This is a genomic window from Bradyrhizobium sp. USDA 4011, from assembly GCF_054063415.1.
Genome location: NZ_JBSSGG010000001.1, coordinates 6689101 through 6799138, shown reverse-complemented (window position 1 = coordinate 6799138; position 110038 = coordinate 6689101). Strand labels below are relative to the sequence as shown.

General features: G+C 65.4%; 108 protein-coding genes, 1 other RNA gene, 2 pseudogenes and 1 riboswitch (2 of these 112 running past the window's edge). Of the genes and pseudogenes, 52 read left to right on the top strand and 59 right to left on the bottom strand.

What is annotated here, in order from left to right:
- On the top strand, nucleotides 1–549 hold the end of the coding sequence (locus ACVW1C_RS32010) for a multidrug effflux MFS transporter (RefSeq protein ID WP_456761675.1). It extends 744 nt beyond the left edge of the window; only the last 549 of its 1293 coding nucleotides appear in the window; its start codon lies beyond the left edge, outside the window; it ends in the stop codon at nucleotides 547–549.
- Nucleotides 550–706: 157 nt separating this feature from the next.
- Here the strand turns inward: ACVW1C_RS32010 and ligA are convergent, their stop codons facing one another.
- From ligA to ftsW, 14 genes and pseudogenes are all read right to left on the bottom strand, one after another.
- Nucleotides 707–2854: an NAD-dependent DNA ligase LigA gene (gene ligA / locus ACVW1C_RS32005; RefSeq protein WP_456761674.1), complete on the bottom strand. Its 2148-nt coding sequence runs from the start codon at nucleotides 2852–2854 to the stop codon at nucleotides 707–709.
- 8 nt (nucleotides 2855–2862) lie between these two features.
- The gene (recN, locus tag ACVW1C_RS32000) at nucleotides 2863–4533 is read right to left on the bottom strand and encodes a DNA repair protein RecN (RefSeq protein WP_456761673.1); all 1671 of its coding nucleotides are present in this window, start codon (nucleotides 4531–4533) and stop codon (nucleotides 2863–2865) included.
- 13 nt (nucleotides 4534–4546) lie between these two features.
- Nucleotides 4547–5455, bottom strand: coding sequence for an outer membrane protein assembly factor BamD (locus ACVW1C_RS31995; RefSeq protein ID WP_456761672.1), 909 nt, complete (start codon nucleotides 5453–5455; stop codon nucleotides 4547–4549).
- A gap of 245 nt (nucleotides 5456–5700) precedes the next feature.
- Nucleotides 5701–6663 carry a UDP-3-O-acyl-N-acetylglucosamine deacetylase gene (gene lpxC / locus ACVW1C_RS31990; protein ID WP_207831801.1) on the bottom strand — a complete coding sequence of 321 codons (963 nt, stop codon included), beginning with the start codon at nucleotides 6661–6663 and terminating at the stop codon, nucleotides 5701–5703.
- A gap of 351 nt (nucleotides 6664–7014) precedes the next feature.
- The gene (gene ftsZ / locus ACVW1C_RS31985; RefSeq protein ID WP_456761671.1) at nucleotides 7015–8799 is read right to left on the bottom strand and encodes a cell division protein FtsZ; all 1785 of its coding nucleotides are present in this window, start codon (nucleotides 8797–8799) and stop codon (nucleotides 7015–7017) included.
- Nucleotides 8800–8888: 89 nt separating this feature from the next.
- Nucleotides 8889–10205, bottom strand: coding sequence for a cell division protein FtsA (ftsA, locus tag ACVW1C_RS31980; protein WP_092115917.1), 1317 nt, complete (start codon nucleotides 10203–10205; stop codon nucleotides 8889–8891).
- A complete protein-coding gene (locus ACVW1C_RS31975) occupies nucleotides 10202–11209 on the bottom strand; it encodes a cell division protein FtsQ/DivIB (protein WP_456761670.1) in 1008 nt (335 codons plus the stop codon). The genes ftsA and ACVW1C_RS31975 overlap by 4 nt, the downstream gene beginning before the upstream one ends.
- A pseudogene (locus ACVW1C_RS31970) lies at nucleotides 11149–11417 on the bottom strand (hypothetical protein); the annotation flags it as partial. The gene ACVW1C_RS31975 and the pseudogene ACVW1C_RS31970, both read right to left, overlap by 61 nt.
- Nucleotides 11418–11543: 126 nt before the next feature.
- Nucleotides 11544–12530, bottom strand: coding sequence for a D-alanine--D-alanine ligase family protein (locus ACVW1C_RS31965; RefSeq protein WP_456761669.1), 987 nt, complete (start codon nucleotides 12528–12530; stop codon nucleotides 11544–11546).
- Nucleotides 12530–13447, bottom strand: coding sequence for a UDP-N-acetylmuramate dehydrogenase (gene murB / locus ACVW1C_RS31960; protein ID WP_456761668.1), 918 nt, complete (start codon nucleotides 13445–13447; stop codon nucleotides 12530–12532). The genes ACVW1C_RS31965 and murB overlap by 1 nt, the downstream gene beginning before the upstream one ends.
- A gap of 271 nt (nucleotides 13448–13718) precedes the next feature.
- Complete coding sequence (gene murC, locus ACVW1C_RS31955; protein WP_456761667.1) at nucleotides 13719–15122, bottom strand: UDP-N-acetylmuramate--L-alanine ligase; 1404 nt, start codon at nucleotides 15120–15122, stop codon at nucleotides 13719–13721.
- A gap of 186 nt (nucleotides 15123–15308) precedes the next feature.
- Nucleotides 15309–16148, bottom strand: a complete 840-nt coding sequence (locus ACVW1C_RS31950) for a class I SAM-dependent methyltransferase (RefSeq protein ID WP_456761666.1) — start codon at nucleotides 16146–16148, stop codon at nucleotides 15309–15311.
- Between the two features lie 37 nt (nucleotides 16149–16185).
- The gene (murG, locus tag ACVW1C_RS31945) at nucleotides 16186–17286 is read right to left on the bottom strand and encodes an undecaprenyldiphospho-muramoylpentapeptide beta-N-acetylglucosaminyltransferase (RefSeq protein ID WP_456761665.1); all 1101 of its coding nucleotides are present in this window, start codon (nucleotides 17284–17286) and stop codon (nucleotides 16186–16188) included.
- Between the two features lie 93 nt (nucleotides 17287–17379).
- Complete coding sequence (gene ftsW / locus ACVW1C_RS31940; protein WP_456761664.1) at nucleotides 17380–18531, bottom strand: putative lipid II flippase FtsW; 1152 nt, start codon at nucleotides 18529–18531, stop codon at nucleotides 17380–17382.
- Between the two features lie 349 nt (nucleotides 18532–18880).
- Between ftsW and ACVW1C_RS31935 the strand changes: the two genes are divergently transcribed.
- Nucleotides 18881–19894: an IS110 family RNA-guided transposase gene (locus ACVW1C_RS31935; RefSeq protein ID WP_456761663.1), complete on the top strand. Its 1014-nt coding sequence runs from the start codon at nucleotides 18881–18883 to the stop codon at nucleotides 19892–19894.
- Nucleotides 19895–20124: 230 nt separating this feature from the next.
- On the opposite strand, the gene murD is transcribed toward ACVW1C_RS31935, so the two are convergent.
- From murD to rsmH, 7 genes are read right to left on the bottom strand one after another with little or no spacing between them, the layout of a single operon-like run.
- On the bottom strand, nucleotides 20125–21525 hold the full coding sequence (murD, locus tag ACVW1C_RS31930; RefSeq protein WP_456761662.1) for a UDP-N-acetylmuramoyl-L-alanine--D-glutamate ligase: 1401 nt from the start codon (nucleotides 21523–21525) through the stop codon (nucleotides 20125–20127).
- 8 nt (nucleotides 21526–21533) lie between these two features.
- Nucleotides 21534–22640, bottom strand: coding sequence for a phospho-N-acetylmuramoyl-pentapeptide-transferase (gene mraY / locus ACVW1C_RS31925; protein ID WP_016846578.1), 1107 nt, complete (start codon nucleotides 22638–22640; stop codon nucleotides 21534–21536).
- A 10-nt stretch (nucleotides 22641–22650) separates the two neighbouring features.
- Complete coding sequence (locus ACVW1C_RS31920) at nucleotides 22651–24084, bottom strand: UDP-N-acetylmuramoylalanyl-D-glutamyl-2,6-diaminopimelate--D-alanyl-D-alanine ligase (RefSeq protein WP_456761661.1); 1434 nt, start codon at nucleotides 24082–24084, stop codon at nucleotides 22651–22653.
- Nucleotides 24081–25538 carry a UDP-N-acetylmuramoyl-L-alanyl-D-glutamate--2,6-diaminopimelate ligase gene (locus ACVW1C_RS31915; protein WP_456761660.1) on the bottom strand — a complete coding sequence of 486 codons (1458 nt, stop codon included), beginning with the start codon at nucleotides 25536–25538 and terminating at the stop codon, nucleotides 24081–24083. Before ACVW1C_RS31915 ends, ACVW1C_RS31920 begins: the two co-directional genes overlap by 4 nt.
- 49 nt (nucleotides 25539–25587) lie before the next feature.
- Nucleotides 25588–27360 carry a peptidoglycan D,D-transpeptidase FtsI family protein gene (locus ACVW1C_RS31910; protein WP_456761659.1) on the bottom strand — a complete coding sequence of 591 codons (1773 nt, stop codon included), beginning with the start codon at nucleotides 27358–27360 and terminating at the stop codon, nucleotides 25588–25590.
- Nucleotides 27357–27809 (bottom strand): cell division protein FtsL, encoded by a 453-nt coding sequence (gene ftsL / locus ACVW1C_RS31905; protein WP_456761658.1) that lies wholly within the window; start codon nucleotides 27807–27809, stop codon nucleotides 27357–27359. Before ftsL ends, ACVW1C_RS31910 begins: the two co-directional genes overlap by 4 nt.
- A 2-nt stretch (nucleotides 27810–27811) precedes the next feature.
- Complete coding sequence (gene rsmH, locus ACVW1C_RS31900) at nucleotides 27812–28807, bottom strand: 16S rRNA (cytosine(1402)-N(4))-methyltransferase RsmH (protein ID WP_456761657.1); 996 nt, start codon at nucleotides 28805–28807, stop codon at nucleotides 27812–27814.
- Nucleotides 28808–29292: 485 nt separating this feature from the next.
- Between rsmH and ACVW1C_RS31895 the strand changes: the two genes are divergently transcribed.
- Together ACVW1C_RS31895 and ACVW1C_RS31890 are read left to right on the top strand one after the other, a co-directional pair.
- On the top strand, nucleotides 29293–30165 hold the full coding sequence (locus ACVW1C_RS31895; RefSeq protein WP_456761656.1) for an N-acetylmuramoyl-L-alanine amidase: 873 nt from the start codon (nucleotides 29293–29295) through the stop codon (nucleotides 30163–30165).
- Between the two features lie 93 nt (nucleotides 30166–30258).
- Nucleotides 30259–30483 carry a hypothetical protein gene (locus tag ACVW1C_RS31890; RefSeq protein WP_456761655.1) on the top strand — a complete coding sequence of 75 codons (225 nt, stop codon included), beginning with the start codon at nucleotides 30259–30261 and terminating at the stop codon, nucleotides 30481–30483.
- An 82-nt stretch (nucleotides 30484–30565) separates the two neighbouring features.
- Here the strand turns inward: ACVW1C_RS31890 and ACVW1C_RS31885 are convergent, their stop codons facing one another.
- Both ACVW1C_RS31885 and ACVW1C_RS31880 read right to left on the bottom strand, forming a co-directional pair.
- On the bottom strand, nucleotides 30566–31801 hold the full coding sequence (locus ACVW1C_RS31885) for an RNA polymerase sigma factor (protein ID WP_456761654.1): 1236 nt from the start codon (nucleotides 31799–31801) through the stop codon (nucleotides 30566–30568).
- Nucleotides 31802–31896: 95 nt separating this feature from the next.
- Complete coding sequence (locus ACVW1C_RS31880; RefSeq protein ID WP_456761653.1) at nucleotides 31897–32250, bottom strand: YciI family protein; 354 nt, start codon at nucleotides 32248–32250, stop codon at nucleotides 31897–31899.
- Between the two features lie 148 nt (nucleotides 32251–32398).
- On the opposite strand from ACVW1C_RS31880, the gene rnpB reads away from it, so the two are divergent.
- Nucleotides 32399–32813: RNase P RNA component class A (gene rnpB / locus ACVW1C_RS31875), an RNA gene on the top strand.
- A 101-nt stretch (nucleotides 32814–32914) separates the two neighbouring features.
- Nucleotides 32915–33094, top strand: coding sequence for a hypothetical protein (locus ACVW1C_RS31870; RefSeq protein WP_176529816.1), 180 nt, complete (start codon nucleotides 32915–32917; stop codon nucleotides 33092–33094).
- Nucleotides 33095–33113: 19 nt separating this feature from the next.
- Here the strand turns inward: ACVW1C_RS31870 and ACVW1C_RS31865 are convergent, their stop codons facing one another.
- Nucleotides 33114–33845, bottom strand: coding sequence for an alpha/beta fold hydrolase (locus ACVW1C_RS31865; protein ID WP_456761652.1), 732 nt, complete (start codon nucleotides 33843–33845; stop codon nucleotides 33114–33116).
- A gap of 188 nt (nucleotides 33846–34033) precedes the next feature.
- Between ACVW1C_RS31865 and ACVW1C_RS31860 the strand changes: the two genes are divergently transcribed.
- Nucleotides 34034–34777: a sulfite exporter TauE/SafE family protein gene (locus ACVW1C_RS31860; protein WP_456763229.1), complete on the top strand. Its 744-nt coding sequence runs from the start codon at nucleotides 34034–34036 to the stop codon at nucleotides 34775–34777.
- Nucleotides 34778–34827: 50 nt separating this feature from the next.
- On the opposite strand, the gene ACVW1C_RS31855 is transcribed toward ACVW1C_RS31860, so the two are convergent.
- The 3 genes from ACVW1C_RS31855 to ACVW1C_RS31845 all read right to left on the bottom strand — a co-directional run bounded on the left by ACVW1C_RS31855 (nucleotide 34828) and on the right by ACVW1C_RS31845 (nucleotide 39964).
- Complete coding sequence (locus tag ACVW1C_RS31855) at nucleotides 34828–36627, bottom strand: ABC transporter ATP-binding protein (protein ID WP_456761651.1); 1800 nt, start codon at nucleotides 36625–36627, stop codon at nucleotides 34828–34830.
- A gap of 365 nt (nucleotides 36628–36992) precedes the next feature.
- Nucleotides 36993–38582 carry a DHA2 family efflux MFS transporter permease subunit gene (locus tag ACVW1C_RS31850; RefSeq protein ID WP_456761650.1) on the bottom strand — a complete coding sequence of 530 codons (1590 nt, stop codon included), beginning with the start codon at nucleotides 38580–38582 and terminating at the stop codon, nucleotides 36993–36995.
- 50 nt (nucleotides 38583–38632) lie between these two features.
- The gene (locus tag ACVW1C_RS31845) at nucleotides 38633–39964 is read right to left on the bottom strand and encodes an HlyD family secretion protein (RefSeq protein WP_456761649.1); all 1332 of its coding nucleotides are present in this window, start codon (nucleotides 39962–39964) and stop codon (nucleotides 38633–38635) included.
- A 185-nt stretch (nucleotides 39965–40149) separates the two neighbouring features.
- Here ACVW1C_RS31845 and ACVW1C_RS31840 point away from each other — a divergent pair, with 185 nt between their 5' ends.
- The 3 genes from ACVW1C_RS31840 (at nucleotide 40150) to ACVW1C_RS31830 (ending at nucleotide 42256) form a co-directional block, all read left to right on the top strand.
- Nucleotides 40150–40797, top strand: a complete 648-nt coding sequence (locus ACVW1C_RS31840; RefSeq protein ID WP_456761648.1) for a TetR/AcrR family transcriptional regulator — start codon at nucleotides 40150–40152, stop codon at nucleotides 40795–40797.
- 162 nt (nucleotides 40798–40959) lie between these two features.
- A complete protein-coding gene (locus ACVW1C_RS31835; protein ID WP_456761647.1) occupies nucleotides 40960–41802 on the top strand; it encodes a GNAT family N-acetyltransferase in 843 nt (280 codons plus the stop codon).
- Nucleotides 41803–41962: 160 nt separating this feature from the next.
- Nucleotides 41963–42256, top strand: a complete 294-nt coding sequence (locus tag ACVW1C_RS31830; protein WP_092115942.1) for a hypothetical protein — start codon at nucleotides 41963–41965, stop codon at nucleotides 42254–42256.
- 81 nt (nucleotides 42257–42337) lie between these two features.
- Here the strand turns inward: ACVW1C_RS31830 and ACVW1C_RS31825 are convergent, their stop codons facing one another.
- The 4 genes from ACVW1C_RS31825 to ACVW1C_RS31810 all read right to left on the bottom strand — a co-directional run bounded on the left by ACVW1C_RS31825 (nucleotide 42338) and on the right by ACVW1C_RS31810 (nucleotide 46834).
- Nucleotides 42338–45010: a flavin-containing monooxygenase gene (locus ACVW1C_RS31825; RefSeq protein WP_456761646.1), complete on the bottom strand. Its 2673-nt coding sequence runs from the start codon at nucleotides 45008–45010 to the stop codon at nucleotides 42338–42340.
- Nucleotides 45011–45346: 336 nt separating this feature from the next.
- Nucleotides 45347–46051: an SDR family oxidoreductase gene (locus tag ACVW1C_RS31820; RefSeq protein WP_456761645.1), complete on the bottom strand. Its 705-nt coding sequence runs from the start codon at nucleotides 46049–46051 to the stop codon at nucleotides 45347–45349.
- Between the two features lie 80 nt (nucleotides 46052–46131).
- On the bottom strand, nucleotides 46132–46452 hold the full coding sequence (locus ACVW1C_RS31815) for a DoxX family protein (protein ID WP_456761644.1): 321 nt from the start codon (nucleotides 46450–46452) through the stop codon (nucleotides 46132–46134).
- Nucleotide 46453: 1 nt separating this feature from the next.
- Complete coding sequence (locus tag ACVW1C_RS31810; protein WP_456761643.1) at nucleotides 46454–46834, bottom strand: DUF4267 domain-containing protein; 381 nt, start codon at nucleotides 46832–46834, stop codon at nucleotides 46454–46456.
- A 124-nt stretch (nucleotides 46835–46958) separates the two neighbouring features.
- On the opposite strand from ACVW1C_RS31810, the gene ACVW1C_RS31805 reads away from it, so the two are divergent.
- A complete protein-coding gene (locus tag ACVW1C_RS31805; RefSeq protein ID WP_456761642.1) occupies nucleotides 46959–47549 on the top strand; it encodes a TetR/AcrR family transcriptional regulator in 591 nt (196 codons plus the stop codon).
- Between the two features lie 50 nt (nucleotides 47550–47599).
- Here ACVW1C_RS31805 and ACVW1C_RS31800 read toward each other — a convergent pair whose 3' ends face one another.
- Complete coding sequence (locus ACVW1C_RS31800; protein WP_456761641.1) at nucleotides 47600–47830, bottom strand: hypothetical protein; 231 nt, start codon at nucleotides 47828–47830, stop codon at nucleotides 47600–47602.
- 229 nt (nucleotides 47831–48059) lie between these two features.
- Here ACVW1C_RS31800 and ACVW1C_RS31795 point away from each other — a divergent pair, with 229 nt between their 5' ends.
- Nucleotides 48060–48878: an extracellular solute-binding protein gene (locus tag ACVW1C_RS31795; RefSeq protein WP_456761640.1), complete on the top strand. Its 819-nt coding sequence runs from the start codon at nucleotides 48060–48062 to the stop codon at nucleotides 48876–48878.
- Here the strand turns inward: ACVW1C_RS31795 and ACVW1C_RS31790 are convergent.
- The 4 genes from ACVW1C_RS31790 to ACVW1C_RS31775 all read right to left on the bottom strand — a co-directional run bounded on the left by ACVW1C_RS31790 (nucleotide 48852) and on the right by ACVW1C_RS31775 (nucleotide 52903).
- Nucleotides 48852–49550 (bottom strand): ABC transporter permease, encoded by a 699-nt coding sequence (locus tag ACVW1C_RS31790; protein WP_456761639.1) that lies wholly within the window; start codon nucleotides 49548–49550, stop codon nucleotides 48852–48854. The genes ACVW1C_RS31795 and ACVW1C_RS31790 overlap by 27 nt on opposite strands.
- A gap of 71 nt (nucleotides 49551–49621) precedes the next feature.
- Nucleotides 49622–50005: a response regulator gene (locus ACVW1C_RS31785; protein ID WP_050403215.1), complete on the bottom strand. Its 384-nt coding sequence runs from the start codon at nucleotides 50003–50005 to the stop codon at nucleotides 49622–49624.
- Nucleotides 50006–50116: 111 nt separating this feature from the next.
- Nucleotides 50117–51319 (bottom strand): extensin-like domain-containing protein, encoded by a 1203-nt coding sequence (locus tag ACVW1C_RS31780; RefSeq protein WP_456761638.1) that lies wholly within the window; start codon nucleotides 51317–51319, stop codon nucleotides 50117–50119.
- A gap of 744 nt (nucleotides 51320–52063) precedes the next feature.
- A complete protein-coding gene (locus tag ACVW1C_RS31775) occupies nucleotides 52064–52903 on the bottom strand; it encodes a DUF2147 domain-containing protein (RefSeq protein WP_456761637.1) in 840 nt (279 codons plus the stop codon).
- Nucleotides 52904–53085: 182 nt separating this feature from the next.
- On the opposite strand from ACVW1C_RS31775, the gene ACVW1C_RS31770 reads away from it, so the two are divergent.
- The 6 genes from ACVW1C_RS31770 (at nucleotide 53086) to ACVW1C_RS31745 (ending at nucleotide 58060) form a co-directional block, all read left to right on the top strand.
- Nucleotides 53086–53853: a DUF2147 domain-containing protein gene (locus ACVW1C_RS31770; protein WP_456761636.1), complete on the top strand. Its 768-nt coding sequence runs from the start codon at nucleotides 53086–53088 to the stop codon at nucleotides 53851–53853.
- A 153-nt stretch (nucleotides 53854–54006) separates the two neighbouring features.
- On the top strand, nucleotides 54007–55113 hold the full coding sequence (locus ACVW1C_RS31765; protein WP_456761635.1) for a helix-turn-helix domain-containing protein: 1107 nt from the start codon (nucleotides 54007–54009) through the stop codon (nucleotides 55111–55113).
- Nucleotides 55114–55258: 145 nt separating this feature from the next.
- A complete protein-coding gene (locus ACVW1C_RS31760) occupies nucleotides 55259–55648 on the top strand; it encodes a septation protein IspZ (protein WP_456761634.1) in 390 nt (129 codons plus the stop codon).
- The gene (locus tag ACVW1C_RS31755; protein ID WP_456761633.1) at nucleotides 55603–55872 is read left to right on the top strand and encodes a hypothetical protein; all 270 of its coding nucleotides are present in this window, start codon (nucleotides 55603–55605) and stop codon (nucleotides 55870–55872) included. Before ACVW1C_RS31760 ends, ACVW1C_RS31755 begins: the two co-directional genes overlap by 46 nt.
- 155 nt (nucleotides 55873–56027) lie before the next feature.
- Nucleotides 56028–56354, top strand: coding sequence for a hypothetical protein (locus tag ACVW1C_RS31750; RefSeq protein ID WP_456761632.1), 327 nt, complete (start codon nucleotides 56028–56030; stop codon nucleotides 56352–56354).
- A 71-nt stretch (nucleotides 56355–56425) separates the two neighbouring features.
- On the top strand, nucleotides 56426–58060 hold the full coding sequence (locus ACVW1C_RS31745; RefSeq protein WP_456761631.1) for a FecR domain-containing protein: 1635 nt from the start codon (nucleotides 56426–56428) through the stop codon (nucleotides 58058–58060).
- Nucleotides 58061–58183: 123 nt separating this feature from the next.
- Here ACVW1C_RS31745 and ACVW1C_RS31740 read toward each other — a convergent pair whose 3' ends face one another.
- From ACVW1C_RS31740 to ACVW1C_RS31730, 3 genes are all read right to left on the bottom strand, one after another.
- Entirely contained in the window at nucleotides 58184–59011 is an 828-nt protein-coding gene (locus ACVW1C_RS31740) for a class I SAM-dependent methyltransferase (RefSeq protein WP_456761630.1), read from the bottom strand.
- A gap of 114 nt (nucleotides 59012–59125) precedes the next feature.
- Nucleotides 59126–59650: a hypothetical protein gene (locus ACVW1C_RS31735; protein WP_456761629.1), complete on the bottom strand. Its 525-nt coding sequence runs from the start codon at nucleotides 59648–59650 to the stop codon at nucleotides 59126–59128.
- Nucleotides 59616–59921, bottom strand: a complete 306-nt coding sequence (locus tag ACVW1C_RS31730) for a nickel-binding protein (RefSeq protein WP_456761628.1) — start codon at nucleotides 59919–59921, stop codon at nucleotides 59616–59618. Before ACVW1C_RS31730 ends, ACVW1C_RS31735 begins: the two co-directional genes overlap by 35 nt.
- 153 nt (nucleotides 59922–60074) lie before the next feature.
- Here ACVW1C_RS31730 and ACVW1C_RS31725 point away from each other — a divergent pair, with 153 nt between their 5' ends.
- Entirely contained in the window at nucleotides 60075–61880 is a 1806-nt protein-coding gene (locus tag ACVW1C_RS31725) for a winged helix-turn-helix domain-containing protein (RefSeq protein WP_456761627.1), read from the top strand.
- On the opposite strand, the gene ACVW1C_RS31720 is transcribed toward ACVW1C_RS31725, so the two are convergent.
- Together ACVW1C_RS31720 and asd are read right to left on the bottom strand one after the other, a co-directional pair.
- On the bottom strand, nucleotides 61881–62696 hold the full coding sequence (locus tag ACVW1C_RS31720) for an NUDIX domain-containing protein (protein ID WP_456761626.1): 816 nt from the start codon (nucleotides 62694–62696) through the stop codon (nucleotides 61881–61883).
- A gap of 196 nt (nucleotides 62697–62892) precedes the next feature.
- Nucleotides 62893–63759, bottom strand: coding sequence for an archaetidylserine decarboxylase (gene asd / locus ACVW1C_RS31715; protein WP_456763228.1), 867 nt, complete (start codon nucleotides 63757–63759; stop codon nucleotides 62893–62895).
- Nucleotides 63760–63793: 34 nt separating this feature from the next.
- On the opposite strand from asd, the gene ACVW1C_RS31710 reads away from it, so the two are divergent.
- Nucleotides 63794–65458 carry an aminotransferase class III-fold pyridoxal phosphate-dependent enzyme gene (locus ACVW1C_RS31710; RefSeq protein WP_456761625.1) on the top strand — a complete coding sequence of 555 codons (1665 nt, stop codon included), beginning with the start codon at nucleotides 63794–63796 and terminating at the stop codon, nucleotides 65456–65458.
- A gap of 283 nt (nucleotides 65459–65741) precedes the next feature.
- Here ACVW1C_RS31710 and ACVW1C_RS31705 read toward each other — a convergent pair whose 3' ends face one another.
- From ACVW1C_RS31705 to ACVW1C_RS31695, 3 genes are all read right to left on the bottom strand, one after another.
- On the bottom strand, nucleotides 65742–66359 hold the full coding sequence (locus ACVW1C_RS31705; protein ID WP_456761624.1) for a hypothetical protein: 618 nt from the start codon (nucleotides 66357–66359) through the stop codon (nucleotides 65742–65744).
- Nucleotides 66360–66600: 241 nt separating this feature from the next.
- The gene (locus ACVW1C_RS31700; protein ID WP_092115972.1) at nucleotides 66601–67290 is read right to left on the bottom strand and encodes a class I SAM-dependent methyltransferase; all 690 of its coding nucleotides are present in this window, start codon (nucleotides 67288–67290) and stop codon (nucleotides 66601–66603) included.
- A 34-nt stretch (nucleotides 67291–67324) separates the two neighbouring features.
- On the bottom strand, nucleotides 67325–68380 hold the full coding sequence (locus ACVW1C_RS31695; RefSeq protein ID WP_456761623.1) for a glycosyltransferase family 4 protein: 1056 nt from the start codon (nucleotides 68378–68380) through the stop codon (nucleotides 67325–67327).
- A 138-nt stretch (nucleotides 68381–68518) separates the two neighbouring features.
- Between ACVW1C_RS31695 and ACVW1C_RS31690 the strand changes: the two genes are divergently transcribed.
- Both ACVW1C_RS31690 and ACVW1C_RS31685 read left to right on the top strand, forming a co-directional pair.
- Nucleotides 68519–69904 (top strand): TAXI family TRAP transporter solute-binding subunit, encoded by a 1386-nt coding sequence (locus ACVW1C_RS31690; RefSeq protein ID WP_456761622.1) that lies wholly within the window; start codon nucleotides 68519–68521, stop codon nucleotides 69902–69904.
- 80 nt (nucleotides 69905–69984) lie between these two features.
- The gene (locus ACVW1C_RS31685) at nucleotides 69985–70767 is read left to right on the top strand and encodes a sulfite exporter TauE/SafE family protein (protein ID WP_456761621.1); all 783 of its coding nucleotides are present in this window, start codon (nucleotides 69985–69987) and stop codon (nucleotides 70765–70767) included.
- 25 nt (nucleotides 70768–70792) lie between these two features.
- On the opposite strand, the gene ACVW1C_RS31680 is transcribed toward ACVW1C_RS31685, so the two are convergent.
- Nucleotides 70793–72007, bottom strand: coding sequence for an acyltransferase family protein (locus ACVW1C_RS31680; protein WP_456761620.1), 1215 nt, complete (start codon nucleotides 72005–72007; stop codon nucleotides 70793–70795).
- A 250-nt stretch (nucleotides 72008–72257) separates the two neighbouring features.
- Between ACVW1C_RS31680 and ACVW1C_RS31675 the strand changes: the two genes are divergently transcribed.
- The 3 genes from ACVW1C_RS31675 (at nucleotide 72258) to ACVW1C_RS31665 (ending at nucleotide 76055) form a co-directional block, all read left to right on the top strand.
- Nucleotides 72258–72947, top strand: a complete 690-nt coding sequence (locus ACVW1C_RS31675; protein ID WP_456761619.1) for a L,D-transpeptidase — start codon at nucleotides 72258–72260, stop codon at nucleotides 72945–72947.
- Nucleotides 72948–73139: 192 nt separating this feature from the next.
- Complete coding sequence (locus ACVW1C_RS31670; protein ID WP_456761618.1) at nucleotides 73140–74708, top strand: DUF4403 family protein; 1569 nt, start codon at nucleotides 73140–73142, stop codon at nucleotides 74706–74708.
- 132 nt (nucleotides 74709–74840) lie between these two features.
- The gene (locus ACVW1C_RS31665) at nucleotides 74841–76055 is read left to right on the top strand and encodes an ABC transporter substrate-binding protein (protein ID WP_456761617.1); all 1215 of its coding nucleotides are present in this window, start codon (nucleotides 74841–74843) and stop codon (nucleotides 76053–76055) included.
- A 308-nt stretch (nucleotides 76056–76363) separates the two neighbouring features.
- On the opposite strand, the gene ACVW1C_RS31660 is transcribed toward ACVW1C_RS31665, so the two are convergent.
- The 3 genes from ACVW1C_RS31660 to ACVW1C_RS31650 form a co-directional block, all read right to left on the bottom strand.
- A complete protein-coding gene (locus ACVW1C_RS31660) occupies nucleotides 76364–77449 on the bottom strand; it encodes an IS4 family transposase (protein WP_456756830.1) in 1086 nt (361 codons plus the stop codon).
- A gap of 97 nt (nucleotides 77450–77546) precedes the next feature.
- Complete coding sequence (locus ACVW1C_RS31655; protein ID WP_456761616.1) at nucleotides 77547–77699, bottom strand: hypothetical protein; 153 nt, start codon at nucleotides 77697–77699, stop codon at nucleotides 77547–77549.
- A 159-nt stretch (nucleotides 77700–77858) separates the two neighbouring features.
- Nucleotides 77859–77996, bottom strand: coding sequence for a hypothetical protein (locus ACVW1C_RS31650; RefSeq protein WP_456761615.1), 138 nt, complete (start codon nucleotides 77994–77996; stop codon nucleotides 77859–77861).
- Nucleotides 77997–78036: 40 nt separating this feature from the next.
- Here ACVW1C_RS31650 and ACVW1C_RS31645 point away from each other — a divergent pair, with 40 nt between their 5' ends.
- Nucleotides 78037–79434, top strand: coding sequence for a glycerophosphodiester phosphodiesterase family protein (locus ACVW1C_RS31645; protein ID WP_456761614.1), 1398 nt, complete (start codon nucleotides 78037–78039; stop codon nucleotides 79432–79434).
- A 90-nt stretch (nucleotides 79435–79524) separates the two neighbouring features.
- On the opposite strand, the gene ACVW1C_RS31640 is transcribed toward ACVW1C_RS31645, so the two are convergent.
- Both ACVW1C_RS31640 and ACVW1C_RS31635 read right to left on the bottom strand, forming a co-directional pair.
- Nucleotides 79525–80040, bottom strand: a complete 516-nt coding sequence (locus ACVW1C_RS31640) for a PRC-barrel domain-containing protein (protein ID WP_456761613.1) — start codon at nucleotides 80038–80040, stop codon at nucleotides 79525–79527.
- A 358-nt stretch (nucleotides 80041–80398) separates the two neighbouring features.
- Nucleotides 80399–80776, bottom strand: a complete 378-nt coding sequence (locus tag ACVW1C_RS31635) for a PRC-barrel domain-containing protein (RefSeq protein WP_456761612.1) — start codon at nucleotides 80774–80776, stop codon at nucleotides 80399–80401.
- Nucleotides 80777–81063: 287 nt separating this feature from the next.
- On the opposite strand from ACVW1C_RS31635, the gene ACVW1C_RS31630 reads away from it, so the two are divergent.
- The gene (locus tag ACVW1C_RS31630; protein WP_176529771.1) at nucleotides 81064–81801 is read left to right on the top strand and encodes a response regulator; all 738 of its coding nucleotides are present in this window, start codon (nucleotides 81064–81066) and stop codon (nucleotides 81799–81801) included.
- Nucleotides 81802–81803: 2 nt separating this feature from the next.
- On the top strand, nucleotides 81804–83162 hold the full coding sequence (locus ACVW1C_RS31625; protein WP_456761611.1) for an ATP-binding protein: 1359 nt from the start codon (nucleotides 81804–81806) through the stop codon (nucleotides 83160–83162).
- Nucleotides 83163–83207: 45 nt separating this feature from the next.
- Here ACVW1C_RS31625 and ACVW1C_RS31620 read toward each other — a convergent pair whose 3' ends face one another.
- Entirely contained in the window at nucleotides 83208–83402 is a 195-nt protein-coding gene (locus ACVW1C_RS31620) for a hypothetical protein (protein WP_456763227.1), read from the bottom strand.
- A gap of 377 nt (nucleotides 83403–83779) precedes the next feature.
- Between ACVW1C_RS31620 and ACVW1C_RS31615 the strand changes: the two genes are divergently transcribed.
- The 8 genes and pseudogenes from ACVW1C_RS31615 (at nucleotide 83780) to ACVW1C_RS31580 (ending at nucleotide 90761) form a co-directional block, all read left to right on the top strand.
- Complete coding sequence (locus tag ACVW1C_RS31615) at nucleotides 83780–84319, top strand: transglycosylase SLT domain-containing protein (protein WP_456761610.1); 540 nt, start codon at nucleotides 83780–83782, stop codon at nucleotides 84317–84319.
- A gap of 174 nt (nucleotides 84320–84493) precedes the next feature.
- Nucleotides 84494–84637, top strand: a riboswitch (TPP riboswitch).
- A pseudogene (locus ACVW1C_RS31610) lies at nucleotides 84625–85639 on the top strand (FAD-dependent oxidoreductase). Its footprint overlaps the riboswitch before it by 13 nt.
- Entirely contained in the window at nucleotides 85630–85827 is a 198-nt protein-coding gene (gene thiS, locus ACVW1C_RS31605) for a sulfur carrier protein ThiS (RefSeq protein ID WP_028332603.1), read from the top strand. The pseudogene ACVW1C_RS31610 and the gene thiS overlap by 10 nt, the downstream one beginning before the upstream one ends.
- A gap of 166 nt (nucleotides 85828–85993) precedes the next feature.
- Nucleotides 85994–86776 carry a thiazole synthase gene (locus tag ACVW1C_RS31600; RefSeq protein ID WP_456761609.1) on the top strand — a complete coding sequence of 261 codons (783 nt, stop codon included), beginning with the start codon at nucleotides 85994–85996 and terminating at the stop codon, nucleotides 86774–86776.
- Complete coding sequence (locus ACVW1C_RS31595) at nucleotides 86763–87371, top strand: thiamine phosphate synthase (RefSeq protein WP_456761608.1); 609 nt, start codon at nucleotides 86763–86765, stop codon at nucleotides 87369–87371. Before ACVW1C_RS31600 ends, ACVW1C_RS31595 begins: the two co-directional genes overlap by 14 nt.
- A 165-nt stretch (nucleotides 87372–87536) precedes the next feature.
- Entirely contained in the window at nucleotides 87537–89435 is a 1899-nt protein-coding gene (gene thiC, locus ACVW1C_RS31590; RefSeq protein WP_456761607.1) for a phosphomethylpyrimidine synthase ThiC, read from the top strand.
- Nucleotides 89436–89586: 151 nt separating this feature from the next.
- On the top strand, nucleotides 89587–90231 hold the full coding sequence (locus ACVW1C_RS31585) for a GTPase (RefSeq protein ID WP_456761606.1): 645 nt from the start codon (nucleotides 89587–89589) through the stop codon (nucleotides 90229–90231).
- A gap of 68 nt (nucleotides 90232–90299) precedes the next feature.
- On the top strand, nucleotides 90300–90761 hold the full coding sequence (locus ACVW1C_RS31580) for a hypothetical protein (protein ID WP_456761605.1): 462 nt from the start codon (nucleotides 90300–90302) through the stop codon (nucleotides 90759–90761).
- A 121-nt stretch (nucleotides 90762–90882) separates the two neighbouring features.
- Here the strand turns inward: ACVW1C_RS31580 and ACVW1C_RS31575 are convergent, their stop codons facing one another.
- Nucleotides 90883–92553 carry a flavin-containing monooxygenase gene (locus tag ACVW1C_RS31575; RefSeq protein ID WP_456761604.1) on the bottom strand — a complete coding sequence of 557 codons (1671 nt, stop codon included), beginning with the start codon at nucleotides 92551–92553 and terminating at the stop codon, nucleotides 90883–90885.
- Nucleotides 92554–92709: 156 nt separating this feature from the next.
- Here ACVW1C_RS31575 and ACVW1C_RS31570 point away from each other — a divergent pair, with 156 nt between their 5' ends.
- Genes ACVW1C_RS31570 through ACVW1C_RS31560 form a run of 3 tightly spaced genes read left to right on the top strand, consistent with a single transcriptional unit; the run spans nucleotide 92710 to nucleotide 94167 of the window.
- Nucleotides 92710–93105 (top strand): hypothetical protein, encoded by a 396-nt coding sequence (locus ACVW1C_RS31570; RefSeq protein ID WP_456761603.1) that lies wholly within the window; start codon nucleotides 92710–92712, stop codon nucleotides 93103–93105.
- 29 nt (nucleotides 93106–93134) lie between these two features.
- Entirely contained in the window at nucleotides 93135–93614 is a 480-nt protein-coding gene (locus ACVW1C_RS31565; RefSeq protein ID WP_456761602.1) for an NUDIX domain-containing protein, read from the top strand.
- A gap of 37 nt (nucleotides 93615–93651) precedes the next feature.
- Nucleotides 93652–94167: a mismatch-specific DNA-glycosylase gene (locus ACVW1C_RS31560; RefSeq protein WP_456761601.1), complete on the top strand. Its 516-nt coding sequence runs from the start codon at nucleotides 93652–93654 to the stop codon at nucleotides 94165–94167.
- Between the two features lie 70 nt (nucleotides 94168–94237).
- On the opposite strand, the gene ACVW1C_RS31555 is transcribed toward ACVW1C_RS31560, so the two are convergent.
- Nucleotides 94238–94672: a hypothetical protein gene (locus ACVW1C_RS31555; protein WP_050403182.1), complete on the bottom strand. Its 435-nt coding sequence runs from the start codon at nucleotides 94670–94672 to the stop codon at nucleotides 94238–94240.
- 206 nt (nucleotides 94673–94878) lie between these two features.
- On the opposite strand from ACVW1C_RS31555, the gene ACVW1C_RS31550 reads away from it, so the two are divergent.
- Genes ACVW1C_RS31550 through ACVW1C_RS31540 form a run of 3 tightly spaced genes read left to right on the top strand, consistent with a single transcriptional unit; the run spans nucleotide 94879 to nucleotide 96199 of the window.
- Nucleotides 94879–95316, top strand: a complete 438-nt coding sequence (locus ACVW1C_RS31550; RefSeq protein ID WP_456761600.1) for a YeeE/YedE family protein — start codon at nucleotides 94879–94881, stop codon at nucleotides 95314–95316.
- A 2-nt stretch (nucleotides 95317–95318) separates the two neighbouring features.
- On the top strand, nucleotides 95319–95798 hold the full coding sequence (locus ACVW1C_RS31545) for a DUF6691 family protein (RefSeq protein ID WP_456761599.1): 480 nt from the start codon (nucleotides 95319–95321) through the stop codon (nucleotides 95796–95798).
- 5 nt (nucleotides 95799–95803) lie between these two features.
- Nucleotides 95804–96199, top strand: coding sequence for a RidA family protein (locus ACVW1C_RS31540; RefSeq protein WP_456761598.1), 396 nt, complete (start codon nucleotides 95804–95806; stop codon nucleotides 96197–96199).
- 99 nt (nucleotides 96200–96298) lie between these two features.
- Here ACVW1C_RS31540 and ACVW1C_RS31535 read toward each other — a convergent pair whose 3' ends face one another.
- Entirely contained in the window at nucleotides 96299–97060 is a 762-nt protein-coding gene (locus ACVW1C_RS31535) for an SOS response-associated peptidase (RefSeq protein WP_456761597.1), read from the bottom strand.
- A gap of 62 nt (nucleotides 97061–97122) precedes the next feature.
- Here ACVW1C_RS31535 and ACVW1C_RS31530 point away from each other — a divergent pair, with 62 nt between their 5' ends.
- From ACVW1C_RS31530 to ACVW1C_RS31510, 5 genes are all read left to right on the top strand, one after another.
- Entirely contained in the window at nucleotides 97123–97623 is a 501-nt protein-coding gene (locus ACVW1C_RS31530) for a hypothetical protein (protein WP_456761596.1), read from the top strand.
- 38 nt (nucleotides 97624–97661) lie between these two features.
- On the top strand, nucleotides 97662–98081 hold the full coding sequence (locus ACVW1C_RS31525; RefSeq protein WP_456761595.1) for an NUDIX hydrolase: 420 nt from the start codon (nucleotides 97662–97664) through the stop codon (nucleotides 98079–98081).
- Between the two features lie 86 nt (nucleotides 98082–98167).
- The gene (locus ACVW1C_RS31520; protein WP_456761594.1) at nucleotides 98168–98545 is read left to right on the top strand and encodes a TIGR02301 family protein; all 378 of its coding nucleotides are present in this window, start codon (nucleotides 98168–98170) and stop codon (nucleotides 98543–98545) included.
- Nucleotides 98535–99191, top strand: a complete 657-nt coding sequence (locus ACVW1C_RS31515; protein ID WP_456761593.1) for an HAD family hydrolase — start codon at nucleotides 98535–98537, stop codon at nucleotides 99189–99191. Before ACVW1C_RS31520 ends, ACVW1C_RS31515 begins: the two co-directional genes overlap by 11 nt.
- Nucleotides 99192–99346: 155 nt before the next feature.
- A complete protein-coding gene (locus tag ACVW1C_RS31510) occupies nucleotides 99347–99613 on the top strand; it encodes a hypothetical protein (protein ID WP_028332620.1) in 267 nt (88 codons plus the stop codon).
- An 83-nt stretch (nucleotides 99614–99696) separates the two neighbouring features.
- On the opposite strand, the gene ACVW1C_RS31505 is transcribed toward ACVW1C_RS31510, so the two are convergent.
- Entirely contained in the window at nucleotides 99697–101031 is a 1335-nt protein-coding gene (locus ACVW1C_RS31505) for a dihydroorotase (RefSeq protein ID WP_456761592.1), read from the bottom strand.
- 129 nt (nucleotides 101032–101160) lie between these two features.
- Here ACVW1C_RS31505 and ygfZ point away from each other — a divergent pair, with 129 nt between their 5' ends.
- From ygfZ to ACVW1C_RS31480, 5 genes are all read left to right on the top strand, one after another.
- The gene (gene ygfZ, locus ACVW1C_RS31500) at nucleotides 101161–102042 is read left to right on the top strand and encodes a CAF17-like 4Fe-4S cluster assembly/insertion protein YgfZ (RefSeq protein ID WP_456761591.1); all 882 of its coding nucleotides are present in this window, start codon (nucleotides 101161–101163) and stop codon (nucleotides 102040–102042) included.
- Nucleotides 102039–102665 carry a DNA-3-methyladenine glycosylase I gene (locus ACVW1C_RS31495; RefSeq protein ID WP_456761590.1) on the top strand — a complete coding sequence of 209 codons (627 nt, stop codon included), beginning with the start codon at nucleotides 102039–102041 and terminating at the stop codon, nucleotides 102663–102665. The genes ygfZ and ACVW1C_RS31495 overlap by 4 nt, the downstream gene beginning before the upstream one ends.
- On the top strand, nucleotides 102662–103273 hold the full coding sequence (locus tag ACVW1C_RS31490; RefSeq protein ID WP_456761589.1) for a YfbR-like 5'-deoxynucleotidase: 612 nt from the start codon (nucleotides 102662–102664) through the stop codon (nucleotides 103271–103273). Before ACVW1C_RS31495 ends, ACVW1C_RS31490 begins: the two co-directional genes overlap by 4 nt.
- Before the next feature lie 121 nt (nucleotides 103274–103394).
- Complete coding sequence (locus tag ACVW1C_RS31485) at nucleotides 103395–103901, top strand: tyrosine phosphatase family protein (RefSeq protein ID WP_456761588.1); 507 nt, start codon at nucleotides 103395–103397, stop codon at nucleotides 103899–103901.
- 222 nt (nucleotides 103902–104123) lie between these two features.
- Nucleotides 104124–106829 (top strand): DUF2339 domain-containing protein, encoded by a 2706-nt coding sequence (locus ACVW1C_RS31480; protein WP_456761587.1) that lies wholly within the window; start codon nucleotides 104124–104126, stop codon nucleotides 106827–106829.
- A 27-nt stretch (nucleotides 106830–106856) separates the two neighbouring features.
- Here ACVW1C_RS31480 and ACVW1C_RS31475 read toward each other — a convergent pair whose 3' ends face one another.
- From ACVW1C_RS31475 to ACVW1C_RS31460, 4 genes are all read right to left on the bottom strand, one after another.
- The gene (locus ACVW1C_RS31475; protein WP_050403167.1) at nucleotides 106857–107090 is read right to left on the bottom strand and encodes a DUF6894 family protein; all 234 of its coding nucleotides are present in this window, start codon (nucleotides 107088–107090) and stop codon (nucleotides 106857–106859) included.
- 136 nt (nucleotides 107091–107226) lie between these two features.
- Nucleotides 107227–107805 carry a hypothetical protein gene (locus tag ACVW1C_RS31470; protein ID WP_456761586.1) on the bottom strand — a complete coding sequence of 193 codons (579 nt, stop codon included), beginning with the start codon at nucleotides 107803–107805 and terminating at the stop codon, nucleotides 107227–107229.
- Nucleotides 107806–107991: 186 nt separating this feature from the next.
- On the bottom strand, nucleotides 107992–108978 hold the full coding sequence (acuI, locus tag ACVW1C_RS31465; RefSeq protein ID WP_456761585.1) for an acrylyl-CoA reductase (NADPH): 987 nt from the start codon (nucleotides 108976–108978) through the stop codon (nucleotides 107992–107994).
- 46 nt (nucleotides 108979–109024) lie between these two features.
- Nucleotides 109025–110038 carry the 3' portion of an MFS transporter gene (locus ACVW1C_RS31460; protein WP_456761584.1) on the bottom strand. Its footprint extends 234 nt past the window's final position, so the window shows 1014 of its 1248 coding nt (coding positions 235–1248); its start codon lies off the right edge, out of view; its stop codon occupies nucleotides 109025–109027.

Sequence of the window (110038 nt, the reverse complement as noted above, 5' to 3'; positions counted from 1 at the left end):
CCCTACATCGTGGTGACCCAGATGGGCCGCAGCAGCGCCGAATACGGCGCGTGGTTCGCGATGACGGGGTTCGGCTACTTCATCGGCAATGTGCTGTGCGTCCGCTTCGCACCGCGGCACTCGCTGGAGAAGCTGATCTGGTTCGGCCTCGCGCTGCAGGTAGGCGGCAGTCTCTTGAACCTGATCTGGAGTTTCGCCGGGCTGAACCAGGCGCCGCTCTGGCTGTTCGGCACCCAGATGATCGTGATGGTCGCCAATGCCTTCGTGATGGCCAATTCGGCCGCCGGCGCCATCAGCATCCGCCCCGAGGCCGCCGGCACCGCCTCGGGCGCCATGGGCTTCCTGCAACAGGGTATCGGCTCGCTGATCTCGCAGTTCGGCGCCTATCTCGGCGGCCACTCCACCACCACGCTGCCGCTGACATCGGCGCTATTCGCGATCTCGCTCGCCTGCGCCTGCACCATGATCTTCGTCGTGCCGCGGCGAAGCGTGGTGGTGAGCGAAGAGCTGATCGCACAGGCCGAGGAGGATGAGCAGGGGATGATGTGAGGCGCGCGCAGCACCCACCCCATTCTCCCAACGTCATCCCCGCGCCTGCGGGGATCCAGTACGCCGCGGCCTGTCCGCTCAACAATGACTGTCTCTGGAATACTGGGTCCCCCGCTTTCGCGGAGGACGACAGCGGTGAGTGCGGCGGCGCCGCGCCTTACTCTCCAATCAGCTTGAGCCACTCGTCTTCGGTCAGCACGGTGACGCCGTGTTTCTGGGCATCCGTCAATTTCGAGCCCGCACCGGGTCCCGCAATTAGGTAATCTGTCTTCTTAGACACAGAGCTGGCGGCCTTCGCGCCGAGCCTCTCGGCGTTAGCTTTGGCCTCGTCACGCGTCATCTTTTCCAGCGTCCCGCTGAAAACCACGGTTTTCCCAGAGATCGCCGAATTGCTCTTCGGCTTCTCGGCGTCGATGATCTCGTCGAGCTCCCTGGTCAGGCGCTCGACGATGCCGCGATTATGGCTCTCGCCGAAATAGTCCGCGATGCTCTTGATCACGGTGTCGCCGATCTGGTCGAGCGCATCCATCTCGGCGATGGCCTCCTCGTCGCCCTTGGCGACCTTCAGGCAGGCATCGTGGAACGCCTCCCACGAGCCGTAGCCGCGCGCGAGCGCCAGTGCGGTGGTCTCCCCGACATGGCGCATGCCGAGTGCATAGATGAAGCGCTCCAGCCCGATCCGGCGGCGGCTGTCGATCGCGGCGAACAGATTGCGCACCGAGGTTTCGCCATAGCCCTCGATGTCCTCGAGCTTCAGCTTCGCGTTGCGCTTCGGCAGCGTGAAGATGTCGGCAGGCTCCTTGACCCAGCCCTCGTCGAAGAAATATTGCAGCTGCTTCACGCCGAGGCCGTCGATGTCGAACGCCCGTCGCGACACGAACAGAATGAGGTGCTCGATCTTCTGGAACGGACAAGCGAACTCGCCGCTGCAGCGCAGCCGCGAGCCCTCCTCGCCGGTCGCGGTCTCCTCGCGCACAACGTCGGTGTGCAGCGGGCACGGGCACTTCTTCGGAAAGTGGAATTCCTTCGCGCTCTTCGGCCGCTTGTCGATCACGACATCGACGACCTGCGGGATCACATCGCCGGCGCGCTGGATCACCACGGTGTCGCCGATCCTGATGTCGCGCCCCTCGCGCAGCACCTCGCCCTTGTTGCCGATGCCCTTGACGTAATCCTCATTGTGCAGCGTGACGTTCTGCACGATCACGCCGCCGACACCGACCGGCTCGAGCTTGCCGACCGGCGTGAACGAGCCGGTGCGCCCGACCTGGATCTCGATGTCGCGCAGCACGGTCATGGCGCGCTCGGCCGGGAATTTGTGCGCGATCGCCCAGCGCGGCGTGCGCGACACGAAACCGAGCCGTTCCTGCCAGTCGATGCGATCGACCTTGTAGACGACGCCATCGATGTCGTAGTCGAGCCTGGCGCGCTGCTCCTCGATCTTGCGATGGAAGGCGATCAGTTCGTTGACCGAGTGGCACAATTTGGTCAACGGATTAGTCTTGAAGCCGCAGCGCTCGAACCAGTGGATCATGCCGGTCTGGGTCTCTTCCGGCATCGCGCTCATCTCGCCCCAGGCGTAGGCAAAGAAACCGAGCGGCCGCGAGGCGGTGATACCAGGATCCTTCTGCCGCAGCGAGCCGGCCGCCGAATTGCGCGGATTGGCGAAGATGGTGCCGCCTTCAGCCTTCTGCCGCTCGTTCAGTGCCAGGAACGCCTTCTTGGTCATATAGACCTCGCCGCGCACCTCGCAGACCTCGGGCACGTTGCGGCCCTTGAGCTTCTGCGGCACATCCTCCAGCGTGCGGATGTTCGCGGTCACGTCCTCGCCTTCGGCGCCGTCGCCGCGCGTCGCCGCAGTGACGAGTTCGCCGCCCTCGTAGCGCAGCGACATCGAGAGCCCGTCGATCTTCGGCTCGGCCGAGAGATCGATTTTGTCGTCCGGCAGCTTCAGGAAGCGTGTGATGCGTCCGACGAAGTCGACCACGTCGGCTTCCGCAAACGCGTTGTCGAGCGACAGCATCGGGACGGAATGGCGCACCTTCTTGAAGCGCCCCGACGGCGCGGCGCCGACCTTCTGCGAGGGAGATTCCGCGGTGACGAATTCAGGGAAGCGCTTCTCGATCGCGTTGTAACGCTGCCGCAGCGCGTCGTATTCGGCATCGGTGACGCTGGGCGCGTCGTCCTGATAATAGCGCTTGTCGTGGCCTTCGAGCTCGAGCGCAAGCCGCGTCAACTCGACCTTGGCCTGGGCCTTGGTGAGCTTGTCGACGTCGACCAGCGCTTTCTTCGCCTTGGTGGCCATGGGCGCAACTAGCTCGCGGCCCTAAGCAGCTGCTCCGCCGCTGCCCTCGCCTCCGCAGTGATCTCGGCGCCGGCCAGCATGCGTGCGATCTCTTCGCGGCGGTGGTCGGCGGCGAGCGCGTTGACGCGGGTGGCGACCCGCTTGCCCTTGTCGAGCGCATCCTTGGAGATCAGAAGATGCTGACTTGCGCGGGCTGCGACCTGCGGCGCATGCGTCACTGCCATTACCTGCACCTTGCCGGCGAGGCGCGCCAGCCGCGAGCCGATCGCATCCGCCACCGCGCCGCCGACACCGGTGTCGATTTCGTCGAACACCAAAGTCGGCGCCGAGCCGCGATCGGCCAGCACGACCTTCAGCGCCAGCAGGAAGCGCGACAGCTCGCCGCCGGAGGCGACCTTCATCATCGGCCCCGGCTTGGTCCCCGGATTGGTCTGCACCCAGAACTCGACGCGGTCGATGCCCTGCGGCCCCGGCGCGGCGGCATTGGCCTCGACCTGCGTCATGAATTTCGCACGCTCGAGCTTGAGCGGCGCGAGCTCGGCATTGACGGCCTTGTTGAGCTTCTCGGCCGCCTTGGCGCGCGCCGCCGATAGCTTTGCCGCCGCGGCAGCATAGCGCTTGTCGGCCTCGGCTGCGGCCGCTTCCAGCTTCTTCAACTGATCGGCACCGGCATCGATCAGCGCGACGTCATCGGCGTATTGCGCCGCCAGCGCCGCCAGCAGATCGACCGGCGTCGAATATTTGCGCGAGGCGGCGCGCAGCGCGAACAGCCGCTCCTCGATCCGTTCGAGCTCGGCCGGATCGAAATCGGTCGCCGCCAGTGCGGCGTGGAGATGCTGGTCGGCCTCTTCCAGCGCATTGATCGCGATATCGATCGCCTTGACCGCCGGCTCGATCAGGCTGGGCGCATTGGCAGCACGCCGCTCCAGCCGCCGCACCGCGGCCGACAGGGCCGACACCGGCGAATGCGAGCCGCCGATCGCCTCCTGCGCCTCGCGCAGATCGGTCGCGACCTTCTCGCCCTGCATCATGGTGGTACGGCGGTTGGCGAGCTCGGTCTCCTCGCCCTCCTTCGGCGCCAGCGTCTTCAGCTCCTGGGAGGCATGGCGCAGATAGTCGGCCTCGCGCGCGGCCCGCTCCATGCCGGCGCGATGCTCGTCGAGGTCCACGTTGGCGGTCCGCCTGACGTCCCACAGTGCTTCCAGCGCCGCGACGTCCTTCTCGTGGCCGGCGAAGGCGTCGAGCAGCTGCCGGTGGGTGGAGGCGTCGACCAAAGCGCGCTCGTCGTGCTGGCCGTGGATCTCGACCAGAGCCGCGCCGACCGCCCTCAGGGTCTGCACGCTGATCGCCTGGTCGTTGATGAACGCGCGGGTGCGGCCGTCGGCGAGTTGCACGCGGCGCAGGATCATCTCGCCGGTGTCGTCGAGGCCGTTCTCGGCAAGGATCCTGGCGGCCGGGTGCCCCTTCGGGACATCGAACGTGGCGGTGACCTGGCCCTGCTCGGCGCCATGACGCACCAGTCCGGCATCGCCGCGGCCGCCGAGCGCCAGCGCAAAGGCATCAAGCAGGATGGATTTGCCGGCGCCGGTTTCGCCGGTCAGCACCGCCAGGCCACGGGAAAATTCGATATCAAGCCGTTCGATCAGGACGATGTCACGGATCGACAGACGGGCCAGCATGCGAGGACAATTCCTAGCCGAGACCTATCTTCTTGAAGGTCCTGCTGATCCAGGATCCCTGATTCTCGCTCGGCTCGAGACCGCCGGACTTTACTAGATTATACGCGTCCTTGTACCAGCGGCTGTCCGGAAAATTGTGGCCGAGCACCGCGGCGGCGGTCTGCGCCTCGCCCACGATGCCGATCGCCATATAGGCCTCGGTAAGCCGGTAGAGCGCCTCTTCGACGTGGCGGGTGGTCTGGTACTGGGTGACGACGGTCTTGAAGCGGTTGATCGCGGCGGTGTAGTCGCGCTTCTCGACGTAGTAGCGGCCGACCGCCATCTCCTTGCCGGCGAGCTGGTCGCGCGCGGCCTGGATCTTGTTCTTGGCCTGGGTGGCGTATTCGGAGGTCGGATATTTGCGCACCACCTCTTCGAGTGCCGCGATCGCCTTCTCGGTGCGGCTCTGGTCGCGCGAGATGTCCGGGATCTGGTCGAAATGCGATGCCGCGATCAGGTACTGGGCGTAAGAGGCGTCCGGGCTGCCGGGATGCAGCGTCACGTAGCGGGTGGCGGAGCCGATGCAGCTGTCGTAGTCGCCCGCCTGATAGTACGAATAGGCCGACATCAGGAGCGACTTGCGCGCCCAGTCCGAATAGGGATGCTGACGGTCGACTTCCTCGAACTTCTTCGAAGCGGCCTTCAGGTCCTTCTTCTCGTTCATCATGTACAAGCCCTCATTGTAGAGCTTGTCCGCGGGCTCATCGACGAACGTGTCGTCCTTGGCCATGAACTTGTCCCACAGCGCGCCGGTGCCGCAGGCTGAGAGCGGCAATGCCAGCACGATCAGGCCCGCCGCGAAGCGCAGCGTGCGCGCGGCCTTGGTCAGGCCGGAGACGTCAGAAGAATTGCGTTGTTCGAGCGCCATACGCATTGCCGACATGGATTGTAAAACCTGACGCCTTTGATGCGGTTAACGGCGACCCCACTCCACCCATGAACCGCGATCACGGATGCAATATCTCTCGTGCCGTTGGCGCCGGATCAAGGCAGCCGCGGGCCTGTTTAACCGAAAAATGACCGTCGACCAACCGAATAGGCAGCCAATCCGCCGGGAATAAGGCGACCCGGCGACACTCACAGCCTGCTGTGGTTATTACGGAAATTGGGCCAGACCGCCTGCGGCGATCAGGACACGTCCGGACCGTAGGCCGGGGCGACCAGGCCGCCCACCGTGCTTGCACCGGCTTCGACATGGCCGCGGACCGGCCGCCGGGCGGTCTCCGATTCGACCACGCGCCAGGCGCTGCGGTCGGCGAGCAGCGCCTTCAGCACCGCGTTGTTGAGCTTGTGGCCACCGCGGACCGAACGGTAGCTGCCGAGCAGCGGCAGGCCGGCCAGCGCCAGATCGCCGATCACGTCGAGCACCTTGTGGCGGGCGCACTCGTCGGCGTAGCGCAGGCCCTCGGCGTTGAGCAGGCGGGCCTCGTCGAACACCACGGTGTTGTCGAAGGAGGCGCCGAGCGCGAAGCCAGCACCCCACAGCCGCGCCACGTCATTCATGCAGCCGAAGGTGCGGGCTCGCGCAACTTCGCGGCGGAAGCCTTCCGGCGACAGATCGAAGGAGTAGGTCTGGTGACCGATCACCTTGTTGGCGAAATTGATTTCGACTTCGGCGCGGAACCCGCCGGCGAACGGACGCAGCTCGCCCATCGCATCGCCGATCTTGACCTGCACCGGCTTCAGCACCTGGATGAAGCGGCGGACGCCGGGCTGGGTCACAATGCCAGCCTGATCGATAGCCGCGACAAACGCCGCAGCGCTACCGTCCATGATCGGAACTTCTGCGCCATCGACTTCGATCGTGGCATTGTCGACGCCCATGCCGCGCAGCGCGGCGAGAACATGCTCCGCGGTCGAAACCAGCGGCCCTTCGCGGTCACCCAGCACCGTCGCGAATTCGGTTGCGATCACAGCGTCGGCGGTGGCGGTAACTTCGCGGTCGGCACCGTCGAGACCGGTGCGGACGAAAATAAAACCCGCATCGACAGGTGCAGGTCCCAGCGTGAGACTAACAGGAAGACCGGAATGGACGCCTACGCCAGTCACGGTGGCTTGCGACCGAAGCGTTGTCTGACGGCTGAACTTCATTCGATAATGCCCACTACCCGACTTCGCTCAACATCAAGTGGCCAAACTTCCCCAAGGCCGACTCGCATGAGCTCCCCAAGTCCCGGCAGACCATAGTCACAGCCCCAAATGGCGCCAACTCACGCTTCTTTACCGATTGTTACCCCATCTCCGCCGCATTCGCGCCCAAGGTTAACCCAATTGCGGCAGCGAAAACGGCCTTCGGCGAGGGGCCATCTGACCACCAAAACAATAATTAATCATTTAAAATCAGTTGCTTGTTTACCTGATGCAACCGCCTGCCCGCCAAAAGGAGAAGGCCCCGGCGGTTCCCCGCCGAGGCCTTCTTCATCGCCAAGGTTGTAACAAACTTCAGTTTGCCTGCCGGCGCAGGAAGGCCGGGATATCAAGATGGTCGTCACCCTGTGGCGCTGGGGCAACAGGCGCCTGGCGGCCATGGGCATCCAATCCCTGCGGTGCCGGGCGCTTCGCATATTCCGATACCGGCGATTCGTTCGCCGAGATCTGCTGGGCGACGCTGCGGGCCGGCTTGCGGTCGGGCAGCGGCGGCATCGTCGGCATCGCGGGACCCGAGGCACGAGCCGCGATCGGCGGCTCGGTCTCTTCGTCGCGGCGACCGAGGCCGACATTGGCCAGCCGCTGCAGCAGCGACAGCCGGGTCTTCTGCGGGTGCTCCGCCTCGCCGTCACCGCTGGCCTGGCGGATCTCGGCCTGCGCCGGCATCGGCAGATCCTCGAACTTCGGCATCCGCGGGGCACGGACCGGCGACCGCTCCGCCGCCTGCGGGATGAAGGTCTCGGGCGGCATCGGCTCGTGCTGTTCGGCGCGGGCCGCCTCGTGGTCCGGGAACAACGTCGGCTTCTGGGCGATTGGGCGCACAGTGACGTCACCGTAGGACCCCGGCTGCATCGGCGCCTGAGCCGGAGTGCTGTCCGGGGCAACCGCGGCAGCGATTGCCGCGAGTGCGGCGCGCTCGACGGCCGGACGCTGCTGGGGCGCGGCGGGAGCTGCAATCGGAGCAACCGCCACGCCGGTCGGCGGTTCCAGCTTCTGGGCACGCTCGGCCATGCGCTGATTGTCGGCACGCAGGCGAGCGGTCAGATCGGCGAGCCGGCTCTCGGGCGAGCCGCCCGGCTGCTGCGCGGGAGCCTGGGCGCGGGAGGCGATCGCGGCCTGCTCGATACCGGTTGCGACCACCGAGACGCGAATGACGCCGTCGAGCGATTCGTCGAAGGTGGCGCCGACGATGATGTTGGCGTCGGCATCGACCTCTTCGCGGATGCGGGTTGCGGCTTCGTCGACCTCGAACAGAGTGAGGTCCTTGCCGCCGGTGATCGAGATCAGCAGGCCGCGGGCGCCCTTCATCGAGCTATCGTCGATCAGCGGGTTGGCGATCGCAGCTTCGGCTGCGGTCAGCGCGCGCTTCTCGCCGGTCGCCTCGCCGGTGCCCATCATTGCCTTGCCCATTTCCCGCATCACGGCGCGGACGTCGGCGAAGTCGAGGTTGATCAGGCCTTCCTTGACCATCAGGTCGGTGATGCAGGCGACGCCCGAGTACAGCACCTGGTCGGCCATCGCGAACGCGTCGGCGAAGGTGGTCTTCTCGTTGGCGACCCGGAACAGGTTCTGGTTCGGGATGATCAGCAGCGTGTCGACCACCTTGTGGAGCTCGGAGATGCCGTGCTCGGCGGTGCGCATCCGGCGCTGACCCTCGAAGTGGAACGGCTTCGTCACCACGCCGACGGTGAGGATTCCCATCTCCCGGGCGGCCTTGGCGATCACGGGCGCAGCACCCGTGCCGGTGCCGCCGCCCATGCCGGCGGTGACGAACACCATGTTGGCGCCGGTCAGGTGATCGCGCAGCTCGTCCATGACCTCCTGCGCGGCCGCAGCGCCGACATCGGGCTGCGATCCGGCGCCGAGACCCTGGGTGACCTGGGTGCCCATCTGGATGATGCGCTGCGCCTTCGACATGGTCAGCGCCTGCGCGTCGGTATTGGCGACGACGAAGTCGACGCCCTGCAACCCGGCAGTGATCATGTTGTTGACGGCATTACCACCCGCGCCGCCGACGCCGAAGACGGTGATCCGCGGTTTCAGCTCGCTGATGTCAGGGGGTGTCAGATTGAGTGCCATGGTTGCCTCTCTCGATTATGCGCGCGTTGGTTCGTCCCGGCCGCTGGCCGCAGGAGCTGGTGAAAATGCAATGAGCCGGGGTGTGGTCATCAGAAGCCCTCGCGAAGCCATCGTCCGACCTTTCCGAAGTAACCGTCTGTCCCTGTCCTGAGCTGCCGCGTACGCCGCGGTTCGACATGTTCAAGATGTGCGTATTGCGGATAGACCAAGAGGCCCGTCGGCACCGAGAACGACGCGCCCTTCGCCTCGTTCGGCAGCCGGCCGAAGCCGAGCGGGCGGCCGATACGGACCTGACGGTTCAGGATACGGGTGGCGAGCTCGACGGTGCCGGTGAGCTGCGACGCGCCGCCGCTCAGCACGACGCGCGCTCTCGGCTCTGCCGCAAAGGGAGAATCCGCGAGCCGGTCACGGACCATTTCGAAAATCTCCTCGGCGCGATGCCGGACAATGTTGGCGATCGTGGCGCGGGACACGATTTGCGGAGTCTCCCGATCATCGCCTGCAGTGGGAACGGACATCAGCTCGCGCGAGTCCGAACCGCCGGTCAGCACCGTGCCGTATAAAGTCTTGATTCGCTCGGCATCCGCAATGCACGCGCCGATGCCGCGCGCAAGATCCATCGTGATGTGTTGCCCGCCGAGCGCAAATCCGGATGCGTGCACGAGGCGGCCGCCGGAATAGGTCGCGATCGTCGTCGAGCCCGCGCCCATCTCGACGACCGCAGCACCGAGATCGGCTTCGTCATCGGTCAGGACCGACAGGCCCGCGACATAGGGGCTCGACGCCATGGCTTCGACGTTGAGATGGCAGCGCTCGACCACCAGCATCAGGTTCTTGGCAACCGTCGCGTCCGACGTCACGACGTTCATGTCGACGCCGAATTGGCGCGCCACCATGCCTCTGGGATCGCGGATGCCCTTGACGCCGTCGAGCGCGTAGCCGACCGGCAGCGCGTGCAGCACGGTGCGGCCGGCGCCGGCGGCGTGGCGCATGCCTGCCGAGGTGACGCGGCTGATATCGTCCGCGGTCACCGAGCCGCCGTGGATATCGGCCGCGGCTTCAACCAGCTGGCCATGCAGCCTGCCGCCGGAAACCGACAGCAGAACGGATTCGACACGGACCTTGGCCATGCGCTCGGCCAGCGCCACAGCATGGCGGACCGCCTTCTCGCATTCGGCGAGATCGACGACGGAGCCGGCCTTGACGCCGCGCGACTGGATCTGGCTGTAGCCGATCAATTCGACCGCATGGGTGCGGCCGCGCAGCGCCTCGTTCGGCGGCGACGGCCTGAGCCGCGCGATCATGCAGGCGATCTTGCTGGAGCCGACGTCGAGCGAAGCCACCATCGCGGTGCGCTTCTGCATCGGGCGGGTCTTCGGGGTCAAATTGCGATCGAGGCCGGTCATGCGGAGTCACCGGCCTTCTTCTTGGACTTCTTGTCCTTGAACAGCTCGTCGCGCGCCTTGCCGGCTTCCTCGGACAATTGCACGATCAGCCGATCGGGCAAGCGCATGTCGACGGCGACGATGTCGCGCGAGAACAGCTTCTCGTCCTTGTCGAGCTTGGAGAGCGCGGCCAGCGCGTTGCCGACATCGTTCTCGGGCAAGCGGACGTCGAGGCCGTCCTTGAGGCGCAGGTTCCAGCGCCGCTCGCCGACGAAGATCGCGGCCTTGGTCACCGAGCGCACCTGCGGATAACGGTCGAGCAGCGCCAGGAAGTCCTGGGCGCGGGTGTCCGCGCCCTTGCCCACCACCAGCGGCAGATTGAGGAAGCGGCGCGACACATAGGGCTCGAGCACCGCGCCGTCGGAGGCGATCACCGACAGGCGGCCATTCTGCTGCCACAGCGCGAAGGCGGTGCGCTCGACGATGTCGATCTGCAGGCGGCCCGGATAGAGCTTGAGGATCGTGGCGTCGGCGATCCAGGGATTGGCCTTCAGCTTGGCGCGCACAGTATCGGCGTCGAGGAACAGCAGCGAGGAGCGGCCGTTGACGCCGCCGATCGCAAGCACCTCATCCTGGCTCAGCTGCTTGCGGCCGTTGATGCCGACGGTGGTGATGCGGAAGCCCGCGGAATTGGCCAGCGCATTGCGGGTGTCGCTGAGCGCGGTGGTGAACTCCTCGAGATGGCCGCCCCTGACGATGCCGAAGCCCAGGCTGCCGAACAGGATCGCGAGCGTCGCGAGCAGGCCGATGCGGCGCGGCAGATAGCGTTCGACCAGCAGGATGTAGCGGTTCGGCGGCTCGCGATCGATCACCTGCGGCCGCCTGGCGGGACGCCGGCGGCGACGCGCGAGATGGGCGCCGACATACTCGCGCAGCAGCACTGCCGCTCCAATAGCGGCTGCTCTCAGGTCAGCTTGAGGCCCCAGCGATCGCAGCGATCGGGTGAGGCGTCCTGCACCATCCATTGCACGAGCTCGTCACATGTTGCGCCCGCAAACCCTGCGGGGTCCCGGCACAAATCACGTCTCGGCTAGACCGGTGGGATTAGAGAGGCCCCCTGTTCCCTGGTTGCGATCCTCGAAGCGGTAATCCGCGACAGCTCACGCCCCGGCAGCCAAGCGCTACATGCGCCGCCAGCGTTAACCTTCGGGCTTCCTGGTAAACAAATGGTAAAGGAGTTCAGCCTGGAGTGTATTTTGATCAACGCTCTGAATACTTTGCCGCGAACCCGTTAGCATTTTAGCAACAGCGCCCGGGTTCCATCCGGCCGAGTCGGGCGGGTTCCCGCCCCGGTTGGCCTTAACTCGTGGCGCGGCGGCGGCCGAGCGCGATCTGGTCACGCAGGAAGTCGGCAAAGGCGATGCCCTGTGCTTTCAAGGCCTTAGGGTAAAGTGATGCCGCAGTGAGGCCGGGCAGCGTGTTGGTCTCGAGATAGACCGGGCCATTGGCCGACACGATGAAATCGCTACGCGAATATCCGGTGCAGGACAATGCGCGGTGCGCCCGCAGCGCATGGTCCATGATCGCGGCGCTGACCTCGGGCGCGAAGCGGCCGGGGCAGATCTCCTGGGTCGACTTCAAAAGGTATTTGGCTGTGTAGTCGAAGCCCCCCTCCGCCGGCACGATCTCGATCGGCGGCAACGCGAACACCGTGCCGTCAGATTGCTCGAGCACGCCGCAGGTCGCCTCCACGCCCGACACGAACGGCTCGATCAGATAGTCTTCATGCCTCGCGGCATTGCGGACCGCGACGAGGTCCTGCTGTGCGTTGACGAAGATCAGCCCGTAGCTCGATCCGTCCTTGGCGGGCTTTGCGATCAGCCTGCCGTGCTGGGCGAACGCCTCATCGAGCTGTGCGACCGATATGCCCTGCGGCGCGTTGAGGCCAGCGATCGCGGCGAAGCGCTTCGCCGATGGCTTGTCGAACGCCAAATGCGACGACGCCGAGCCGGAGCCGGTGAATGCGACGCCGCGCATCTCGCACATCGCCTGCAATTCGCCGTTCTCGGCGCGGCCACCGTGCAAGCCGAGCACCAGCACGCGCTGCTCGGCGCTTGCTTTGTCGAGTGCCTGGTCGAGCGCGATGCCCCGACCATCGGGCTTGAAGTCGACCTCGAAGGGCCGCGTGTGGCCGAGCAGTTGTTCGGACGTCACCGCATGCACGGTGTCGTCAACGTCCCAGAACCAGAGGTCAGCGTCGGGCAGTGCGCGGTGCAGCGCCTGCGCGCTCGCCACCGAGACCAGCCGCTCCTTGTTGGTGCCGCCGAACAGAATGGTCACCTGCATCAGCTTTTCCCGATCCGCTTGATTTCCCAGTGCAGCTCAATTCCGCTGGTTTGCTTGACCCGTTCGCGCACTGTCTCGCCGAGGGTCTCGATGTCATGCCCGGTGGCGTTGCCGGTGTTGATCAGGAAATTGCAGTGCATCTCCGACACCTGCGCGCCGCCGACCTTGAGGCCGCGGCAGCCGGCGGCGTCGATCAGCTTCCAGGCGCTGTTGCCGGGCGGATTCTTGAAGGTCGAGCCGCCGGTCTTCTCGCGGATCGGCTGCGCGGTCTCGCGATGGGCCTGCACCTCGTTCATGCGGGCGCGGATCGCGTCCGCATCGGTGATCCTGCCGCGAAAGCGCGCCGAGGTGAAGACGATCGACGGATCGACGCCAGAGTTGCGATAGACGAACTTCATGTCGGCATTGCTGAAGGTATGCTTCGTGCCGTCGCGGCCGATGCCGGTGGCCTCCACCAGCACGTCCTTGGTCTCGCCGCCATTGGCGCCGGCGTTCATGCGCAGTGCGCCGCCGACCGTGCCGGGAATACCGAAGAAGAATTCCATGCCGCCTATGTTTGCCGCTGCCGCCGTCTCGGCGACGCGCTTGTCGAGCGCCGCGGCGCCGGCGGTGACGACATCACCAGCCGCGCTGGTCTCGCCGAACGCTCGTGGCGCCAGCCGGATCACAACCCCGGGGATGCCGCCGTCGCGCACGATCAGATTGGAGCCGACGCCGACGACATAGACCGGCGATTCCTGCGGCAACCGCTTCAGGAAATAAGCGAGATCATCCTCATCGGCCGGCGTGAACAGCACCTGCGCCGGGCCGCCAACGCGAAACCAGGTCAGCTCGGCAAGCCGCTGGTTCGCCAGCAGCCGCCCGCGCAGCTCCGGCATCGCGGCTTTCAAGTCGGGCGTGATGTCCGGGAAGGTCATGCTACGACAACCGGCTCACGAGCTGGATTGAGATCGCGTTGCATTGCATCTGCCTTCAGCGCCTGGGACTTACCCCTCTCCCCAACCCTCCCCCGCAAGGGGGGAGGGAGCCGGATGAGCGTGCTCACCTCACCTAACGTCAGGGCCGCACTCTCACCCGTTACACGAGCCAGGCAGGCACCGGCGGAAGGGTTCCCTCCCCCCTTGCGGGGGAGGGTTAGGGAGAGGGGTGAGCCGCACGGGCGGTGCTCGTGATCAGCGACGAACATCATCACCCCAGCGCCTTCAATTCGCCGGGCAGTGCGTAGGCCCATTGCGTGATGTTGCCGGCGCCGAGGCAGACGACGAGGTCGCCGGACTTGGCAATGCCGTGAACGATCTTCGCCAGCTCGCCGGCGTTCGGCAGCGGAACGACGTTGCGATGGCCGTGGGCGCGCAGGCCGGCGGCGAAATGGTCGCGGTCGATGCCTGCGATCGGTGCTTCGCCGGCCGGATAGACCTCGGCGACCACGACTGCATCGGCATCGTTGAAGCAGGTGCAGAACTCTTCGAACAAGGATTGCAGGCGGGTGTAGCGATGCGGCTGGACCACGGCGACGATCTTGCCGTTGGTGGATTCCCGCGCCGCCTTCAGCACGGCCGCGATCTCGACCGGATGATGACCGTAATCGTCGATCACGGTGATGCCGTTCGTCTCGCCGGTCTTGGTGAAGCGCCGCTTGACGCCACCGAAGCCGGCCATGGCCTGGCGGATCACGTCACCGGACACGCCGAGCTGATGCGCGACCGCGATCGCCGCCGTCGCATTCGACGCATTGTGACGTCCCGGCATCGGCAGCACGATATCCGCGATCTCGTGCGTCGCGCCCGACTTGCGATCGCGGATCGCGACCTTGAATTTCGAGCCGCCGCCCATCGGCGTCAGATCCAGCAGCTGCGCGTCGGCCTGCGGATTCTGCCCGTAGGTGACGATGCGGCGGTCCTCGATCTTGCCGACCAGGGTTTGCACCACCGGGTGATCGGTGCACATCACGGCAAAGCCGTAGAACGGAACGTTCTCGACGAAATTGCGGAATGCGTCCTGGATCGCCTCGAAGGTCTTGAAGTGATCGAGATGCTCGGGATCGATGTTGGTGACGATGACGACATCGGACGGCAGCTTCAGGAAGGTGCCGTCGCTCTCGTCGGCCTCGACCACCATCCAGTCGCCGGCCCCGAGCCGCGCGTTGGAGCCATAGGCATTGATGATGCCGCCATTGATCACGGTCGGATCGAGCCCGCCGGCATCGAGCAAGGTCGCCACCATCGTCGTCGTCGTCGTCTTGCCATGGGTGCCGGCGATCGCGACGCAGCTCTTCAGCCGCATCAATTCCGCCAGCATCTCGGCGCGCCGCACCACCGGAATGCGCTGCGCGCGCGCTGCCATCAGCTCGGGATTGTCGCGCTTAATCGCGGTCGAGACCACGACGACGTCGGCGCCATCGACGTTCTCGGCGGCGTGGCCGACCGAGATCTTGGCGCCCTTCTTTCTCAGCCGGTCGAGGTTGTAATTGTCCGACGCATCGGAGCCCTGCACGGTGTAGCCGAGATTGATCAGCACCTCGGCGATGCCACTCATGCCAATGCCGCCGATCCCGACGAAGTGAATGGGTCCGATCTCGCGCGGCAGTCTCATGATCCGGTTCCTGATATCATCGTCCGTGCGCGCCTCACCTCGGTCGCGCTGAGTACTGGATGCCCCGCTTTTCCCATGCGTGACAAGGGCTTTTTCGCTCCCGCAGCCGTGGAAATGTCGCTGTTGTCAGCTACCGGCGGGTGCTGGTGATCTGACGTCACGGACCTCTCCATCCCGGCCCGTCGGCTAAGCCGCTCCCGGCCGCACAGCGCGCGCCGCCAACTCATCCTGCATCTCGATGACGCGAAGATAATTGCGCAGGCGGTTGGTCTCGAGTGCGCGCAGCAGCTTGTTCTGGTGATAAGGCAGCACGAGCTCGGCAAGCTGTCCGCTCCAGGCGGCGTTCATGTCGAACAGCACCCCTAAGCCGAACACCGCGGGAATCTCGGCGAAGCCGAACTCCCTGCCCTGCGCAAGTTCCTCTGCCAGGAAATCATCGATCGCTGTCATCACGCCGTTGCGCACGCCACCGGCATGAGTTGCGAACGCGAACTGGCCCATGCCGCGAAATCCACGACCTTCCACCAGGCTTTCGCGATCCAGCGTGGCGCCTGCATCATAACTGTGCGTATGGCGATGCTCTGACGGAATCTGGTCAGGCGCATAGTACGCGTCGCGGCGGCCACAGGGCCAGCCGACATCATGAAGGAAGACCAGAACGGGCTTGGCGGCGCGGCGGCTGATCGCCTCGATCTCGCGGAGCTCGTGATAAACTGTGTACCAGTTATGATCGCCGTCGACGATCCAGGCATCGGCCGCATCAAGTTCGCCGAACGCATCGAGGCTGGTCTTCGCCACGTGACGCACATCCGGATTGGCGTCGACCCAGTCGAGGAATTCGCGCTTCGGCGCCGGATCGACACTGGTGAGCCGGCCACCGCGGGCCCGGCAGTGATCGGAGAGCAGCGCCGACATGCCGCCATACTCGGCACCGATCTCGACTATATTCTGCGCGTCCGCCAGGCGCAGCGCTTCGAGGATCAGGTCCGAGAATTCCGAGACGGAGTGAATCAAAAGACCCGTCATGATCAAGTCTCCCCCGGCGTCCTGCCGGATTGGCGCATCAAATCCCGGCCACCTTGGCAACCAGATCGGCCAGCCGCTCCGCGGCATCGAGCCGCCCGACACTGCGCGCGGCGTCCGCCATCGCGGTCAGTCTCTCGGGCTCCGCGGCGAAGGCCGCGATTTCGGCCGCGAGCCGTTCCGGCGTGAAGTCGCCCTGCGTGATGCGCAGCGCGCCGTTCGCCTGCGACAGCACGCCGGCATTGGCGAACTGGTCCTGATCGATCGCGCCCGGCAGCGGCACCAGGATCGAGGGCCGGCCGATCGCGGCGAGTTCGGCCACCGTTCCGGCGCCGGAACGCGAGATCACCAATTGGCTCGAGGCCAGCCGCGCCGGCAGGTCAGGGAAGAACGGCGCGAGTTCGGCATCGATCTTGAGCCTGTCATAGACCGCCCGCACCCGCGCCATGTCTTCTTCGCGCACCTGCTGGGTGATGATCAGCCGGCGCCATAACGCCGGATCGAGCTTCTCGATCGCCGGCGGCACGATGTCGCTCATCACCCGCGCGCCCTGGCTGCCGCCCACGACCAGCAGGCGCAGCGGCCCGTTCACCTCGGGCGGGGTGTATTTCACCGCGGCTGCCGCGAGGATCGCCGGCCGCATCGGCGTGCCGACGGTGGTGGCCTTGCCGGCGAGCGCGGGATCGCGGTCGAGCACGCCGGGCAGCGAGGTCGCGATCGCGTTGACGCGGCCGGAGAGGAAACGGTTGGCGCGGCCGAGCACCGCATTGGCATCGTGAATGATGCCGGGGACGCCGAGTATCCGCGCCGCCATCAGCGGCGGCAAGGTCGGGTAACCACCGAAGCCGACGACGGCCGACGGCTTCAACCGGCGCACCACATTGGCGGCGACCAGCGTGCCGTAGCCGAGCATCAGCACGGTCCGCGCCAGCGAGATCGGATTGCGGCTGCGCACGGTCGCGCTCGGCACGACCTCGATGCTCTCCCTGCCGAACAGGCCGGAGTAGCGCAGCGCGCGGCCGTCGGTCGCCAGCCGCACCCGCAGGCCGCGCCTGATCAGTTCCACGGCGAGCGCTTCGGCCGGGAACAAATGGCCGCCGGTGCCACCGGCCGCCAGCAGAATCAGGGGGGACTCAGCCATGGCAACAATTTATACCGTCATTGCGAGCGAAGCGACTTGTCCGCCGAAGCCTCGGCGAATCCATGGCGCTTCCCGCAATGACGATGAGAAGCTTCATGCGTAGGCGCGCCGGGCGCTGGCGCCTTCCATCGATTCGATCTCGGTGCGCGGCCGCTGCCGCGTCAGCGCCAGCATCATGCCGACGCCATAGGCGAGCGACACGAACGAGGAGCCGCCATAGGAGATGAACGGCAGCGTCATGCCCTTGGCCGGGATCAATTGCAGATTGACCGCCATGTTGATGGTCGCCTGCACGCCGAACAGGATCGCGAGCCCCGAGGCCGCAAAGCGCGAGAACATGTCCTCGGTGGCATAGGCGCGGGTCAGCGTGCGGATCACGATGAAGCCGAACAGCGCGACCAGCATCAGGCAGAGGATGATGCCGAACTCTTCGGCCGCGACCGCGAACACGAAGTCGGTGTGGCTGTCCGGCAGGCTGCGTTTGGCAATGCCCTCGCCCGGCCCGAGCCCAAACCAGCCGCCGTTCCAGAATGCTTCCATCGCGGTGTCGACCTGGAAGGTGTCGCCGGAGGCGGGATTCATGAAACGCTTGATGCGGCCGGCGACGTGCGGCACCAGCAGGTAGGCGCCGAACAGGCCGGCGCCGGCGGCGCCGGCGAGCCCGAACACCCAGATCATCCGCATGCCCGCGATGAAGAACAGGGCGCCCCATACGGTGAGGATCAGCATGGTCTGGCCGAAGTCGGGCTCCATCACCAGAAGCGTGACCAGCATCATCAACAGCACCAGCGCCATCGAGGTCGCCGGCATCTCCGGCCGCTTGGTCGATTCCGCAAACAGCCAGGCCGCGACGATCACGAAGGCGGGCTTGGCGGCTTCGGAGGCCTGGATGTTGACGCCGAGCAGCGTGATCCAGCGCCGCGAGCCCTTGACCTCGGGCCCGATCAGCAGCGTCAGCACGATCAGCGCGATCGACACCGCGAACACGATCAGCGCGGTGCGCCGGATCTGCCGCGGCGTCATGAACGACACCCCGATCAGCACGATCAGCGACGGCACCAGGAACATGACGTGTCGATTGAAGAAGTGGAACGGATCGAGCCCGATCCGGGTCGCGACCGGCGGGCTCGCCGCCAGCGACAGGATGACGCCGGCCAGCATCAACGCGGCGATCGCGACAAGCAGCAGCTTGTCGACGGTCCACCACCAGTCCGAGAACGGGGTGCGTTGGTCACGGGCGAGCATGGGCGTCCCCAGATGGCAGAGATAACGTCCATTCGTGGCGCAGGATGGTTTCCAAGGGGTTAACGGGTTGGGTAACTTTTGAGGGAGGTGGGTTGGCGGCTCGCTCACTGCTGCGAGCCCACGCATTCGCCGTCGTCCAGGCGAATGCGTGGCGCCAATGATGGGTTTCGCTTCGCTCTACCCATCCTTGTATTAGCGCGCTGGATTAGACTGGCCTCGTTCCGAGAGGAATGGCCCAGCTCGGGTGGCCGCCCGGGCTGGGCCGCTGATCGATCGGATCGATACCCATCGAAGCCTTGAGGGCTGTCGTTCGTAGCAAGATCGCGATCGGCACTTCATCGGGACCCGCATGGTTGAACGAACTCTAGGTTCGCATCACAAGGGAGGGTCGAGGAAGATGGCCAAGCGTATCACAATCTGTGCCGGAATCGATATCGGCAAACGGAAGCTCGACGTGGCGCTCGCCGACGGCTCGGACCAGCTGCAGGTGGAGAACACGGCGGATGGTTACAAGACGCTGTTGGAGTGGCTTGGGCGCCACAAGGTCAGGCGGGTTGGGATCGAGGCGAGTGGTGGCTATGAGCAGCCGGTCGTCGTCGAGCTGCGGCGCAAGCGGTTTGTCGTCGTGGTGTTCCAGCCGGCGCAGGTGCGTGCCTATGCCAAATACCGCGGGCAGCGTGCCAAGAACGATCGGATCGATGCCGCGCTGATCGCCGCCTGCACCGCTGCGGTCAAGAAGATCCACCCGGCACCCGACGCCAGATTACCGCCCTTGGCCGGACATCTGACGCTGATTGATCAGATCGGAGAAGATATCGCGCGATTCAAGAACCGGCTCGAGAGCTGTCGCGACGCGCGTATCCAAAAGCTATGGAAAGACGACATCGCTCGTCTGGCCAAGCGCGAACGGGTTGAGTTCAAGGCTCTGGTGGCGGCGATCCGCGAGCAGCACGATCTCGCCGCCCGGCTCGACCTGATCCACAGCGTCGGTGGGGCCGGGCTGCCGACTGCGGTCGCCGTCCTGGTCCGGATGCCCGAGATCGGCCAGGTCAGCCGCGAGCAGGCTGCAGCACTTGCGGGCCTTGCGCCGTATGACGACGACAGCGGCGAACACATCGGCGCTCGTCACATCGACGGTGGACGCAAGCGTCTGCGTCAGGCGCTCTATGCTGCGGCGCTGGCGGCGTCCTTTCGCTGGAATCCGCAGCTCACCGCCCTGTACAAACGATTGATCGCCGCCGGCAAAGGCCACAAGCGTGCCCTGATCGCCTGCGCCAGGAAGCTGCTCATCTTCATCAACACCGTGGTGGCTCGAGCGACCCCTTGGCAAGCTCACTTGCCAGTCGTCGCTCCGGCAAGCTGAAGCGTTTCTTTGTTCGATCGGGGCACCGTTTCTTCGTCCCGACCTGCCGTCACGAGAACGTCGCGCACAGCGGCCGTCAAGGATGGCCGTCGCTCAAATGCCGCCACATCCCCACTCTCGACAGGCCACGCCTTGATGGCCGCGAGCACGGCGTCAGTCTCAACGGCGATCGGGCAATTCAATCGCACACAATCGGAAAAGCTAATGGTTGCTACAATTCTGCGGGGCTCTCACACCACCGGCTTGACGCCGGGCAGTGCCTGGACGATGTCGCGGAAGGCGGTGCCGCGGATTTCGAAATTGCGGTACTGGTCGAACGAGGCGCAGGCCGGAGACAGCAGCACGACGGCTTCGCTAAGCCCCGATGCGTCCGCATCGCGTGCGGCGCTGGCGATCGCGACGTCGAGTGTGCCGGACATCTCGTGCGGGACGCGGCCGGCGAGCGTGCCGGAGAACTCTTGCGCCGCCTCGCCGATCAGATAGGCCTTGCGGATGCGCGGGAAGTATTCGGTGAGGCCCGTGATGCCGCCGGCCTTCGGCTTGCCGCCGGCGATCCAGTAGATGTCGGCAAACGACGACAGCGCATGCGCGGCCGCGTCTGCGTTGGTGCCCTTGGAGTCGTTGACGAACAGCACGTTGCCGCGGCGGCCGACCTGCTCCATGCGGTGCGCCAGACCCGGGAAACTGCGCAAGGCGTTCTGCAGGACATCGGTCGCGATCCCCATCGCCAGCGCACAGGCCGAGGCGCAAGCGGCGTTCTGCGCATTGTGCAGGCCGCGCAGCGAACCGATGCCGCCGAGCCGCGCGATCTCGCTGCGCGCCGCGCCCGATGCACGCACGATGGTCTCGTGCTCGACATAGAGACCGTCGGGTAGCGGGTTCTTCACCGAGATGCGCACCACGCGCGTGCCGGCGCGATCGAGCCGGTCGGCGATGTCGCGGCACCAGCCGTCGTCGACGCCGACGATGGCGGTACCGTCCTGCTGCACGCCGGCGACCAGCCGCTCCTTGACCGCGGCGTAATGCGCCAGCGTGCCGTGGCGATCGATGTGGTCCTCGCTGATATTGATCAGGATGCCGACCGACGGATCGAGCGACGGCGCGAGGTCGATCTGGTAGGACGACATCTCGATGACATGGACGCGGCCCATCCGCGGCGGCTCCAGCGACAGGATCGCGGTGCCGATATTGCCGCCCATCTGGGTGTCGTAGCCGGCGACCTTCATCAGATGCGCGATCAGCGCGGTCGTGGTCGACTTGCCGTTGGTGCCGGTGATGGCGACGAACGGCGCGTTCGGCGCGTGACGGCGCCGCTCGCGGCAGAACAACTCGACGTCGCCGATCACCTCGACACCGGCCTCGCGCGCCTTCAGCACGCTCCAGTGCGGCGCCGGATGGGTCAGCGGCGCGCCGGGGGTGAGGATCAGCACGGCGAAATTCGCCCACGACACGGTGCGCAGATCAGCGGTGGTGAATCCGGCCTGCGCCGCCCTGGCGACGTTGTCGGCACTGTCGTCGGCCGCGATCACCTCGGCGCCGCCGGCCTTCAGTGCCTGGCAGCTCGCGAGCCCGGAGCCGCCGAGCCCGAACACCGCGACCGTCTTGCCCGAGAAGGAGGTGACTGGGATCATGGCGACGCTCAGCGCAGCTTGAGGGTGGAGAGGCCGGCAAGCGCCAGCATCACCGAGATGATCCAGAACCGGATCACGATCTGCGGCTCGGTCCAGCCCTTCTGCTCGAAATGATGGTGCAGCGGCGCCATCCGGAACACGCGTTTTCCCGTGAGCTTGAACGAGGTGACCTGCACGATGACCGAGACCGCCTCCAGCACGAACAAGCCGCCGATCACCGCGAGCACGATCTCGTGCTTCACCGCGACCGCGGTGGCGCCCAACATGCCGCCGAGCGCAAGCGAGCCGGTGTCGCCCATGAAGATCGAGGCCGGCGGCGCGTTGAACCAGAGGAAGCCGAGACCTGCGCCAAGCACCGCGCCGCATAGCACCGCCAGTTCGCCGGTGCCGGCGACGTAATTGATCTGCAGGTAGTCCGAGAACACCGCGTTGCCGGTCAGATACGAGATCATGCCGAAGCTCGCGGCCGCGATCATGACCGGCACGATGGCAAGACCGTCGAGGCCGTCGGTGAGATTCACCGCATTGCCGGCGCCGACCATCACGAAGGCGCCGAAGATCACGAAGAACCAGCCGAAATTGATCACGAGGTCCTTGAAGAAGGGAATCACGAGCGAGGTCGAAGATACGTCGCGCCCGAGCCGGACCAGCGCGTAAGTGGCGGCGAGCCCGATCGCCGCCTCGATCAGGAGCCGCAGCTTGCCGGCGAAGCCGCTGTGCGACTGCTTTGTGACCTTCAGATAATCGTCATAGAAGCCGACGAACCCGAAGCCGAGCGTCACCGCCAGCACGATCCAGACATAGGGATTGAGCGGGTTGGCCCAGAGCAGCGTCGACACCACGAGCCCGGACAGGATCATCAGCCCGCCCATGGTGGGCGTGCCCTTCTTGGAGATCAAATGCGACTGCGGACCATCGGTGCGGATCGGCTGGCCCTTGCCCTGCCTCAGCCGCAGATGATCGATGATCCAGGGCCCGAACAGGAATACGAACAGCGCGCCGGTCACCATCGCGCCGCCGGTGCGGAAGGTGATGTAGCGGAACACGTTCAGAGCGCTGCGGAATGCCCCAAACCCCGGAACGGTGTTGGACAGTTCGATCAACCAGTAGAACATTCAAGGAGTCCTATACCGCTTCTTCGTGCGCGGCCTTGTCGGGGAAGCGTTTTTCCAGCGCGCTGACAATGAGCTTCATCTTCGATCCCAGCGAGCCCTTCACCATGATCACGTCACCGGCACGGACCGCGGCGACCGCCTGCGCTTCGAGCGCCGCCGAGCTCTCGGCATAGCCTCCCCGCTTGCCGGGGGAAAGGGCATCCCACAGATTCCGCATCAGCGGACCACAACAATATACGAGGTCGATGCGGTTGGCGGTCACGGCTTCGTTGAGGCCGCGGTGCAGGTCGGGCCCGGTCGGCCCGAGCTCGAGCATGTCGCCGAGCACGGCGATGCGGCGGCCGTGCGGTCCGGTCGGGGCCTGGCCGAGCACGTCGAGCGCGGCGCCCATCGAGGCCGGGTTGGCATTGTAGCTCTCGTCGATCAGTGTCGCCTCGCCATGGCCGACCTCGAGGGTGCGGCGAAGGCCGCGGCCGGTCGGCGCCTCGAGCTGCGACAGCGACAGCGCCGCGCGCGCGATATCGGCGCCGAGCAGCGAGGCGCCTGCGAGCACCGCGAGCGAGTTCATCGCCATGTGCCGGCCGGGCATACCGATCTTGTAGGTGATGTCATGGTCCAGAATATCGGCATGCACCGCCGAGCAGGTCGCGTGCAGCGACAGGTCGATCAGCCGCGCGTCGGCGCGCTTGTCGGCGCCGAACGAGACGATGCGCGAGATGCCGGCCTTCTTCGCCTGCTTTTGCAACCGCGCGAATTGCCCGTTGTCGCGGTTGAGCACCACCGCGCCATTGGGCTCGAGCCCAGCGAAGATCTCCGCCTTGGCGTCGGCGATCGCCTCGATTCCTGCGAAGAATTCCAGATGCACCGGCTCGATCGTGGTGATGACAGCAACATGCGGCCGCACCATCTTGACCAGCGGCGTGATCTCGCCGGCATGGTTCATGCCGATCTCGAACACCGCAAAGCGCGCGCTCGCCGGGCAGCGCGCCAGCGACAGCGGCACGCCCCAGTGGTTGTTGAACGACGCCACCGAAGCGTGCGTCTCGCCCTGCGCCGACAGCACGCGGCGCAGCGCCTCCTTGGTCGAGGTCTTGCCGACCGAACCGGTCACCGCGATGATCTGCGCGGTGAGCCGCGCGCGCGAGGCATGCGCGAGCTCGACGAGGCCGGCGAGCACGTCGTCGACGACGAGCAGCGGCGCGTCGGCCGGAAATTTGTCGCGTTGCGCTGTCTCGACCACGGCGAGCCCGGCGCCGGCCTTCAGCGCCGCCTCGACGAAGGCATGGCCGTCATGGACGTCGCCCTTGATCGCGAAATACGCATCGCCCGGCGCAATGGTGCGACTGTCGATCGAAAGACCGGTGACGCCGTCGGGCAGCGTGCCTTGTGTGACGGCGCGCATCGCCGTCGCCATTGCGTCCGAGGTCCACAACATCGTGCTCATGCGCCCTCCTCGGCCAATGCATTCGCGACCGCCTCGTGATCGCTGAACGGCAGCGTCGTGCTGCCGACGATCTGCCCGACCTCATGGCCCTTGCCGGCCACGACCAGCGCATCGCCCGGCTCGAGGCCGGCGATCCCGGCGCGGATCGCGGCGGCGCGGTCGCCGATCTCGCGCGCGCCCTTCGCCGTCGCCATGATCGCGGCGCGGATCGCCTCGGGCTTCTCGCTGCGCGGATTGTCGTCGGTGACGATGATCCGATCGGCGTTCTCGGCAGCGATCGCGCCCATGATCGGACGCTTGCCGGCGTCGCGGTCGCCGCCGGCGCCGAAGATCACGACCAGCCTGCGCTTTGCGTAGGGCCGCAGCGCCTGCAGCGCCTTGGCGAGCGCATCGGGCTTGTGGGCGTAGTCGACGAAGATCGGCGCGCCATTGTGCTCGCCGACGAATTCCAGCCGGCCCTTGGCGCCTTCGAGATGTTCGAGCGTGCCGAACACGTCATCGGCGGCGCTGCCGGTGCCGATCGCAAGGCCCGCCGCGACCAGCGCGTTCTCGATCTGGAATTCGCCGACCAGCGGCAGCCGGATCGCCTGCCGGCGCCCGCGATGCTCGATCGCGAGCTGCTGGGCGAAGCCTTCGATCGCGGCCTCGACGAGCTTGATGCCATCGGTGGCGTCGGCATTGCGGCCAACCGTGATGATGCGCAGGCCGCGCGCCCGCGCCGCATCGATCACCTCTCGCGAGCAGTCGTGATCGGCCGAGATCACGGCAGCGCCGCCAGGTACGACGAGATCGCGGAACAGACGGAGCTTTGCATTCAGGTAATGCGCGACATCGGGATGATAATCCATGTGGTCGCGCGACAGATTGGTGAAGCCGCCGGCTACGATGCGCACGCCGTCCAGCCGATACTGGTCGAGGCCGTGCGAGGAGGCCTCGAAGGCGAGATGGGTGACGCCATCGCCCGCGATCTCGTCGAGCTGGCGATGCAGCGCGATCGGATCGGGCGTCGTCAGCGAGCCGTAGACCGTGCGCTTGTCCGAGACGAGACCGATGGTGCCGATGCTCGCGGAGGAGTGACCGAGCCGCTGCCAGATCTGGCGCGTGAACGCCGCGACCGAGGTCTTGCCGCTGGTGCCGGTCACCGCCGCGACCGTCGCGGGCTGACGCGGATAGAACGTGGCGGCGGCGAGCGCCAGCGCGCGGCGCGGATTCGGCGTGATCACGAACGGAATGCGGCCGTGACCTTGCGGCAGATGGTCGCCGGCGACCGCGACCGCGCCCGCAGCAATCGCCGCATCGACGAAGCGTGCGCCGTCGGTCCTGCTGCCGGCCAGCGCGAAGAACAGGTCGCCCGGCTTCACCGCACGGCTGTCGACCGCAAGCCCTCCGACAACGACAGAGGAGGCACTCGGATCGATCGTGGCATCGGCGCTGAAGAGGTCGCGAAGTCTCATGATCTTCCAGTCTGGCCGGCGCCGTCCTGGCGCCGCATGATGTTACGCCTTACTGGGTTGTTCTGGATGCCGCAAGAATAAGGCGGTCGGACGGCGGCAGGTCGAATCGCGGTTCAACGCCCAAAAGCGGCGCAATTCGGGCGATCACGTTGCCGCCGGTCGGCACCGCATTCCAGCCCGAGGTGATGAAACCGTAGGTCTCCTTCAGGGGCTGCGGCTCGTCGAGCATGATCAGGAGCTGATATTTCGGATTGTCGGCGGGCAGGATCGCGGTGAAGGCGTTCAGCACGCGCTTCTTGGCGTAGCGGCCGTTGATCACCTTTTCGGCGGTACCGGTCTTGCCGCCGATATAGTAGCCCTTGACGTCGGCCTTCTTCGCGGTGCCGACCTCGGCGTTGAGCCGCATCAGATAGCGCATCTTGTCCGAGGTCTCGGGCTTGATGACGCGCTTGGCCAGCGCCATCGCCTCCTGCTCGGTGCGCTTCAGGAAGGTCGGCGGGATCAGATAGCCGCCATTGACCAGCGCGTCGATGCCCATCACCGCCTGCAGCGGCGCCACCGCGATGCCGTGACCGAACGAGATGGTGACGGTGTTCAATTCGCCCCACTTCTTCGGCACGATCGGCGAGGCGCTCTCCGGCAATTCGGTGCGCAGCCGCTCGAGCTGCCCCATCTTGCGCAGGAAGGCCTTGTGCGCGTCGACGCCCATCGCCAGCGCAATGCGCCCGGCGCCGATGTTGGAGGAATAGTAGAACACCTCCTTCATGTTGATCATGCGGCCTAGGTTGTGATCGTCATGGATCGCGAACTTGCCGTAGTGCAGCGGGCCGCGCGCATCCCACATCGAGTTGAGGTCGAACCGGCCGCTATCCAGCGCCATTGCCAGCGTAAATGCCTTGAAGGTCGAGCCCATCTCGTAGACGCCGGTGGTCAGGCGGTTGATGCGGTCGGGATCGTGCGCTTCCTTCGGATTGTTCGGATCGAAATCCGGCAGCGACACCATCGCCACGATCTCGCCGGTGCGCACGTTGGAGACGAGGCCGGAAGCGGCCTTGGCCTTGAACTTCTCCTTCGCCTTGATCAGTTCGTCGCGCAGCGCGTGCTCGACGCGCAGATCGACCGACAATTCCACCGGCTTCTGCAGCCGGTCGGTAGCGAAGCCCGCGCGATGCAGATCGGCCAGACCGTTATTGTCCAGCCACTTCTCCATGCCGGCGATGCCCTGGTTGTCGATGTTGACGAGGCCGATCAGGTGGGCGACCTCGTTGCCGGTCGGATAGACGCGCTTGTTCTCGCGCAGGAAGCCGACGCCGGGAAGGCCAAGGCGATGGATGTCGAGCTGCTGCTTCGGCGTGATCTCGCGCTTCAGCCAGACGAAGCCCTTGCGCGACGACAGACGGTCGCGCACTTCGCTGGTGTCGAGGTCGGGCAAGGCCGCGGTCAAGAGCTCGATCGCCTCGTCCTTGTCGATCAGGCGGCGCGGCTCGGCGAACAGGCTCGGCGCCTTGACGTCGGTGGCGAGAATTTCGCCGTTGCGGTCGGTGATGTCGGGCCGGGCAGTTGCGATCGCGTCCTGCGAGGCGGTACGCCGCGCGCCATGGCTGTCGGCGCCGACGGCAAACAGCACCAGCCGTCCGGCCAGCACGCAATAGACCGCGGCGAAGGCGAGGATCGCAAGACCGACGCGCGCGCGCGCCTTCGCGGCGCGGTCGACATTGCTTCCATACAGCAGCGTGCGGATCAGCCGCGTGCGCCAGGGTTCAGCGGATTTTGCGGCCGGCTTGCTGGCGGGTGCCGGGTCGGTCATGGCAGGTCCCGTCATTGCTGATCTCCCCCGCCCTGCTCGGAATCTTCTGCGGGCGCGGGCTGGTCGGCGGCCGGCTGGTCGGTCGCGGGCTTGTCGATCGATCCGGTCGTGCTGTCGGGCGCGGCGGCGGCCTCGATGGTGTCGATCATCGCGCCGATCGGATCGCGCGAACCGGGCCGCGCGAAGCTCGGCGGCCGCTCCGGCAGGTTCTTCAGGGAATCGTACTGGTTGGCGTTGACCGGCTTCAGCGGCAGATGGCGTTCGGCGAGTCCCTGCAGCCGCAGCGGCGCGTCGAGCTTGGCCCATTCGGCGCGCAACGTGGCGATCGCATTGCGCTGCTCGCGTATCTCGGCGTTGAGCTGCAGCACGCGTTCGACGCGCGCAGTCGATTCCATCTTGATGCGGTAGACGTAGGATGCCGCGAAGATCAGCATGCCGATGACGAGGAGATGGAGGAGGCGCATCCTCAGCCTCCCCGCTTCAGGTCAGACAGCCGCGGCCACGACGGCAGGTCGTCGTCCGCATGCGCCGGCGCCGCAGTGCGCTCGGCCGCGCGCAGCTTGGCCGACCGGGCGCGCGGATTGGCCGATATCTCGGCCTCGCCGGGCGTCACCGGGCGCTTGGTCAGGATATGAAAGCTCGGCGCGGATTGCGCCACTTCAGGCCGATGCCGCGAGCCGCCGGAAACCTTGCCGCGCTCGCTCAGGAAATTCTTGACGATGCGGTCTTCCAGCGAATGGAACGAGACCACGGCAAGCCGCCCGCCCGGCTTCAGCACCCGCTCGGCCGCAGCGAGCGCGCGATACAGCTCATCGAGCTCTTCATTGACGAAGATGCGCAGCGCCTGAAAGGTCCGCGTCGCCGGATGAATCTCGTTCGGCTTGGCGCGCACGACTTTCCCGACGATGTCGGCGAGCGCCTCGGTCGTGGTGATCGGCGCGTCCTTGCGCGCGGCGACGATGGCGCGCGCGACACCGCGCGAATGACGCTCCTCGCCGAAGATATAGATGATGTCGGCGAGCTGTTTCTCGGAGGCGGTCGCGACCACATCGGCCGCGGTCGGGCCGCTTTGTGCCATCCGCATGTCGAGCGGACCGCCCAAGCGGAACGAGAAGCCGCGCTCGGCCTGGTCGAGTTGCATCGAGGAGACGCCGACATCCATCACGACGCCGTCGACCTGGTCCACTCCCTGCGCGGCGCAGACCTCGGCGAGATCAGAGAAACGGTCCTCGACCAGCGTCAGCCGGCCGCCGGCGCCATCGACCAGGTCGAAGCCGCCGGTTATCGCGGTGCGATCGCGGTCGATGCCGATGACGCGCGTATCGGCGACGTCGAGGATCATCCGGCTGTAGCCGCCGGCACCGAAAGTCGCGTCGACATAGATGCCGCCGGCGCGCGGATCGAGATACGCGACCGCCTCGCGGCCCAGCACCGAAATGTGACGCGGCGCACGCTCGCTCATGCGCGGTCCCCGGGCGGAGCCGCGTAATTGGCATGCAAGCTGACTGCGCGCCGACCCATTGCGCCTCGAATCCTCGCGCCTTGCCCAACCATTCCGATGAAGAAAGCGCTTCGCGATCCCAGCGCCAACTCCCGTACTCGGCCGCAAAACCTGATATCCGACCGGAATTGGGAGGCTTTCCATGGGATTTCGCGCAAACAGCGGACCTCGGCCGTCCCCCGAAACCGGTTCGGCACTTCACCTCTCAGTAACGGCACTTAACGTTAAGAAAACGTTGATGATCGGTTAGCGGAATCGCGCGACCTTGAACCGCATTCGAATGATACCCTCGGCCCCCGCTCGGGGCATTTTGCGCAGCGCATCATGCAGAGCTTGGAACCGGCAGGGCCGATTGCGCGGCCCACACGGTAAAGGAATAGTAAACGCCCATTTGTTTATCCATATGTCAAAATGCTTTCTCCTGGTTCGGGTTTTGAGTGATTCGTATGGCTTCTGGTTCGTCCTCGTCCGGCAACGCTGATTCGAAGCGTCAGCGCGTCCTTCCCGTGCCGAAGGGGGTAGCCGACGTGGAGACGTTCACGCCGGATTCCTCGATCGCCTCCGACGTGATCCCGTCGGTCAACTTCGGCGACCGCGCCAACAACCGGCAGCCCGACATGATCGTGCTGCACTACACCGGCATGCCTGATGTCGAGGGCGCGATCGCCCAGCTCTGCACGGCCGGCACCGAGGTCTCGGCGCATTACATCGTGCTCGAGGACGGTCGCATCGTGCAATGCGTGCCGGAGAGCAAGCGCGCCTGGCACGCCGGCGTCTCCGCCTGGGCCGGCGAGGACGACATCAATTCCTGTTCGATCGGCGTCGAGATCGTCAATCGCGGCCACGATTGGGGCTATCCTGACTTCCCGCTGCGGCAGATCGCGGCCGTCATCGCGCTGTGCCGCGGCATCATGCTTCGCCGCAAGGTGGTCTCGCACCGCGTGCTCGGCCATTCCGACGTGGCGCCTGGGCGCAAGAAGGATCCCGGCGAGAAGTTCCCCTGGCACTCGCTGGCCAATTCCGGCGTCGGGCATTGGGTGCAACCGGCGCCGATCGTGCGCGGCGACGCGCTGCAGCTTGGCGCGATCAGCGACAGCGTCTCCAACATGCAGGCCGCGTTCCGGCGCTACGGCTACAATATCCCGACCAACGGCAAGTTCGACGGCCCGACGATGGAGGTCGTCACCGCCTTCCAGCGTCACTTCCGCCCCGAGCGCGTCGACGGGATCGCCGACCGCTCCACCATGGCGACGCTGCACGCGCTGCTCGAGAGCCTGCCACCGGACGCTGCGGCGCAAGTCGCGACGAAGACGAAGTAGCGCCGCTTTTCCTGCCAAATGCGCGTGCGCAAATGGAACTTTTGACCACGTGCCGTCTTTTTTAGCCGGGGCGGTTTGAGCGGAGATTCGTCCATGTTCAAAGCACTCATCGCGGGAGCTGTCGCCATCGGCCTCGTTGCCGCTCCGACAGTGGCAGGTGCCATGTCGACCCAGGACAAGACCACGTCGACCATGCACAAGACCCACAAGGTCCATCACGCGCAGAAGAAGATGGCGCCCGGCACCACCACCGGCATGTCGAGTGGAACGACGACCGGGCAGTCGACCGGCGGCGCCAAGGCAAAGACCGGGAACTGAGCACGTTCAACTCGCACGGCACGCTGACGATTGCTGATGTCAGAAACGTGCCGTTGCAGGTCACGTACGAGATGAGGTGAACTCAGCCCAGCTCGGCGATCCTTCGCGCGTAGAGTCGCCGCAGCGGCTCGAGCTGCGTCGCCGCGGTCGCGGCAAGATAGGCCTGCCGTGCCTCGTCCTTGCGGCCGAGGCGGCGCAGCAGATCGGCGCGCACCGCGGGCAGCTGGTCGTATCCCTTGAGGCTGCCGCGCGCGTCCAGCGCGTCGATCAGATCGAGCGCACGCGTCGGGCCGTCGACCATCGACACCGCAGCGGCATGATTGAGTTCGATCACAGGTGACGGGCTGATGCGGAGCAGCACCTCATAGAGGCCGGCGATCTGCGGCCAGTCGGTATCCTCATAGCTCGGTGCCCGCACATGCAGCGCGGCGATCGCGGCCTGCACCGCGTAGGATTGCGGCCGGCCCGGCATCCGCAGCGCCTCCTCGACCAGCCTCAAACCTTCGGCGATCTGCTGAAAATCCCACAACGAACGGTCCTGCTCCTCGAGCAGCACGATGTCGCCGCCTGCGGTCTGGCGGCCGGCGCGGCGCGCATCGTGCAGCAGCATCAGCGCCAGCAGGCCCTTGATCTCGCCGCGCGCCGGAATCAGCCCGTCGAGCAGTCGCGCGAGCCGGATCGCCTCGCGCGCGAGATCGGGCCGCATCAGATCCTCGCCGGCGGTCGCGGCATAACCTTCGGTGAAGACGAGGTAGATCACCGCGAGCACGCCCTCAAGGCGCGGCTCCAGCGCCTCGCGCTCCGGCACCTCATAGGGAATGCCGGCGAGCTTGATCTTCTGCTTGGCGCGCAACAGCCGCTGCGCCATCGCGTCCTCGCTCACCAGAAACGCGCGCGCGACCTGCGCCGTGGTCAGGCCGCACACCGTGCGCAAGGTCAGCGCAACCTGGACCTCGGCGGCAAACGACGGATGGCAGCAGGTGAAGATCAGCCTCAGCATGTCGTCGTCGAGCGTCGCATCTGCCGGCTCCGGCGATGGCTCCGCATCCAACAACAAATGATGCGTCAGTTCCTGCTGCTTGCCGCGAAACGAAACCGCGCGGCGGACGCGGTCGATCGCCTTGTTGCGGCCGACATTGACCAGCCAGGCGCGCGGATTGGCGGGGAATTCGCCGATCGGCCAGCGCTGCAGCGCGACCGCGAAGGCATCCTGCAGGGAATCCTCGGCCAGATCGAAATCGCCGACGAGACGGATCAGCGTTGCGAGCGCCCGGCCCGCCTCGTCGCGGAAGATTTTCTCGATCTGGCTGGGGGTCATGCGTTCCACCGTCATTCCGGGGCGATGCGAAGCGTCGAACCCGGAATCTCGAGGCTCCGGGTTCGCGCTTTCGCGCGCCCCGGAACGCCGAAGCATCACTTGTCGTAGATCATCACCGGCCTGACCTCGATCGAGCCATCCCTGGCGCCCGGAATCCGCGCCGCGAGGCCCAGCGCGGTGTCGAGATCCTTGGCCTCGACCAGATAGTAGCCGCCGAGCTGCTCGCGGGTTTCCGCGAACGGCCCATCGGTGGTCAGCGTCTTGCCGTCACGCACCCGCACGGTGGTTGCCGTCGACACCGGCTGCAGCCCGTCGCCCGCCTTGAAGTGCCCGCTCTGGATGATGGACTGGGTGTAGGCGCCGTACTCCGCCGTCAAGGCCTTGCGGTCGTCAGCGGTCATGTTGGCGTATTGCGCGTCGCTCCGGTAGATCAGCAGCAAATATTGCATCTCGTCTCTCCTCTTGATCGGCTGGATCGCCGACACCCAGTCGAACGGGCGACAGGTCAAACGACATCTTCAGGATAAATTATTTTGGCCGCCTTGGCCGCCGTTATCCGCTTGACGGATCGGGCGGAAACGCCCATGCCGTTGGGGGTCAGTCGGCCGGACGGCCGCTCCCGCTGGTGCCGAAAGGCCGCGGGGGAGGAAAGTCCGGGCTCCATCGACATGCGGTGCCGGATAACGTCCGGCGGGGGCGACCCCAGGGAAAGTGCCACAGAGAACGAACCGCTCCCTCCTCGGAGGTAGCAAGGGTGAAAAGGTGCGGTAAGAGCGCACCGCGTTTCCGGCAACGGAGACGGCATGGCAAACCACACCGGGAGCAAAACCGAATAGGGACGGCAACGCGGTTAGTTCGCGCACGCGCGATAACACCGCAGGGCGATGTCAGGCCCGCTGTCCGGGTAGGTTGCTTGAGGCGAGGTGCAAACCTTGTCCCAGAGGAATGGCCGTCGCGTACCATTCGCAAGAATGGTGCCCTACAGAACCCGGCTTACAGGCCGGCTGATATTTTTGGAGTATGAGGGGCTCGGCGTAACACGCCGGGCCCTTCGCCATTTTGGCCGCCGCGCGTGCATCCCATTTGCTAGAATGCCCCCGCGGAGGATCGCAGATGGACCTTCAGAAGATCATGGCGAAGGCGCGAGATATCGCCAGGACCACCGGCACGATCACGACCGAACAACTCAACGGCCTGTGCCCGAACAGCATGGAGCCCGACGATATCGCAGCGCTCTTCGCGGCTCTGCGGACCGAGGGCATTCAACTCAAGGATAGCGACTCAGAAAAGTAGAAGCCGTCGACTTCGGACACTAGGCCACGATCTCCTGCAGCAACGCCATCAGCGCCTCCGGCGCGGTGACGTTCGGCGAGTGGCTGGCGTCGATCTCGAAATAGCGCCAGGTGGCTTCATTCTTGATGCGCCTGGCGAACTGGCCGAACGTATCGGCTTGGGTGGTGCGCGTGGCGTAGACATAACTGCGCGGCAAATTCGTCTCGCCATGCTGCAGCTTCAGCTTCTGCTCGAAGCATTTGATCGGCATGTCGACGCGGCGCGCGGTGAGCCATTCGACATCTGCGGGAGACGTATCCGGCGGCGTCGGCATCGGCGGGATGCGCCAGCCGTCGCCGTCGCGCGCGAGCTCGCGCATGGTCTCGATGGCCGGCGCGTTGAGGTCGAATAGGGATTGGCCGTCGCGCGGTACGAAGGCGTCGATATAGATCAGCTGCGCGATGCGCTCGCGCACCCGGTCGGCGACGCCGGTCGCGACCATGCCGCCATAGGAGTGCCCGACCAGCACGATGTCGTGCAGATCTTCGTAGGAGATGACGCCGAGCACGTCCTGGATATGCGCCTCGAGGTCGAGCCCTTGATGCGCGAGGTGCGCGCGCTCGCCGAGCCCGGTGTAGCTCGGCGTGACGAGCCGGTGCCCGGCGGCCTGCATCAGGGGATGCATTTTCTTCCACGCCCATCCGGCCGACCAGGCGCCGTGACAGACCAGAAAGGTTTTGGACGAACGCGCAGTCGACACACTCGCAGTCATGGGATGCTTCCACTTCGATTATCGTTGATGAGCCGCGATTTTGAAGTGTACCCGCCGGCCGCGTCGTGTAAACGTCGCGGCAAAACATGATCGTCATTCCGGGATGGCCGAAGGACCAGACCCGGAATCTCGAGATTCCGGGTTCGATGCTTCGCATCGCCCCGGAATGACGACGAAGGAGAAGGCAACTGAACCCGGCAAGCTACGCGGTCCTGTTCTTCGGCGCGCTTGCCGGCGGTTTCGTCTCCGGTCTTGCCGGCTTCGGCACCGCGCTGATGGCGCTCGGCATCTGGCTCTATGTGCTGCCGCCGACGCTTGCGGTGCCGCTCGTGCTGGTCTGCTCGGTGATTGCGCAGGTGTCGACGCTGCCGTCGATCTGGAAGAGCATCGATTTCCGCCTGGTCTGGCCGTTCGTCATCGCGGGCCTCGCCGGCGTGCCGATCGGCATTTTGCTGATCGCCCGCGCCGACCCCGAGGTCTTCAAGCTGACGATCGGCGTGTTCCTGCTGGTGTTCCCGACCCTGCTGTTCCTGCAGCGCAAGCCGATGTCGATCGCCTTCGGCGGCAAATGGGCCGACGGCGCGATCGGATTTGCCGGCGGCATCCTCGGCGGCCTCGCCGGATTGTCCGGTCCGCTTCCGATCCTGTGGGCGAGCCTGCGCGGCTGGGGCAAGCAGCAGCGCCGCGGCGTGTTCCAGATCTTCAACTTCACGATCCTGGCGGCCGCGCTCCTGGTCCAGATCGCGAGCGGGCTGGTGAAGCCCGAACTGATCTGGCTCGTGGCCTGCGCGTTTCCGGGAACGCTGCTCGGCGCCTGGCTCGGCGCGCGGCTGTATCACGCACTCAGCGACCGCAATTTCTCCGACGTCGTGCTGGTGCTGCTGTTCCTGTCCGGCGTGGCGCTGGTGTGGAACGGGCTGGCGCCGAAATAGCCGACAGCGCGCGGCTGACGGACATCGGTCCATCAGCCACGCGCCATCGCCTACTCCGCCGCCGCCTGGCCGAACTCGGTCGCTTGCCGCTCGAACAGGCCGCGGTAGATGCCGCCCTGCCGTGCGGCAAGCACCTCATGCGTGCCCTGCTCGACGATCTCGCCGCGATCGAACACCAGGATGCGATCCATGCTGCGCACGGTCGACAGCCGATGTGCGATCACGATCGAGGTCCGGCCCTTCATCAGCCGCTCCATCGCCTGCTGGATCAGCGCCTCCGATTCCGAATCGAGGCTCGAGGTCGCCTCGTCCAGGATCAGGATCGGCGCATCCGCCAGGAACGCGCGCGCCAGCGCCACGCGCTGCCGCTCGCCGCCCGACAGCTTGACGCCGCGCTCGCCCACCAGCGTGCCGTAATCCTTCGGCAGCCGCATGATGAAGTCGTGCGCATTGGCAAGCCGCGCCGCCTGCTCGATCGCTTCCATGCTAGCGCCCGGGCGGCCGTAGGCGATGTTCTCCGCCAGCGTGCGGTGAAACAGGATCGGCTCCTGCTGCACGATCGCAATCTGGCTGCGCAGCGATTGCTGCGTCGCCTTGGCGATATCCTGACCGTCGATCAGGATCTTGCCGCCGGAGACGTCGTAGAGCCGCTGCACCAGCTTGACAAAGGTCGTCTTGCCGGAGCCGGAGCGCCCGACCAGGCCGACGCGCTCGCCGGCATCGATGTCGACCGACAGCCCGTCATAGAGCGGCAAGCGATGGCCGCCATAATGGAACGTGACGTCGTCGAACACGATGCGGCCGCCCTGGATGTCGATCGTCCTCGCATTGACCGCATCGACGATGCCGAGCGGCTCGCCATGGATCTGCACCAGCTCCTCCATGTCGTTCACCGAACGCTGCAGGTTGTTGATGTGCATGCCGACATCCCGCAGATATGCGTGGATGATGTAGTAGCTGGTCAGCACATAGGTGACGTCGCCCGGCGTGGCGTGGCCGGCCGCCCACAGCAGGATCGCGCCGCCGATCACCGAAGCGCGGAAGCACAGCAGCACCAGGAGCTGCGCCGTCGAGGTGTGGTTGTAGCGGAGCCAGGTCCGCCGCACCCGCCGGCGCCAGCGGCTGATGACGCCGTCCAGCCGCATGTCCTCGCGCGTCTCGGCGCCGAACGACTTCACCACCGCGTTGCAGGTCAAGGCGTCGGCCAGCGTGCCGCCGACCTTGGTGTCCCACGCATTGGAGACGCGCGCCGCAGGCGCGACATAGCGCACCTGGAACACCATGGTCATCGCGACATAGATCACCGAACCCACGGCGATCACCGCGCCAAGCTGCGGCCAGTGCAGCCCGAGCAGGATCATCGAGCCGAGCAGCACCACGAGCGACGGCAACAGCGCCATCAGGATGGTGTCGTTCAGGAGGTCGAGCGCCCACATGCCGCGCGTGATCTTGCGCACGGTGGAGCCCGCGAACGAATTGGCGTGCCAGTCGGTCGAGAAGCGCTGCACCCGCATGAAGGCCTGCTGCCCGACATCGGACATCGTCTTCAGCGTGAACGGCACGATGGTCTGGATACCGACCAGCCGCAGCAGCAGCGACAGCGCACCGAGGCCGACGATGGCGACGAACGCCAGCATCGCCGCATGGCGCGCGGCGGCGTCGGTGGCGCCCGCGGTCAGCGCGTCGACCAGATGGCCGGAAAACACCGGCATGAACAGGTCGGCCGCGGTCGCGCCGAGGAAACCCGCCGTCACGGCGAAGGCGCGCAGCGGCTGCTCCAGCCAGTGGCGGAACACGAATGGCAGGACGATCCGGATCGCGGCCGGTCGCTTGGTCGTCGGAGAGGTCATGGCACATTCCGGCCACGCATATGCTGCGCCGGCCGGCTCCATCTGAGGCAACGCGCGGACGGAATCCGGCCGCAAGCGTCGCTGAAAACAATCGGTAAGGTGTTGGGAAGTTTGGACGATCGGGCATCATGCCCGATCAGCGCTGGGACCTAATGCGCGAGAGCGCCCAGCAGCAACGAACGCGGGCGCACGGTCTGCGAAACAAACGACATCATGTGCATCTCCCCGGTTCGTGAAACGATGGCGCTGCTTATAAATGCATCACCCGCAGTTGGCAAGATGACAAGCGCGTGAGTGCGTCAATGTGTCGGCGATGCAACGCTCTGCCCGCGACCGGGCGCACGCGGCGCGCGAAGCCGATGCGCTCAATGCGCGTCGCCGCCGCCGGCGGTCATCGACGGCGGCTTGTTGACGAACAGCACCAGGAGGCTGAGGCCGACATAGAACAGCGACAGCATGAAGAAGGCGTCGCCATAGCTCATCACCTGGGCCTGGCGATGCACGAGCTGCGAGAGCTGCTTCATCGCCATGGTGGCGGCATCGCCCATGCCCTGCAGGCGCTGGGTGAAATTGTTGAGGGTCTCGACCGCGGTCGTGTTGCCCCAGGTCACGCGGTCCTGCAGCCGCGAGATGTGCAGATCGGTGCGGTCGTTGAGCACCTCGTTGATCACGGCGAGCCCGACCGCGCCGCCGAGATTGCGCATCAGGTTGAACAGGCCGGAAGCGTTCTTGACGCGGTCCTGCGGCAGCGTGGCGAGCGCGATGTTGTTGGTCGGCACCATCGCGCACATCATGCCGATGCCGCGCAGGATCTGCGGCACCAAGAGCTCGTAGAAATCATACTCGCGCGTGATCCAGGTCATCTGCCAGGAACCGAGCGCGAAAGTGACGAGGCCGAAGGCGATGATGTAGCGCAGATCGACCTTCTGCATCAGCCGGCCGACCACCGGCGCCATGAAGAACATCGTCATGCCGGAGATGAACATGGTCTCGCCGATCATCAGCGCGCTGTAGCCGCGGATCTCGGCGAGATAGCGCGGATAGACGTAGGTCAGGCCGTAGAGCCCGATGCCGATGCAGAACTGCAGCACGCAGCCGACCGCGAAGTTGCGGTTGGAGAACGCATAGAGATCGACGATCGGCTCCTCCGCGGTCAGCACCCGCCAGAAGAAGGCGATCGCCGAGACGAAGCAGATCGCGGCGCAGATCGCCACCGAGGGGTCCTGCAGCCATTCATATTGCGGGCCTTCCTCGAGCACATATTCCAGCGAGCCGAGGAAGCCGCCCATGAAGATCAGGCCCCACCAGTCGAACCGATCGAGCAGCGCGAAGTTCGGCTGGTCGAAATCGATCAGCGCCAGCACGCCGATGGTGATGATGATTCCGGGCACGACGTTGATGAAGAACAGCCAGTGCCATGACATCAGATCGGTGATGTAGCCGCCGACGGTCGGCCCAACGGTCGGCGCCAAGGTCGCGACCAGCCCGATGATCGGCGCGACGATGTAGAACTTGGAGCGCGGAAAGATCGTGTAGGCCGAGGCGAACACCGTCGGGATCATGCCGGCGCCGAGGAAGCCCTGCAACGCGCGCCACAGGATCATCTGCTCGATCGAGGAGGCGAAGCCGCACAACAGGCTCGACATCGTGAAGCCGAACGCCGAGATCGCAAACAACAGCCGGGTGCCGAGCGCGCGCGACAGGAAGCCGGACAGCGGGATCGCGATCACCTCGGCGATCAGATAGGCGGTCTGCACCCACGACACTTCGGTCGAAGACGCCGACAGGCCGGCCTGGATCTCGGTGAGCGAGGCCGAGACGATCTGGATGTCCAGGATCGACATGAACATGCCGAACACCATGATGATGAAGGCGACCACCCGCTTGGGCTGGAGCCGCTCGGACTCCGAGGCGCCGGTCATCATCGAGGGAGAGGCAGTGGTCGCGTCGGCCATGGGCTCATCAGGCTCCGCGCTTCGAACCCGCGGTCCGAAGCTTCAAGGCATCACTGCGGATGGACCATCATCGGCGCGTCGAGGTCGGTATCAGCGTCGGCGTCGGCCGCGCCCTCTCGGGTGTCGACGGTGGTGTAGACCGACATGCCGGCGCGCAGCATGCCCTGCTTCGCGACGCTGTTCGGCACCCGGATGCGGACCGGCAGACGCTGCACGATCTTGGTGAAGTTGCCTGTGGCGTTGTCGGGCGGCAGCAGCGTGAACACCGAGCCCGCGGCCGGCGAGATGCTGTCGACGATGCCGGTGAACTTGCGGAAGCCGTAGGCGTCGACCTTGATCGTCACCTGCTGGCCCGGACGAATTCGCTTGAGCTGGGTCTCTTTGTAGTTGGCGTCGATGAAGACGCCGTCGAGCGGCACCACATTGCCGAGCCGCTGGCCGACATTGATGTAATCGCCGGTGTTGACCAGGCGGTTGGAGAAGGTGCCGTCGACTGGCGCGCGCACCTTGGTGAAATCGAGATCGCGCTCGGCCTTGGCGAGCTGGGTCTGCAACTCGGCGAGTTGGGCGCGGGCCTCGGCCTGCTGCGCCTTGGTGACATCGACGTTGCTCTTTGCGGCCTCGTAGGCAGCCTGCGCCGACCGCACCGCGGCCGCGCCCTGATCACGGCCAGCTTCGGAGACTTCGAAGGTGGCGCGCGAGGCAAAGCCCTTGGTACTCAGCGCCTGCTGGCGATCGAAATCGAGATCGGCGCGCTTCAGGCCGGCTTCGGCCGAGACGAGTTGCGCCTGCGCCTGCTCGACCGAGCTTTCGGCCGCCGCGACCTGGCGACCGATGCGCTCGATCGTCGCCTGCTGGGTCGCGATCCGCGTGCGCGCGGCATCGACCGCGATACGATAGTCGCCGTCATCGATCCGGAAGATCACATCACCTGCACGCACCAGCGCGTTGTCGCCGGGCAGGATCGCCGCGATATGGCCCGCGACGCGCGCGCCGAGCATGGTGTTGTTGGCGCGGACATAGGCGTCGTCGGTCGAGATGTAGAAGCGCCCGACCATCAGGTAATAGGCGGCGTAGCTCGCGGCGGCGAGCGCGAGCAGCCCGAGCACGCCCATCATCACGAATTTACGCTTGCCGGACTTCGGCGCCGCGGCGGCGGACGAGGCCGCCGGCTGTTCGGGCGCAGAAGCGGGCGGCGCCTCAGCGGGACGCTTGTCACCGGGACCCTTGTCGCCGGGACTCTTGGCTTCGTCCACCCATTTGGCTTCGTCAGCGCGGCCCTGCTCACCGAGATCGGCGGACGCGTCGCGCGCCATCGCGTCCGCGGCCATCTCAGGCCCGGAACGAACAATACGTGCAGCCTGATCCCGTGCTGCGGCCATAACCGAGGCTCCCCACCAAAAATCTTGACGCGCGCAATGGCCTAGGAAGGGCCGTGCGGCGCATAGTCACTTACATCAATACCATTGACCGAACGGTTCGGTCAATCTACATTCCCGCCAAGCGTAAGGCTTCGATTCTTCCCGGACTGATTCTGGGTTGAGTTCCTTCGCGAGAAGCTAAATCAATGGTTGCAGCGCCCCCAAACCCCCTCCGCCTCGTCGTCGGCGACGAGGAGTCCTCGAAGCGTCGCCAGATCCTGGACGGCGCCCGCAAGGTATTCCTGGAGCTCGGCTTCGACGGCGCCAGCATGGGCGAGATCGCCCGCGCCGCGGGGGTCTCTAAGGGCACCCTGTACGTGTATTTCCCCGACAAGGCCGGGCTGTTCGCGGCGATTGTCGAGGAGGAGAAGCGCGAGCAGGGCAAGGTCGCCTTCAATTTCGATCCGGCACGCGACGTCGACACCACCCTCCCCGAATTCGGTCGTGCCTATGTCGCGGTGCTGTGCCGCCCCGGCGGCGGCTCCGCGATCCGCACCGTGATGGCGATCGCCGAGCGGATGCCCGAGCTCGGCAGCCGGTTCTACACCCATGTGATCGCCCACACCGTCGACCGCTTCGCCGCCTATCTCGAGGCGCGCGCCGCGCTCGGCGAGCTCGAGATCGACGACTATCAGCTCGCGGCCTGGCAGTTCATGCAGATGTGCCAGGCGACGCTGTTCCAGGCGTTCATCTTCCAGGCCAATCCGTCGCCCTCGCCGGAACGGATCGCAACCGTCGTCGACAGCGCGACGCGCGTGTTCTTCGCGGCGTACCGGCCGAAGACTGATCGGTAACGTAGAATACGCAACCCTCTGCCCCGTCATTGCGAGCGAAGCGAAGCAATCCATTTCTCCGCTCGTGGAACGATGGATTCGTTGCTAGCGCTCCTCGCAATGACGGGGAGACATTGCCGCGCTAGCATTACTGCTGCGGCGTCAACTCAAGGACTGCCCTCCATGAACGACCTCACCATCCGGCAGATGCGGCCCGAGGAGATCGCGCTCGCGATCGACTGGGCTGCGGCGGAGGGATGGAATCCCGGTCTCGCCGATGCGCCCTGCTTTGCCGCCGAAGATCCGCTGGGATTCTTCATCGGCGAGCGCGACGGCCGGCCTGCCGCGGTGATCTCCTGCGTCAATTACGGCGCGCACTTCTCTTTCCTCGGCTTCTACATCGTGCGCCCGGACCTGCGCGGCCGCGGCCATGGCCTGAAGATCTGGAATGCGGCGATCGCGCATGCGCATCCGCGCGTGATCGGGCTCGATGGCGTGGTGGCGCAGCAGGCGAACTACCAAAAGTCCGGCTTCGCGCTCGCTTACGCCAATGTGCGCTACGGCGGCGCGGTCATCGCACCATCGGCGCCGAACACCGGCATCGTCGCGCTGGCCGATCTGCCTATCGCGCTGGTCGAGGCCGATGACGCCACGGTGTTTCCCGCACCGCGCCCGGCCTTCCTGCGCGCCTGGATCAATGCGCCGGGACACGTCGGACGCGCGCTGATGCGCGACGGCAGGCTGGCCGGCTGGGGCGTGATCCGTCCGTGCCGCACCGGCCGCAAGGTCGGTCCGCTGGTTGCCGACGACCGCGCCGGCGCCGAGACCATCCTGTGCGCATTGCTCGCGAGCGCAGGCGGCGGCGCCATCTTCCTCGATGTCCCCGCGGTCAATCCCGATGCCGTGGCGCTGGCGCAAGGCCTCGGGCTGTCGCCGGTGTTCGAGACCGCGCGGATGTACACCGGCGCGATCCCGCCATTGCGGATCGATCGCGTGTTCGGCGTCACGACGTTCGAGCTCGGCTAGAGGCGCCCGTGCGTTCAAATGACGCATGATCGCAGACACGGTTCCTGTGAAGCGGTTCATAACGCGATTATTCAATAGGGAAATACACCTCTGGTTGAGCGAGAGCCAGTTCGGCGCACTTCCGCGCGCTGCGCTCGTCCGCAACCGAAGGAGGTGTCGCATGGCGTTCCTGTTTTTCAATTTCCGCAGCATGGGCCTCAGCGAGGCACTCGCCAATGTCGGCGAGCTCAAGGGCGTCGTCGCCAACACGCTGAAGCAGAACGGCTTCACCGATGTCGTCAATACCCAGTCAGAGGTTGCCGGCAACAAGAACGGCGTTCGCGTGTCCATCCTGCATCTGCACAATGTCGATCGGCAGTTCTGGCAGGTGTTCATGGCCGGCGGCGATACCGCGGCTACCAAGCAGACGCTTGACGACGTCGTGAACAAGGTCGAGCACCTCGCCTTCCTCTAGGGCTCGTTCTGATTGAATTGGAGCTCCGGGGTCGGAGTCGTGCGAAATCCCCGCGGGCAAGCCGCGGGGATCTGCGCTTCCCTAGTTCGCCGCCGCGTTGACCCGCGGCGCGGCGACGTCGTCCTGCTCCAACTCCTCGGGCAGTCCGGCGAAGCGTCGCAGCGCCTTCGCCATCTTCACGCGACCGGCGACGCCGGTGATGATGACGTCGACCATCACGAACGACGAGTGGAAGTGGCCCCGCGCCTTGAGCTGCTCGACCTTGACGCCGGCCTTCGCGAGCGCGTCGCCATAGGCATTGCCCTCGTCGCGCAGCGGATCGAACTCCGCGGTCGCGATGAACGCCGGCGGCAGGCCTTCGAGCTTGCCGCGCAACGGCGCGACACGCGGATCGGTGCGGTCCGCCGGCGAGCAGTACAGGTCCCAGAACCAGAACATCAGCCCGCGGGTCAGGAAGTAGCCGGCCGCGTTGTCGACATAGGACTGCCGGTCGAACGAGGAGTCGGTGACCGGGCAGATCAAGAGCTGGCCTGCGATCTCGGGCCCGCCGCGATCGCGCGCGAGCAGGCAGGTCACGGCCGCGATGTTGCCGCCGGCGCTCCAGCCTGCGACCAGCACCGGCCCTGCCCTGCCGCCGAGCTCGGCGGTGTGGGCAGCGATCCAGCGCGTCGCGGCATAGCCGTCCTCGGCCGCGGCCGGGAAGCGATGCTCGGGCGCGTGGCGATAGCCGACGCTGACGATGATCATCCCGGTGCGCCGGCACAGATCGCGGCAGAACGGATCGTCGGAGAGCTCGTCACCGAGCACCCAGCCGCCGCCGTGGAAATACACCACGATCGGATGCGGCCCCGGCGTCGCCGGCCGGTACAGCTTGTACGGCAGCGGACCATCGGCGCCCTGCAGCATGCCGGTGCCGACCTCGCCGACCGGGCGGCCGGCAGGACGGCCCTTGTTGAACTCGTTGAGGAAGTCGCGTGCGCCCTGTGCGCCCATCGTCTCGATCGGCGGCAGGTTCATCTCGCCGAGCATGTTGAGCACCAGCCGCACATCCGGCTGCAAACGCACCACCTCGCCGTCATTGCACTGCTCGGCCACGCGGGGACCCGAGAGCCTGAAGCCGAGCATGCCGCGCCCGACCACCTCGTTGCAGATGCTGCGATACGGACCGACGCCGCCGGTATAGGGCATCACGCCCTGCGGCTTGCCGGGCACGTTGGCGCCCGTGTACCAGGTGTTGGCGAGCCGGTGCAGCGTCAGCGTCGCGCAATCGGCCATGTGGCGTTCCCAGCCGGCCTGCGCGGTCTCGGTTGCTTCCATCGTAGTGAAACCGGCGTCGCGCAACGCGGCGATGCGGTCGACCACCCAGTCGACATGCTGCTCGATCGACACCGCCATGTTCGACAGCACCGACGGGCTGCCGGGACCGGTGATCATGAACAGATTGGGGAAGCCCGCGACGGTGACGCCGAGATAGGTCTGCGGTCCGTGCGCCCAGACATCCGACAGCGACTTGCCGCCGCGGCCGGAGATCGGATGCACCGCCATGATCGCGCCGGTCATCGCGTCGAAGCCGGTGGCGAACACGATGACGTCGACATCGAAGCTGCGCTTGTCGGTCGAGATGCCGCCGGCGGTGATCGCCTTGATCGGCTCCTGCCGCAGATTGACCAGCGTCACGTTCGGACGGTTGTAGGTCGCGTAGTAATTGGTATCGAGGCAGGGACGCTTGGCGCCGAACGGATGATCGTGCGGGGTGAGCGCCGCGGCCGTCTCCGGATCCTTGACCACGGCACCGATCTTCTCGCGGATCAGATCGCCGACCAGCCGGTTGCCGTCGACATCGACCGCCTGGTCGGCCCAGAGCTGGGTCAGGATGTGGACGAGGTCGCCCGCCGCCCACGCCTTCTCGAACCGCTCGCGGCGCTCGGCGTCGCTCAGTTGCCAGCTCACCACGGTCTGCTGCGGATACGGCACGCCGGCCATCGACCAGCGCGCTTGCTCGCGATAGGCGGCGCGGTCGCTCTCGAAGAAGGCCTTGCGATCTTCCGGCGCCGGACCGTTGCCCGCCGGCAATGCGAAATTCGGCGTGCGCTGGAACACGGTGAGTTGCGCGGCCTGTTCGGCGATCAACGGGATCGACTGAATGCCAGACGATCCGGTGCCGATCACGGCGACGCGCTTGCCCTTCAGATCGACGCCCTGGTGCGGCCAGCGGCCGGTGAAATAGATCTCGCCCTTGAAGTCCTTGACGCCGTCGATTTCCGGCGGCTTCGGCGACGACAGGCAGCCGGTCGCCATGATGTAGTAGCGGCACGAGACGTTGGCGCCGTTGTTGGTCGAGATCAGCCAGCGCGCGGTCGCGTCGTCCCAGGTCGCCTGCGTGACTTTGGTGCCGAACCTGATATCGCGGCGCAGATCGTAGCGGTCGGCGACGAAGCCGAGATAGCGCAGGATTTCCGGCTGGGTCGCGTACTTCTCCGACCAGGTCCACGCCTGATCGAGTTCGGGATCGAACGTGTAGCTGTAATCGATGGTCTGGATGTCGCAGCGCGCGCCGGGATACCGGTTCCAGTACCAGGTGCCGCCAACGTCGCCGCCCTCTTCGAGCGCAACCGCCGAGAAGCCCGCCTTGCGCAGCCGATGCAACAGATAGAGACCGGCGAAACCGGCGCCGACGACTGCGACGTCGACCTGCTGCGTGGTTCCGCTGTGCGTGGAGTCCGAAGCGCGTGCTGCAACTGCTGCGTCTGGCATGCCATTCCTCCCGTATGTTTTGATTTGACGGAAGGCTAGCCCTGCCCTTTCAGTTTGTCATCACGACAAACGCAATCTGAGGTCGCCGCAATTGTGACGCTTGCAGGCTGGAGCAGGATGCGCAGCGTGTGGACGCAAGTGTCTTGCCGCGCGTACGGCATTCACATCGGCGAAAGCCGACGCGTGACGGTAGACCCGTCATCCTGAGGAGCACGCGCTTGCGTGCGTCTCGAAGGATGCACGGCCGCCGATCGGGCCGCGCATCCTTCGAGGCTCGCCCAGCGGCGCAATTGCGCCGCAAGGCTCGCACCTCAGGATGACGGGTCCACCAGTTGATCAAACCGACCGCATCAAGCCGCCATCGACGCGGATGTTCTGGCCGGTGATGTAGCCCGCGCCGTCGGAGACGAGGAACGCGATCGTCGCGGCGATCTCCTCCGCCTTGCCGTAGCGCTTCATCGGCACGCTGTCGCGGCGCGCGTCGGTTGCGGGCAGGCTGTCGATCCAGCCGGGCAGCACGTTGTTCATGCGGACGTTGTCGGCCGCGTAGCTGTCGGTGAACAGTTTCGTGAACGCAGCGAGCCCGGCGCGGAACACCGCCGAGGTCGGAAACATCGCGCTCGGCTCGAATGCCCAGGCGGTGGAGATGTTGACGATCGCGCCCGACTTCTGCGCCTGCATGTGAGGTGCGATCAGACGCGTCGGCCGGATCACGTTCATCAGATAGACGTCGAGGCCGGTGTGCCACTGCTCGTCAGTCAATTCCAGCACGCCGGCGCGCGGGCCGTGGCCGGCGCTGTTGACCAGCGCATCGATGCGGCCCCAGCGCGCCATCACGCCGTCGACGGCGCGCTTCAGATCGTCGTTCGAACGGTTCGAGCCGGTGAAGCCGATGCCGCCGAGTTCGCGGGCCAGCGCCTCGCCCTTGCCCGACGACGACAGGATCGCAACGCGAAATCCATCTGCGGCAAGCCGCCGCGCCGCCGCCGCTCCCATGCCGCTGCCGCCCGCGGTGACGAGTGCGACCTTCTCCAAAGCCATGACCTGGTATCCCTGTTGATGACGAAGCTGACGCAAGGTCTATCATCAGGGATCGCGCGGCGCGACATCCGGGACGGCGCTCAGGACGAGGTCGCGGCAAGAGCGATCAAGGCGACAAAGACGCCGAGTGGCACGAGATGAGAAAAATCACGGTGGCGCAGAACGGTGAAAGCCGTGGCCGCAATGATGGCCGCCCCGAGCGCCATGCCGACAATGCGGCTGAGGGGAAGCGCAATCAGAACGGCGCTGACGATCTCCAATCCACCGGTGAGAATCCCCCACCAGCGCGGGTAACCCCACCGGGCGAAATCGCTTTGCGTCGTGGACGTGCTGATCGCGTTGAACACACCCGCGCTAAGGAAGCCGGCAACGAGGAGCCAGATTGTAGTCGTATGCATCATCTCAGGCCACGCCAACGATCAGGGGGACGGCGTCAAGGACCATGATCAACGCCGTGAGACCGTGAATACCGAAGGCACTTTTGGTGGAGCCCTTCGCGGCAAGTATGAGCAGCATGTCCCCGCTGGGGATGATGGCTTCAACCAGCAGGACGATGCCGACATCTCTCGGAGTGCCGAACGCCATGAATGCCAGCACGACCACTCCCGCGACAATGTCGCGCACCCCTTTGAGGCGAAGCCACCAGGCGATGTTGATACCGCTTTCAGGAAGCGGCAGGCCGAAGCTGCGTGTCATAGTCCTCGGGCTCGCGATGTAGCCGATGCCGATCGCGATGATTCCGAGGGCGACGAGCAATGCCGTACCGAGCGCAAGCCAATTCATCACACCGATCCATTCCTAGCCGAAGAACATTATCTAGCATCGCTAGATATATAGCAACGATAGCTTTTCAAGCGTCGGTATGCTATTGAAATGTTTGAACCTTCCATATGCGGGAGATCGAGGATTGGGTACCGCTGAGCGAAAAGGCAGGGAACGGGTTGCGCGCGAGCATCGCATTGTCGCGGCAGCGCGGGTAATCGCGGAGCGCGAAGGATGGGATGCCGTCACGGTCCGCCGTCTCGCCGACGAGATCGAATATAGCCAGCCCGTCCTCTACTCACATTTCAAGAACCGTGATGCGATCGTTGCGGCAGTTGCAGTCGAGGGCTTCAAGGAACTCACGGTCGCACTTCGCGAAGCAGCGAGCGGATCGACAGGACGAAACGCCCTCAAGAATGTCGCCCTGGCCTATCTCGCCTTTGCGCTGGATCGTCCCGCGCTTTACGACGCCATGTTTGTCCTGCCGACGGATTTGCGGTTCGCCGAAGCTGGCACCAGACCCGAACTGCGGGCCGGTTTCGAAGCACTCGCGGCGGTCGTCGCGCCGTTTTGCGTCGAGGTAGCTGACGTGACCGAGACTTTTTGGGCAGCCCTTCATGGGTTCGCTGCACTCGAGCGCTCAGGCCGAATCAGGCCCGGCGCGCGCAACGAACGCATCGCACTTGTTGTACGGGCGATCGTCGCTTCCGGAAACAGCTCGCGTGCTCGCGGCTGAGACCTTCAGTTGAATGACTGCTTCGGCGCATCGAGACTATGGCTGCTCGCTCATGAGTCTACGCGCTGGTCTGCCGCAATGTCGCACTGCTTCCGGTACACCTGCTTCGAACAGGCGTCGAACCTAGCTACCGGCCGGTCCATCTGCCACAGTTCGATATCATGGCGGTCGACAAGACGGCTGGCCGATATGACGGCCGCGTCGTCATCGCTGCAATCCATGTTGACCACGCCGATGGATCGGCTGTGCGGTCCGACGATATAGGCGCGATAGGTGGTCATCTTTGCCTCCATGGAGCTCTGCTGGCGAGCTTGCTCGCCGGGAAAATGAACCGGAGGACGTATAAATTCGAGGAGGAATGCCGCAGCATGATGTAAAGAAGGAATAAGTGCCGCCAGGTCACGGTCCGTCGCTCGGCGCGACACCCGGCCCGCTTTGCGGCACCGGATCAATTGGGGCATGGTGACCAGCGCGTCTTCATCTCCTGCCCCTCCATCACATGCTGACCACATGACACTCCTGTCTCGACACCTCGTCATCGCCGCCGTGCTGCTGTTCGCCGGTCCTGCCTTCGCGCAGACCCGGTCCATCATCGTTGCCTCGACCACATCCACTGAACAGTCCGGCCTGTTCGGGTACCTACTGCCACGCTTCTCGCAGGCCGCGGGCATCGATGTGAAAGTGGTCGCGGTCGGCACCGGGCAGGCGCTCGACATCGGACGGCGCGGCGATGCCGATGTCGTGTTCGTGCACGATCGCGTCGCGGAGGACAAATTCCTGGCCGAGGGCTTTGCGACCAGGCGATACGATGTGATGTACAATGATTTCGTCATCGTCGGGCCCAAGGCCGATCCGGCGCGGATCGCCGGCGACCGGGATGTCGCGGATGCCTTGCGCAAGATCGCCGCGACCAAGTCGGCTTTCGTCTCGCGCGGCGACCACTCCGGGACGCATGAGGCCGAGTTGCGGCTCTGGAAAGAGGCCGGCATCGATCCCGCTTCCGCGAAAGGCCAGTGGTATCGCGAGATCGGCCAGGGCATGGGTCCGGCGCTCAACATGGCCGCGGCGTCGAATGCCTATGTGCTGTCCGACCGCGGCACCTGGCTGTCGTTCAAAAATCGCGGCGAGCTCGCCGTGCTGACCGAAGGCGACAAGCGACTGTTCAATCAGTATGGCGTGATGCTGGTCAATCCGGCGAAGCATCCGACCGTAAAAGCCGCGGACGGACAGGCCTTCATCGACTGGCTGGTTTCACCGGCGGGGCAGTCGGCCATCGCCGGCTACAAGGTGGGCGGCGAGCAGCTATTTTTCCCCAACGCCGCGCACTAGCAGAAACGCGATCGTGCTGACGCTGACGCTCAGCGCTAGCAGGATCACACCGAGGCCGAGACCGAGCGCCAGTTCGCCCTTGCTGGTCTCAAGCGCGATCGCGGTCGTCATGGTTCGCGTGTAGCCGCTGATGTTGCCGCCCACGATGATGATGGCGCCGACCTCTGCGATGGCGCGGCCGAAGGCGGCGAGGAACGCGGTGAGCAGCGAGGTGCGACCCAGCGAGAAAACCAGCGCGAGGCTGCGCAGGCGGGACAGGCCGTCGGTGCGGATCAGGTCGGCATACTCCACCCACAGCAGCGCGACCGGACGATGCACCAGCGCGACCACGATCGGCGTGGCCAGGATGACCTGCGCCACGACCATCGCCGTCGGCGTGAACAACAGGCCGGCGAAGCCCAGCGGTCCCGATCGCGACAGCAGGAGATAAAGCCCGAGGCCGACCACGACCGGCGGCAGGCCGAGACAGGCATTGGCGAGCACGATCACCACCTGCCGACCACGAAATCGGGATATCGCAAGCCAGCCGCCGATCGGCGCTCCGATCAGAAGCGCGAGCAGGCTCGCAAACAGGCTGATGCGCAATGACAGTGCGACGATGCCAAGCAGGACCGGATCGCGGCTGGCGATCAGTGAAGCTGCCGCCGCGATCGACTGTGCGAAGTCATTCATGCCGGCCTAACAGCCACGTTTTGCCCCGCGCGACACGCGCATTGCCAATCTTGCGAGGAGCGATCGATCGCTCAGGCCGGCGCGCCGTTCTTGAGCAGCTTCGTCACGGCGGCAACCAGCTCATCGGGCGAGAACGGCTTGTTCAGCAGCACGCTGTCGGGCACGCCTCGGGTCGGCCACTCGTCGCCGCCGCCGCCGGTGATGTAGAGCACAGGGAATGACGGATCGATCTCGCGGGCGCCGCGCGCCACACGCCAGCCGTCGAGCCGACCGAGCAAGCGGATGTCGGTGACCAGCGCGCTGTATTTGGTGCGGAATGCCTTCAGCAGCGTCAGAGCTTCTTCGCCCGAGCCTGCGATCGCCGGCTCATAGCCGCCGTCCCTCAGGGCGTCCTCTACCATCATCTGAAGATCACGATCGTCTTCGATGACGAGAATGATCGGCACGTCTTGCAAAGCAATCCCCCAGAAATCAGCCGGGTGCGCCCGGCTCAGCGAGCATATGCAGCAAATAGTGGCTACCGTTTGCACGGCATCCCCAGTAAAAATACGGGTATCAGACGCGTCCTATTCGTCGGCGAATTCGTCTTCTTCGTTGACCCCCGCCTTACCCCGCGGGGCCGGCTTTCTGCCGCCAAGCGATCCTGTGACATAAGGTTCGCGCGCTGCATAGGGGCTACGGCCGCCGGCACGCGCCGCGACCTCTTCGCCGGAGACGGCAGCGGGCTGGCAGATCAGGCGCCGGCTGGCACGGCGCATCAGATCCACATGGATGTGGTCGTAGTGATAGACGTTGGAACCCGGTGCCAGCACCGTGGTGAATTGCTGGCAGGCGGCGGCCTGGACATCGCGCAGAAAGCCCTGCTCCTCCGGCAGGCCTTTCCAGCCATCCTTCACCGAGATGCGGCGGCCATCAGCGAGCGTGAAGGCCGCGATATCGAGCGCATTGCCGAAGGCGTGCTCGGAAATATGCGCATGCGAATTGCCGTTCATGCCGCGGCAGGAATAGGCCGAGATCTGCTTGATCTCGACGACGCGCGCGCCGAACCAGCGCTGCGCCGCCGGCTGCACGGAATCGGCGAGCCAGCGCTCCAGCGCCGAGACGATCGGACACGCCAGCGTTGCGGCAGGCTTCACCGCGACCGGGCCGACCGTCATCACCGGATTGCCGCCGGACGGGCCGAGCCGCGGCGGCGGTGCCGCGCCGGATGGCTGCTGGGAATAAGGCGCGGCCGCGCCCTCGCGCTGCGGATTGCGGGGCAGACCCGGATAATAAGGTCGCTCGCCGCTGGCATCGGGCGAGCCGTCTGGCGGCAGGTCGATCTCGCCCTGCTGCGGCGGGACGCCGGGCGCCGACAGCGACACCGGTCCGTTCGGTTGGCTGCCATAGTTCGGCTGGCCGACGGCCTGTTCGGAGTACGGCGCCTGCGCGGGCGGCGGGCCCGGCTGACGATTGATCGGCCAACGCGGCTGGTTGCCGACCGACGCCGGCGGACGCAGGTTGTCGTCGGCAAATCCGTAAGCCGAACTGGCTTCGCCGAGCGCGGCGACCTTGAGCGGAAACTCGGCGCCGCAGACGCCGGGGCCGGAAATCGGATCGATGCGGACGAGGTCCGGGCCTTCCTTGACCGCGCCTGATTTCAGGCATGCGGCCTCGGCCTCGGCCCGCCACGGTTCGCGCTCGGCGGTCTGGAACAGACCGCGGCCGCAACCAGCAAGCGACACAAGGACAAGGGAGCCGACGAGATACAAACGAACTCCACGCGTCATGGCGCGGAGGTTCTGCGAATTTGATTAAAGACTCTTCAACGCACTTCGACTGTTCGATTTCAGTGCCTTTAACCATGCGGCGGAACCGGCAGGGCAATTCGCGCGACCGCATCGATCTCGCTGTGTCATCAACTGTGGCGAATGCTTCGCATCACGTCGCAGCGGAGCGAGGTGATCGCCACCGCATTGTTGTGATCGAGAAGGCATGGAGGTTCGACATCCTGTGCCCGGCATCGTCATTCACCTTTTGATTGTATTTGCACGCACCACAATCTTTCTGAGACCTGACAGACGGTATCCGGGACCGGCAGCCTGACCGCAACCCGCAACGCCGCGGAATTTATTTGCGGATGCTTCAACGTCTTGATTCGCCGCCTGTTTGAGCCACGCATCGCAATGCGGCATCACACGGGAACACGGAGCTTGGCAGCAAGGCTGACTTTTTCGGCCAGGAACCTCTTGCTAGCTTTTGCGTTAATGCGGGCAGCGTTGTGAGCCAAGGGAGCTTCCCAATGGATTTCGCGAGTCCTCTGCTGAGCAAGCTGAGCATTGTGGCCGCGTACATCGCGTTCGCCTTCGTCGGCGCCATCATTCTCGGCGTGTTCTAAAGCATTCGACCAGGCCCTGAGTTCAGCGCCCGGCGGCCGCCCCCGCCGGGCGCTTTGCTTTTTTGCGATAGCTTATTCCACCCTGAGGAGCGCGCATCGCGCGCGTCTCATCCGGTTACAAATTGGACAGCTGCGCTCAGGAGCGCGGCTCGCCCCGAAGCTGCCCCTGCGTGATCACGCGCTGCCGCGCGTGCGAGACGCGGACCCAGTCGGCACCGGTGCAATAGACGCGGCCGAGCGCGCAGGACGAGACCCGCAGCCTGTCGGCGCCTTTCAATTCGATCGTGCCGTAACGGATGTTGCCGCTGTCCCGGCTGTAGACGCCGCCATTCCAGCGCGCGTCCGTCTTCGGCTTCATGTTGATCAGCACCGCTTCACCGAGATCGCGCGTGGTCCTGTCGAGCGCGTAGCCGCACAGCGCCGTGCCGCAGAGCCGGATGCGCACCAAATTGTTGGCTTCGGTCTGCCAGTCGCCGATCGGACCGTCGTCCGGTTCGTCGGCCTCGCGCGAGACGCGCATCACCGGCGGCGCCGGACGCGCAGACGCTGCGGGCACCGCGGCCGGCGGCGGAGGCGGAGCTGCGACGACCGGCGCTGGCTGGAGCGTCATCACGCGCGGCGGCGACGGCGCTGACGGTGGCGGCGCGGCAGCGGGGACGACTGGAGCGGGCTTGTAAACGATGACCGGGGGAGGCGCGGGAGGTGCTGCTGGCACAGGCGTGGGCAGCGCGCTCGCGGCCGGCGTGGCCGGAATCGCTGCCGTCGTCGCCGGCGTGGGCACCGGCTTCAGCGTGCGGCTGTTGTCCCCGCCGTCGTTGCGCCTGGAGCCGCCCGAGACCGAGACGCAGGACAACGAGCGGCAGCGCGTCGAATCCAGATGGACGCGGTGGCCGCCGATCGAGAACGAGATGCCCTCACCGGCATGGGCGAACGGCGTGATCAGCATCAGCGCGACGAGCAGGCACAAGCGCTTCATCGAAGCCTCCAAAACATCCGACGACGCTAGGGGCGGCCTGCTCGCGGCGCAGTGATCTCCGTCACCGTGGCGGGCCATTCGGCTCAGCCCGGCAACGTGATGCGCATCACAGAAGCGGGAACCGATGGCGCGTAGCGTCCGGACCTATCGATGCCCCCCGCTCAACGCCATGGAGACTTAAGATGAAGAAGCTCGTTGCGATCGCCGCGCTGCTGATGGCCACCACGTCAGCGCATGCCGGCGGCACCGGCATCACCTTCCAGATCGACGGCCAGCGCATCCATGTCGAGGCGCCGCGCAATTGCAGCGCGCTGTCCTGCATCCGCATCTCGGCGCCGGGCTATAGCGGCACGATCGGCGGCATCAGCAAGAATCTCGGCTCGAGGTCCGACGACGATGACGATATCGCCTCGACGAGCTCGCCGTCACCCGCGCCGCCGGCCGCGCCCGCTGCTACGCCGGTTCAGGCCGCGGCGCCACAGCCGGCCGCGCCGCCGGCCGCGGTCCCGCCGCCTCCGCCGCCCCCTGCGCCGCCGGCAACGGTTGCGACCACGGCCCTCGCGCCGGTTGACGCCGCGCCCGCTACGCCTGCACCGGCCCCGGTCGCCGCGCAGCCCGCGCCGCAGCCGCAAGCCGCTCCAGTTGCCGCAGCACCAGCGGCGGCGCCAACCGGACCGATCGGCGTCTGGGCCACCGAGGAGAACAAGGGCAACGTCCGCGTCGAGGCCTGCGGCGCCAATCTGTGCGGCTACTCCGAGAAGACCAACGAGCGCATCCTGATCAACATGAAGCCCGACGGCAGCAAGTGGAGCGGCCGCATCCATGATCCCGACTCCGGCCGCAACTACGACTCGACGATCGCGATGAAGGGCCCGAATGCGATGCGCGTGCAGGGCTGCGCCTTCGGCGGCATGTTCTGCGGCGGCCAGACCTGGAAGCGGGTCAGCTAGAACGCCAACCCAGAAGAATCTGATGTCCGCTGCCGCGCAAACGGCGAGCGGACATCAGGTTTTCTGCCAGTCCGACGATCGCTTCATGTCGATCGCCGGACGCGCTATAAGCGCAGCAGTGTCGAGTTGAATCGAACCTGCAGGCGGCTTGCAATGGCGATGACGGCTCTTGAACTCGGTCTCCGGGGCGCGGTGGTCGCGCTGTTCCTGGTGGTTTGCGCGGTGCTGCTGCTGCGTTACGCGGCGGTGCATCGCGCCGCGCATCTCGGTGCCGCGATGGGCGTGGCCGGCGCGGCCTACGCGATTTCGACCGCACCGTTCTTTCCCGCATCGTCATTCGGCTGGAGCTCTCCGTTCATCGCCTTCGCGATGGGCTCGCCGGTGATTTTCTGGCTATGGGCGCGCGCGATGTTCGTCGAGCGGTTTGCGCTGCGGCCCTGGCACGCGGCGGTGTGGACGCTGCTCGCCGGCCTTGGTGTCGTGAGCCACAATTGCTGGACGATCTGGCCCGATCTCGCCGGGCCGTGCGGCCGCGCCCTGGCGCTGGCGACGATCGCCTTCGCCGTGCTCGGGATCGCGCAAATTCCGAAGGGATGGCGCACCGCCGTGACCACGGCACGCGGCCGGATCCTGATCGCGCTGCTGATCGGCATCGGCCTTCAGATGATGTTCGCCGCGGCGGCCGGGCTCGCCGCGATTCCGACCCGGTCGATCAGCCTCAGCGCCGCGCTCGCGCTTGGCGCATTCGCGCTGATCGCGATCTGGATGATGCTGTTCGATCCGCCCGAGAGCCAGCCGGCGGTTGCCGGCGCCCGCGGCGGAAGTGGCCAGGCCGCACCGGTCGCGCGTTCGCTCGCCAATGCCGGTCCGCCGCCGTCCAGCCAGGCCGCGCTCAATCACCTCAAGCACCTGATGGCGACCGAGCGGACCTATCGGCAGGAGGGGCTGACCATCGGCGTGCTCGCGGTCAGGCTCGGCATGCCGGAATACCGGCTGCGGACGCTGATCAATGACGGGCTCGGCCACCGCAACTTCAACGCCTTCCTCAACCGCTATCGGCTCGACGAAGCCAAGGCGGCGCTCGCCGATGCCGGCCAGGCCGAGATGCCGGTGCTGACGATTGCGCTCGATGCCGGGTTCCAGTCGCTGGCGCCGTTCAACCGCGCCTTCAAGGCGGACACCGGGCTGACGCCGACCGAGTTTCGGCGCCGGGCGATGGCCGCGCAAACCACGGACGCGGAAATCGCTCGGTCGGGGTGAGAAAATCACTCCTCGATTTCAGAAATCGATAGGCTTGCGGCCCCACAATCTGCCTAGCTGTGCCGGCACAGGCGCGGATCGCGCCAAGGCGTGACATGACAACATGACCTGGCAACGTGATCTGGCAAGCGGAGTTCGACGGCCGATGAAGCACTTTTTTACCGCGGCAAAACTGCTGGCCCTCGACCTGGCCTCGACCCTCGTCTTTCTTGTTCTGTTCCTGCTGACCCACAACACCGCGCTCTCGGTCGGTATCGGCATCGCCTTCGGTGTGACGCAGATCGGCATCCAGATCGTACGCCGGAGGCGGATCGACACCATGGAATGGCTGAGCCTGTTCCTGGTCGTCACCGCCGGCACCGCGACATTGCTCACGAATGACCCGCGCTTCGTGCTGTTCAAGCCGAGCGTGATCTACGCAATCGTCGGCGTCGTGATGCTGAAGCGAGGCTGGCTCAACCGCTATCTTCCCGAGATCGCGCAGAGGTCGTGCCCGATGTCGCCGTCATGGTCGGCTACGCCTGGGCAGCCCTGATGTTCGCCTCCGCCGCCGTGAACGCCTTCGTCGCGCTGACCTGCGAGATCACGACATGGGCTGTCGTGATGCCGATCTTCGGCATCGTGAGCAAGATCGTGGTGTTCCTCGGCGGTTTTGCCGCGCTTCGGCTCATCGCCAGGCGCCGCATCCGCGCCATGCCCGAAGCCCAGCGCGAGGCCGTGCTCGCGCTCGAGGGGGCTCCGGCGGCGGCGACACCGTAGGCGCTGACGTTACCCGTCGGCGTGTGGCTAACGAAACAAACCAGCGTGCGACGAAACCATTTTGCCGTGCGCACGAAGAATTACCGAAACCAAGCCTCCCTCATGATGGGCTCGACGACGCGCTGCATCGGCGCGCTCACCACAAGGGGGACATCATGGCTTTCACCGCTTCCGTGCTTCGTCACGGCAAACTTCTGACGGCAACCGCGTTCACGCTCGGTCTGTTGACCTCCGCGTCCTACGCCTACACCGACGAGCAGCAGCAGATGTGCACCGGCGACGCGATGCGGCTGTGCAGCTCGGAAATTCCCGATGTCGATCGCGTCACCGCTTGCATGGTCCGGCAGCGCGCGCTGCTCAGCGACGGCTGCAAGGCGGTGTTCCACTACGTGCCCCCCGCAACCGCCGCGCAGCCTGCAAGCTATGCGCCCGCGGCCAGGCCGGCGAAGCCACTCAACATCACGCCGCACAAGCGCGGCTAAGCAAAACCCCAACAGCGAGCGGGCACCGCGCTTCCTTCCGGGAGTGCGGTGCTTGATCGTTCGGGGCCGTCATGACAACAAGGCAGGACCGTTCATTCGGCATTCAGCCTGACGCGGCTCAATTGCCGATCCCCAATGCCTCCCGGGAATCGATGGTGATGCGCCGCGCCTTCCTTTACGCGCTTCTGCTTGGTGCCGGCGTCACGATCGGTTGGCATGCAACGGCCAATGCCGCGCCGGACCTGATGCAGCTCGCGCAAGCGCAGCCTGCACCGGCGCCTTCGGCCGCCCCGGCACCGAGTGCGACACCGTCAACGCCAGCGCCTGCCCCCGCACCGGCCGTCGCGTCGCAGGCCGCCGCGCCCGAGCCGATCGGCAACGTCGCGACACTGACCGGCACCGCTACCGTCACGCGCAACAACACCACGACGCAGCTGCAGATCCGCGACGATATCTTCGCCAATGACGACGTCGCCACATCGGCGACCTCCTCGCTCGGCATCACCTTCAACGACGGCACCACCTTCAACCTGCGGGCCAACGCCAGGATCACGATCGGCAATTATGTCTACGAGGACGGCGGCCAACAGAACAGCGCGCTGTTCAACGTCGCCAAGGGCACGGCGGCGTTCGTCGCCGCTGCCGTCGCCAAGACCGGCGACATGAAGATTTCGACGCCGACCGCAACGCTCGGCATCCGCGGCACCACCGGCCTTGTCGAAGTGCCGGAAGGCGCGACCGCGACCAGCACCAATGTCGACATCAAACTCTATCCCGACGCCGACGGGCATGTCGGCCGCATCGAGGTCAATGACCGCGGCGGCGCCTCGCTCGGCGTGCTGACGCGCGGCGCGAGCGGGTTTGCGATTCGTCCAGGCACCGGCGGCGCCCGCTTCGCCGCGGTGCCGCTGACGATCTCGCCGCAACAGATGAGGCGTGACCAGGGCTTCGTGCGCGCGGTGCATTCCGCACAGACGTTGGGCCGTCAGGTCGTGAGCGAGCAGCGCGACTTCCGCCGCGCCAATCCCGACTTCCGCAGGGCCAACCCGGCCGCGCCGTATCCGAATCGCGGCCAGCCGGTGCAGCCGAACCCGCAGCGCCAGAACGGCCTGCCGGGCCAGAACCGCAACGCTCCGCAGCAGCCGGGTCAGCAAAACCACCCTGGTCAGTTGCAACAGCCCGGTCAGCCGAACCGTCCGGGCCAGCCGCGGCAACCGGGCACGCAACCGGGCACACCTGGCCGGCAGGGCTCGCAGCAGCAGCCGGGCACGCAGCAGCAAGGCGGCGCACAACACGCGCTGCCCGGCCAGCCCGGCGGCACGACGCTGCCGCACGCGCCGGGCGTCCAGACGCCAGCCGGACAGCAGCCGGCGGGACAACAGCCCGCGCGTCAGGGCGGCGCGACGCAGCCCGGCGGACAACAATCGCCTGCACGTCAAGGCGGCCTGCAACCCGGTCGCACACCGATGCCGGGCGGCGTGCGCCAGCCAGGTCAACCGGGTCAGCCGGGCGTGCCGCGACAGGGCGCGGCGCAGCCTGCGCCGCAGGCACCCGGCCAGGCGCGGCCCGGCATTCAGCAGGCCGCACCAGGTCCGCGTCCGGGCGTACAACGGCCCGCAGTGCAGGCACGCCCCGCCTTCCAGCAACGGCGGGCGCCGCCGCTGCGCGCCGCGAAGCCGCCGCCCAGGGACAAGCGTCACAATTGATCGATCACAGCCATGTCGTGCTCGCCTGAGCGTCCTGGACGAGCTTCTGCGACCCAACGCGCGAGCGTGGCACCGGCGAGGACGCCGGCGCCACACTCCAATCGACGAATTGCGAACGGCAGATCAGCCTCGCCTAGTGATCACGGCCTCCAGATATTCGCTGGGGATGACCAGCGTTCCATCCTTGGCGACGTTGAACTGGTCCATCAGGCCGAGCAGGTCGGCGGCGAGCAGCTGCTGCTTGACGGCATCGATCGCCCCGAAGGCTTTCAACACCGGACCGTAATAGGTGCGGAAGATCTTGAGGAAATGCTCGCGCGACCGGTAACGGAAATTGAAGTGCCTGCGTTTGGCGTCAACCGTGGCCTTCGCGCCGAACAGGGCGGCGAGATGCGCCTCGGTGCCCCATAGCGCGGGAGATTTGACGCCCGGCGTCGGCGGCACATATTTGCCGATGGCCTTGAACACCTGGCCGATGAAACCTTCCGGCGTCCAGCTCGCAAGGCCGATCTTGCCGCCGATGCGGCAGACACGGCGCAATTCGTTTGCCGCTTGCTGCTGGTCGGCGGTGAACATCACACCGAATGTCGACAGCACGACATCGAAGCTCGCATCCGCAAACGGCAGCTTCTCTGCGTCCGCCTCCTGGAACGTGACCGGCAGCCGCTCCGCGGCCGCACGTTCGCGGCCGCGCTCGAGCAACGCTCCGACGTAATCGGTCGAGACCACGTCGGCAAAACGCCGCGCCGCGGCCAGCGTCGCGTTGCCGTTGCCGGCGGCGACGTCGAGCACCATTTGATTGCTGCGCAGGTCGACTGCCTCGCAGAGCGTTTCGCCGACGATTTGAAGCGTGGTGCCGACGATCGCGTAGTCGCCCGAGCTCCAGGTGGCTTGCTGGCGTGCCTTGACGGCAGCGAGGTCGACGGTGGGCATTTCGGTCTGAACGTTCATGTGTATCTCCTTTGAAAATATCGTGCTGCTCACGGCGAGGCCGCTGGTTTCGCCGCAAGTCCGCGGTTGCGCCAAAAGGCGTCATGACGTGCAATGACTTCAATGTGCTGCGAGCTAGCTCCGACGGTCGAGCACGACCGGGATGGTGGATGCGGCAACAATGCTCCAATCCGAACGATGTCTGCAGCCGTGCCCGCTGCGCTGAGGCCAAGCCGCCTGCTGCGCTGGCCCTGCACGATGCTCCCGAACGGCAGGCTCCTCGGCTCTGGTGAACACGGGTGAGGACAAACCCGCGATCATCAGCCCGAGCAGTGCGCTTCGAATGATCGGCCGAGAGCTGCGGTTACCGGCGGCCTTCGACCGCAGGTCGCCGGGCTCGCGCGGCATCAAGCGACTGGCCTGCCGCTCGCGGCGTGCGAGCATCCCTGCGACCGACTGATTGACGATCCGGCGGATGCGCAAAAGCAGAATGGAAAAATGCCTTCGCGCCGGATTGGAAAAGGACTCCATGAATGAAATCGGCATAATCGTTTCCTTGATCGAAGTGTGATGGCGCACCGGATAATGGTTGGGCCGGGATGCGCCATGCGACGCCTCGCAGGCGTCATTCGGCTGCAATGGGCGGTTGGACGGGATCACCGCGCACCACCACTGTGGTCGCGACCTTGTAGAATTCCTCGCCCGGCATGCCGACGCAGCGCGCATGATCCCGGATCGAGTCACCGTCACGCGCCTCGTAGATGCAGAAAGTGCCAATGCGACCATCTGCCTCATGCACCACGTAACTGCGGATCCAGCGGACGCGGTCCGGCATCTGCTCGTCGCCAATCCTGGCGGACGTTGCGCCGGCGAATTCCAGCTCGGCCATGTTTGCCCAGGCGCTCGGACGGCGAATGACATAGAGTTCCATCGAAATCTCCTCGGTTGCGACGGTTGATGGCAAGCTGCGGTGATCGCGGCCATGGTCAGCTATAGTCGTCGCCAACGCCAACTGTCCTTACCGCGGGCTGACCATTGTCTGATCTTTGCCTGAACCTTTTCCGGCGTCCCCGGACCCATACACATGGCATTCTCGTTTGGACTGTTCGAGCTTGATGAAGCTGGACGCGTGCTGCTGTGCGCGCGGCAGGAAGTCGCTTTGCAGCCGCGTGTGTTCGATCTGCTGGTCTACCTTGTCCACCACCGCGAGCGGGTCGTCTCCAAGGACGAGCTGCTCGAGGCTGTCTGGCCGGACGTCACGGTCACCGACAACTCACTGCAGCGGGCGGTGAGTTCGTTGCGCGCCGCGCTGCGCAAGGGCGGCATGGAGGGCGCGATCCGGAATCTGCCGGGCAAGGGATATCGGTTCTTCATTGAGTCCGAGATCAGGCAGCCGGAACGCATTGACCACAAGCAAGTCGATGACGCCGTCGGTGCAATCGGCCTCGGCCGACGCGCGGCGGCCGCGCAATTGTGGCTGCAGGCAGCGACCCTGTTCGCGAGCGCGGATGAAGACGGCCGGCTCAACGCTGAGGACTTGCACCAATGGGCGCTTGCCCTGCAATGCCTCGGCAGGACAGCGGCAGCGATTCCGATTCTGGTTCGCGCGGTCGCCGCGCGCAGCGAGGCCGGCGACGCTGCCGGCGCAGCGGTCGACGCAATCGCGCTCTCGGGCCTGCATTTCGAGAGCGGTCAGGCCGCGATCGGAAAAGGCTGGCTCGCGCGCGCCGAAGATTGGGCCTCGAGGCTCGACGATCCTCCGACGACGGCCCTGCTGTTATGGATGAAGTCCAAACTGGCTGCCTTCGATGGCGAGCCGGAACAGGCACTCGCGTTGGCCGACGCGGCCTACACCGCCGTCCGATACAAGGATGCGCTCAACATCGAAGCTCTGAGCCTGGCCTATCGCGGCTTCTATCGGCTCTGCCTCGGCGACACGCATGGCGGACTGGCCGATCAGGATCATGCCGCCGCGGTCGCCCTGTCCAGCACCAATCTGGATCCGATCATGGGCGGCAGCCTCTATTGCAACATTCTGTGGGCAGCCCGAATGTTCGGAGATTGGGCGCGGGCCGACCAGTGGACGCGGAGCTACCAGAATTTCTGTTCGAGCAGCGGCATGGAACTGACAGGTTCATGCCAGCTGCATCGTGCCGAGGTGCTCGGCATCAGGGGTTCGCTCGACGAAGCGCTGGCTCGGATTCAGGACGCGCTCGCGCGCCTGACCAGCGATGCGCCGTGGTCGATGGGCGATGCCAACCGGGTGCTGGGCGATATCCTGGCTGCAATCGGCAATGACGACGCAGCGTTCGAAGCCTACGACAGGGCTTACACGATGGGTTGGTGCCCGGAGCCGGGCCGCGCGATGTTGCTGCTCGCAAGAGGCGAAGCGGAAGCCGCCCATGCGAGTCTCGAACGGAGCTTGATCGGCAAGACCTGGTGGACCCTGCAGCGGCGGGGAATCCTGCTCGCGCATCTGGCGCTGGTTGCGGCACACACGCATCGGACCAGTCAGGCGAAGGCATTGATCTGCGAACTTTCGGGAAATCCTGATCGCTGGCCGATGCCCTCGATCCGCGCGCTCACCAACGAAGCGCAGGCGATCCTCGCGCTCTCCCGGCAAGACCATGAGACAGCAATGCGGCATCTCCACCTCGCCCGCCAGCTATGGTCCAGCATCGAAGGGCGGGTTCAGATCGTACGGCTCAGGCTGCAGATTTCCAGGCTCCAGCTGGCGCACGGGGACGTTCACGGCGCCATGGCGGAAGTTCATGCGGCACAGCTTCTGGCAAATGAATTGGGTTCGCCCAAGCGCGTTGCCGACTGCATCGCGTTGCAGCATGACATTGACGCCTGGCAGCCAGCCGTACGACGCCAGATGTGCGGGTGATCAGGCCGCGCGGCGGAGCCAGTCCCGCACGCGCTCGATAAGGTTCTTGCGCGGGACGGGCCCGACGGCCGTGGCAATGGGTTCGACCCCGCGCGCGGATGACGGCGATGCTTCGGATGCATCGGCCGCCGGCGCCCCTGCAATATGGGACGTCTCCACCATGACCGCCGCCTCGGCAGGCGCCGGGGCGTCAGCGACGACCGGCGTCTCGGCATCCACGGTCACTTCAGTGACTACGGACGCTTCAGCGACCACGGACGCTTCAGCGATCGCCGGCACCTCTGCGGCGGTCGGAGCTTCAGGGTTTGCAGTCGGATCGACGCCCGGCTCCTCTTCGACAAGCCGCGCGCGCCGTCGCTCTGCAGCCGCAACCCGCAACCGCGCGCGCCGCTCGCGCCCGGAGTCCGCCGCGGCCTGCAGCGCGATCGGGCCGACATTTTCCAGGAACGCACGTTCATAGCCGCGCGACAGGCGATCGAGCGCTTCATCGAGCGGCAGCCAGTCGACTTCCCTGATGTCGCTCATCAACGCGCGCACCGGCTTGCCGCCGGCATCCATGCGCCAGTAATGCACCACCTTGGAACGGCCGCCTGAATCATAGACCAGCGTGCCGAGGAATTCGTGCACCTCGACGTCGTGGCCGGTTTCCTCCAGCACCTCGCGCTCGGCGGCGGCGCGCGGCGTCTCACCATCGTCGAGCTTGCCCTTCGGCAGCACCCACTCATTGCGCTTGCGCAGGCGCACGACGGCGAAGCGCTGCGGGGCGTCCCGCCGCAGCACAATGCCTCCCGCCGCCAGAACAGGCGTCCGCGCCATCTCGTGTCCATCAGGTTTGCGATTTAGGATCGTCGCGCGACGATCCCGCATATCTTAAAGCATGATCCGGAAAAGTGGAAACCGGTTTTCCAGGCAGATCGTGCTCAAAGAATGACGCGCAGGAAACAGCGAGATCAGAGTCCATATTTTGACGCGCTTTCTTCACGCGAACCGGTGCCCACTTCGCTCGAAAGCGCTATGAGGGCTTCCGCAACAGCGGTTCGCCGCATTTGATCCGTGTTCCCTCCGCGACATTGCCGCAGAATTCGAAATGGCCGGGCGCGAGCACGATGATGGTCGAGCCGTGCTCGAACCAGCCGAGTTCGTCGCCCTTCTTCACATGCGCGTTACAGGGGAAATCCACCGGGCCCCGCGACTGCGCGTTCAGCGTGACGTCGAGGAAATGCAGGCGGAGGCTCGCCACCAGGATGGCGGCGACCGGAACCAGTGTCAGCGCCTCGCCGGTTGAAAGCTTCGCGCGCAGCACCGCGCGCTCGTTCTTGCAGAACAGCCGCTCGATCCGCTTCAGCGCGATCGGATTGACGTTCCAGACATCGCCATGAATGAACGTGACCTTGTCGATCGCAAGATCATAGGGCGCGTGGAAGCGATGATACATGCTCGAGGTCAGCCGCAGCGTGACGAAGCGGCCGTTGCTGTGCTGCTCCACCAGCGCGGGATCGCCGACCAGATCGAGCAGCGAATAGGGCGCGCCCTTGACCTGGAACAATTGCCCATCCTCGATCCGCCCATGCGCACCGATGATGGCATCCGACGGGCTCGCGATGATGGCGGGATCGGGCACCGCCGGGCGCAGGCCGGGCTTGAGCTCGCGGGTAAAGCAATCGTGCAAACTCTTGAACTCGGTCTTCTTCGCTTCCGACAGATCGAGGTCGGAGAACAGCTTCCAGCAGGCGATCGAGGCGTCGCGCACCAGGGGGTTCTCGACCTTGGAGAACCAACCCATGAAGCGGGTGATCGCCGCCCGCGGAATCCGGTTGGTTAGCAGGAAATTGAGGTCTTCCTGCTGGGTGAATGCCGAGATCAGGCCCTTGGCTGTCATGAATTTGTTAGGTGGCGAGGCTAGCGCTTCTGTCATGGAAACATCCCTTCCGATTCTCTCGCTGTCCGCCGCCGCGCTTGCCGGCGCCGCCGCAGCTTTCCCCAAAATTCAGGCCCGCCTCGCGCTGTCGCGGGCCAAGCACCGCTCGCTGACCGGACATTCCAAGATGTCCAAGATGGTGGCGCGCATGGTGCCGCACTACGAATTCGACATCGACGACTTCTTCCGCTCCGACGGAGCACCGAAGGATGTCGCGATGCAGCGCCAGGACGGCTTCTTCCGCCTCGCCGGCCTCTACGCGGATCGCTACCCCAAGGGCCGCGCGCTGACCGCCGAGGTGACGGAGCGGATCTCCGACCTGCAGTTCACTGAAACCTACCGCGTGCCGTTCCAGTACAGCCGCCTGGTGCGCGAGCATCTCGGCACCTCGGCCTTCGTCGAGGCCTCCAGCGGCGTCACCGTCACCGACCTCGACGGCAATGTGTTCTACGACCTGACCGGCTCGTACGGCGTCAACATCTTCGGCAACGACTTCTACAAGGAGTGCATCGCCGAGGGTGAGAAGCGGGCGCACGCGCTCGGCCCGGTGCTCGGCCCCTACCACCCGATCATTGCCGACAACGTCAGGCGCCTCTGCGAGATCTCCGGCCTCGACGAGGTCTCGTTCCACATGTCCGGCACCGAGGCCGTGATGCAGGCGGTGCGGCTCGCGCGCTACCACACCAAGCGGACCCATCTGGTGCGTTTCGCCGGCGCCTATCACGGCTGGTGGGGCGAGGTGCAGCCCGGCGTCGGCAACCCGGTATCGCCGCACGAGACCTTCACGCTCGCCGACATGTCGGAGAAGACCCTGCATGTCCTGCGCACCCGCAAGGACATCGCCTGCGTGCTGGTCAATCCGCTGCAGGCGCTGCACCCGAACGGCAACGCGCCCGGCGATTCCGCGCTGGTCGACTCGTCGCGCTCCTCCCGCTACGACCGCGCCGCCTACACCGAATGGCTGAAGAAGCTGCGCGAGGTCTGCACCGAGCGCGGCATCGTGCTGATCTTCGACGAGGTGTTCGTCGGCTTCCGCCTCGCCGCCGGCGGCGCCCAGGAATATTTCGGCGTCAAGGCCGACATGGCGACCTACGGCAAGAGCCTGGCCGGCGGACTTCCGGTCGGCGTGGTGTGCGGCCGCAAGGATCTGATGCGCCGCTTCCGCGACGACCGGCCGGCTGACATCTGCTTCGCGCGCGGCACCTTCAACTCGCATCCCTACGTGATGACGGCGATGGACGAGTTTTTGAGCCGGCTCGCCAGCCCGAATTTCCGCTCGATCTACAACGGGCTCGACGAGACCTGGAACGGGCGCGCCACGGCGCTCAACGACCGGCTCAAAGCGCAGGACCTGCCGGTTCGCGTCGGCAACATCTCGTCGATCTGGACGGTCTATTACACCGAGCCGTCCCGGTACAACTGGATGCTGCAATACTATCTGCGGGCCGAGGGACTGGCGCTGAGCTGGGTCGGCACCGGCCGGCTGATCTTCAGCCTGAACTACACCGACGCCGACTTCGCCGAGGTCGCCGACCGCTTCGTCGCGGCAGCCGAGAAGATGAAGCGCGACGCCTGGTGGTGGCACAAGGAAGGCCTCACCAACAAGAACATCAAGCGGCAGATCCTGAAAGAGATGGTCGCCGTGAGGTTCGGGCGCTGAGCCCTCATCGGCCCTGACGCATCCACGGCCTTCCGTCACCTCTCCCGCTTGCGGGGGAGGTCGGATCGCATCGAACGATGCGATCCGGGTGGGGGCTCCCTCCTTACAAAGATTATCGCAAGGGGCGAAACCCCCACCCCACCCCTCCCCCGCAAGCGGGAGAGGGAGCGCAGTCCCGTCGTTGCAAATAGCTCGGCCAAGTCTGTTCACAGGAACCCTAGAGACGTAGATGCCCGGGACAAGCCCGGGCATGACGCATATCGGAAAGATATTGGAGCAACGATCAGGCGTGCTTGACGTGCTTCTCGAGACCCGGATCGATCAGCTCGCCCTTCATCAGGAACAGCGGCGCCTTGTGGTAGAGCTTGAGGTCGTTGAAGGGGTCGGTGACGATCTTGGTCATCCAGACGAGGCCGGTCTCGATGTCGCGGATGAAGAACAGGTGGACGGTTCGGAACAGGAGGCCGCCGATGCCAACCGCGAGCCAGACCTTGGCCACCTGACGGGTGAAGTCGCCCATCGTGACCCAGGGCTTGAACAGGCCGAACAGGGTCGGATCGAAGTACAGCACCATCGGCGACAGCGCCCAGATCGCCATCAGTACGACCTTGCGCTGCAGGTTGTAGCCGACCTTGATGTCTTCCTTGTGCTCGTGGGTCGCCTGGTTGACGTGGTCATACCCCTTCGGTTCGAAGAAGAAGTGACCGGCCTGGCGCGAGGTCATCGAGACCAGCCAGCCGACCAGTGCCGACACGACCGGATCGAAGAACAACATCACATAGGCGAACAGGAAGCTCAGTGCGCTGACGAAGTGCAGGCTCTGGTTGATCCGGCTGTGGTGGTAGAAGCGATGGTCATCCCAGCGCTGGGTACGCAGCTCTTGCAGAAAATTCTTGATCATTGGTTCCCCCAACATCTTTCGGGACAGGATTTACAGGGATTCGATGTATCGCGTGTGACATCATCATAATGACATATGACAATGCGGAGCGACGCCTTGACGCAACCGGAGAAGGGTCTCGCCTCATCCCGGCGAGGTCTGCGGGGATGAGGCGAAGGAGATCGTAGTCTCCCGGCTTGGGGCGCGCTGTGCGCCACCTCACCCGGGAGGACCGGCGGGCTGAGCCGCCTGGCCAACCGCCTCAGGCGGCTTTGGCGACGTCCGCCTTGCGGAAGCGGACCAGCGAGAAATGGCCGAGCGGCGGGATCAGGCGGCGCTCCGCGAGCTCCATGCCGCGCGCGCCGGCCAGCCACTTGGTGTAGCGCGACCAGGCGAATTCGGCGGTCCGGAACCCGAGCGGGCGCACCACCGGCTGCAGCTTCTGCTCGATGAAGCGGCGGACGCCGGCATCGGCGCTGACGCGGGTCAGGATGATCAGTTCGCCGCCCGGACGCACCACGCGGGCGAACTCGTCGAGCGCGGCTTCCGGGTTCGGCACCGCGGACAGCACGTACTGCGCCATCACCACGTCGAACGAATCGTCGGGGAATTCGAGCTTCTCGGCGTCCATCACCGCGAGGCCCTCGACATTCTTCAGGCCCTGCTCGGCAACCCGCTTCTTGGCCTTCTCGAGCATCGCCTCGGAGATATCGGTGCCGAAGATGCGCACATTCTGGCTATAGAGCGGCAGCGAGATGCCGGTGCCGACGCCGACCTCGAGCACACGGCCACCGATCTTGTTGGTGGCCTGGATCGCAGCCTGCCGGCCCTTGCTGAACACGCCGCCGAACACGAGGTCGTAGATCGGCGCCCAGCGGTCATAGGCCTGCTCGACCGTTTCGCGGTCGAAGTCCATGGAACGGTCGGCGCCCAGCTTGATGATTTCAGCCATAGATAAGTCTCTCGTCTTTCGTTCGTTTGAGCTGTTAATTCGGAACCGCACTGCGGCCGGCAACGCGGCGGGCGGGCCGCGGCGCGCGGCTCGGCTGCAACGTGGCCAGATTGCCGATGAACTGACGCGCACTGTTTTCCCAGGAACGCTCCAACGCAAAATTGCGGCAGTCGGCGCGCGACATGTTCAGCGCGCGCAGGCAGGCGCTGCGCAGATCGTTGTCGATGGCGCCGATCGGATGATCCGCGATGACGTCCTTCGGGCCGGTGACCGGGAACGCCGCGACCGGCGTGCCGCAGGCCAGCGCCTCGAGCTGCACGACGCCGAAGGTGTCGGTCAGGCTCGGGAACACGAAGACGTCGGCGGCGGCGAGGTGCGAGGTCAGATCCTGGCCCTTCTTCTCGCCCAGGAAAATCGCGTCGGGATATTTCTGCTCCAGCGCGGCCCGTTGCGGGCCATCGCCGACCACGACCTTGGAGCCCGGCAGATCCAGCGACAGGAAGGCGTCGAGATTCTTCTCCACCGCGACGCGGCCCATGGTCATGAAGATCGGACGCGGCAGGTCGAGCAGCGCCGGTTGATCCGGATTGAAGATTTTGGTGTCGACGCCGCGGGTCCAGAAGCCGAGCTTGCGGAAGCCGCGCTCGGCAAGCTCTGATCGCAGCGAGTCTGTCGCGACCATCGTCATCGATCCGGCCGCGTGGAAGTGGCGCAGCACGGCATAGCCGACGCTATCGGGAATCCCGGTGCGCACTGAAACATATTCCGGGAAGCGCGTCGTGTAGGATGTGGTGAACGCGAGCTTGTTGCGCCGGCAATAGCCGCGCACCGCCCAGCCGATCGGTCCTTCGGTCGCGATGTGGATCGCCTCGGGCGCGGCCTCCTCGATCCGGCGCGCGATCTCGCGGCGGTTCGGCAGCGCCATGCGCAGGCCCGGATAGGTCGGCACGCCGACCGACCGGAAGCCGTCGGGGGTGAGGAATTCGATCTCGGCGCCGAGGGTCGCTGCGCTGCGCGCAAGCGACGTCAGCGTCCGAACCACGCCGTTGACTTGCGGATGCCAGGCATCGGTCGCAACGAGTATGCGCATCGCAGGAGACCCAAATCGTTAATCTTGATTCTGCTCGCACGACGTTCTGACATGGATGTTTCAAACGTATGACGTCATCGAAATGTTAGGTTGATTTTCACGGCGAACTGCCGGTTTTTCGTGTAACATGACAGCCAGATGTCAGAGCAGCAGAGTGAACATCCCGGCACCACGCGCCGCAGGCTCAAACGGCGAAACTCGTCGCTCCTGATCCTGGCGGCCGGCATCTTCGTGTTTGCCGCCGCCGCAGGCGTGCTGTTCTACGGGCTGCGTCCGGTGACGCTCAAGATCGCGGTCGGCCCGACCGGCAGTGACGACGTCAAGCTCATCCAGGCGTTCGCGCAGGCCTTTGCGCGTGACGGCAATTCGGTGCGGCTGAAGCCGGTCACGACACAGGGCGCCGCCGAAAGCATCGCGCTGTTCACCGCGAACAAGGTCGACCTCGCGGTCGTGCGCGGCGATCTCAGTCTGCCGGCGAGCGCCGAGGCGGTTGCGATTCTGCGCAAGAATGTCGTTGTGCTGTGGGCACCGTCGGGCGGGAAAGGCAAGCCGCGGTCTGCGAAGATCAAGAGCATCGACGATCTCCCGGGCCACAAGGTCGGTGTCATCGGCAGCACCCCGGCCAACGTCACGCTGCTGCGCGTGATCCTGACCGAGTCCGGCGTCAACCCCGACAAGGTTGCGATCAGCCAGTTCACCGTCAACAAGGTCGCCGATCTGGCGCGCGATCCCTCGCTCGACGCCTACATGACCGTCGGGCCGCTCGACAGCAAGATCACGGCGGAAGCGATCGCGGCGACAGCGGCGGCGCGCGGCGAACCGAAATTCCTCCCCGTCGATGTCTCGGAAGCGATCGCGCAGAAGCATCCGCTCTATGAGTCCGAGGAAATCGCCGGTAGCATCTTCTCCTCTTCGCCGGCCCGGCCCGAGGACAAGATCGAGACCGTCGGCGTCAATCACCTCATCATCGCGCAACATGCGCTGCACGAGGCAACCGTCGGCGCACTCGATCGGCAGTTGTTCACGCAGCGGCTCCAGGTCGCGCGCGACCTGCCGGCGGCCGCCAAGATCGAGAAGCCGGACACCGACAAGGATGCCGCGCTGCCGGCGCATCAGGGCGCGGCCGCCTATATCGACGGCACCGAGCGCACCTTTCTCGAAAAATACTCCGACTACATCTGGGGCGGCATCCTGCTGGTCTCCGGCCTCGGCACGGCGGGCGCATGGCTGCGCCACTACGTGAAACGCGACGAGCGCGAGCGCTACATCACCCATCGCGACGGTCTGCTGACGCTGATCTCGCGGGTGCGCGGCGCCGAGACGCCGGAGGAGCTCGCGGCAATGCAGGGCGATGCGGATGCGCTGCTGCGTGAGGCGCTCGATTGCTACGACGACGGCGCGATCGAGGACGGCGATCTCTCGGCGATCGGGCTGACACTCGAGCAATTCCATCACGCCGTCTCCGACCGCCGCGCGGTGATCAACGGCGACAGGTCGGGCCTGCCGAGGATACGCGCAGGCTAGCCCGCTCGGGCACACGAATTGCACCGAGAGCAATGTTTGGATTGCGCCTGCATGCGTACGCCCGCATGTTGCGCCACACTATGATCGCATCCCTCATCGCAGACCTACCCGCGCCGTTCGTGCTCGCGGTCGCACTGGCCGGCGTGTTCCTGATCTCCTTCATGAAGGGCGCGTTCGGCGGCGGCTTTGCCATTGTCGGCATCCCGCTGCTCTCGCTCGCGATGGACCCGATTGCGGCCGGCGCGCTGCTTGCGCCATTGTTCATCGTCATGGATCTTACGGCGCTGCGTTTCTGGCGTCCGAGCACCTGGTCGCGCGTCGACCTCGCGATGCTGCTGCCGGCGCTCGTGGTCGGCATCGTTCTCGGCTATTTCGCGCTGCGCGATCTCGATCGACATGCCGTCGAGATCGTGATGGGCCTGGTGACGCTGGTGTTCGCCGCGCTGTGGTTCATCGGCGGCGGCGAGATCAAGCCGCGGCCGCGCTCGACGATCAAGGCGACGTTCGCCGGGCTCTCCTCCGGCGTCACGACCATGGTCGCGCATTCAGGCGGGCCGCCGCTTGCGATCCATCTGCTGCCGCTCGGCATGTCGAAGGCGCTTTACGCCGGCACCACCAGCCTGTTCTTCACGGTCGGCAACCTCCTGAAGGCCGGTCCGTGGCTGGTGCTCGCCACGCCGTCGCGAAGTCTGTGGATGCTGATGGCGCTTTGCGTGCCGGCCGTGCCGGTCGGCGTCTGGTCCGGTTGGCGGCTGCACGAACGCCTCGACCAGCGGGCGCTGTACCGCGCCTGCTACGCCATTCTCGTCATCACCGCGGCCAAGCTGCTGTGGGATGGACTGGCCGGATACATTCACCTCTGAGCGCCGGCGACGCTGTTGCTGCTCGTCAGGAAGATCGCCTGCTCTGGCTGACGCTGACGGCAAGCGGCCCGGTCCCGTCGAGCATCTCGACCATATCCTCCGGCTCGAGCCGCCTGCGCGCCACAAACGAGAAATGGCGGCGCAGCCTCAGGACCGGCTTCTCGATCCAGTGCCAGGAGAACGCCGCGAACGCCGTGATCAGCACCAGCGCAACGGCGAACTGGACAACCAGCGACGCGTTCGGCAGCCACACCTTCACCACCTGCTGCACCGGAAAACCGTACAGATAGATCCCGTAGGAATAGTCGCCCCTTGAAAACAGCGGCAGCCGCGGCAGCTTCGAGACACCGAGGAACACGGTGATGTAGACTAGGGCCGGAGCAACGACGGCATTGAGGACGGGCTGGGTGATCCAGGCTGCCGGTCCGAGCAGTGCTGCTCCGAGGCAGAGCGCGCAGCAGACGGCGAGAATGCGCCCGTCATAGGGAATGCGGTCGCGGTAAAGGTAGATCGCGATCCCGAGCAGGCAGGCAACCGGCAGTTTCGCGCCGCGCCCGAGGAACAGCGCCGTGCTGAAGACCTTGTCATAAAGCGAGCCGGCGACGCCCGGAGGCAGTTGCGACGGCGTTGCGGCATGCCCGGTCATCTGCACGGCAAAACCGATGCCGACCAGGACGACGACGCCGAGCACGATCAGCGCCGGCCTGCGCAGCAGCCCCAGGGTCATGATGAACGCCATCACCGCGTAGCAGCCATATTCGAACGGCACGGTCCACAGCGAACTGTTGACCTCCGGCGCGGGATTGCCGGCGAACACGCCCGGCAGCGTGTAGTTCACAAGGCCGACGACGTTCGTGAAATATTTCCCGGTGCCGGCGCTGGTGAAATAGTCCCAGAGCGGCAGCGTGGTGAAGATCGGCCCGAGGATCAACGCCGACAGCACGATCTCGACCGCGAGCGCTGGAAGGATCCGCATTCCGCGATTGATCAGGAATTCCTTCAGGCTGAGCCGCAGCCCGCTTGCGGCGATCAGGAATCCGCTCAATGCGAAGAACATCACGAGGATGGCAAATTGCGGAAACCAGAGGATCCACGTCGGATCGGCGTCGCCGCGACCGGTGGCAACATAGGACGTATGTCCTGCGACGACGGAGATTGCGAGCGCAACGCGGAGAAAATCGAACCCGGGACCAAAGCCCTTCTGCTGATCCAGCATGCTCCCGATCGAAGGCGCTGGCATGACTTCCACTCCATTCCAAACCACGCCTTCGGACAGCAAGCCTCGTGCCAGGATAGATGTCCTGATGCGGTACAACCTACCCGGCAACGCTCCCTTAACCGTGTGACGAAACACCGACGAAACAAATCCCTAACGGCACGAAACCATTTTGGCGATTTCGTGCAAACGTCCTGAAACGCCTCACCTGTACTGGTTTGACCCAACGACGCGCCGGAACTGGCGCGCAGGGCGCAAACAACAGGGGTCGACAATGTTCAATTCCATCAAGCTGAACGCACGTCTCGCTGCCGCCGCCTTCGGTGCGCTGGCGATTGGCACCGCCGCTTTATCGAACGCCGCCGCGGCCGCGCCGCTGCCGATCTTCCCCTTCATCCTGACGCCGCCGACCGAGGCGGTGCAGCCGCCGGTGCAGTCGATGCCGCAGGCGCAGGACGAAGACCGTTCCGTCGAATTGCCCGCCCGGCTGCGCCGCCAGGTCGTCGCCTATCCGACCCGCGAGGCCCCCGGCACCATCATCATCGATACCCCGCACACCTATCTCTATCTCGTGCTCGGACGCGGCCAGGCCATGCGCTACGGCATCGGCGTCGGCCGCGACGGCTTCACTTGGTCGGGCACCCAGACCATCACCAAGAAGGCGGAGTGGCCGGATTGGACCCCGCCGCCGGAAATGATCGCCCGCCAGCCCTATCTGCCGCGCCACATGGCCGGCGGCCCCGGCAACCCGCTCGGCGCCCGCGCCATGTATCTCGGCGGCACCGTGTACCGCATCCACGGGACCAACGCGCCGGAGACGATCGGTACCCACGTCTCCTCCGGCTGCCTGCGCCTCACCAATGAGGACGTCACCGATCTCTATTCGCGGGTCAGCGTCGGCACCAAGGTGATCGTGCTGCCGATGTCCGACCGCCGCGCCGACCTCGGCTCGGCCGTCCGCTAGGCGCGACACATTCAGACATTGACGACGGCCGCGGCATCATGCCGGGGCTGTCGTCGCGTTCATAATCGTTAACGTCTAGGTGATGTCGGGCGACCAACCTGCTTCCGCCCCTGAAGCAGCCTGATCCCGCCACACTGGCGCCCTCGTCGGCGGGCCTGTACAACCCGTCAAGTTGATTTCATTGGGGGAATGATGCGTCTACCGATGCATCCAAGAACAATCGCGCTGGGGCTCACGGTGGTGCTGGTCTCGTTCGCGATCAGCCTCAAGGCCATGGATTGGCTCGCGCCGGGCGTCACGGTGCAGACGCCGCCGCTCGTCCAGCTGCCGCCGTTGCCGCAGGCGCCGCGCTCATCGACGGTCGTTGCGCAGGTCTCGGTCGCGCTATCGGCGATCCGCGATGCCGCCGAACGCGGCGCGCCGAAGACCTTCGGCGGCAAGGCCGACAATCCGGTCCAGCAGATCCTGCAAAACGCCGACATCGGCTGGACCGCGTCGCGCGGGCCGATCGCGGCCACCGGCGCGCAGGACGTGCTGACGCTGACGACCCCGATCAGCGGCACGCTCAAGGTCACCGGCTCACTGTCGGACAAGGCGACCGGCGCCGTCGCCAACGCGCTCGGCAGCCTGCTCGGCGGCAACGTCGCCAAGCAGATCGGTGCGGTGAACATCAAGAACATCAACGCCAATGCCGACATCAAGGGCAGCGTCACGCTGACCGCACGGCCGAAGCTCGGCGCGTCCTGGCGGATCGAGCCGAACCTGCAGGCGCAGGTCAATCTCGGCGACACCAGCCTGTCGGCCGCCGGCGTCCGCATCAGCGTGCCGGCCCAGGTCAAGCCTGTCATCGACAAGGCGGTCGCCGACCAGATTTCCGTGGTCGAGGCGCGATTGCACAACGACCCCGTGTTCCAGAACGCCGCCCGCACGCAATGGGCCAAGGCCTGCCGCTCGATCCCGCTGCAGGGTACCGGCGGCACTGCGTCGATGCCGCCGATGTGGCTCGAGCTGCGGCCGACCCGCGCGATCGCCGCGCAGCCGAAGGTCGATGCGTCTTCGCTGATCCTGACCATGGGGATCGAGGCCGAGACACGGATCACGGAGACGCAGACCACGCCGAACTGCCCGTTCCCGGACAAGCTGTCGATCGTGCCGCCGATGGCGAGCCAGGTCGCGGTCGGCCTGCCGGTCGACATGTCCTTCAACACGTTGACGCAGCTCGTCGAGGCGCAGCTGAAGGGCAAGACGTTCCCCGAGGACGGCTCCGGCCCGGTCGACGTGACCGTCAAGAGCGCGAGCATCGCCGCCTCCGGCGACCGGCTCTTGATCTCGCTTCTGGTGCACGCCAAGGAGAAGAAGAGCTTCTTCGGCTTCGGCGCCGAGGCGACCGTGCACATCTGGGGCCGGCCGCGGCTCGACCAGGCGGCGCAGACGCTGCGGCTGACCGACGTCGAGCTGGCGGTCGAGTCCGAGGCCGCGTTCGGCCTGCTCGGCGCCGCCGCGCGCGCGGCGATCCCGCATATGCAGCAGGCGCTCGCCGACCGGCTGGTCGTCGACCTCAAGCCATTCGCGACCAACGCGCAGCGGAAGATCACCGCCGCCATCGCCGACCTGCAGAAGAACGAGGAAGGCATCCGCGTCGACGCCGACGTCAACAGCATCCGGCTTGCCGGCATCGCGTTCGATTCGAAGACGCTCCGGGTGATCGTGGAGACCGACGGCACCATCAAGGCCGCCGTCACCGCGCTGCCGGCGCTGTAGGGCGCAGATTCCGGCGTTCCATCCGCCGTGCGCTCCACGTATGCCCAAAAAGTCGCCTTTGCGACAGGTTGCCGCACCGGATAGAAGGTGCCCAGTGGAAGCATCCAACTAAAAGTCAGGGAGAGAAACACGATGAAATCGCTCTTGGCCGCGGCAGCGGCCGGCCTCGCGCTCGCGGTCTCCGGCACCGCGGCGAACGCCCAGATCTCCGACGACGTCGTCAAGCTCGGCGTGCTCACCGACATGTCGAGCCTGTATGCGGACGCCACCGGCAAAGGCTCGGTCGCCGCGGTCGAGATGGCGGTCGCAGATTACGGCGGCAAGGTGAAGGGCAAGCCGATCCAGGTCGTCGTGGCCGATCATCAGAACAAGCCCGACGTCGGCGTCAGCATCGCGCGCAACTGGTACGACAACGAGAAGGTCGATGCGATCCTCGACGTGCCGACCTCGTCGGTCGCGCTGCCGATCTCGGCGCTGACCCGCGAGAAGAACAAGATCAACATCAATTCCGGCGGCGGCTCCTCTGATATCACCGGCACCGCCTGCTCGCCCAACACCGTGCACTGGACCTACGACACCTACGCGCTGTCGAACGTCGCCGGCAAGGCGATGGTCAAGCGCGGCGACGACACCTGGTTCTTCGTCACCGCCGACTACGCTTTCGGCATGGCGCTGGAGCGCGACGCCGCCAACGTCGTCAAGGAGGCCGGCGGCAAGGTCCTGGGCGACGTGCGCCATCCGCTCAACTCGTCGGACTTCTCGTCCTTTCTGCTGCAGGCGCAGGCCTCCAAGGCCAAGGTCGTGGCGCTGGCGGATGCCGGCGGCGACACCACCAACGCGCTGAAGCAGGCCGCCGAGTTCGGCCTGGCCCAAGGCGGCCAGAAGCTGATCGCGCTGCTGATGGAAATCACCGACACCCACGCGTTGGGCCTGAAGGCGACGCAGGGCCTGATCGTCACCGACGCCTTCTACTGGGACATGAACGACGAGACCCGCGCCTTCTCGAAGCGCTTCAACGAGAAGGTCGGCCACATGCCGACCATGATCCAGGCCGGCCTCTACTCGGCGACCATGCATTACCTGAAGGCGATCGAGGCGATCGGCACCGACGAGGCGCCGAAGGTGATGGAGCAGATGCGCAAGACGCCAATCAACGACTTCTTCGCCAAGAACGGCCATATCCGGATCGACGGCCGCATGGTGCACGACATGTACCTGTTCGAGACCAAGAAGCCCGAGGAATCCAAGGGCGAGTGGGATCTCTACAAGCTGATCGCCACCGTGCCCGGCGACGAGGCGTTCCGTCCGCTCGACAAGGGCGGCTGCCCGCTGGTGAAGTCGAACTGACAAGCACGCCGCCGCGAGCGGGTCGCCCGGATGTGCGCCTGATGACAGCCAACAAGAAATGCGCCCGGCCGGCACCGGGTGCATTTTTCTTTCCGGTTTCTTTCCGCGGAAGGTCCCGGTAATCGCCCATAGGCGCTAAGATAGTTTGATCATTGCCTGATAGCGGCGCTTGCGTCTGGGGGGCTCGCGCAGATGTCGCCGGAGAGCACGGCTTGCTCTGCGCAGACAAGCGATCGTGGGTTGGGGAATGACGGCTTGGAGCAATGAGGCGATGAGCTGACGTAGCAGGCGCCATGCGGAAGGTCTGGTCAGGCGGCTTCGTCCAAGCGGGGAGAGTCCTCGAGTTCGTCGACCAGCGGCTCGAGCAGTAGAGTGATCAGCAGGTGAGCGAGGATATGGGGTTTAGCGGACCGCTGGTCAGTTCCGGGAGGTCCCTTCAAGCCAATCAAGCTCTTCAGCCGCTTGAAGCCGAGCTCAATCCGCCATCGCAACCGGTAGAGGGCAATGACGTCAGCAGCCGTGAAGTCCTCGCCCTTGAGCGAGGTCGCCAGGATTACCCAATCTGCGGCCTCAAGCGTTTGCCTGGAGAGTTGATGGCCTCCCTTCTGGGCTGTCCTGCGTGCCTTGCGTCGCGCCTCCGCGGCCGCATGCGCCGGCTTTTTGACCGCAACCAAGCGCACAGCAAGCGGTTGCGCACCGGACTTGCGCTCTATCCAGATCGGTCGATCGATCATGCCGCCTGCCAAGGCCTTGCGCAGCTCTGCGATGAGATCGACAAGGTTGCCGTTGCGATCCAGCCAACGCGCGCTCTTCCAGCCCGCGCGGATCACGAAGTCCGCGCCGGCATCGACCAGATGCGCCATGCGCTCTGGTTGCAGGTAGGCACGGTCGGCAAGACGGATCTCGCCGGCAGTCACGGGTATCCGATCCAGTGTCTCGCCTGCGCCCTCATCGGTCAGCTCGAAGTGCCCAAAGCGCTCTTGCGGAAGATCGAACGCACTGTGGATACGCCACACCGCGTTGTTTTGCCTGCCCTCGGTTCCGGCTTTGGGGACCGTCGTGGCGTCAACGATGCGGATCAGCCGACCGCGGCTTGCCTTCGGCGCACCACTCGCAAGTGCCTGACCTATCAGTTGCGCCAGCCAATCTCCGGACTGACGCAAGCGATACAACAGAGCCACGTTGGAGATGTCGACAAGGCCCACCGACGTCGCCCACGCCGCCGTCAGCCGCAGACCCCGCGTGCCCAGACAATACGCAAGGATCAGCCGCAGCAAATCAACCGCATTGGTGATCTCGCGCGGACGAACAAACGCCTTCGTCTCGCGCGCGCCAACCTCCAGAGCCTCAGCCCCACCAAGCCGAGCAACAACACGCGCCCAGTCTTCGTTCACAAGCGATTCGTGTCTCATCCCTTCTTGGAATCACATACAAATTCAACGCGCAAATCCTATTTTAGCGCCTATGGGTAATCGCCCGCGTCAGCCGGCGCTATTCGCCATTCGCGCGCGGGATCATCCAGGTCGAATACGTCTGCCAGACGCCATCGCCCAGATTGCGTTGATAGGCGATGAAATCGGCATGGTCACCGCGCACGAGCTCATAGCGATAGTACCTTGAGAGGTCGTCGATCTGCTTGGTCATGGAACGTCTCCGTCATAAGGGAAGCTACTGTATTTCGACGTAGTCGAGCCGCACCGGCGATCAATAGAATGATTGTTATCATTCAATCACAGTCGCGAGAGTTGGCCTGATCCGGCTTGAGGATGTGGGTCGATCGACGCACATCCTCTTTGCCGGGCCTCACCGCCCGGCACGATGCGAACTGCGCCGCGGCACATGAACGACGCCGATGCCGCTCTCCTGGCGAATAGTCATCGGACTGTCAGAAGATTGCGACAAGAAGACAAAAGCGTCGGCCCTGTTGGGCTCGGCCTTCATGGCATCTCCCCGATGCCACGCGAAAGATGGAGACTTGGCCGTGAAGCAGATTCGTTCGCGACGGAAGACGCATGTTGGCGCGATGCTGCTCGGTGCGGCAGCCTTGGCGGTCCTGCTGCCGTCGATGGCATCAGCGCAAGCCGGCCCGGTGCCGGCCGGAGCCAAGCCATTCCTGACCGTCGACGGCAAGCCGCCGCTCGTGATCGGGCACCGCGGCGTGCCGGGCTTGGTGCCCGAGGAGACCGAGGCATCGTACGAGCTGGCCGCCGACCTCGGCACCGACGCGCTCGAAGAAGACCTGCATTTGACCAAGGATTGTGTGCTGGTGGCACGCCACAATCCATGGCTGGGCGACAACACCAACGTCGCCGAAGTGGCAAAGACCAATGTGGAAGTTGCGAAACGCAAGCGCACCGCGCCAGGCGTTCCAGTCAAGATGAAATGGGCGCAAACGCCGACCAGCGGGCCGGCCGAATATCCTACCGACCTCATCGATCCGGCCGATCCCAAATCGGTGCTGAAGGCGCTGATCGTCGACGGCGACGACCATACCAATGATTGGTCGATCACCGATTTCACCATGGACGAGCTGAAGACCTGGATCGCCGGCACCACCTACGATGCGGCCAACGAACGGCCAAAGCTGTTCAACGGCAAGTTTCCGATCATCAGCTTCCAGCACATCATCGACATCGCCAAGGCCAAGAGCAAGGCGACGGGGCGTCCGATCGCGGTCTATCCGGAAACCAAGAATCCGACCTGGAACAACGCCCAGGCGATCGCCAATGGCTGCGGCGCGCCCGGCAGCCGCCCGCTCGAGGACGCCCTGATCAAGATCATCAGGGATAACGGCCTCAACGCGAAGGACGCGCCGATCATCGTTCAGAGCTTCGAGCCCGGCAGCCTGAAATATATGCGCAGCCACGGACTGGAAACGCGGCAGGTCCAGCTGATCGACGGCAACGGCGTCGACTTCAAGACCGGCAAGGTGCTGCTCAACAACATCGCCAATTCCCGTCCATACGATTGGACGGTTGCGGGGGACTCCCGCACCTTCGATGCGATGCTGACGCCCGAGGGCCTCGCGGAGATCAAGACCTATGCCGACGGCATCGGTCCGTGGAAGGCCTATATCGTCCCCTACAGGATCTCACGGTGGAAGGACAACAACGCCGACGGCACGCCCTACAAGGGATCGACGGCGGATGCCTCGACGCAGGACGCCACCAGCGTGATTGCCGACGCGCACAAGCTCGGCCTGTTCGTGCATGTCTTCACGTTCCGCAACGAGAAGAAATATCTGGCTGCCGACTATCGTGGCGATCCGAGCCTGGAATATCTGAAGTTCTTCCGTGTCGGCGCGGATGGGGTGTTCACGGATTTCACCCACACCGGCGTTGCCGCCCGCGCGGCTTACTTGCGTGAACTGGGCTGGTGATGCCGGCAACGGACGCGGATTTCATGCACCTTACGACAAATGCGCCCGGCATCGCCGGGCGCGTTCGTCTTTCAGGCAACGTAACGCGCGTTACTCGGTCGCGTACTTGAACTCGGGCATCGCCTTCAGCTCATCCTTGGTCGCGCTGAACACCGCGTGATCCGGATACCAGGGATTTGGTTTCGAAGTCGCCGCCGCGGGCGCCGCGCCGGTGGTGGTCGTCGACTTGGTCGTGCTGCCGGTATTCGAGGCACCGGTGTAGGCGACCGGCTCGTTGACGAACTTCACCTTGTCGAGCGGCACGGCGACCAGATGCTCGCCGACGCCAAGGAAGCCGCCGACGCCGATCACGACCGCCTTGATGGCACCGTCCTTGTCCATCAAGAGATCGTTGATCGAACCAACGCTCTCGTTCTTGTCGTTGTACACGCTGAGACCGACGACCTTGGACGCGCGCCAGTCGCCCTTGTACGAGTTCGGCGACGTGGCCGTTGTCGATGCCGCCGGTGCCATCTTGTCGCCCTTGTCGGCGGGTGCCTGCGCAAACGCGACGGTTGCAAGCAGTGCGGAGCCGGCAACGCCGGCAACGATGGATTTGATCAACATCATGCGCTCTCCTCAGTTCGCAAAATCGATGCTGGGAAAACCCGTGACGTCCGCGACCGTTCCTATCGAACCTGCGCTCAAACGTCGCCCCAATGCTTGGGAACGCGACGCGATGCGGCAGCGCTCGCGTGTGGACTTTCCAACGGACGGGACCTTGCGGTGCTTGACGAACGCGGTCGTCAGTTCCCAAGTAAGCTGCGGTTGAGCCTCACGACTGCGCCGGACGCGCAGTCCCTGATGTGACGATGTTTGGCTCACTAAGTCGTCCCGGCGAACCGCGCTGCACAAGCCCGCGCTCGCTCCCGCAGCCGCATCATCGATCGACACGCGTCGATCATGCGCGTCGATCTCGGCGCGCTCAGAAGCCGCCCCAATAGGGCGGCACGCCGTAGAAGCGATGCAGCTCGACTTCCTGGGAGCGGTCGCCCCAATCGAAATCCTTGTCGGCGCGGAACGACGGCGCGCGCTTCAATTCGTCGTCCTCGATGTCGAGTTCATAAGCCTCGAACTTCGGGTTGTAGTGCAGCCGGGCCCACGGCAGCGGGATCAGGTTGGTTCCGATACCGAGGAAGCCACCGAAGCTCAGCACCGCGTACGACACCTTGCCCGAGATCTTATCGATCATCAGCCGCTCGATATGGCCGATCATGTCGCCATTGGCGCGGCGCACCGCCGTGCCCTCGACGCGGTCGCTTGCAATGAGCTGATGCGGCCTTGTCCTGACCTCGACAGCCATTTCACCCTCCTGGCCTAAAAAAGAAACAACGCGTCGCCTGGGGAACGGGTTCCGGCGTCGGATAGGGCAGCCGTCCTTTCCTTTTTCGGACCGCCATGGCGCCGCAGGCCCTGCGTGCGGTACAGGTGAGTTCTACCCGTATTTCAACGGATTAGGCTTGATGAAAGAACGCTAACTTTTCTCCACAGCGCCGACCTGTTAACTCATCATGCCGGGCAAGATTCCAGAAATGCACTGAAACAAAATTCCTGAGCCGCTTCCCCCGAATCACGGACAAAAGAGTCGGTATGACCCAGGCTGCGCCCAATATACTCGTCGTCGAGGACGACCGCGAAACGCGGTCTCTCATCGCAAAATATCTCCGCACCAATTCCTGCCATGTCACGACCGCCTCCGACGGCCGCGAGATGGCCAAGGCCATGACCGACCACCGCGTGGATCTGCTGGTACTCGACGTCATGCTGCCGGGCGAGGACGGCCTCAGCCTGTGCCGCAAGGTGCGCGCGGAGTCGCAGATGCCGATCATCATGCTGACCGCGCGCGGCGAGGACGTCGACCGCATCCTCGGCCTCGAGATGGGCGCCGACGATTACCTGGCCAAGCCGTTCAACCCGCGCGAGCTGCTGGCGCGCATCAACGCGGTGCTGCGCCGGCAGGCCGCCGCGCGCAACGCCAGCGCGATCGAGGGCGCGACCACGCTGACCTTCCTCGGCTGGCGCATCGACATCCGCCTGCGCGAGCTGCGCAACCCTGAAGGGGCGCGCGTCGCCATGACCAGCGCCGAGTTCGACCTGCTGCGCACCTTCTGCGAACGGCCCGGCCGCGTGCTGTCGCGCGACAGCCTGCTCGACCTGACGCAAGGCCGCAGCGCCGGCTCGTTCGAGCGTTCGATCGACGTGCTGGTCAGCCGTATCAGACGCAAGATCGAGCCCGATCCGCAGGAAGCCACCATGATCAAGACGGTGCGGTCCGGCGGCTACGTGTTCACTCCGAGGGTGGAGGCGGTTGCCGCCACGAGCAACTGATCATGAAGCTGCTGCGCGTGCTGAGTCTGCGGGGGATCGGCGCCCAGATGGCGGCGCTGGTCGTCGTCTCGATCGTCACGCTGCACCTGATTATCACCGCCACCTTTTTGATCCATCGCCCGGACCGGCCGGAGCCGTCCGATCGCTGGCACACCCAGCTCGCCGCCGCCGCGCAACTGCTCGGGCACGCGCCGGCATCAGAGCGGCCGCGGCTCCAGGCCGACGTCATCAGAGCCTTCCCGCAGCTTGCGATCAGTGACCTGCCGGCCGATACCGGCACGCTCACCGAGACCGACCCGCCGAGCCTGCACGCGCTGCGCCGGCTCGGCGCCGGCTATCACGTCTACTCTCTGCCGCGCGAGGCGGGCAGCACGCCGCGTGACGGCGAGATCCGCCGCGTCGCGATCCGCCTGCCCGACGGCACCATGTTCGCCGCGAAGCTGATGCCGGACCAGCACATGCGGCCGTTCTGGGGCGGGCCGTGGATGATGACGGTGCTGTTCGCCGTCATCAGCGTCACTCTGCTCGGCCTGTGGGCGGCATGGGCGCTGACGGCGCCGCTGTCATCCTTCGTCAAGGCCGCGGAGACGTTCAGCCTGAACGGCGCTGCCGCGCCGCTGCCCGAACGCGGCCCCGAGGAGATCCGCTCGCTGGCCAAGGCGCTGAACCGGATGCGCGAGCGCATCACGGCATTGATCGACGACCGCACCAAGATGCTGGCCGCGATCAGCCACGACCTGCGCACGCCGATCACGCGGATGCGGCTGCGCGCCGAATTCATCGAGGACGAGACCCATCGCCACCGCATGCTGCGCGACCTCGACCAGATGCGCTCGATGCTGGAATCGGTGCTGTCGTTCCTGCGCAACGACCGCAAGCTCGAGGAGATGACGCTGGTCGACATCGCGAGCACGCTGCACCTCGTCACCGACCAGTTCGCCGACATGGGACACAAGGTCAGCTACGAGGGTCCGCAGCACGCGATGGCGACCGCGCGGCCAGCCGACCTGCATCGCAGCATCACCAATCTGGTCGACAATGCCGTGCGCTTCGGCGGCGAAGTCGCGGTTCGCCTCGACGTCAAGCCGGATCGCCTCGTCATCGACATCGAGGATGACGGCCCCGGCATTTCGGACGCGCACAAGGCAAGCGTGCTGGAGCCGTTCGTGCGCGGCGACCAGGCGCGCAACATGGACGAGGCCGAAGGCTTTGGCCTTGGCCTGTCGATCGCCAACGCCATCGTGCTCGCGCATGGCGGTACGCTGTCGCTGCACGATCGCAAGCCGCATGGGCTGGTGGTCCGGATCGAACTGCCGGCGCGGCAGCAACTGCTGCAATCGCCGCGCAAGTCCGCGGCCTGATCAGCCGGAGCTGATCGGCGACGAAGCTGACCGACGATCAAGGGATCAGGCGGCGAGCGGCCTGAGCTGCGCTGTGTCGTAGATCGCGACGGCCTCGAAGCGGTAATTGCAGGCGCGGCAATTCCACAGGAACGACGTGCGCCCCTCGCTGTGCTCCACCCAATCGGGCCGGGCAATCGGCTTGCCGCATTGCGCGCAGGGATTTTCGCGAGGCATGTAGCCGGTGTCCTGACGGACCATGGCGCATCTCCCGAATGTTGTTTTTTGCGTGCTCTGAAACGGACAGACGCGCTTACTCAACACGCGCGCCTGTCGTTGGGTGCAGTGTAAACCTTCATCGAGTCGTTTGCACGACAATCCGCTGTGGACAGCGTGCGGCAAAAGGCGGCCGAAAGAATCGGCGGCCAAGAAGATCGGAGACAATTTTCGGCTGAAAGGATTGAAGCAAACAATTTGAAGCATCTGTCTTCGCAACCGCGTCGTGCGCTTTACCTCCACCGGACGATCATGGACGCAGAACGTTTCGCTGATGCGAAGGTTCTGCCACATTCCTGCCCGCTCGCCGTACCAATGAGACCGCAGAACCGACGCGCGTTTGATCACCCGGGCGATCCGAGATGAAGATCCTTCAGAGCCTTAGCTGCCTTGCCGCCGTCATCGCGGTGCTGGCGTCCTGCGCCAGTGCGCGTGCACAATCGCGGGCGCAATATGAGGCGATGGTGGCGGCGGAGGCCCAGGCGAACCTGGTGCCCGAAGAGCTGGTGCATCGCGTCATCGTGCGCGAGAGCAAGTACCATCCGCAGTTGATCGGGCGCGGCGGCGCCATCGGGATGATGCAGATCAAGCTCGCGACCGCCCGCGGGGTCGGCTACACCGGTACCGCCGAAGGTCTGCGCGACGCCGCGACCAACCTCAAATACGGCGTCAAATACCTCGCCGGCGCCTATCGCGCCGCCAATGGGGATTTCGACCGAGCCGTGCGCTATTTCGCGGGGGGGTATTACTACATCGCAAAGCGGCAGCGCGGCGGTCACCTCAAGGAGGCGATGCATGGCGGCGTGGGTGCGCCGCCGAAGGAACTCGCCAAGCAAGAGCAAATGCAAGACCAAATGTCGGCCGAGACCACCGAGCCGAAGCCGGAACAGGCTCCCAAATAGGTGCTTGCGTGTCCCGGACGCGGTGCAACGCAAGCGTTGCTTCGAAAGAATGGGCCCGGCTCGGCAGCCCACCGCTGTCGCGCTGGGCTGCGTCCGGGGCACGCGCGCTCTGCGCACGCCGCGGTACCGCTCCTGGCATACAAGTTGACACATCCGCCCATCAGCTTACATTAGCGGCGTTCCGAGGGGTGCTCCGAAGGAGGAGCTGAGATACCGCAAGCTTGGACTTCGCCATCATGGCGATCAGTTCGGGACCGCGGTGACCCTTTGAACCTGATCCGGGTCATGCCGGCGAAGGGACAGGGATGTATCAAACGTCACAACCGCGGGGGGATTCCCCCGTCTCCATCATCGGCGCAGGCATAACCGGCGCCTGGCATGCGTTGTTGCTCGCAGAGGCCGGACGTGCGGTCACCCTGCATGAGCGCAGTGACGCTGCGATGACGCAATCCACAAGCCACTGGGCCGGCGGGATGCTGGCGCCCTGGTGCGAGGCGGAGGCCTCCGAACCGGTGATCTCGCGGCTCGGCATCCGTTCGCTCGACCTGTGGCGGCGGCATTTTCCGGAAACGGCGTTCAACGGCTCGCTGGTGGTGGCGCATCCGCGCGACCGCGCCGATTTCGAGCGCTTTGCCCGCCCTCACGTCAGGTTATCGCCGGCTCGATGCCGAAGGCGTCCGCGAACTGGAACCGTCGCTCGAGGGCCGCTTCCGTGACGGCCTGTTCTATCCCGACGAGGGCCATGTCGAGCCGCGCCGCGTGCTGCCGCGGCTGCATGCCGCCATCGCCAAGGCCGGCGGCGACATCAAGTTCGGCAGCGACGCCGAGGCTGATGATCTCGACGGCCTCGTGATCGACTGCCGCGGTCTTGCCGCGCGCGACCGCGAGCCGAGCCTGCGCGGCGTCAAGGGCGAGATGATCGTCATCGAGACCGCGGAAGTCGAATTGTTGCGCCCGGTGCGGCTGATCCATCCGCGCTGGCCGCTTTACGTGATCCCGCGCGGCGACGGCCGCTTCATGCTGGGTGCGACCTCGATCGAGGCCGAGGACAACGGCGTCAGCGTGCGCTCGGCGCTCGAGTTGCTCGGCGCCGCCTATGTGGTGCATCCGGCGTTCGGCGAGGCGCGCATCGTCGAATTCGGCGCCGGCCTGCGCCCGGCGTTTCCGGACAATCTGCCCAAGATCAGCATCGAGCAGGAACGCATCACGGTGAACGGGCTCTACCGCCACGGCTTCCTGCTCGCGCCGGCGCTGGCCGAGCTGACGCTCGCCTATCTCGCGCGCGGCGAAATCGACAATGAGGTGATGCAATGCGCGTGATCGTGAACGGCGAGCAGCGGGAGATCGCGGCTTCCAGCGTCGATGCGCTGCTGGCCGAGCTCGACTACGAGGGCACGCATTTCGCGATCGCCCTGAATTACGACGTGGTGCCGAAGAGCCGCTGGGCCGAGACCGCGCTCAAGGCCGGCGACGAGATCGAGATCATCACGCCGCGACAGGGAGGGTGATGATGGCTAACGCCTACTCCCTCCCCTCGTCGTCCCGGCGAAGGCCGGGACCCATACGCCGCGGCCCTTCAGTGAAGCACTCTTGGAGACGTTCATCGCAACAACACCCGCTCGTGGTTATGGGTCCCGGCTTTCGCCGGGACGACGGCATGATGTGAGGAGACACATGGTCACCTTCTACGGCAAATCCTTCCCCTCCCGCCTGCTGATCGGCACGGCACTGTATCCGTCGCCCGCGATCATGCAGAACGCGATCCGCGCCTCGGGCGCCAGCATCGTCACGGTATCGCTCCGCCGTGAAGCCGCGGGCGGCAAGACCGGCGACGCGTTCTGGGCGCTGATCCGCGAACTCGGCGTTACCGTGCTGCCGAACACCGCGGGCTGCCGCAGCGTGCGCGAGGCGGTGACGACGGCAAAGCTCGCGCGCGAATTGTTCGGCACGCCATGGATCAAGCTCGAGGTGATCGCCGACAACGACACGCTGCAGCCCGACGTCGTCGGCCTGGTCGAGGCAGCCACCATCCTGATCAAGGACGGTTTTGAAGTGTTCCCCTATTGCACCGAGGATTTCTCGGTCGCCTCGCGGCTGGTCGAGGCCGGCTGCAAGGTGGTGATGCCGTGGGCCGCGCCGATCGGCAGCGCCAAGGGCATCACCAACCGCGATGCGCTGAAGCTGCTGCGCGACCGCCTGCCCGACATCACGCTGGTGGTCGATGCCGGCCTAGGTGCGCCGTCGCACGCCGCGGAAGCGCTCGAGCTCGGCTACGACGCCGTGCTGCTCAACACCGCGGTGGCGAAAGCCACCGATCCGGTTGCGATGGCGGGCGCCTTCCGCCTCGGCGTCGAGGCCGGTCGCACCGCCTATGAAGCCGGGCTGATGGAAGCCCGCGACTTCGCCTCCCCCTCCACCCCTGTCGTTGGGACCCCGTTCTGGCATGCCGTATCCTGATCCGTTCTATCCCGTCGTCGACAGCGTCAAATGGGTCGAGCGACTGACCAAGCTCGGCGTCGGCACCATCCAGCTGCGCGCCAAAGAGCTCGACGATGCCGAGGCGCTGCAGATCGTCACCGACGCGCTGGCCGTGACCAAGGGCACGGGCACCAAACTCGTCGTCAACGACTATTGGCGCGCGGCTGTTGTCGCGGGCGCGGAGCATCTGCATCTCGGCCAGGAAGATTTGGCCGACGCGGATCTCGCCGAGATCCGCAAGGCCAAACTCACGCTCGGCGTCTCCACCCATGACGATTCCGAGCTCGCCACCGCGCTCGCCGCCAAGCCCGACTACGTCGCGCTCGGCCCGATCTTCTTCACCACGCTGAAGTCGATGCGGTTCGCGCCGCAGGGCATCCCGAAGATCACCGAGTGGAAGCAGCGGATCGGCGCGATCCCCCTGGTCGCGATCGGCGGCATCAAGTTCGAGCACGCCGCCGAGATCTTCGCCGCCGGCGCCGATTCGATCGCCGTCGTCTCTGACGTCACCCAGAACGCCGACCCCGACGCGCGGGTTCGGCAATGGCTCGGCCTCAACGCGGAGGCCGCGTGATGCACACGGCACCCTACTCATACCGTCACCCTGAGGTGGCCGCTACTTCAGCGGCCCTCGAAGAGCGACGGCCCGGCTCGTTCATCCTTCGAGACACGCTTCGCGCTCCTCAGGATGACGAGGTCAACAGCACGCAAACGCACACGAATTAAACCGGAGGATCCCATGAACATCCGCTCCAACCCCGACACCACGCTCCCCGCCGTCACGACAGGCCCGCTGCCCTCATCGCGCAAGATCTTTGCGACGCCGGAGGCCGCGCCCGACATCCGCGTTCCCTTGCGCGAGATCATCCTCTCCGAAGGCGCCGGCGAGCCGAACCTGCCGGTCTATGACACCTCGGGTCCCTACACCGATCCCAACGTCACGATCGACGTCAACAGCGGCCTGCCGCGCAATCGCCTCGCCTGGGTCAAGGAGCGCGGCGGCGTCGAGGAATATCAGGGCCGCACCATCAAGCCGGAAGACAACGGCAATGTCGGCGCATCCCACGCCGCCAAGGCGTTCACCGCGCACCACAAGCCATTGCGCGGCCTCGACGGCCACAAGATCACGCAGCTCGAGTTCGCCCGCGCCGGCATCATCACCAAGGAAATGATCTACGTCGCCGAGCGCGAGAATCTCGGCCGCAAGCAGCAGCTCGAGCGCGCGGAAGCCGCCCTTGCCGACGGCGAAAGCTTCGGCGCCGCTGTGCCGGCCTTCATCACGCCGGAATTCGTCCGCAGCGAGATCGCGCGGGGACGGGCCATCATTCCCTCCAACATCAACCATGCCGAGCTCGAGCCGATGATCATCGGCCGCAACTTCCTGACCAAGATCAACGCCAATATCGGCAACTCGGCGGTGACCTCGTCGGTCGAGGAAGAGGTCGACAAGATGGTGTGGGCGATCCGCTGGGGCGCCGACACCGTGATGGATCTCTCGACGGGGCGCAACATCCACACCACCCGCGAATGGATCCTGCGCAACTCGCCGGTGCCGATCGGCACGGTGCCGATCTACCAGGCGCTGGAGAAGTGCGACGGCGATCCGGTCAAGCTGACCTGGGAGCTCTACAAGGACACCCTGATCGAGCAGTGCGAACAGGGCGTCGACTATTTCACGATTCATGCCGGCGTGCGGCTGCCCTACATCCACCTCACCGCTAACCGCGTCACCGGCATCGTGTCGCGCGGCGGCTCGATCATGGCGAAGTGGTGCCTCGCGCATCACAAGGAGAGCTTCCTCTACACCCATTTCGACGAGATCTGCGACCTCATGCGCAAGTATGACGTCTCGTTCTCGCTCGGCGACGGCCTGCGCCCCGGCTCGATCGCCGACGCCAACGACCGCGCGCAGTTCGCCGAGCTCGAGACGCTCGGCGAGCTGACGAAGATCGCATGGGACAAGGGTTGCCAGGTCATGATCGAGGGCCCCGGCCACGTGCCGATGCACAAGATCAAGATCAACATGGACAAGCAGCTCAAGGAATGCGGCGAGGCGCCCTTCTATACGTTAGGCCCGCTGACCACAGACATCGCGCCGGGCTACGACCACATCACCTCGGGCATCGGTGCGGCGATGATCGGCTGGTTCGGCTGCGCGATGCTCTGCTACGTCACGCCGAAGGAGCATCTCGGCCTGCCCGACCGCAACGACGTCAAGGTCGGCGTCATCACCTACAAGATCGCGGCCCACGCCTCCGATCTCGCCAAGGGCCACCCCGCCGCGCAGCTCCGCGATGATGCGCTCAGCCGTGCCCGCTTCGACTTCCGCTGGCAGGACCAGTTCAACCTCGGCCTCGACCCCGAGACCGCGAAGAACTTCCACGACGAGACCCTGCCCAAGGAAGCCCACAAGGTCGCGCATTTCTGCTCGATGTGCGGCCCGAAGTTCTGCTCGATGAAGATCACCCAGGACGTCCGCGACTACGCCGCGACGCTGAACGATCCGACCGGCGTCGGGGCGTCGATCTCGGGCACCATCGAGGACGGCATGGCTCAGATGAGCGCCAAGTTCAAGGAGATGGGCGAGAGCCTGTATCTCGACGCGGACAAGGTGAAGGAGAGCAATCGGGTGTTGTGAGGGCTCGCCCTCGCCGCTCGTCATGCCCGGGCTTGACCCGGGCATCCATCCAAAGCGCAAAGGCCGGGCGAAAGCCCGGCCCTTTTACTATCCGCACCTCTCTGCTACCCTTGGTAGAGCAATACCAAGCAACTAGCGCTAGGGGGGCGTGGTGGATCAACGACAACGCGAAAAAGACGTCGATGTTCAGGCTTCCAAAATATTGGCGGGCCTCAGACAGCTAGCAGACTTGCTAGAAGAACCTGAAGCCGGAGAGGCGCTAGATCTCGCAAAAAATGCTCGAACGACCGAACAGTACAATGTACTGCGACGACTCAAGCAAAGCCTCACGCAGTATCTAGAGCGAGATGGCGATCTCTTTTACGTCGGTCTCGTCGGTCATTTCTCATCGGGCAAATCCAGCACAATTAATTCAGTCTTGAATACCTGGAACACGGAGCGAGAGAGGCAGACAGATCTAAATCCCACTGATACCACGATCACATTGATCACCACTGAGGCCAACTCAAAATCTCTCCTGGGCGTGATTAGAGAGGGACATGTAACAATTCGCCACGAATCGGTCGACAGCGAACTACTTCAGAAAATCGTCCTCGCTGACACGCCGGGTAGTGGGGACACTCAATTTGTTGAAGAAGTTGCGCGAGACTTTCTTCCCATCTGCGACGTCATTCTGTTTTTCTTTTCCGCAACCAGCCCGCTCGACAAGACGGATCTACAGGAGCCGCTGTTATCGCGTTTGCTGGCTATCTATTTTTTTCGTTCGTTAATCGCGAGGTGCCGCAAGATATACTGAATTCCATTTTGTGGAATCTAACTGCGGAAGCAATCGCTGTTGGTATCGGATGGTCGATTGCGAAATGGATGGATGATTTCCCGAAGACATCCGGCCGCATTCTCGACGATGCTCGCGCAATATTAAAGGGCCGCATATTTAGCATTGTCGATGAAGCTTTGAATTCGCATGAGTTCGCAACGCTTGACGAAGCGAAGTTATCTCAGGCCTTGATGGAAGCCTACTCCCGAGTGATTGGAACCGACCCCGACGGATGGAATGAAACCGCAATCGAACGTATCGATGCTCTCAGGCGATACGAGATCGAATATAAACGGCTACGGAACGAATATGAAAGTATCGCCGACGAAATCTTTGACCGGACATCGTCTTACTTCAGCGACGCAGCGAAGAACCTAGATCGTTTGAATCAGGTGGCCGCGCGCGTGAAAAAGAGTGCAATCGAACCATCATTTCAGTTGTTGGCCGATACGCGTGCGTCTCTTGAAGAGGTGAAAAACCAAATTCGATCTGTAGAGTTTCACAGCTGAGAGACCTTGAGTAAAATCAAGAACATCTGAGGTTTGCAACTGTCCGACAAATGCATTCGTAGGTTTTCGTTTAACGGCGGGAAGCTGCCTAGATGCCAGAGTCAGCTGATCTGGAGGGTCTTCATGGTGACGCGCGAGCGGCCGCTACTTGCGCGTTAGCACGCGCCCCCGCCCCAAACTCAATCTCCCGATATCCCCCGGCCGCCACCCCGTTGATGATCCCCAAAAACTTCGGCGTGCCACCGTTGTAGACGAAGTACCGCACCGTCCCCTCCTCATGCCCAGCGACATTGGAGTTGTAGCCGGTGAACCACGACTTGGCTTTGCGCATCAGCATGATCTCGTACATCTTGACGACATGCGCGGTCCATCGCTCTTGCGCCTCAAGGCTGGCGTCGGCGCGGGTGAGGCCGCGGTCCCACATGTATTGCAGGAGGTTGGTGCACCAGTTGACGCCATTCTCGATGCCGCGCGGGAAGTTCGTTGACGCGGAGGCGCTTTGCGGGCCGGTCGGCATCAAGAGGTTCGGGAAGCCGTGGACCATCATGCCGAGGAAGGTCGACGGCGCGTGCTTCCATTTGTCTGATAGCTTCGCGCCGCCGATGCCGGTGATGTCGATCAAGTCGTAGGCGCCGGTGATGGCGTCGAAGCCGGTGGCGTAGACGATGATGTCGAACTCGTAGTCGCGCGCCGTGGTGCGCAGGCCAGTCTCGGTGACGCGCACTAGCGGCGTCTCGCTGAGATCGACGAGATGCACATTGTCGCGATTGTAGGCCTCGAAATAGTTTGTCTCCAGCGGCAGGCGCTGCACGCCGAAGCCGTGATCTCTGGGGATCAGCTTTTCGGCGACCTTGGGATCCTTCACACGGCGGCGGATGCGGCCGGCGATATATTCCGACAGTTCGGCATTGGCGGCCTCATCCATGAAGATCTCGCGGAAGTTCGCGAGCCAGATGCCGAAGCCGGGCTCGTCGTAGAGCTTGTCCCACAGTGCGAGCCGCTCCTCGCGGCTCACCTCGTAGAAGCCGCGCTTGTCGGGACCGTGCACGAAGCTGCCGGGCGTCAGCGCGCAGGCGGCGAAGATCTCGTCATAGCGCGCGCGGATGTCGGCCATTTCAGCTTCCGAGATTGCGCTGTTGTTGAGCGGCGCGCTCCAGTTCGGCCGGCGCTGAAACACCGTGAGCTCGCCGACCTTGTCGGCGATCTCGCCGATGACCTGGATGCCGGTGGCGCCAGTGCCGATCACTGCGACTTTCTTGCCCGTGAGATCGACCGGCTCGTGCGGCCAGTAGTAGGTGTGGAACGAGCGGCCCTTGAAGTCATCGATGCCAGGCACGCGCGGCATGGTCGGCGCCGAGAGCAAGCCGATCCCCAGCATCACGAAGCGGCAGGTCAGCGCGCGGCCGTCGCTGATCCTGAGCTGCCAGAGGTCGCGCGTCTCGTCGAACTGCATGGCCTCGACCTTGCAGTTGAACTGCATGTGCCTGCGCAGGTCGAACTTGTCGGCGACGTAGTTCAGGTAGCGCAGATTCTCGGGCTGGCCGGAGAAGCGCTCCTTCCAGTGCCACTCGTCGAGCAGCTCGCGCGAGAACGAGAAGCCGTAGGTGTAGCTCTCGGAATCGAAGCGGCAGCCCGGATAGCGGTTCCAGTACCAGGTGCCGCCGAGATCGGGCGCGGCTTCGAGCACGGTGGCGTCGATGCCGAGATCGGCGAGCCGCTTGATCTGGTAGATGCCGGCGACGCCGGCGCCGACCACGATCACCTCGTAATGGGTTTTCGCCTCTCCCGTCATTGTCAGCTCCAATAGTCTTCTTGATCTGTTGGGCTGGATTACAGACCGTTTTGCCGGATCAGGCAACCGCGCGGCGGCGCGCGCGACTTGCGTTGAGGCGCTGCCTGCACCACATCGATCTCAGCATTTCAACGCGCGGAAATCCGGACCAGCGACATGGACGACAATCTCAGCGGCGTCTGGGACGGCAGCTACGTCCAGCCGAGCGGCATGGTCACGTTCCTGGCGACGCTGATCGACGCCGGCGGCGCGCTCGGCGGCAGCGTGACCGAACCTTGCATGGCGCCAGGCTGCCCGCTCGCCTCGCATAACGCCTCGCTGGCGGGTCAGCGCTCCGGCAGCGCGGTGTCGTTCGTCAAGCGCTACGAGCCGCGAGGCTACGGCTATGACACGGTGCACTATGAAGGCGCGGTCAATGCCGACGCGACCGAGATCGACGGGCGCTGGAGCATCCGCGGCACGGCGTGCTCGGGAACGTTCCTGATGGTGCGTTCGAGCGGACCGGCGCAAGCGGTCACGACCGAAGACGAGATCAAGGAGCCGGCGCGCTAGCGCGCAGCCGCACACCGTCGGAATCGACCATGCCCCAGCGCAGCGCCGGCTTGGTGATGTTCCGCCGCAGACGCGGCATCGCGGAAGTGCTGCTGGTGCATCCGGGCGGCCCGTTCTGGACGAAGAAGGACGATGGGGCGTGGTCGATCCCGAAGGGTCTCTATGAAGAAGGCGAAAATCCCCTGAGCGCCGCGAAACGCGAATTCGAGGAGGAGACCGGCCAGCGGCCAGTCGGCGCCTTCATCGAGCTCGGCGTGTTCAAGCAACCGAGCGGCAAGCATGTCAGCGCATGGGCGTTCGAGGGCGAGTTCGACCTCGCAGCGTTCAAGAGCAACACGTTCGCGATGGAGTGGCCGCCACGATCGGGACGCCTCGCGGAATTCCCCGAGGCGGATCGCGCGGGCTGGTTTGCATTGAAGGAGGCGTTCAGGAAGATTACCAAGGGACAGCAGCCTGTCCTGAACAGCCTGATCGAGAAGCTCGGCCTGCCGAGAGACGATTTCGTGTAGCCAGGATCGCCCCGCTGCTCTGCTCCGTCCTTCTCCGATGCCCGATAGCAATCCCCACCGCCTCCCCGACCAGCTCCGCGCCAATCTGCGGCTGGTGTTCGTCGGCACCGCGGCCAGCACGCGCTCGGCCGCCGTCGGGCATTACTACGCGCATCCCGGCAACCGCTTCTGGCGCGCGCTGCATGAGGCCGGCATCACGCCGCGGCGTTATCGGCCGGATGAGTTCACCGCCCTGCTCGAACTCGGCATCGGCTTCACCGATCTCTCCAAGACCGGCGCCGGGATGGATCATGAGATCGCGCGGAGCTCGTTCGATGTCGCGGGCTTCAGGACCAAGATCGAGATGGTTCGGCCGAAGACCATCGCCTTCACCAGCAGGAAGGCGGCGAGCCTGTTTTACGACCGGCCGACCAGCGCGCTTGCGCTCGGCCGGCAGCCGGCCATGAATGGATTTCCTGACGTGTTCGTGTTGTCGTCGCCGTCAGGTGCGGCGTCCGGCCATTGGACGTTGCAGCCGTGGCGTGAGCTGGCGCAGTGGATCACGGAACCGTAGAAGGGTAGAGCCAACGGGGCCGCGCGTTGCGCGGACCCGTTGGCTCTACCCAACCTACGAAGCCCGCCCGTTACTCCTTCAACGTGATCGCAAGCCCACTGAGGTCGACATTGGCCATCAGCCCGATCTGCTTGCCGCTCAATTCGAGCACCGCGCCGTTCTGGTTGGTCAAGAGGATGCCGCGCACGCCGGCGCCGAGCGCAACGCCCATGCCCGCCGCGGCATAGACGCCGGCGATATCCTGGGCGCGGCGGATATTGCGCACCCGCCCCTGCAACGTGGTCTGCGAGCCGCCGAACACAAGACCATAGTCCAGCCCGCCGGCGGTCAGCCCGTAGGTCTGGCCGTGGAAGGTCAGGACGCCCTTGCCGGCGGAGCCGCCGAAGATCCAGCCGCCCTTGAAGATAACGAGCGTCACCGCGCCCTCGTCGGCCAGTGCAGCGGACGATCCGGTGAGCAGCGCCAGCGCGAAGAGCACGGCGCGAGCGGCGGATGACAATCTCATGGGGAGTTCTCCGGACGAAATGAAGCGAATCGCGGCAATCCAATCGGGCGGCGGCACGTCGAAATGCCGGCAAAACACGCGGGATTGCGCTTGTTCCTGTTATTGCGGAGTCTATCATCGGGCGTGTAGTCGCGCGACCATTGGCGCATGCGCTGCCACCGCTTTGCGCCATCGCTGAGGAGTTTGCGCAACAGGGACCCGCATCGATGCACGATTTCACCCCACTTTCCGGCCTTCTCGGCGGCGCACTGATCGGGCTTGCCGCGGCGCTGCTGATGCTGCTGACCGGGCGGATCGCCGCCGTCTCCGGCATCGTCGGCGGCCTGCTCCAGCCCGATACCGCCGAACGCACTGCCGACCGCTCCTGGCGCATCGCGTTCATCGCGGGGCTGATCGCGGCGCCCCTGATTGCGGCGCTGTTCGGCGCGCCGCTGCCGCGGCCGGCGATGAATGCGAGCCTTGTGGTGATCGCGATCGCGGGCCTTTTGGTCGGCTTCGGCACAAGAATGGGCAATGGCTGCACCTCGGGCCACGGCGTCTGCGGCTTCGCGCGGCTGTCCGGCCGCTCGATCGTGGCCACGTTCATCTTCATGACGGCGGCGATCGTCACGGTTGCCATCGTCAGGCACGGGATTGGGGGTTAGCGATGCGCCTTCTCGCAAGCTTCGTGTGCGGCCTGATCTTCGGCGCGGGCCTTTTGATCTCGGGCATGACCGATCCGCAGAAGGTGCTCGGCTTCCTCGACCTGTTCGGCGCATGGGATGCGACGCTTGCCTTCGTGATGGCGGGCGCGGTTGCGGTCGCGGCAACCGGCTTTGCGATCGCGCGGCGGCGCACAGCGCCTGCGTTCTCGGCACGCTTCCACTGGCCCGACCGCAGCGACATCGATGCGCCGCTGGTTGGCGGCGCGATCCTGTTCGGCATCGGCTGGGGCCTCGCCGGCATCTGCCCGGGGCCCGCGCTGGTCAACCTCGCCGGCCTTTCGCTGCCGATCGTGGTGTTCGTCGTCGCGATGCTAGCCGGCATGATCGGCCAGAATCTCTTCGGCAAGAATCTCTGGCGCCGGCGCACAATGGCGCCGCGCGGCGTCGAAACCACTTCCCTTCCATCTCGCGCAGACGGGTGACCCCAATGACAGAAAACACAGCAGTCAAGCACTTCCCTCCTCCGCCCGGCATCACGGCGCCGCCGCTCTCGTTCGGCGCCCGCGTCGGCGATCTCTTGTTCATCTCAGGCATTCCCGGCTTCGACGCCAACCGCGAGCTGCCCGACAGCTTCGAGGCGCAGTTCGCCAATGTCGTCACCAATTTCCGGCGCGTGCTGACCGAGGCCGGCGCCACGATGCGCGATCTCGTCAAGGTCAACGTGCTGCTGACCCGCGCCAGCGACGTCGCGACGATGAACGCTCTGTATGCTGGCGCGTTCGGCCCTGCACCCTACCCCGCGCGCACCACCTGCGTCGTGGTGGCGCTGCCCAATCCGAAGATGCTGATCGAGATCGAGGGCGTGGCGTCAGTGAAGGCATAGCGGTCCATCGATCCACCGCCGTCGTCCTGGCGAAAGCCAGGACGACGACGTGGAGATGCCTGCGCCTGTATGCGTGCACTCTCCACATGGCATCGGCCGCTAGAACAGCGACCCCTGCCCGTCGTCCTCGCGCACCGGCGCCTTGCGCACTGCTGCCTTCTTCGGGGCCGGCACGTCCTCCGCGGCGATCTCTTCCGCGCTCATCGGCAGCAGCAATTGCGCATCGTCGTTGGCGACGGCATTCACGCGCATCGTCACCCGGTGCCAGGCGAACTCGCCGACATCAGGTCCCTTCAGCATCGGCATCACGTCGTCGACGTCGTTGGGCAGGCAGTCGAGCCAGGGCGCGAATTGCTCGGGCCGGATCGTGACGGGCACCCGGTGATGCAGCTGCGCGAGGTCGGGGCTCGCAGGCGCGGTGACGATCGCGACCGTATCCTGCTCCTCGCCGTTCGGTCCCATCCAGGTCTCGGCGAGCGCGGCGAAAGCAAGCGGATGGCCGTCGCGGCGATGGATGAAGAACGGCCGCTTGCGGCCGCCGGCATCCTGCCATTCGTAATAGCCGTCGGCCGGGATCAGCGCGCGGCGGCGCTTAATCGCGTTCTTGAAGGCGGGCTTCTCCCGCACCGTCTCGGAGCGGGCGTTGATGAGCAGCGAGAACGTGCGCGGATCCTTGACCCAGGACGGGATCAGGCCCCAGCGCATCAATTGAAAATGCCGGCCGCCGTTCTGCAGCAGCACGACCGGGATCGGCTGGGTTGGCGCAACATTGTACCGCGGCGGAAAATTCGGCTGCTCGATGTAGCCGAACATCTCTCGCAAGGCCGCCGGCGGCGAGGTAATGACAAAGCGTCCGCACATATCCTGTCCAGGGTGGTATCCGTTTATTCCGCCTTAACTTGGACCGTTAAAGACTGCGACCAATGACCTCAACGGCCGCCATAGCGGGCTCTTCCCCGCGACCGACGTACCCCGACGAGGCGCGGGCGGCGCTGTTGCGCGCCGCCAACATCAATCCCCGCACCGGACTTGCGACCGACTACCTCAATCACTTCAACGAAGCCATCATGCTGCTGGAGATGGTGCCGGACCTGCCGGAATGCGCCAGCGATTTCCTGGAATGGCAACCCCTGTCCTATGCCGAGCATTTCACCGCGTCCAATTTTCGGGCGCGTGACCTCGCGATCGAAGCCTATCAGATGGCGGATGCCGGCATCCGGGCCGAATTCGACCAGCTCACCGACAGCATGACCAAGATCCTGACCGAGGTCGGCTCCGCGATGCGGCAATTGCACCAGGACAAGAGCCGGGTCGCGCTCGCCGAGCAGGCAATCGTCTGGGTCAAGCCGCTGGTGATGCAGACCGCCGGTGTCATCAACGGCGCCGCAGAGGCCGATGTCGAGCGCATCATGGCGGGCGCCTGATTTATCGGGCATGATGGTCATCAAAACTGGTTGTCGTCTTGAGCTCTCCCGAACCTCCGATCCGCCCGCAGCTCGCCGTGTCAGGCGTGATTTTCCGCGACGGCAAGGTGCTGCTGGTGCGCCGCGCCCGCTCGCCCGGAAAGGGCTTCTATTCGCTGCCCGGCGGCCGGGTCGAGTTCGGTGAAACGCTGCACACCGCGCTGCACCGGGAAATCGACGAGGAGACCGGGCTGCGGGTCGAAATCCTGGGCCTCGCCGGCTGGCGCGAGGTGCTGCCGACCGGCCCCGGCACCGGGCATTACCTGATCATGACGTTCGCGGCGCGCTGGGCGTCCCGCGAGCCGGTGCTCAACGACGAGCATGACGATTTCAAATGGCTCGCCCCGGAGGCGATCGGCGACCTCAAGGTCACCGGCGGCCTGCACGAGGTGATTGCGGCCGCCCGGCGGCTGGTCTGAGGCCGGTTTTTGGGCGCTTTGGCGAGCTCTGCCGCCTTGCCTCGGGCGCATTGAGGGGGCATACCACGGCGATTCCGGAACCCCTGATGATCAGAGCTTTTCTCGCCGTTGTGATCCTGATGTCGGCATGCCTCGCGGCGCCCGCCCGGGCGCAGGACGCGGCTGCGCCGTTCGACGGCGACCTGCAGCGGCTCGCCGAGATCCTCGGCGCCCTGCACTACCTGCGCGGCATCTGCGGCTCCAACGAGGGCGCCAAATGGCGCAACGAGATGCAGGCGCTGATCGACGCCGAGACCCCCTCCGGCGACCGTCGCGCCCGCATGGTCGCGGGCTTCAACCGCGGCTATAACGGCTTCCAGCAGACCTACCGGACCTGCACCCCCGCGGCCTCCGTCGCGATCCGCCGCTACATCGAGGAAGGCTCGAAGATTTCGCGCGACCTGACGGCCCGCTATGCCAACTGACCGCGCCATCTTCTTCGACCTCGACGGCACCCTGACCGACCCGAAGCCCGGCATCACCGGCTCGATCCAGTATGCGCTGGGCAAGCTCGGCCGCTCGGTTCCCTTGCAGGACGAACTGACCTGGTGCATCGGGCCGCCGCTGCGGGCGAGTTTTGCCATGCTGCTCGGCGGCGAGGAGCTTGCCGACCGCGCCGTCGAGCTCTACCGCGAGCGGTTCGGCGATGTCGGGCTGTTCGAGAACAGCATCTATCCCGATATCGCGGACGTGCTGGCGGAACTGCGGCGGGTGCCGGGGCGCATCTACGTGGCGACCTCGAAGCCGCATGTGTTCGCGACGCGGATCGTCGCGCATTTCGGCCTCAGCGGCTTTTTCGACCACGTGTTCGGCTCCGAGCTGGACGGAACCCGGGTCAACAAGGTCGACCTGCTGGCCTATGCGATCGAGCAGACCGGGGCCGATCCGGCGCACGCGCTGATGATCGGCGACCGCAGCCACGACGTGATCGGCGCGAATCGCAACAGCATCCGCGCGGTCGGCGTCACCTATGGCTACGGCACGCCGGAGGAGCTGATCGGGGCCGGCGCCAGCCATCTGTGCGCCACGCCACGCGCCGTGCTGGACCATATCCACAGCTCATTTGGCTGATCGCGGCGGCGACATCCGGAATTCCCCTTTAAATGCCGTGGCGGGCGTTAACCTTTTCGAAAGATGTGGGCTAGGCGCTACCCGCATGCGTGATAAATCTCGCGCGTCGCAGTGGTTCGCTCCTCGGACCGCGCGCATTCATTTTGCAGAGTTTCATGCGCCATCCAGCGTCCTTTCCCCATCACCAAGACCCGCGTCCCGATCACGAGCAGAAGCAGGCCGCGCTGGGCTACCTGAACGAGGCGTGGGCGGAAGCGCGTCACGACGGCGTCGACGGCGACTGCCTCGCCCAGGCGAGCCTGTTCGCGGCGCTCGCCGAACTCGTCGGCACCTATGGCGAGGACGCGGTGGCGAAGTTCGCCGAGGGCCTCGCCGCGCGGGTGCGCAACGGCGAGTTCTCGCTGGCATTGGCCCGGCAGTAATCCCGCAAAGCGTTTTCGAGCGAAGTGGGCACCGGTTCGCGTAAAGAAAACGCGTCAAACAAGAATCTAGCGCATTTGATGCGCTAGGCCGTCAGCGTCTCGAGGAAACGGACCGGCTCGCCCGTCGACGGCGTCGCGACTTCGCCCTGCCACATCACCCGCTTGCCACGCACGAACGTGCCGACCGGCCAGCCCTGCACCCGCACGCCATCATAGGGCGTCCAGGCCGCGCGCGAGGCGATCCATTTGTTGGTGATGGTCTCGCTGCGCTTCAGATCAACGACGGTGAAGTCGGCATCATAGCCCGCCGCGATGCGGCCCTTGCAGGCGATGTTGAACAGGCGCGCCGGACCCGCGCTGGTGAGATCGACGAACCGAGCCAGCGACAGCCGCCCGGCATTGACGTGGTCGAGCATCAACGGCACCAGCGTCTGCACGCCGGTCATGCCCGACGGCGAGGCCGGATAGGCCTTGGCCTTCTCCTCCAGCGTATGCGGCGCGTGGTCCGAGCCGAGCACATCGATGATGCCTTGCTCGATGCCGTACCAGATGCCGGCACGGTGATCGGCCGAGCGTACCGGCGGGTTCATCTGCGCCAGCGTGCCGAGCCGCTCGTAGCACTCCGGCGCGGCCATGGTGAGGTGGTGCGGTGTCGCCTCGCAGGACGCGACATCCTTGTGGTCGCGCAGATACAGGATCTCTTCCTTGGTCGAGATGTGCAGCACGTGGATGCGCTTGCCGGTCTCGCGCGCGAGATTGACCAGGCGCTCGGTCGCCATCAGCGCCGCGGTCTCGTCGCGCCACACCGGATGCGAGCGTGGATCGCCCTCGATCCGCAGCGGCTTGCGCTCGTTCAGACGATACTCGTCCTCGGCGTGGAACGCGGCACGGCGCCGGATCACCTGAAAGATCCGCCGCAGGCTCTCGTCGTCCTCGACCAAAAGAGCGCCGGTGGAGGAGCCGATGAACACCTTGACGCCGGCGCAGCCCGGCGCGCGCTCGAGCTCCGGCAGGTCCTGCACGTTCTCGCGGGTGCCGCCGATGAAGAACGCGAAATCGCAATGCATGCGATGGTGGCCGCGCTTGATCTTGTCGGTGAACGCCTCTTCGGTGACCGTCAGCGGGTTGGTATTCGGCATCTCGAAGACCGCGGTGACCCCGCCCATCACGGCGCTGCGCGAGCCGGTCTCGAGATCTTCCTTCTGCGTCAACCCGGGCTCGCGGAAATGCACCTGGGTGTCCATCACGCCGGGCAGGATGTGCAGGCCCTTGCAGTCGATCACCTCGCCGGCCGAGGCCTGGCCGAGCGATCCGATCGCGGCGATGCGGCCATTGGTGACGCCGATATCGCGCACGCCCTCGCCGTCCTGATTGACCACGGTGCCGGATTTTAGAATGGTGTCAAAATGCTGATTCATCGGTCCTCGGCGCCCGCTTTCGGGTGTCGCGCGGGCCTTGTTCGGCGCACTGTAGCGCCTTAGCTTGGCTGGGGATATCCGCGCGCCGCGCGTTTCCCAAGGAACTTGGAAAAAGAGCCAATTTTGCGAATGAAAGCAGCGTTTCTTCCAGATCGGGGCGTGGTCAAAGTCTCTGGCGAGGACGCCCGCAACTTCCTCAACGGCCTCATCACGACCGATGTCGAGCAGCTGGTCCCGGGACAGGCCCGGTTTGGCGCACTGCTGACGCCGCAGGGCAAGATCATCGTCGATTTCCTGATCACCGAGATACCCACAGGCCATGGCGGCGGCTTCCTGATCGACGCACCGCGCGCGCTCGCCAAGGGGCTTGCCGACAAGCTCGGCTTCTACAAGCTGCGCGCCAAGGTCGTGGTCGAGAATCTCTCCGACAGCCTCGGTGTGCTGGCAGCCTGGGACGGCCAGCCGGCGGCAATCCCCGATCTCGCTTTCGCCGATCCGCGCAATGCGGCGCTCGGCTGGCGCATTCTGATCCCGGAAGATCTGAAGCAGAAACTCGCCGACCTGATCGGCGCGGATCTCGTCGACTCAAGCGCCTATGAGGCGCATCGCATCGCGGCCGGCGTGCCGCGCGGCGGGCTCGACTTCATGTATGGCGACGCGTTCCCGCACGAGACCAATATGGACCGCCTCAACGGCGTCGATTTCGACAAGGGCTGCTATGTCGGCCAGGAGGTGGTGTCGCGCATGCAGCACCGCGGCACGGCGCGCACCCGCACGGTGAAGATCATTCTCGACGGCCCCTCCCCCGAGACCGGCGCGACGATCCAGGCTGGCGACAAGCCGGTCGGCACCATCGGCTCGACCGCCGGCGAGAAAGGCCTCGCGCTGGTACGCATCGACCGCGTCGCCGATGCGCTCGACGCCGGCCTGCCGCTGACCGCGGGCGGGCTCGCGCTTCACCTCGCCGAGCCGGACGCTGTCCGCACCACACCCAAGAAGACCGTTGCATGAGCCGCACCGCGCAACTGCACCCCGACGGCAAGACGCGCTGCCCGTGGCCGGGCGAGGATGCGCTCTACGTCGCCTATCACGACAATGAATGGGGCGTGCCGGAATATGACGACCGCGCGCTCTTTGAAAAGCTGATCCTCGACGGCTTCCAGGCCGGCCTGTCCTGGATCACGATCCTGCGCAAGCGCGAGAATTTCCGCAAAGCCTTCGACGATTTCCAACCCGAGAAGATCGCGCGCTACACCGACAAGAAGGTGCATGCGCTGATGAACGACGCCGGCATCGTCCGCAACCGCGCCAAGATCGAAGGCACGGTGGCGAGCGCCAAGTCGTATCTCGAGATCATGGAGAAGGGTCCCAGCTTCTCGAAATTCCTGTGGGACTTCGTCGACGGCAAGCCGAAGGTCAATCAGTTCAAGACCACCGCGAGCGTGCCGGCCTCGACGCCGGTCTCGATCAAGGTCTCCAAGGAGCTCGGCGCGCGCGGCTTCAAGTTCGTCGGCCCCACCATCGTCTATGCCTTCATGCAGGCGACCGGCATGGTCAACGATCACCTCGTGACCTGCTTCTGCCACGAGGCCTGCAGCGGCAAGCTCCGCACACCGCGGCTCAAGAAGAAATGACTGCGCGTCAATCGACCGAGACCACCCGCGCCTGGCAGCGGATGTTGTCGGGACGCCGGCTGGACCTGCTCGATCCGTCACCGCTCGATATCGAGATCGTCGACATCGCGCATGGACTGGCGCGGGTCGCGCGCTGGAATGGCCAGACCAGCGGCGCGCACATCTTCTCGGTGGCGCAGCACACGCTGCTGGTCGAGGCCGTGATGCGCCAGCAGACGCCGCGCGTCGATATGCGCCATCGTCTCGCCGCACTGCTGCACGATGCGCCGGAATATGTCATCGGCGACATGATCTCGCCGTTCAAGGCGGTGCTATCAGGCGAATACAAGGCGGTGGAGAAGCGGCTGCTGTCGGCGATCCATATCCGCTTCGGCCTGCCCGCGGTGCTGGCGGATGAGATCACGCAGCAGATCAAGGCCGCCGATCGCGGCGCCGCCTATCTCGAGGCGACGCATCTGGCGGGATTTTCGCAGGCCGAAGCCAGGCGCTTGTTTGGCCGCGATCCGGAATTGCCCGAGGCCACCGAGCGCGACTATCTGACGCCATGGACCGCAGCGAGGGCCGAAAAGCAGTTCCTCGAACGCTTCAAGGCATTGCACGCGTCGTAGGCGCCGCCGCGCAGCGTGCAGCCGGTTGCGCCGCAAAACCAAGAGCGGGCATCGCGCCGCCCGGCTTTGCCCACCCGGGAGCAGCGGCTATAGTCGGGCGCACCGATAGCCAAGGACCATCATGCTTCACGTCTGCTCGCTTGCCGCGCTCCCCGACACGGTTCGTGCCACCGGCGCCAGCCATGTGCTGACCGTGATGGCCAATGTCGACCAGGTACAGCGGCCTCCTTCCGTGCTTCCGGCCAACCATCTGAAGGTGTCGATGGACGACATCGTCGAACAGATGGACGGATTCGTCGCGCCGAACGAGACGCATATCGAGAGGGTGCTGGCCTTCGTGCGCGGCTGGGATCGCCGCGCGCCGATGGTGGTGCATTGCTACGCCGGCATCAGTCGCTCGACCGCGAGCGCCTTTGCCACCGTCTGCGCGCTCAATCCGCACCGCGACGAAATGTCCATTGCCCGACTGATCCGCGAGGCCTCGCCGATCGCGGCGCCCAACCGGCTGATCGTCAGCCTCGCCGACAAGGCGCTGGGCCGCGAGGGCCGGATGCTGCGCGCGCTCGATGCGATGGGCCCAGGCAGCATGAGCGTCGAAGGCCGGCCCTTCCACATCGATCTGGACTGAGCGGGATGAATTTTGGTTGAATCTCATCTTGCCAAGGTTTCGGTTCACCTCTCCCCGCCGGGGAGAGGTGAACCTGCGATGCCGTTGTAACCCTATCCCATCTCGCTTTAGCACGAACGTGCCACGCACGATCGCTTGAACTTCCAGTCCGCTCAGCTGCACTACTAGGTTGCGACGGGCGGCCGGCTGGCCGATGGTCCGGCGCGTCCCGCCGGAGGCCTGATGTTCGATTCGCCGTTCGATTTCCTCACGCTCGTCATCGCCATTGTCGCGATCATTTTCGCGCGCAAGGCGCTGGGCCAGATTGCGGTGCTGCAACGCCGGCTGGATGCGATCGAGGCGACAGGCGTGGCCGCCGCGCGGACAGCCGTGCCGCCGCCACTGACGCCGCTGCAGGAGTTCGAGCAGACGCTGCCGGCGGCACCTCCCATCGTGCCACCGCCGCTCCCCGAGGCGGCTGCAAACGAGCCGGCTGCCCGGGCCGAAGCCGCCGCGGATGGAGCAAGCGCCGCCCCACCGCCACTGCCAGAACCGCCCGCCACGCCGCCCCCGGCGCCTGGCTTCGAGGAGACGCTCGGCACACGCTGGGTGGTGTGGATCGGCGGCCTGACGCTCGCGCTCGGCGGCTTCTTCATGGTGCGCTATTCGATCGAGGCCGGGCTACTCAGCCCCGGCGTGCGCACGATGCTCGGCGGATTGTTTGCATTGGCGCTGCTCGGCGCCGGTGAGTGGACGCGGCGCAAGGAAAGCATCTCCAGCATCGCGGCGCTTCCGGTCGCCAACATTCCGGCGATCCTCACTGCCGCCGGCACCGCGGTGGCGTTCGCCACCGTCTATGCCGCCTACGCGCTGTACGACTTCCTCGCGCCGGCAACCGCCTTCATCCTGCTCGGCATGGTCGCGCTCGGCACGCTCGCGGCCGCGCTGCTGCACGGACCTGCGCTGGCCGGGCTCGGCATCGTCGGCGCCTTCGTCACCCCGATTCTGGTCTCGTCCGACAAGCCGGACTTCTGGTCGCTCTACATTTATCTTGCCATCGTCACGGCGGCGGCGTTCGGGCTCGCGCGCATCCGGCTGTGGCGCTGGCTCGCGGTCACGACGATCGCCTTCGCGCTGCTATGGACCTTCCCCTGCCTGCAATGCGGGCCGGAGATGATCGCGCCGCACGTCTTCCACGTCACCACGGGCTTCGTGCTGGCGGCGCTGCTCGTGGTCTGCGGCTTCATGTTCGGCCCCGACGGCGATGGCGAGGAGATCGAGCCGATCTCGTCCGGCTCGCTCGCGGCCTATCTGTTCGGCGCGATGCTGATCGTGCTCAACAGCGCGCATGCCGACAGCGCGATGATCGGCTTCGCACTGCTGACGGCGGGCAGCCTTGGCGTGGCCTGGCGCGCGCCCGCCGCTGCCGGCGCCATCGCCGCCGCGTCGGTCTTGGTCTTCATCGTGTTCGGCGAGTGGGCCGTCCGCCGCAACGTCGACATGCTGGTGCTGCCGGGCGGTGCGATCCGTGGCATCGGCCCGTCAGCGACCGACGGCTCGGTCTCGCTGCATCTCGTCACCGCCGCGCTGTTCGCGGCCGCCTTCGGCATCGCCGGCTTCCTCGCGCAACTGCGCTTTGTCACCGCAAAGATCACGGTGACCTGGGCCGCGGCAGCCGTGTTCACGCCGGTCGCGCTGCTGGTCGCACTTTATGCGCGCATCGCGCATCTCGATCGCTCGATCCCGTTCGCGATCCTCGCCGTGCTGCTCGCAGCCGCCTACGCCGCCGCGACCGAAGCACTGACCCGGCGCGGCGAACGGCCGGAGCTGTCGCCCTCGATCGCGCTGTCGGCCACCGGCGCCCTCGCCTCGCTGGCGCTGGCGCTGACCTTCGCACTCGACAAGGGCTGGCTCACCATCGCGCTGGCGCTGGTGTCGATGGGCACGGCATGGCTGTCGGTGCAGCGGCCGATCCCGTTCCTGCGCTGGCTCGCCGCGATCCTGGCGGGCATCGTCGTGCTGCGCATCGGCTATGAGCCGCGGATCGCGGGCGACGCCGTCGGCACCACGCCGGTCTTCAACTGGCTGCTGTGGGGCTACGGCGTTCCGGCGCTGTCATTCTGGTCCGGAAGCCATTTCCTGCGCCGCAATAGCGACGACGTCCCGCTGCGCATGGTCGAATCCGCTGCGATCCTGTTCACGGTGCTGCTCGCCTTCATGGAGATCCGCCACGCGGTCAATGCTGGTGACGTCTATCGCGAAAGCGCCGGGCTGACCGAGGTTGCGTTGCAGGTCGGCGTGACGCTCGCGATGGCGATCGGGCTGGAGCGCCTGCGGCTGCGCAGCGGCAGCATCGTCCACAATGTCGGCGCGGTGCTGCTGACCGCGTTCGCCGGGCTTGCCAGCCTGTTCGGGCTGCTGGGGCTGGAGAACCCGATGCTGTGGTGGCAGGACGTCGGCGGCAGCTTCTTCAACCTGCTGCTGCTCGGCTATGCATTGCCAGCCGTACTGGCGCTGCTGCTGTCATACGCGGTGGCGGGGCATCGTCCCGCTGCATATGCCAACACGATCGCCGCCGGCGCGCTGGTGCTTGCGCTCGCTTATGTCACGTTCGAAATCCGCAGGCTCTATCATGGACCGGTGCTGACGCGCGGCGAGACCACGGGTGCGGAGCAATACACCTATTCGATCGCTTGGCTGATGTTCGGCGTCGTGCTGCTCGGCATCGGCATCGTCGTCGACTCGCAGCGGGCGCGGCTCGCCTCCGCTGCGGTGATCGGGCTGACGATCCTGAAGGCGTTCCTGGTCGACATGTCGACGCTCACCGGAGTCTACCGGGCGCTGTCGTTCATGTGCCTTGGCATCGTGCTGGTCGCGATCGGCTGGCTGTATCAGCGGATCCTGTTCCGCAGGCGGGCCGTTCCGCCGGTCCCCCAGGCTGGGGCCTGAAGCTTGGTGTCCTGAACGGCGAGCGCCTCAGTCGACGGATTCGGCAACCAGCCGAATCCTGAACACGGGCTTCCGGCTCTCGTCGAGCAGCTCCATGTGCCATTCGCTGTCTTGCTTCATGTTGCGCGAAATGCTGCCAAGGAAATTGCCGCAGACCTTGGTCATCTCGGCCCAGGCCACGTCACGGCTCTCGAACTCCGTCGCGTGGTCGGACGCACCAGCGTAATCGCCATCACTGATACGGAAAAAATATTGCGCCATATGACTACTCAAATCGGTGTCCTCGTCATCCCGCCTGTCGGCGAACGCTAAGGTATTGAGTAGCTATCAACGCGCGGCGACCGCCATCCGTATGACTACGGCTTGGCGTTATTCCCGCTGGCGCGCAGATGAGACGTTAGTCGGTGGAACGGCGCAATTCCGGCGCGCTTTCGACCTTGGCGGGCTCGGCCTTGACCGGCTCGAGCTTCGCGCTTCCGACCTGCGGTGTCTCGACGCGCGACACTTCGGTCGGCGAGGCATCCGCGGATCGGGTGCGCGGGTGCAGCGAACGCGGACGCGCCACCGCGCGTGCCATCAGCATTTGCTGGCCGCCCTGGTGATGGAAATCGCAGTAGGCGAAGCCCATGCCGGAGACCGAGCCGCGGAACGTGCGGTCGTCCTGCTTGTCGAGATTGAAGCAAGGTTCAAACGGAATGCCCTTCAGCGACGCGCACACGCTCTGACCGCGGATTTGCAGCGTATTGCCGGGCAGGCGCACGTGGCGGATGGGTCCGGAGCCCGAGAACTGGATCGAGCCTGCCGCGCCCAGATCGTCGAGGATACGGCCGGCGCCCCTTGTGCCGTCGAAACAGGTGAAGGCGAACACCTTGCCGGCGACGAATTTGCGGGCCTCATCGGCGTTCATCATGCCTGCGAATGCCGGCACGACCATCGCTCCGGCCGTGACGGCCCCCAACACCAAACGCGCAAGCATGAGCTACTCCACTTACGAGCGCGGGCACCCGCTCCTTGTTGAGCATGATCCCCGCACCAACGCTTCTCGACGTCTGCGCGAGGAAACCCGGCCCCCCGGGATCATGCTGCAAGTCTCTTTACCCGCTGCTTACCATACCAACCGTGGCAACATTGGAGCAGCTTGGTTGGTAAAGTCTGAACGTCCTCAGACTATTTTTACCACGATCCGGCCGCGGACTTGGCCACCGAGGATTTTCGCACCATACCCCATGACTTCGTCTAAGACGATTTCATGAGTGATTTCAGTGAGTTTTTCCTTATCCAGATCGCTGGCAAGGCGGCGCCAGGCAGTCCTGCGGAGCTCGATCGGGCACATCACGGAATCGATGCCGAGAAGGCACACACCCCGCAAAATGAAGGGCGCGACCGACGACGGCAGGTCCATGCCGGCCGCAAGGCCACAGGCCGCGATGGCACCGCCGTACCTGGTCATCGAAAGCAGATTGGCGAGCGTGGTCGACCCGACGCTGTCGATGCCGCCGGCCCAGCGCTCCTTCGCAAGCGCCTTGGGGGCGCCCGACAGCTCGGCGCGGTCGATCACCTCGGTGGCACCGAGTCCCTTGAGATAGTCGGCCTCCGACATCCGCCCGGTCGAGGCGATGACGTGATAGCCGAGCTTCGACAGCACGGCGATCGCGACCGAGCCGACGCCGCCGGCGGCGCCCGTGACCACCACCGGGCCGCTCTTCGGGGTGAGACCGTGCTTCTCCAGCGCCAGCACCGACAGCATCGCGGTATAGCCGGCGGTGCCGATCGCCATCGCGTCACGGGCCGAAATGCCGTCCGGCAGCCGCACCAGCCAGTCGCCCTTGACGCGAGCCTTTTCCGCATAAGCACCGAGATGGGTCTCGCCCATGCCCCAGCCGTTGCAGACGACCTTGTCGCCCGCCTTCCAGTCGGGATGGCTGGATTGTTCGACGGTACCGGCGAAATCGATGCCGGCGATCATCGGGAAACGGCGCACCACCGGCGCCTTGCCGGTCAGCGCCAGGCCGTCCTTGTAGTTCAGCGTCGACCATTCGACGCGTACGGTGACGTCGCCGTCCATCAATTCCGCGTCGTCGAATTGGGTCAGCGCGGCGGTGGTACCCTTGTCCGCCTTGTCGATCCTGATTGCCTTGAACGTTGCCACGATGAGCACTCCCCGTAATCTTGGTTTCGGGGGAGTGTTTAACCCATCAGGCCGGCTGCGCAACCGGGCGCACGACCGGCTTTTCGACGATCGGCAGGTTGATCAGCGCCGACAGCACGCCGAACAGGACCGACAGCCACCAGATCGGCGTGTAGGAACCATACTGCTCGAACACGACGCCGCCGAGCCAGACCCCGAGGAAGCCGCCCACCTGATGGCTGACGAAGGCGAAGCCATAGAGGGTGGAGAACCAGCGGGTGCCGAACATCAGCGCGACCAGCGCCGAGGTCGGCGGCACGCTCGACAGCCACAGCAGCCCCGAGACCGCACCGAATGCAATCGCCGAGAACGGCGTGACCGGGAACGAGATGAAGGCCACGGTCGCCAGCGCGCGCGAAAAGTAGATCACCGAGAGCAGATAGCGCTTCGGAAAGAAGTTCTGCAGCCAGCCGACGCTGAGCGAGCCCACGATGTTGAACAGGCCGATCGCCGCAACCACCCAGCCGCCGGTGGTCGCCGGAATGCCGCGGTCGGCCAGATAGGCCGGCAGATGGATGGTGATGAAGGCAAGCTGGAAGCCGCAGGTGAAGAAACCGAGCACCAGCAGCACATAGGAGCGATGGCCGAAGGCTTCGGCGAGCGCGGTCTTGAACGACTGCTGGTCGGCGGCCGGCACCTTGCCGGCCTCGGCGGTTGGCGTCGCAAGCGCGAGCGAGAGCGGCACGATCAACAGCATCAAAGCGCTGAACACGATGAGCGCGGTCTGCCAGCCGAAATTGTCGATCATCGCAACGCCAAACGGCGCGAATAGGAACTGGCCGAATGAACCGGCGGCGGTGCCGGCACCCAGCGCGATGCCGCGCTTCTCCGGCGGCAACAGTTTGCTGAACGCCGCCAACACCAGATTGAACGACGAGCCCGACAGTCCGAAGCCGATCAGCACGCCGGCGCTGATGTCGAGCGACAATGAGGTGGTCGAGTAACGCATCAGCAGCAGGCCGGCCGCGTACAGCAAGGCGCCGACCATCATGACGCGCAGCAGGCCGAAGCGGTCGGCAAT

What these genes read in the sequence shown, in the direction of transcription:
- ligA (WP_456761674.1), bottom strand. Translation starts at nt 2,854, where the DNA reads ATGGCCACCAAGGCGAAGAAAGCGCTGGTCGACGTCGACAAGCTCACC.
- recN (WP_456761673.1), bottom strand. Translation starts at nt 4,533, where the DNA reads ATGCTGGCCCGTCTGTCGATCCGTGACATCGTCCTGATCGAACGGCTT.
- ACVW1C_RS31995 (WP_456761672.1), bottom strand. Translation starts at nt 5,455, where the DNA reads ATGTCGGCAATGCGTATGGCGCTCGAACAACGCAATTCTTCTGACGTC.
- lpxC (WP_207831801.1), bottom strand. Translation starts at nt 6,663, where the DNA reads ATGAAGTTCAGCCGTCAGACAACGCTTCGGTCGCAAGCCACCGTGACT.
- ftsZ (WP_456761671.1), bottom strand. Translation starts at nt 8,799, where the DNA reads ATGGCACTCAATCTGACACCCCCTGACATCAGCGAGCTGAAACCGCGG.
- ftsA (WP_092115917.1), bottom strand. Translation starts at nt 10,205, where the DNA reads ATGACCGGCCTCGATCGCAATTTGACCCCGAAGACCCGCCCGATGCAG.
- ACVW1C_RS31975 (WP_456761670.1), bottom strand. Translation starts at nt 11,209, where the DNA reads ATGGATGGTGCAGGACGCCTCACCCGATCGCTGCGATCGCTGGGGCCT.
- ACVW1C_RS31965 (WP_456761669.1), bottom strand. Translation starts at nt 12,530, where the DNA reads ATGCAGGTGACCATTCTGTTCGGCGGCACCAACAAGGAGCGGCTGGTC.
- murB (WP_456761668.1), bottom strand. Translation starts at nt 13,447, where the DNA reads ATGACCTTCCCGGACATCACGCCCGACTTGAAAGCCGCGATGCCGGAG.
- murC (WP_456761667.1), bottom strand. Translation starts at nt 15,122, where the DNA reads ATGAGACTGCCGCGCGAGATCGGACCCATTCACTTCGTCGGGATCGGC.
- ACVW1C_RS31950 (WP_456761666.1), bottom strand. Translation starts at nt 16,148, where the DNA reads ATGACGGGTCTTTTGATTCACTCCGTCTCGGAATTCTCGGACCTGATC.
- murG (WP_456761665.1), bottom strand. Translation starts at nt 17,286, where the DNA reads ATGGCTGAGTCCCCCCTGATTCTGCTGGCGGCCGGTGGCACCGGCGGC.
- ftsW (WP_456761664.1), bottom strand. Translation starts at nt 18,531, where the DNA reads ATGCTCGCCCGTGACCAACGCACCCCGTTCTCGGACTGGTGGTGGACC.
- ACVW1C_RS31935 (WP_456761663.1), top strand. Translation starts at nt 18,881, where the DNA reads ATGGTTGAACGAACTCTAGGTTCGCATCACAAGGGAGGGTCGAGGAAG.
- murD (WP_456761662.1), bottom strand. Translation starts at nt 21,525, where the DNA reads ATGATCCCAGTCACCTCCTTCTCGGGCAAGACGGTCGCGGTGTTCGGG.
- mraY (WP_016846578.1), bottom strand. Translation starts at nt 22,640, where the DNA reads ATGTTCTACTGGTTGATCGAACTGTCCAACACCGTTCCGGGGTTTGGG.
- ACVW1C_RS31920 (WP_456761661.1), bottom strand. Translation starts at nt 24,084, where the DNA reads ATGAGCACGATGTTGTGGACCTCGGACGCAATGGCGACGGCGATGCGC.
- ACVW1C_RS31915 (WP_456761660.1), bottom strand. Translation starts at nt 25,538, where the DNA reads ATGAGACTTCGCGACCTCTTCAGCGCCGATGCCACGATCGATCCGAGT.
- ACVW1C_RS31910 (WP_456761659.1), bottom strand. Translation starts at nt 27,360, where the DNA reads ATGACGGGACCTGCCATGACCGACCCGGCACCCGCCAGCAAGCCGGCC.
- ftsL (WP_456761658.1), bottom strand. Translation starts at nt 27,809, where the DNA reads ATGCGCCTCCTCCATCTCCTCGTCATCGGCATGCTGATCTTCGCGGCA.
- rsmH (WP_456761657.1), bottom strand. Translation starts at nt 28,807, where the DNA reads ATGAGCGAGCGTGCGCCGCGTCACATTTCGGTGCTGGGCCGCGAGGCG.
- ACVW1C_RS31895 (WP_456761656.1), top strand. Translation starts at nt 29,293, where the DNA reads ATGGCTTCTGGTTCGTCCTCGTCCGGCAACGCTGATTCGAAGCGTCAG.
- ACVW1C_RS31890 (WP_456761655.1), top strand. Translation starts at nt 30,259, where the DNA reads ATGTTCAAAGCACTCATCGCGGGAGCTGTCGCCATCGGCCTCGTTGCC.
- ACVW1C_RS31885 (WP_456761654.1), bottom strand. Translation starts at nt 31,801, where the DNA reads ATGACCCCCAGCCAGATCGAGAAAATCTTCCGCGACGAGGCGGGCCGG.
- ACVW1C_RS31880 (WP_456761653.1), bottom strand. Translation starts at nt 32,250, where the DNA reads ATGCAATATTTGCTGCTGATCTACCGGAGCGACGCGCAATACGCCAAC.
- ACVW1C_RS31870 (WP_176529816.1), top strand. Translation starts at nt 32,915, where the DNA reads ATGGACCTTCAGAAGATCATGGCGAAGGCGCGAGATATCGCCAGGACC.
- ACVW1C_RS31865 (WP_456761652.1), bottom strand. Translation starts at nt 33,845, where the DNA reads ATGACTGCGAGTGTGTCGACTGCGCGTTCGTCCAAAACCTTTCTGGTC.
- ACVW1C_RS31855 (WP_456761651.1), bottom strand. Translation starts at nt 36,627, where the DNA reads ATGACCTCTCCGACGACCAAGCGACCGGCCGCGATCCGGATCGTCCTG.
- ACVW1C_RS31850 (WP_456761650.1), bottom strand. Translation starts at nt 38,582, where the DNA reads ATGGCCGACGCGACCACTGCCTCTCCCTCGATGATGACCGGCGCCTCG.
- ACVW1C_RS31845 (WP_456761649.1), bottom strand. Translation starts at nt 39,964, where the DNA reads ATGGCCGCAGCACGGGATCAGGCTGCACGTATTGTTCGTTCCGGGCCT.
- ACVW1C_RS31840 (WP_456761648.1), top strand. Translation starts at nt 40,150, where the DNA reads ATGGTTGCAGCGCCCCCAAACCCCCTCCGCCTCGTCGTCGGCGACGAG.
- ACVW1C_RS31835 (WP_456761647.1), top strand. Translation starts at nt 40,960, where the DNA reads ATGAACGACCTCACCATCCGGCAGATGCGGCCCGAGGAGATCGCGCTC.
- ACVW1C_RS31830 (WP_092115942.1), top strand. Translation starts at nt 41,963, where the DNA reads ATGGCGTTCCTGTTTTTCAATTTCCGCAGCATGGGCCTCAGCGAGGCA.
- ACVW1C_RS31825 (WP_456761646.1), bottom strand. Translation starts at nt 45,010, where the DNA reads ATGCCAGACGCAGCAGTTGCAGCACGCGCTTCGGACTCCACGCACAGC.
- ACVW1C_RS31820 (WP_456761645.1), bottom strand. Translation starts at nt 46,051, where the DNA reads ATGGCTTTGGAGAAGGTCGCACTCGTCACCGCGGGCGGCAGCGGCATG.
- ACVW1C_RS31815 (WP_456761644.1), bottom strand. Translation starts at nt 46,452, where the DNA reads ATGATGCATACGACTACAATCTGGCTCCTCGTTGCCGGCTTCCTTAGC.
- ACVW1C_RS31810 (WP_456761643.1), bottom strand. Translation starts at nt 46,834, where the DNA reads ATGAATTGGCTTGCGCTCGGTACGGCATTGCTCGTCGCCCTCGGAATC.
- ACVW1C_RS31800 (WP_456761641.1), bottom strand. Translation starts at nt 47,830, where the DNA reads ATGACCACCTATCGCGCCTATATCGTCGGACCGCACAGCCGATCCATC.
- ACVW1C_RS31795 (WP_456761640.1), top strand. Translation starts at nt 48,060, where the DNA reads ATGACACTCCTGTCTCGACACCTCGTCATCGCCGCCGTGCTGCTGTTC.
- ACVW1C_RS31790 (WP_456761639.1), bottom strand. Translation starts at nt 49,550, where the DNA reads ATGAATGACTTCGCACAGTCGATCGCGGCGGCAGCTTCACTGATCGCC.
- ACVW1C_RS31780 (WP_456761638.1), bottom strand. Translation starts at nt 51,319, where the DNA reads ATGACGCGTGGAGTTCGTTTGTATCTCGTCGGCTCCCTTGTCCTTGTG.
- ACVW1C_RS31775 (WP_456761637.1), bottom strand. Translation starts at nt 52,903, where the DNA reads ATGAAGCGCTTGTGCCTGCTCGTCGCGCTGATGCTGATCACGCCGTTC.
- ACVW1C_RS31770 (WP_456761636.1), top strand. Translation starts at nt 53,086, where the DNA reads ATGAAGAAGCTCGTTGCGATCGCCGCGCTGCTGATGGCCACCACGTCA.
- ACVW1C_RS31765 (WP_456761635.1), top strand. Translation starts at nt 54,007, where the DNA reads ATGGCGATGACGGCTCTTGAACTCGGTCTCCGGGGCGCGGTGGTCGCG.
- ACVW1C_RS31760 (WP_456761634.1), top strand. Translation starts at nt 55,259, where the DNA reads ATGAAGCACTTTTTTACCGCGGCAAAACTGCTGGCCCTCGACCTGGCC.
- ACVW1C_RS31750 (WP_456761632.1), top strand. Translation starts at nt 56,028, where the DNA reads ATGGCTTTCACCGCTTCCGTGCTTCGTCACGGCAAACTTCTGACGGCA.
- ACVW1C_RS31745 (WP_456761631.1), top strand. Translation starts at nt 56,426, where the DNA reads ATGACAACAAGGCAGGACCGTTCATTCGGCATTCAGCCTGACGCGGCT.
- ACVW1C_RS31740 (WP_456761630.1), bottom strand. Translation starts at nt 59,011, where the DNA reads ATGAACGTTCAGACCGAAATGCCCACCGTCGACCTCGCTGCCGTCAAG.
- ACVW1C_RS31730 (WP_456761628.1), bottom strand. Translation starts at nt 59,921, where the DNA reads ATGGAACTCTATGTCATTCGCCGTCCGAGCGCCTGGGCAAACATGGCC.
- ACVW1C_RS31725 (WP_456761627.1), top strand. Translation starts at nt 60,075, where the DNA reads ATGGCATTCTCGTTTGGACTGTTCGAGCTTGATGAAGCTGGACGCGTG.
- ACVW1C_RS31720 (WP_456761626.1), bottom strand. Translation starts at nt 62,696, where the DNA reads ATGGCGCGGACGCCTGTTCTGGCGGCGGGAGGCATTGTGCTGCGGCGG.
- asd (WP_456763228.1), bottom strand. Translation starts at nt 63,759, where the DNA reads ATGACAGCCAAGGGCCTGATCTCGGCATTCACCCAGCAGGAAGACCTC.
- ACVW1C_RS31710 (WP_456761625.1), top strand. Translation starts at nt 63,794, where the DNA reads ATGGAAACATCCCTTCCGATTCTCTCGCTGTCCGCCGCCGCGCTTGCC.
- ACVW1C_RS31705 (WP_456761624.1), bottom strand. Translation starts at nt 66,359, where the DNA reads ATGATCAAGAATTTTCTGCAAGAGCTGCGTACCCAGCGCTGGGATGAC.
- ACVW1C_RS31700 (WP_092115972.1), bottom strand. Translation starts at nt 67,290, where the DNA reads ATGGCTGAAATCATCAAGCTGGGCGCCGACCGTTCCATGGACTTCGAC.
- ACVW1C_RS31695 (WP_456761623.1), bottom strand. Translation starts at nt 68,380, where the DNA reads ATGCGCATACTCGTTGCGACCGATGCCTGGCATCCGCAAGTCAACGGC.
- ACVW1C_RS31690 (WP_456761622.1), top strand. Translation starts at nt 68,519, where the DNA reads ATGTCAGAGCAGCAGAGTGAACATCCCGGCACCACGCGCCGCAGGCTC.
- ACVW1C_RS31685 (WP_456761621.1), top strand. Translation starts at nt 69,985, where the DNA reads ATGATCGCATCCCTCATCGCAGACCTACCCGCGCCGTTCGTGCTCGCG.
- ACVW1C_RS31680 (WP_456761620.1), bottom strand. Translation starts at nt 72,007, where the DNA reads ATGCCAGCGCCTTCGATCGGGAGCATGCTGGATCAGCAGAAGGGCTTT.
- ACVW1C_RS31675 (WP_456761619.1), top strand. Translation starts at nt 72,258, where the DNA reads ATGTTCAATTCCATCAAGCTGAACGCACGTCTCGCTGCCGCCGCCTTC.
- ACVW1C_RS31670 (WP_456761618.1), top strand. Translation starts at nt 73,140, where the DNA reads ATGCGTCTACCGATGCATCCAAGAACAATCGCGCTGGGGCTCACGGTG.
- ACVW1C_RS31665 (WP_456761617.1), top strand. Translation starts at nt 74,841, where the DNA reads ATGAAATCGCTCTTGGCCGCGGCAGCGGCCGGCCTCGCGCTCGCGGTC.
- ACVW1C_RS31655 (WP_456761616.1), bottom strand. Translation starts at nt 77,699, where the DNA reads ATGACCAAGCAGATCGACGACCTCTCAAGGTACTATCGCTATGAGCTC.
- ACVW1C_RS31650 (WP_456761615.1), bottom strand. Translation starts at nt 77,996, where the DNA reads ATGAAGGCCGAGCCCAACAGGGCCGACGCTTTTGTCTTCTTGTCGCAA.
- ACVW1C_RS31640 (WP_456761613.1), bottom strand. Translation starts at nt 80,040, where the DNA reads ATGTTGATCAAATCCATCGTTGCCGGCGTTGCCGGCTCCGCACTGCTT.
- ACVW1C_RS31635 (WP_456761612.1), bottom strand. Translation starts at nt 80,776, where the DNA reads ATGGCTGTCGAGGTCAGGACAAGGCCGCATCAGCTCATTGCAAGCGAC.
- ACVW1C_RS31630 (WP_176529771.1), top strand. Translation starts at nt 81,064, where the DNA reads ATGACCCAGGCTGCGCCCAATATACTCGTCGTCGAGGACGACCGCGAA.
- ACVW1C_RS31625 (WP_456761611.1), top strand. Translation starts at nt 81,804, where the DNA reads ATGAAGCTGCTGCGCGTGCTGAGTCTGCGGGGGATCGGCGCCCAGATG.
- ACVW1C_RS31620 (WP_456763227.1), bottom strand. Translation starts at nt 83,402, where the DNA reads ATGGTCCGTCAGGACACCGGCTACATGCCTCGCGAAAATCCCTGCGCG.
- ACVW1C_RS31615 (WP_456761610.1), top strand. Translation starts at nt 83,780, where the DNA reads ATGAAGATCCTTCAGAGCCTTAGCTGCCTTGCCGCCGTCATCGCGGTG.
- thiS (WP_028332603.1), top strand. Translation starts at nt 85,630, where the DNA reads ATGCGCGTGATCGTGAACGGCGAGCAGCGGGAGATCGCGGCTTCCAGC.
- ACVW1C_RS31600 (WP_456761609.1), top strand. Translation starts at nt 85,994, where the DNA reads ATGGTCACCTTCTACGGCAAATCCTTCCCCTCCCGCCTGCTGATCGGC.
- ACVW1C_RS31595 (WP_456761608.1), top strand. Translation starts at nt 86,763, where the DNA reads ATGCCGTATCCTGATCCGTTCTATCCCGTCGTCGACAGCGTCAAATGG.
- thiC (WP_456761607.1), top strand. Translation starts at nt 87,537, where the DNA reads ATGAACATCCGCTCCAACCCCGACACCACGCTCCCCGCCGTCACGACA.
- ACVW1C_RS31580 (WP_456761605.1), top strand. Translation starts at nt 90,300, where the DNA reads ATGGATGATTTCCCGAAGACATCCGGCCGCATTCTCGACGATGCTCGC.
- ACVW1C_RS31575 (WP_456761604.1), bottom strand. Translation starts at nt 92,553, where the DNA reads ATGACGGGAGAGGCGAAAACCCATTACGAGGTGATCGTGGTCGGCGCC.
- ACVW1C_RS31570 (WP_456761603.1), top strand. Translation starts at nt 92,710, where the DNA reads ATGGACGACAATCTCAGCGGCGTCTGGGACGGCAGCTACGTCCAGCCG.
- ACVW1C_RS31565 (WP_456761602.1), top strand. Translation starts at nt 93,135, where the DNA reads ATGCCCCAGCGCAGCGCCGGCTTGGTGATGTTCCGCCGCAGACGCGGC.
- ACVW1C_RS31560 (WP_456761601.1), top strand. Translation starts at nt 93,652, where the DNA reads ATGCCCGATAGCAATCCCCACCGCCTCCCCGACCAGCTCCGCGCCAAT.
- ACVW1C_RS31555 (WP_050403182.1), bottom strand. Translation starts at nt 94,672, where the DNA reads ATGAGATTGTCATCCGCCGCTCGCGCCGTGCTCTTCGCGCTGGCGCTG.
- ACVW1C_RS31550 (WP_456761600.1), top strand. Translation starts at nt 94,879, where the DNA reads ATGCACGATTTCACCCCACTTTCCGGCCTTCTCGGCGGCGCACTGATC.
- ACVW1C_RS31545 (WP_456761599.1), top strand. Translation starts at nt 95,319, where the DNA reads ATGCGCCTTCTCGCAAGCTTCGTGTGCGGCCTGATCTTCGGCGCGGGC.
- ACVW1C_RS31540 (WP_456761598.1), top strand. Translation starts at nt 95,804, where the DNA reads ATGACAGAAAACACAGCAGTCAAGCACTTCCCTCCTCCGCCCGGCATC.
- ACVW1C_RS31535 (WP_456761597.1), bottom strand. Translation starts at nt 97,060, where the DNA reads ATGTGCGGACGCTTTGTCATTACCTCGCCGCCGGCGGCCTTGCGAGAG.
- ACVW1C_RS31530 (WP_456761596.1), top strand. Translation starts at nt 97,123, where the DNA reads ATGACCTCAACGGCCGCCATAGCGGGCTCTTCCCCGCGACCGACGTAC.
- ACVW1C_RS31520 (WP_456761594.1), top strand. Translation starts at nt 98,168, where the DNA reads ATGATCAGAGCTTTTCTCGCCGTTGTGATCCTGATGTCGGCATGCCTC.
- ACVW1C_RS31515 (WP_456761593.1), top strand. Translation starts at nt 98,535, where the DNA reads ATGCCAACTGACCGCGCCATCTTCTTCGACCTCGACGGCACCCTGACC.
- ACVW1C_RS31510 (WP_028332620.1), top strand. Translation starts at nt 99,347, where the DNA reads ATGCGCCATCCAGCGTCCTTTCCCCATCACCAAGACCCGCGTCCCGAT.
- ACVW1C_RS31505 (WP_456761592.1), bottom strand. Translation starts at nt 101,031, where the DNA reads ATGAATCAGCATTTTGACACCATTCTAAAATCCGGCACCGTGGTCAAT.
- ygfZ (WP_456761591.1), top strand. Translation starts at nt 101,161, where the DNA reads ATGAAAGCAGCGTTTCTTCCAGATCGGGGCGTGGTCAAAGTCTCTGGC.
- ACVW1C_RS31495 (WP_456761590.1), top strand. Translation starts at nt 102,039, where the DNA reads ATGAGCCGCACCGCGCAACTGCACCCCGACGGCAAGACGCGCTGCCCG.
- ACVW1C_RS31490 (WP_456761589.1), top strand. Translation starts at nt 102,662, where the DNA reads ATGACTGCGCGTCAATCGACCGAGACCACCCGCGCCTGGCAGCGGATG.
- ACVW1C_RS31485 (WP_456761588.1), top strand. Translation starts at nt 103,395, where the DNA reads ATGCTTCACGTCTGCTCGCTTGCCGCGCTCCCCGACACGGTTCGTGCC.
- ACVW1C_RS31480 (WP_456761587.1), top strand. Translation starts at nt 104,124, where the DNA reads ATGTTCGATTCGCCGTTCGATTTCCTCACGCTCGTCATCGCCATTGTC.
- ACVW1C_RS31475 (WP_050403167.1), bottom strand. Translation starts at nt 107,090, where the DNA reads ATGGCGCAATATTTTTTCCGTATCAGTGATGGCGATTACGCTGGTGCG.
- ACVW1C_RS31470 (WP_456761586.1), bottom strand. Translation starts at nt 107,805, where the DNA reads ATGCTTGCGCGTTTGGTGTTGGGGGCCGTCACGGCCGGAGCGATGGTC.